Annotated in this window: 105 protein-coding genes, 2 tRNA genes and 1 pseudogene (2 of these 108 only partly in view); 53 read left to right on the top strand and 55 right to left on the bottom strand. The window is 59.2% G+C overall.

Features of this window, described 5'->3' with window-relative positions; translation table 11 throughout:
• A protein-coding gene (locus tag ABXH05_RS04210; RefSeq protein ID WP_353559915.1) for a M23 family metallopeptidase crosses the window boundary here: on the top strand, positions 1-698 show its 3' portion. 1,051 nt of this gene lie to the left of the window's left edge; the window shows 698 of its 1,749 coding nt (coding positions 1,052-1,749); the start codon falls outside the window, past its left edge; it ends in the stop codon at positions 696-698.
• Between the two features lie 72 nt (positions 699-770).
• Here ABXH05_RS04210 and clpB read toward each other — a convergent pair whose 3' ends face one another.
• Complete coding sequence (clpB, locus tag ABXH05_RS04215; RefSeq protein ID WP_353559916.1) at positions 771-3,434, bottom strand: ATP-dependent chaperone ClpB; 2,664 nt, start codon at positions 3,432-3,434, stop codon at positions 771-773.
• A gap of 289 nt (positions 3,435-3,723) precedes the next feature.
• Here clpB and ABXH05_RS04220 point away from each other — a divergent pair, with 289 nt between their 5' ends.
• The gene (locus tag ABXH05_RS04220) at positions 3,724-4,518 is read left to right on the top strand and encodes an MOSC domain-containing protein (RefSeq protein ID WP_353559917.1); all 795 of its coding nucleotides are present in this window, start codon (positions 3,724-3,726) and stop codon (positions 4,516-4,518) included.
• Positions 4,519-4,545: 27 nt separating this feature from the next.
• On the opposite strand, the gene ABXH05_RS04225 is transcribed toward ABXH05_RS04220, so the two are convergent.
• From ABXH05_RS04225 to ABXH05_RS04250, 6 genes are all read right to left on the bottom strand, one after another.
• Complete coding sequence (locus ABXH05_RS04225) at positions 4,546-5,154, bottom strand: DUF4167 domain-containing protein (protein WP_353559918.1); 609 nt, start codon at positions 5,152-5,154, stop codon at positions 4,546-4,548.
• A 468-nt stretch (positions 5,155-5,622) separates the two neighbouring features.
• Entirely contained in the window at positions 5,623-6,492 is an 870-nt protein-coding gene (prmC, locus tag ABXH05_RS04230) for a peptide chain release factor N(5)-glutamine methyltransferase (protein ID WP_353559919.1), read from the bottom strand.
• Between the two features lie 8 nt (positions 6,493-6,500).
• Positions 6,501-7,586: a peptide chain release factor 1 gene (gene prfA, locus ABXH05_RS04235; protein WP_353559920.1), complete on the bottom strand. Its 1,086-nt coding sequence runs from the start codon at positions 7,584-7,586 to the stop codon at positions 6,501-6,503.
• Between the two features lie 57 nt (positions 7,587-7,643).
• Complete coding sequence (locus ABXH05_RS04240) at positions 7,644-8,852, bottom strand: helix-turn-helix domain-containing protein (protein ID WP_353559921.1); 1,209 nt, start codon at positions 8,850-8,852, stop codon at positions 7,644-7,646.
• A gap of 216 nt (positions 8,853-9,068) precedes the next feature.
• Positions 9,069-11,279, bottom strand: coding sequence for a phosphoenolpyruvate--protein phosphotransferase (ptsP, locus tag ABXH05_RS04245; protein ID WP_353559922.1), 2,211 nt, complete (start codon positions 11,277-11,279; stop codon positions 9,069-9,071).
• A gap of 246 nt (positions 11,280-11,525) precedes the next feature.
• Positions 11,526-12,797 carry an aspartate kinase gene (locus ABXH05_RS04250; RefSeq protein ID WP_353560978.1) on the bottom strand — a complete coding sequence of 424 codons (1,272 nt, stop codon included), beginning with the start codon at positions 12,795-12,797 and terminating at the stop codon, positions 11,526-11,528.
• Positions 12,798-12,996: 199 nt separating this feature from the next.
• On the opposite strand from ABXH05_RS04250, the gene ubiG reads away from it, so the two are divergent.
• Entirely contained in the window at positions 12,997-13,767 is a 771-nt protein-coding gene (gene ubiG, locus ABXH05_RS04255; RefSeq protein ID WP_502947730.1) for a bifunctional 2-polyprenyl-6-hydroxyphenol methylase/3-demethylubiquinol 3-O-methyltransferase UbiG, read from the top strand.
• 7 nt (positions 13,768-13,774) lie between these two features.
• Here the strand turns inward: ubiG and ABXH05_RS04260 are convergent, their stop codons facing one another.
• From ABXH05_RS04260 to ABXH05_RS04280, 5 genes are read right to left on the bottom strand one after another with little or no spacing between them, the layout of a single operon-like run.
• Positions 13,775-14,143 (bottom strand): hypothetical protein, encoded by a 369-nt coding sequence (locus tag ABXH05_RS04260; RefSeq protein ID WP_353559924.1) that lies wholly within the window; start codon positions 14,141-14,143, stop codon positions 13,775-13,777.
• A gap of 30 nt (positions 14,144-14,173) precedes the next feature.
• Positions 14,174-14,641, bottom strand: a complete 468-nt coding sequence (locus tag ABXH05_RS04265; protein WP_353559925.1) for a DUF1178 family protein — start codon at positions 14,639-14,641, stop codon at positions 14,174-14,176.
• Positions 14,638-15,498 carry a carbon-nitrogen hydrolase family protein gene (locus ABXH05_RS04270; RefSeq protein ID WP_353559926.1) on the bottom strand — a complete coding sequence of 287 codons (861 nt, stop codon included), beginning with the start codon at positions 15,496-15,498 and terminating at the stop codon, positions 14,638-14,640. The genes ABXH05_RS04265 and ABXH05_RS04270 overlap by 4 nt, the downstream gene beginning before the upstream one ends.
• Before the next feature lie 3 nt (positions 15,499-15,501).
• Entirely contained in the window at positions 15,502-15,756 is a 255-nt protein-coding gene (gene grxC, locus ABXH05_RS04275; RefSeq protein WP_353559927.1) for a glutaredoxin 3, read from the bottom strand.
• Between the two features lie 60 nt (positions 15,757-15,816).
• Positions 15,817-16,515, bottom strand: a complete 699-nt coding sequence (locus ABXH05_RS04280) for a ComFC family protein (RefSeq protein ID WP_353560979.1) — start codon at positions 16,513-16,515, stop codon at positions 15,817-15,819.
• On the opposite strand from ABXH05_RS04280, the gene ABXH05_RS04285 reads away from it, so the two are divergent.
• Positions 16,480-17,544, top strand: coding sequence for a methyltransferase domain-containing protein (locus tag ABXH05_RS04285; protein ID WP_353559928.1), 1,065 nt, complete (start codon positions 16,480-16,482; stop codon positions 17,542-17,544). The two genes, ABXH05_RS04280 and ABXH05_RS04285, sit on opposite strands and share 36 nt — an antisense overlap.
• A gap of 27 nt (positions 17,545-17,571) precedes the next feature.
• Here ABXH05_RS04285 and ABXH05_RS04290 read toward each other — a convergent pair whose 3' ends face one another.
• The 4 genes from ABXH05_RS04290 to ABXH05_RS04305 all read right to left on the bottom strand — a co-directional run bounded on the left by ABXH05_RS04290 (position 17,572) and on the right by ABXH05_RS04305 (position 20,718).
• Positions 17,572-17,739, bottom strand: a complete 168-nt coding sequence (locus ABXH05_RS04290; protein WP_081826386.1) for a Flp family type IVb pilin — start codon at positions 17,737-17,739, stop codon at positions 17,572-17,574.
• Positions 17,736-18,155: a (deoxy)nucleoside triphosphate pyrophosphohydrolase gene (locus ABXH05_RS04295; protein ID WP_353559929.1), complete on the bottom strand. Its 420-nt coding sequence runs from the start codon at positions 18,153-18,155 to the stop codon at positions 17,736-17,738. Before ABXH05_RS04295 ends, ABXH05_RS04290 begins: the two co-directional genes overlap by 4 nt.
• A gap of 136 nt (positions 18,156-18,291) precedes the next feature.
• Positions 18,292-19,722 carry a bifunctional glutamate N-acetyltransferase/amino-acid acetyltransferase ArgJ gene (gene argJ, locus ABXH05_RS04300; protein ID WP_353559930.1) on the bottom strand — a complete coding sequence of 477 codons (1,431 nt, stop codon included), beginning with the start codon at positions 19,720-19,722 and terminating at the stop codon, positions 18,292-18,294.
• Positions 19,723-19,782: 60 nt separating this feature from the next.
• Positions 19,783-20,718, bottom strand: coding sequence for a peptidylprolyl isomerase (locus ABXH05_RS04305; RefSeq protein WP_353559931.1), 936 nt, complete (start codon positions 20,716-20,718; stop codon positions 19,783-19,785).
• Positions 20,719-21,031: 313 nt separating this feature from the next.
• Between ABXH05_RS04305 and secA the strand changes: the two genes are divergently transcribed.
• Complete coding sequence (secA, locus tag ABXH05_RS04310) at positions 21,032-23,809, top strand: preprotein translocase subunit SecA (RefSeq protein WP_353559932.1); 2,778 nt, start codon at positions 21,032-21,034, stop codon at positions 23,807-23,809.
• A gap of 74 nt (positions 23,810-23,883) precedes the next feature.
• Here secA and ABXH05_RS04315 read toward each other — a convergent pair whose 3' ends face one another.
• Together ABXH05_RS04315 and ABXH05_RS04320 are read right to left on the bottom strand one after the other, a co-directional pair.
• Positions 23,884-25,221, bottom strand: a complete 1,338-nt coding sequence (locus ABXH05_RS04315) for a spinster family MFS transporter (protein WP_353559933.1) — start codon at positions 25,219-25,221, stop codon at positions 23,884-23,886.
• 63 nt (positions 25,222-25,284) lie between these two features.
• Positions 25,285-26,598 (bottom strand): spinster family MFS transporter, encoded by a 1,314-nt coding sequence (locus ABXH05_RS04320; RefSeq protein WP_353559934.1) that lies wholly within the window; start codon positions 26,596-26,598, stop codon positions 25,285-25,287.
• A 220-nt stretch (positions 26,599-26,818) separates the two neighbouring features.
• Between ABXH05_RS04320 and ABXH05_RS04325 the strand changes: the two genes are divergently transcribed.
• The 3 genes from ABXH05_RS04325 to ABXH05_RS04335 all read left to right on the top strand — a co-directional run bounded on the left by ABXH05_RS04325 (position 26,819) and on the right by ABXH05_RS04335 (position 29,950).
• Complete coding sequence (locus ABXH05_RS04325; RefSeq protein WP_353559935.1) at positions 26,819-27,451, top strand: PAS domain-containing protein; 633 nt, start codon at positions 26,819-26,821, stop codon at positions 27,449-27,451.
• Between the two features lie 88 nt (positions 27,452-27,539).
• On the top strand, positions 27,540-28,721 hold the full coding sequence (locus ABXH05_RS04330) for an epoxide hydrolase family protein (protein ID WP_353559936.1): 1,182 nt from the start codon (positions 27,540-27,542) through the stop codon (positions 28,719-28,721).
• 11 nt (positions 28,722-28,732) lie between these two features.
• Positions 28,733-29,950 carry an epoxide hydrolase family protein gene (locus ABXH05_RS04335; RefSeq protein WP_353559937.1) on the top strand — a complete coding sequence of 406 codons (1,218 nt, stop codon included), beginning with the start codon at positions 28,733-28,735 and terminating at the stop codon, positions 29,948-29,950.
• A 22-nt stretch (positions 29,951-29,972) separates the two neighbouring features.
• Here the strand turns inward: ABXH05_RS04335 and ABXH05_RS04340 are convergent, their stop codons facing one another.
• Entirely contained in the window at positions 29,973-30,932 is a 960-nt protein-coding gene (locus ABXH05_RS04340) for an acetyl-CoA carboxylase carboxyltransferase subunit alpha (protein ID WP_348135830.1), read from the bottom strand.
• A gap of 207 nt (positions 30,933-31,139) precedes the next feature.
• On the opposite strand from ABXH05_RS04340, the gene ABXH05_RS04345 reads away from it, so the two are divergent.
• Together ABXH05_RS04345 and sigJ are read left to right on the top strand one after the other, a co-directional pair.
• Positions 31,140-31,718 (top strand): hypothetical protein, encoded by a 579-nt coding sequence (locus ABXH05_RS04345; protein ID WP_353559938.1) that lies wholly within the window; start codon positions 31,140-31,142, stop codon positions 31,716-31,718.
• Positions 31,715-32,635, top strand: a complete 921-nt coding sequence (gene sigJ, locus ABXH05_RS04350; protein WP_353559939.1) for an RNA polymerase sigma factor SigJ — start codon at positions 31,715-31,717, stop codon at positions 32,633-32,635. Before ABXH05_RS04345 ends, sigJ begins: the two co-directional genes overlap by 4 nt.
• A gap of 18 nt (positions 32,636-32,653) precedes the next feature.
• Here the strand turns inward: sigJ and ABXH05_RS04355 are convergent, their stop codons facing one another.
• The 4 genes from ABXH05_RS04355 to ABXH05_RS04370 form a co-directional block, all read right to left on the bottom strand.
• Positions 32,654-33,649 (bottom strand): HpcH/HpaI aldolase/citrate lyase family protein, encoded by a 996-nt coding sequence (locus tag ABXH05_RS04355; RefSeq protein WP_348135834.1) that lies wholly within the window; start codon positions 33,647-33,649, stop codon positions 32,654-32,656.
• A 105-nt stretch (positions 33,650-33,754) separates the two neighbouring features.
• On the bottom strand, positions 33,755-34,693 hold the full coding sequence (locus tag ABXH05_RS04360) for a site-specific tyrosine recombinase XerD (RefSeq protein ID WP_502947731.1): 939 nt from the start codon (positions 34,691-34,693) through the stop codon (positions 33,755-33,757).
• 34 nt (positions 34,694-34,727) lie between these two features.
• Positions 34,728-36,713, bottom strand: a complete 1,986-nt coding sequence (locus ABXH05_RS04365; protein ID WP_353559941.1) for a hypothetical protein — start codon at positions 36,711-36,713, stop codon at positions 34,728-34,730.
• A complete protein-coding gene (locus ABXH05_RS04370; protein ID WP_171815968.1) occupies positions 36,694-36,834 on the bottom strand; it encodes a hypothetical protein in 141 nt (46 codons plus the stop codon). The genes ABXH05_RS04365 and ABXH05_RS04370 overlap by 20 nt, the downstream gene beginning before the upstream one ends.
• 240 nt (positions 36,835-37,074) lie before the next feature.
• Between ABXH05_RS04370 and ABXH05_RS04375 the strand changes: the two genes are divergently transcribed.
• From ABXH05_RS04375 to ABXH05_RS04385, 3 genes are read left to right on the top strand one after another with little or no spacing between them, the layout of a single operon-like run.
• Positions 37,075-37,668 (top strand): shikimate kinase, encoded by a 594-nt coding sequence (locus tag ABXH05_RS04375; protein ID WP_353559942.1) that lies wholly within the window; start codon positions 37,075-37,077, stop codon positions 37,666-37,668.
• 58 nt (positions 37,669-37,726) lie between these two features.
• Positions 37,727-38,854, top strand: a complete 1,128-nt coding sequence (gene aroB / locus ABXH05_RS04380) for a 3-dehydroquinate synthase (RefSeq protein ID WP_353559943.1) — start codon at positions 37,727-37,729, stop codon at positions 38,852-38,854.
• Positions 38,851-40,137: an HlyC/CorC family transporter gene (locus ABXH05_RS04385; protein ID WP_353559944.1), complete on the top strand. Its 1,287-nt coding sequence runs from the start codon at positions 38,851-38,853 to the stop codon at positions 40,135-40,137. Before aroB ends, ABXH05_RS04385 begins: the two co-directional genes overlap by 4 nt.
• A 3-nt stretch (positions 40,138-40,140) precedes the next feature.
• On the opposite strand, the gene ABXH05_RS04390 is transcribed toward ABXH05_RS04385, so the two are convergent.
• Positions 40,141-40,416, bottom strand: coding sequence for a BolA family protein (locus ABXH05_RS04390; protein ID WP_043949900.1), 276 nt, complete (start codon positions 40,414-40,416; stop codon positions 40,141-40,143).
• 57 nt (positions 40,417-40,473) lie between these two features.
• On the opposite strand from ABXH05_RS04390, the gene ABXH05_RS04395 reads away from it, so the two are divergent.
• The 4 genes from ABXH05_RS04395 to ABXH05_RS04410 all read left to right on the top strand — a co-directional run bounded on the left by ABXH05_RS04395 (position 40,474) and on the right by ABXH05_RS04410 (position 45,433).
• Entirely contained in the window at positions 40,474-41,118 is a 645-nt protein-coding gene (locus ABXH05_RS04395) for a J domain-containing protein (RefSeq protein WP_348135843.1), read from the top strand.
• 286 nt (positions 41,119-41,404) lie between these two features.
• Complete coding sequence (gene cobS, locus ABXH05_RS04400) at positions 41,405-42,397, top strand: cobaltochelatase subunit CobS (protein WP_348135844.1); 993 nt, start codon at positions 41,405-41,407, stop codon at positions 42,395-42,397.
• Positions 42,398-42,438: 41 nt separating this feature from the next.
• Entirely contained in the window at positions 42,439-44,373 is a 1,935-nt protein-coding gene (gene cobT, locus ABXH05_RS04405) for a cobaltochelatase subunit CobT (RefSeq protein ID WP_353559945.1), read from the top strand.
• Positions 44,374-44,386: 13 nt separating this feature from the next.
• Positions 44,387-45,433, top strand: coding sequence for an esterase-like activity of phytase family protein (locus tag ABXH05_RS04410; protein WP_353559946.1), 1,047 nt, complete (start codon positions 44,387-44,389; stop codon positions 45,431-45,433).
• Here ABXH05_RS04410 and ABXH05_RS04415 read toward each other — a convergent pair.
• Both ABXH05_RS04415 and rpmB read right to left on the bottom strand, forming a co-directional pair.
• On the bottom strand, positions 45,430-46,074 hold the full coding sequence (locus ABXH05_RS04415; RefSeq protein WP_348135848.1) for a hypothetical protein: 645 nt from the start codon (positions 46,072-46,074) through the stop codon (positions 45,430-45,432). The genes ABXH05_RS04410 and ABXH05_RS04415 overlap by 4 nt on opposite strands.
• 342 nt (positions 46,075-46,416) lie before the next feature.
• Positions 46,417-46,710, bottom strand: a complete 294-nt coding sequence (gene rpmB, locus ABXH05_RS04420; RefSeq protein WP_043949906.1) for a 50S ribosomal protein L28 — start codon at positions 46,708-46,710, stop codon at positions 46,417-46,419.
• Between the two features lie 262 nt (positions 46,711-46,972).
• Between rpmB and ABXH05_RS04425 the strand changes: the two genes are divergently transcribed.
• The 4 genes from ABXH05_RS04425 to ABXH05_RS04440 all read left to right on the top strand — a co-directional run bounded on the left by ABXH05_RS04425 (position 46,973) and on the right by ABXH05_RS04440 (position 52,411).
• Positions 46,973-47,920: a DUF3108 domain-containing protein gene (locus tag ABXH05_RS04425; RefSeq protein WP_353559947.1), complete on the top strand. Its 948-nt coding sequence runs from the start codon at positions 46,973-46,975 to the stop codon at positions 47,918-47,920.
• A gap of 134 nt (positions 47,921-48,054) precedes the next feature.
• Positions 48,055-48,819: a DUF3108 domain-containing protein gene (locus ABXH05_RS04430; RefSeq protein ID WP_353559948.1), complete on the top strand. Its 765-nt coding sequence runs from the start codon at positions 48,055-48,057 to the stop codon at positions 48,817-48,819.
• Positions 48,820-48,901: 82 nt separating this feature from the next.
• Complete coding sequence (locus tag ABXH05_RS04435; RefSeq protein ID WP_353559949.1) at positions 48,902-49,888, top strand: DUF3108 domain-containing protein; 987 nt, start codon at positions 48,902-48,904, stop codon at positions 49,886-49,888.
• Between the two features lie 132 nt (positions 49,889-50,020).
• A complete protein-coding gene (locus tag ABXH05_RS04440; protein WP_353559950.1) occupies positions 50,021-52,411 on the top strand; it encodes an ATP-binding protein in 2,391 nt (796 codons plus the stop codon).
• 10 nt (positions 52,412-52,421) lie between these two features.
• Here ABXH05_RS04440 and ABXH05_RS04445 read toward each other — a convergent pair whose 3' ends face one another.
• Both ABXH05_RS04445 and ABXH05_RS04450 read right to left on the bottom strand, forming a co-directional pair.
• Positions 52,422-53,723: an acyl-CoA dehydrogenase family protein gene (locus ABXH05_RS04445; RefSeq protein ID WP_353559951.1), complete on the bottom strand. Its 1,302-nt coding sequence runs from the start codon at positions 53,721-53,723 to the stop codon at positions 52,422-52,424.
• Positions 53,724-53,793: 70 nt separating this feature from the next.
• The gene (locus ABXH05_RS04450; RefSeq protein WP_353559952.1) at positions 53,794-54,462 is read right to left on the bottom strand and encodes a TetR/AcrR family transcriptional regulator; all 669 of its coding nucleotides are present in this window, start codon (positions 54,460-54,462) and stop codon (positions 53,794-53,796) included.
• A gap of 83 nt (positions 54,463-54,545) precedes the next feature.
• Here ABXH05_RS04450 and ABXH05_RS04455 point away from each other — a divergent pair, with 83 nt between their 5' ends.
• From ABXH05_RS04455 to ABXH05_RS04480, 6 genes and pseudogenes are all read left to right on the top strand, one after another.
• Positions 54,546-55,904 carry a flavin-containing monooxygenase gene (locus ABXH05_RS04455; RefSeq protein ID WP_353559953.1) on the top strand — a complete coding sequence of 453 codons (1,359 nt, stop codon included), beginning with the start codon at positions 54,546-54,548 and terminating at the stop codon, positions 55,902-55,904.
• Between the two features lie 276 nt (positions 55,905-56,180).
• A complete protein-coding gene (locus tag ABXH05_RS04460; protein ID WP_353559954.1) occupies positions 56,181-59,294 on the top strand; it encodes a helicase-related protein in 3,114 nt (1,037 codons plus the stop codon).
• 6 nt (positions 59,295-59,300) lie between these two features.
• Entirely contained in the window at positions 59,301-59,690 is a 390-nt protein-coding gene (locus tag ABXH05_RS04465) for an RNA-binding S4 domain-containing protein (RefSeq protein WP_353559955.1), read from the top strand.
• A 205-nt stretch (positions 59,691-59,895) separates the two neighbouring features.
• Positions 59,896-60,234 (top strand): ferredoxin FdxA, encoded by a 339-nt coding sequence (gene fdxA / locus ABXH05_RS04470; RefSeq protein WP_348135862.1) that lies wholly within the window; start codon positions 59,896-59,898, stop codon positions 60,232-60,234.
• Positions 60,235-60,640: 406 nt separating this feature from the next.
• Positions 60,641-61,267: pseudogene (locus ABXH05_RS04475) on the top strand (CarD family transcriptional regulator); the annotation flags it as partial.
• A gap of 284 nt (positions 61,268-61,551) precedes the next feature.
• A complete protein-coding gene (locus ABXH05_RS04480) occupies positions 61,552-62,451 on the top strand; it encodes an RNA polymerase factor sigma-32 (RefSeq protein ID WP_353559956.1) in 900 nt (299 codons plus the stop codon).
• Positions 62,452-62,463: 12 nt separating this feature from the next.
• Here ABXH05_RS04480 and ABXH05_RS04485 read toward each other — a convergent pair whose 3' ends face one another.
• Together ABXH05_RS04485 and ABXH05_RS04490 are read right to left on the bottom strand one after the other, a co-directional pair.
• The gene (locus ABXH05_RS04485) at positions 62,464-63,912 is read right to left on the bottom strand and encodes a M48 family metalloprotease (RefSeq protein ID WP_353559957.1); all 1,449 of its coding nucleotides are present in this window, start codon (positions 63,910-63,912) and stop codon (positions 62,464-62,466) included.
• 5 nt (positions 63,913-63,917) lie between these two features.
• The gene (locus ABXH05_RS04490) at positions 63,918-64,799 is read right to left on the bottom strand and encodes a thermonuclease family protein (RefSeq protein WP_353559958.1); all 882 of its coding nucleotides are present in this window, start codon (positions 64,797-64,799) and stop codon (positions 63,918-63,920) included.
• A gap of 141 nt (positions 64,800-64,940) precedes the next feature.
• On the opposite strand from ABXH05_RS04490, the gene ABXH05_RS04495 reads away from it, so the two are divergent.
• The gene (locus ABXH05_RS04495; RefSeq protein WP_353559959.1) at positions 64,941-65,462 is read left to right on the top strand and encodes an acyloxyacyl hydrolase; all 522 of its coding nucleotides are present in this window, start codon (positions 64,941-64,943) and stop codon (positions 65,460-65,462) included.
• A gap of 90 nt (positions 65,463-65,552) precedes the next feature.
• Here the strand turns inward: ABXH05_RS04495 and ABXH05_RS04500 are convergent, their stop codons facing one another.
• Positions 65,553-67,403, bottom strand: a complete 1,851-nt coding sequence (locus ABXH05_RS04500) for an autotransporter domain-containing protein (RefSeq protein ID WP_353559960.1) — start codon at positions 67,401-67,403, stop codon at positions 65,553-65,555.
• Between the two features lie 136 nt (positions 67,404-67,539).
• On the opposite strand from ABXH05_RS04500, the gene ABXH05_RS04505 reads away from it, so the two are divergent.
• A complete protein-coding gene (locus ABXH05_RS04505) occupies positions 67,540-69,147 on the top strand; it encodes an alpha/beta hydrolase fold domain-containing protein (RefSeq protein ID WP_353559961.1) in 1,608 nt (535 codons plus the stop codon).
• Positions 69,148-69,170: 23 nt separating this feature from the next.
• Here the strand turns inward: ABXH05_RS04505 and cynS are convergent, their stop codons facing one another.
• The 7 genes from cynS to ABXH05_RS04540 form a co-directional block, all read right to left on the bottom strand.
• Entirely contained in the window at positions 69,171-69,611 is a 441-nt protein-coding gene (gene cynS, locus ABXH05_RS04510; RefSeq protein ID WP_348135875.1) for a cyanase, read from the bottom strand.
• Positions 69,612-69,694: 83 nt separating this feature from the next.
• Entirely contained in the window at positions 69,695-70,636 is a 942-nt protein-coding gene (locus ABXH05_RS04515; RefSeq protein ID WP_353559962.1) for an ABC transporter ATP-binding protein, read from the bottom strand.
• 13 nt (positions 70,637-70,649) lie between these two features.
• Positions 70,650-71,501, bottom strand: a complete 852-nt coding sequence (ntrB, locus tag ABXH05_RS04520) for a nitrate ABC transporter permease (protein ID WP_348135877.1) — start codon at positions 71,499-71,501, stop codon at positions 70,650-70,652.
• Positions 71,502-71,503: 2 nt separating this feature from the next.
• Positions 71,504-72,907 (bottom strand): CmpA/NrtA family ABC transporter substrate-binding protein, encoded by a 1,404-nt coding sequence (locus ABXH05_RS04525; RefSeq protein ID WP_353559963.1) that lies wholly within the window; start codon positions 72,905-72,907, stop codon positions 71,504-71,506.
• Between the two features lie 361 nt (positions 72,908-73,268).
• Positions 73,269-73,856: an ANTAR domain-containing response regulator gene (locus tag ABXH05_RS04530; RefSeq protein WP_353559964.1), complete on the bottom strand. Its 588-nt coding sequence runs from the start codon at positions 73,854-73,856 to the stop codon at positions 73,269-73,271.
• Positions 73,857-74,002: 146 nt separating this feature from the next.
• Positions 74,003-74,079, bottom strand: a tRNA-Arg gene (locus ABXH05_RS04535).
• Positions 74,080-74,274: 195 nt separating this feature from the next.
• Complete coding sequence (locus ABXH05_RS04540; RefSeq protein ID WP_353559965.1) at positions 74,275-75,075, bottom strand: DUF3298 and DUF4163 domain-containing protein; 801 nt, start codon at positions 75,073-75,075, stop codon at positions 74,275-74,277.
• Positions 75,076-75,223: 148 nt separating this feature from the next.
• On the opposite strand from ABXH05_RS04540, the gene ABXH05_RS04545 reads away from it, so the two are divergent.
• Both ABXH05_RS04545 and ABXH05_RS04550 read left to right on the top strand, forming a co-directional pair.
• Complete coding sequence (locus ABXH05_RS04545) at positions 75,224-75,862, top strand: hypothetical protein (protein WP_353559966.1); 639 nt, start codon at positions 75,224-75,226, stop codon at positions 75,860-75,862.
• An 8-nt stretch (positions 75,863-75,870) separates the two neighbouring features.
• Entirely contained in the window at positions 75,871-76,626 is a 756-nt protein-coding gene (locus ABXH05_RS04550) for an N-acyl homoserine lactonase family protein (protein WP_353559967.1), read from the top strand.
• On the opposite strand, the gene ABXH05_RS04555 is transcribed toward ABXH05_RS04550, so the two are convergent.
• Together ABXH05_RS04555 and ABXH05_RS04560 are read right to left on the bottom strand one after the other, a co-directional pair.
• On the bottom strand, positions 76,623-77,891 hold the full coding sequence (locus tag ABXH05_RS04555) for an MFS transporter (RefSeq protein WP_353559968.1): 1,269 nt from the start codon (positions 77,889-77,891) through the stop codon (positions 76,623-76,625). The genes ABXH05_RS04550 and ABXH05_RS04555 overlap by 4 nt on opposite strands.
• Positions 77,892-77,898: 7 nt before the next feature.
• Positions 77,899-78,831, bottom strand: a complete 933-nt coding sequence (locus ABXH05_RS04560) for a bile acid:sodium symporter family protein (protein ID WP_348135888.1) — start codon at positions 78,829-78,831, stop codon at positions 77,899-77,901.
• 387 nt (positions 78,832-79,218) lie between these two features.
• On the opposite strand from ABXH05_RS04560, the gene ABXH05_RS04565 reads away from it, so the two are divergent.
• The 4 genes from ABXH05_RS04565 (at position 79,219) to ABXH05_RS04580 (ending at position 83,419) form a co-directional block, all read left to right on the top strand.
• Positions 79,219-79,620 carry a PilZ domain-containing protein gene (locus ABXH05_RS04565; protein ID WP_353559969.1) on the top strand — a complete coding sequence of 134 codons (402 nt, stop codon included), beginning with the start codon at positions 79,219-79,221 and terminating at the stop codon, positions 79,618-79,620.
• Between the two features lie 29 nt (positions 79,621-79,649).
• Positions 79,650-80,459, top strand: a complete 810-nt coding sequence (locus tag ABXH05_RS04570) for an enoyl-CoA hydratase/isomerase family protein (RefSeq protein ID WP_348135891.1) — start codon at positions 79,650-79,652, stop codon at positions 80,457-80,459.
• Positions 80,460-80,662: 203 nt separating this feature from the next.
• The gene (locus tag ABXH05_RS04575; RefSeq protein ID WP_353559970.1) at positions 80,663-82,519 is read left to right on the top strand and encodes an acyl-CoA dehydrogenase C-terminal domain-containing protein; all 1,857 of its coding nucleotides are present in this window, start codon (positions 80,663-80,665) and stop codon (positions 82,517-82,519) included.
• Positions 82,520-82,651: 132 nt separating this feature from the next.
• Positions 82,652-83,419, top strand: coding sequence for an SDR family oxidoreductase (locus tag ABXH05_RS04580; RefSeq protein WP_043949924.1), 768 nt, complete (start codon positions 82,652-82,654; stop codon positions 83,417-83,419).
• A 947-nt stretch (positions 83,420-84,366) separates the two neighbouring features.
• On the opposite strand, the gene ABXH05_RS04585 is transcribed toward ABXH05_RS04580, so the two are convergent.
• Both ABXH05_RS04585 and ABXH05_RS04590 read right to left on the bottom strand, forming a co-directional pair.
• The gene (locus tag ABXH05_RS04585; protein WP_353559971.1) at positions 84,367-85,272 is read right to left on the bottom strand and encodes an alpha/beta fold hydrolase; all 906 of its coding nucleotides are present in this window, start codon (positions 85,270-85,272) and stop codon (positions 84,367-84,369) included.
• A gap of 42 nt (positions 85,273-85,314) precedes the next feature.
• Entirely contained in the window at positions 85,315-86,223 is a 909-nt protein-coding gene (locus tag ABXH05_RS04590; RefSeq protein ID WP_353559972.1) for an alpha/beta fold hydrolase, read from the bottom strand.
• Positions 86,224-86,395: 172 nt separating this feature from the next.
• On the opposite strand from ABXH05_RS04590, the gene ABXH05_RS04595 reads away from it, so the two are divergent.
• Genes ABXH05_RS04595 through ABXH05_RS04610 form a run of 4 tightly spaced genes read left to right on the top strand, consistent with a single transcriptional unit; the run spans position 86,396 to position 91,522 of the window.
• Positions 86,396-87,067 (top strand): 2-hydroxychromene-2-carboxylate isomerase, encoded by a 672-nt coding sequence (locus ABXH05_RS04595; RefSeq protein WP_353559973.1) that lies wholly within the window; start codon positions 86,396-86,398, stop codon positions 87,065-87,067.
• A 6-nt stretch (positions 87,068-87,073) separates the two neighbouring features.
• Positions 87,074-88,741, top strand: a complete 1,668-nt coding sequence (locus ABXH05_RS04600; protein WP_353559974.1) for a glycerol-3-phosphate dehydrogenase/oxidase — start codon at positions 87,074-87,076, stop codon at positions 88,739-88,741.
• Positions 88,742-88,786: 45 nt separating this feature from the next.
• The gene (locus ABXH05_RS04605; RefSeq protein ID WP_353559975.1) at positions 88,787-89,791 is read left to right on the top strand and encodes a diacylglycerol/lipid kinase family protein; all 1,005 of its coding nucleotides are present in this window, start codon (positions 88,787-88,789) and stop codon (positions 89,789-89,791) included.
• 42 nt (positions 89,792-89,833) lie between these two features.
• The gene (locus ABXH05_RS04610; protein ID WP_353559976.1) at positions 89,834-91,522 is read left to right on the top strand and encodes an FAD-binding oxidoreductase; all 1,689 of its coding nucleotides are present in this window, start codon (positions 89,834-89,836) and stop codon (positions 91,520-91,522) included.
• A gap of 11 nt (positions 91,523-91,533) precedes the next feature.
• Here ABXH05_RS04610 and lipP1 read toward each other — a convergent pair whose 3' ends face one another.
• The 3 genes from lipP1 to ABXH05_RS04625 are packed head-to-tail and all read right to left on the bottom strand — an operon-like array spanning position 91,534 to position 93,519.
• Positions 91,534-92,484, bottom strand: coding sequence for a LipP1 family hormone-sensitive lipase (lipP1, locus tag ABXH05_RS04615; protein ID WP_353559977.1), 951 nt, complete (start codon positions 92,482-92,484; stop codon positions 91,534-91,536).
• 43 nt (positions 92,485-92,527) lie between these two features.
• Positions 92,528-93,082 (bottom strand): DUF924 family protein, encoded by a 555-nt coding sequence (locus tag ABXH05_RS04620; protein WP_353559978.1) that lies wholly within the window; start codon positions 93,080-93,082, stop codon positions 92,528-92,530.
• Positions 93,079-93,519: an MOSC domain-containing protein gene (locus ABXH05_RS04625; RefSeq protein ID WP_353559979.1), complete on the bottom strand. Its 441-nt coding sequence runs from the start codon at positions 93,517-93,519 to the stop codon at positions 93,079-93,081. Before ABXH05_RS04625 ends, ABXH05_RS04620 begins: the two co-directional genes overlap by 4 nt.
• Before the next feature lie 63 nt (positions 93,520-93,582).
• Here ABXH05_RS04625 and ABXH05_RS04630 point away from each other — a divergent pair, with 63 nt between their 5' ends.
• Positions 93,583-94,074, top strand: a complete 492-nt coding sequence (locus ABXH05_RS04630) for a CinA family protein (protein ID WP_353559980.1) — start codon at positions 93,583-93,585, stop codon at positions 94,072-94,074.
• Here ABXH05_RS04630 and ABXH05_RS04635 read toward each other — a convergent pair.
• Both ABXH05_RS04635 and ABXH05_RS04640 read right to left on the bottom strand, forming a co-directional pair.
• Complete coding sequence (locus tag ABXH05_RS04635) at positions 94,071-95,951, bottom strand: AMP-binding protein (protein WP_353559981.1); 1,881 nt, start codon at positions 95,949-95,951, stop codon at positions 94,071-94,073. The two genes, ABXH05_RS04630 and ABXH05_RS04635, sit on opposite strands and share 4 nt — an antisense overlap.
• Before the next feature lie 111 nt (positions 95,952-96,062).
• Positions 96,063-97,631 (bottom strand): long-chain-fatty-acid--CoA ligase, encoded by a 1,569-nt coding sequence (locus tag ABXH05_RS04640; RefSeq protein WP_353559982.1) that lies wholly within the window; start codon positions 97,629-97,631, stop codon positions 96,063-96,065.
• Between the two features lie 246 nt (positions 97,632-97,877).
• Between ABXH05_RS04640 and ABXH05_RS04645 the strand changes: the two genes are divergently transcribed.
• The 7 genes from ABXH05_RS04645 (at position 97,878) to ABXH05_RS04675 (ending at position 103,382) form a co-directional block, all read left to right on the top strand.
• Positions 97,878-98,423 carry a carboxymuconolactone decarboxylase family protein gene (locus ABXH05_RS04645; protein ID WP_353559983.1) on the top strand — a complete coding sequence of 182 codons (546 nt, stop codon included), beginning with the start codon at positions 97,878-97,880 and terminating at the stop codon, positions 98,421-98,423.
• 29 nt (positions 98,424-98,452) lie between these two features.
• Positions 98,453-99,433, top strand: a complete 981-nt coding sequence (locus tag ABXH05_RS04650) for an MBL fold metallo-hydrolase (RefSeq protein WP_353559984.1) — start codon at positions 98,453-98,455, stop codon at positions 99,431-99,433.
• Between the two features lie 3 nt (positions 99,434-99,436).
• Entirely contained in the window at positions 99,437-100,003 is a 567-nt protein-coding gene (locus ABXH05_RS04655; RefSeq protein WP_353559985.1) for a carboxymuconolactone decarboxylase family protein, read from the top strand.
• Positions 100,004-100,016: 13 nt separating this feature from the next.
• Positions 100,017-100,808: a glutathione S-transferase family protein gene (locus ABXH05_RS04660; protein ID WP_353559986.1), complete on the top strand. Its 792-nt coding sequence runs from the start codon at positions 100,017-100,019 to the stop codon at positions 100,806-100,808.
• A gap of 30 nt (positions 100,809-100,838) precedes the next feature.
• Positions 100,839-101,756: a glutathione S-transferase family protein gene (locus tag ABXH05_RS04665; protein ID WP_353559987.1), complete on the top strand. Its 918-nt coding sequence runs from the start codon at positions 100,839-100,841 to the stop codon at positions 101,754-101,756.
• Positions 101,757-101,944: 188 nt separating this feature from the next.
• Positions 101,945-102,553, top strand: coding sequence for a hypothetical protein (locus tag ABXH05_RS04670; RefSeq protein ID WP_353559988.1), 609 nt, complete (start codon positions 101,945-101,947; stop codon positions 102,551-102,553).
• 259 nt (positions 102,554-102,812) lie between these two features.
• Complete coding sequence (locus ABXH05_RS04675) at positions 102,813-103,382, top strand: hypothetical protein (RefSeq protein ID WP_353559989.1); 570 nt, start codon at positions 102,813-102,815, stop codon at positions 103,380-103,382.
• A 183-nt stretch (positions 103,383-103,565) separates the two neighbouring features.
• Here the strand turns inward: ABXH05_RS04675 and ABXH05_RS04680 are convergent, their stop codons facing one another.
• The 3 genes from ABXH05_RS04680 to ABXH05_RS04690 form a co-directional block, all read right to left on the bottom strand.
• Entirely contained in the window at positions 103,566-103,835 is a 270-nt protein-coding gene (locus tag ABXH05_RS04680) for a hypothetical protein (protein ID WP_353559990.1), read from the bottom strand.
• Between the two features lie 100 nt (positions 103,836-103,935).
• Positions 103,936-104,406: a DM13 domain-containing protein gene (locus ABXH05_RS04685; RefSeq protein WP_353559991.1), complete on the bottom strand. Its 471-nt coding sequence runs from the start codon at positions 104,404-104,406 to the stop codon at positions 103,936-103,938.
• A gap of 116 nt (positions 104,407-104,522) precedes the next feature.
• Complete coding sequence (locus ABXH05_RS04690) at positions 104,523-105,551, bottom strand: zinc-binding dehydrogenase (RefSeq protein WP_353559992.1); 1,029 nt, start codon at positions 105,549-105,551, stop codon at positions 104,523-104,525.
• Between the two features lie 200 nt (positions 105,552-105,751).
• Between ABXH05_RS04690 and ABXH05_RS04695 the strand changes: the two genes are divergently transcribed.
• Positions 105,752-106,309 carry a TetR/AcrR family transcriptional regulator gene (locus ABXH05_RS04695; protein WP_348137566.1) on the top strand — a complete coding sequence of 186 codons (558 nt, stop codon included), beginning with the start codon at positions 105,752-105,754 and terminating at the stop codon, positions 106,307-106,309.
• 33 nt (positions 106,310-106,342) lie between these two features.
• Positions 106,343-107,518 (top strand): LLM class flavin-dependent oxidoreductase, encoded by a 1,176-nt coding sequence (locus ABXH05_RS04700; protein WP_348135921.1) that lies wholly within the window; start codon positions 106,343-106,345, stop codon positions 107,516-107,518.
• A 75-nt stretch (positions 107,519-107,593) separates the two neighbouring features.
• Here ABXH05_RS04700 and ABXH05_RS04705 read toward each other — a convergent pair whose 3' ends face one another.
• Positions 107,594-109,390: a long-chain-acyl-CoA synthetase gene (locus ABXH05_RS04705; RefSeq protein WP_353559993.1), complete on the bottom strand. Its 1,797-nt coding sequence runs from the start codon at positions 109,388-109,390 to the stop codon at positions 107,594-107,596.
• 110 nt (positions 109,391-109,500) lie between these two features.
• Between ABXH05_RS04705 and ABXH05_RS04710 the strand changes: the two genes are divergently transcribed.
• Positions 109,501-109,749, top strand: coding sequence for a sulfurtransferase TusA family protein (locus ABXH05_RS04710; protein ID WP_353559994.1), 249 nt, complete (start codon positions 109,501-109,503; stop codon positions 109,747-109,749).
• An 18-nt stretch (positions 109,750-109,767) separates the two neighbouring features.
• Here ABXH05_RS04710 and ABXH05_RS04715 read toward each other — a convergent pair whose 3' ends face one another.
• On the bottom strand, positions 109,768-110,403 hold the full coding sequence (locus ABXH05_RS04715; protein WP_353559995.1) for a GNAT family N-acetyltransferase: 636 nt from the start codon (positions 110,401-110,403) through the stop codon (positions 109,768-109,770).
• A gap of 184 nt (positions 110,404-110,587) precedes the next feature.
• On the opposite strand from ABXH05_RS04715, the gene ABXH05_RS04720 reads away from it, so the two are divergent.
• Complete coding sequence (locus tag ABXH05_RS04720; RefSeq protein ID WP_353559996.1) at positions 110,588-111,247, top strand: TetR/AcrR family transcriptional regulator; 660 nt, start codon at positions 110,588-110,590, stop codon at positions 111,245-111,247.
• A gap of 11 nt (positions 111,248-111,258) precedes the next feature.
• On the opposite strand, the gene ABXH05_RS04725 is transcribed toward ABXH05_RS04720, so the two are convergent.
• Entirely contained in the window at positions 111,259-111,675 is a 417-nt protein-coding gene (locus ABXH05_RS04725; RefSeq protein WP_353559997.1) for a hypothetical protein, read from the bottom strand.
• A gap of 242 nt (positions 111,676-111,917) precedes the next feature.
• Between ABXH05_RS04725 and ABXH05_RS04730 the strand changes: the two genes are divergently transcribed.
• Positions 111,918-112,592, top strand: a complete 675-nt coding sequence (locus tag ABXH05_RS04730) for a protein tyrosine phosphatase family protein (RefSeq protein WP_353559998.1) — start codon at positions 111,918-111,920, stop codon at positions 112,590-112,592.
• Positions 112,593-112,597: 5 nt separating this feature from the next.
• Here ABXH05_RS04730 and ABXH05_RS04735 read toward each other — a convergent pair whose 3' ends face one another.
• Together ABXH05_RS04735 and ABXH05_RS04740 are read right to left on the bottom strand one after the other, a co-directional pair.
• Entirely contained in the window at positions 112,598-114,466 is a 1,869-nt protein-coding gene (locus tag ABXH05_RS04735) for an ABC transporter ATP-binding protein (RefSeq protein ID WP_353559999.1), read from the bottom strand.
• A 127-nt stretch (positions 114,467-114,593) separates the two neighbouring features.
• Positions 114,594-114,680, bottom strand: a tRNA-Leu gene (locus ABXH05_RS04740).
• A 160-nt stretch (positions 114,681-114,840) separates the two neighbouring features.
• Between ABXH05_RS04740 and ABXH05_RS04745 the strand changes: the two genes are divergently transcribed.
• Positions 114,841-115,343, top strand: the 5' portion of a protein-coding gene (locus tag ABXH05_RS04745) for an exopolysaccharide biosynthesis protein (RefSeq protein ID WP_353560000.1). 151 nt of this gene lie beyond the right edge of the window; 503 of the gene's 654 nt are visible here — the first part of the coding sequence; its start codon is at positions 114,841-114,843; its stop codon lies off the right edge, out of view.

Genomic DNA, 115,343 nt, shown 5'->3' on the forward strand with positions numbered 1-115,343 from the left:
AGTACAATGATGAAGACGGTGAGCGCGTGAAGACAGGCGACATCCTGTTTGCATCCCTGCAGACCGGCAAGAAGCCAATGACACTGTGGCGCTTTGAGATTCCCGGCGAAGACACCGTGGACTACTTCGATGAATCCGGTCGCAGCACCAAGAAGTTCCTGATGCGCACCCCCATCGATGGCGCACGCATCTCTTCCAACTTCGGCAAGCGCCGCCACCCGATCCTTGGCTACACCAAAATGCACACGGGCACTGACTTCGCAGCGCCCACGGGCACACCCATCTACGCGGCAGGCAACGGCACCATCGTCAAGGCCGGCTGGCAGGGTGGCTATGGCAAATACGTCAAGATCCGCCACGCCAACGGTTATGAAACGGCCTACGCCCACATGAGCCGCATCGGCAAGGGCATCACGCCCGGCGCCCGCGTCACTCAGGGCCAGACAATCGGCCGCGTCGGCACAACGGGCCGGTCCACTGGCCCGCACCTGCACTACGAAGTGCATGTGAAAGGCAAGAAGGTGAACCCAATGGCCATCCGCGTGCCCACGGGCCGCAAGCTGGAAGGCAAGGCACTCAACGCCTTCAAGGCAGCCCGCGACGGCATGAACGCGGAAATGGCCCAGGTAGAGCCCCTGAAGCCGGCGATCGAATCCGCCAGCACAGCAACACCGGACGAAAACAATTCAGTCGAGTAAGCGTCTCGACATCGGACACGAAAAAGGGCGGCTCAAACGAGCCGCCCTTTCTTTTTGTCGTTGGCAATCAGGCTAGTGCACAACCGGCCCTTCCGGGTCGTCACCAACCGGTGGAACCGTCGGCAAATCAGAGCCGAGCCCGCCAAAGTCAGCGCTGACATCGCGCCCGTTGATGATCAGGCCACCTTCTCCTGCATCCACTTTGACCGTCTCGCCATCATGGACAGCGCCCTCAAGCACAAGCTCTGCAAGGGGATCCTGCAGGGCGCGCTGGATGACACGCTTCAATGGACGCGCCCCATAGGCGGGGTCATAGCCCTTCTCAGCCATCCACAGCTTGGCGGCGTCTGTGAGCTCCAGCGTGATCTTGCGGCTCTCCAGCAGGCGCATGAGGCCGCCCATCTGGATATCCACAATGCCGGACATCTGATCGCGTCCCAGACGGTGGAACAGGATGATTTCATCCAGCCGGTTGAGGAACTCAGGCCGGAAATGCATCCGCACCGACCCCATCACCTGCTCACGCACGGCTTCTGAGTCTTCGCCATCCGCCTGCGCCACCAGATATTCAGCGCCCATATTGGACGTCATGATGATAAGCGTGTTGCGGAAGTCGACTGTCCGGCCCTGCCCGTCCGTCAGGCGTCCATCATCGAGCACCTGCAGCAGGACGTTGAACACATCGGGATGCGCCTTCTCGATCTCGTCAAACAGCACGACCTGATAGGGCCGTCTGCGGACAGCTTCGGTCAGCGCACCGCCTTCTTCGTAGCCAACATAGCCGGGAGGTGCGCCGATCAAACGAGCAACCGAGTGCTTCTCCATGTATTCGGACATATCCATCCGAACGATGGCGCTGTCGTCATCAAACAGGAAGCCAGCCAGAGCCTTGGTCAGCTCCGTCTTGCCAACACCGGTTGGCCCAAGGAACATGAAGGAGCCAATGGGCCTGTTGGGGTCCTGCAGACCCGCGCGTGCACGGCGCACGGCACGGCTGACAGCGGCCACAGCTTCCTTTTGACCAATCACGCGATTGGCCAGTGCTGATTCCATCTGCAGCAACTTCTCGCGCTCGCCTTCCAGCATCTTGTCGACGGGTATACCCGTCCAGCGCGAGACGATGCCTGCCACATGCTCATCCGTGACTTCTTCATCGAGCATGGCACCGGTGTCCGCGTCCTCAGGCTCCGCCAGCTTCTTCTCAAGCTCAGGGATGATGCCGTAAGCAAGCTCACTGGCCTGCTCCAGATTGCCCGCACGCTGCGCCTTCTCAAGGTCGCCTCGTGCCTGATCCAGCTGCTCTTTCAGCTTCTGAGAGCCGGCAAGCTTCTCTTTTTCGCTTTCCCAGCGCGCCGTCAGTTCAGACGCCCGTTGCTCAAGCTCGGCCAGGTCCTTCTCAAGCGTTTCAAGACGGTCCTTGGACGCTGAGTCGGTCTCCTTCTTGAGGGCTTCACGCTCAATCTTGAGCTGGATGACCTTGCGGTCGAGCTCATCAAGCTCTTCGGGCTTGGAATCCACCTGCATCCGCAACCGGCTGGCCGCTTCATCCACAAGGTCAATCGCCTTGTCCGGCAAGAACCGCTCGGTGATGTAGCGATCGCTAAGCTGAGCAGCAGCCACGATGGCAGAATCGGTGATTCTCACCCCGTGATGCAGTTCGTATTTTTCCTTCAGCCCACGGAGAATCGAAATCGTATCTTCGATTGTCGGCTCATTGACCATCACAGGCTGAAAGCGACGCGCCAGAGCCGCGTCTTTTTCAACATGCTTGCGATACTCGTCCAGCGTCGTGGCACCAATACAGTGCAGCTCACCGCGTGCCAGAGCAGGCTTGAGCAGGTTTGAGGCATCCATGGCCCCATCCGTCTTGCCGGCGCCCACAAGCGTGTGCATTTCGTCGATGAAGAGAATGATCTGGCCATCAGCCGCGGTCACTTCGTTGAGAACCGCCTTGAGACGCTCCTCAAATTCACCGCGATATTTGGCCCCGGCAATGAGCGAACCCATATCGAGGGCCAGCAATGCCTTGTCCTTGAGGCTTTCCGGCACATCGCCATTGACGATTCGCAGTGCCAGACCTTCCGCGATGGCAGTCTTGCCCACCCCCGGCTCACCAATGAGCACGGGATTGTTCTTGGTACGGCGCGACAGAACCTGAATCGTCCGGCGAATTTCTTCGTCACGGCCAATCACCGGGTCGAGTTTGCCGTCCCGCGCGACCTGCGTCAGGTCACGGGCATATTTCTTGAGCGCGTCATACTGGTCTTCCGCCCCGGCACTGTCGGCCGTGCGACCCTTGCGCAGGTCCTGGATAGCGGTGTTGAGCCCGTTGGGCGTCACGCCTGCTTCCTTGAGCGCTTTGCCAGCATCCGTCTGTGTCGCCATGACGAGGGCAAGCAGCACCCGTTCAGCGGTGACAAAGCTGTCGCCTTCCTTCTTGGAGATTTCTTCTGCCGTATCAAACACGCGCGCGGTCTCCGGCGCGAGATACAGCTGTCCGGCACCCGTCCCTTCCACCTTGGGAAGTTTATCGAGTGTCAGCTCAACCGCCTGCAGCGCCACGTCAGGGCGTCCACCGGCTTTGCGAATGAGATTGGCAGCCAGGCCTTCCTCGTCATCGAGGAGGACTTTGAGCATGTGCTCCGGCTTGAATTGTTGATGGCCTTCGCGAACGGCCAGCCCCTGCGCAGATTGCAGAAAGCCTTTTACGCGATCTGTATAGCTCTCGAGATTCATCGAGGTCCCTCTTTTCAGCCCTTATTGGCACTGTATGAAACGTCCCCATTCGGGCAACGTTCCGGAGTTATGTTTGACGCAGGATCGCCCAAAAGAGGCACGTTCCTGCCCATTACATGTGGTGTGCCATTTACGCCACACAAGTGCCCAGCTTCACAAAAGCAGCGGAAAATCGAGCCGAAAGCCGCTGATTTGACAAGGCTACCCCATCAAGGTTGCCATGACCTTCACGCGAAGATGTCCTTCACCGCATGCCGACCACCTCACGAGTTTGGAGAAACGACCCTAAATGGCTGATTCACGCGTTACAGCGCTCTACCGCTACCCCGTCAAAGGCCTGTCAGCGGAAGAACTTGGAAAAGTCAGCCTCAAAGCGGGCGGTACCATGCCTTGGGATCGCGCCTTTGCCATTGAAAACGGGACAACGGATTTTGATCCCAGCGACCCGCAATACTTCCCAAAGACCAAGTTCCTGATGCTGGCCAAGAACGAGCGGCTGGCCACTCTCGAAACCCAGTTTGATGATGACAGCGGCACGCTGACGGTGCTGCGCCGCGACAAGGGCGGCAAGGCCAAGCAAGTGGCAAAAGGCGACATCACCTCACGCATCGGCCGCCAGCTGATCGAACACTTTTTGACCAGTTACATGGAAGACGATCTGCGTGGACCACCGCGCATTGTGACAGTGCCCGACGCTGCCGGTGCCGGGTTTTCGTTTTCTGATGTGCCAATGAAAGTTCTGTCGCTCATCAATATGACAAGCGTGCGCGACCTGGAACGGGTGACGGGTGAACCGGTTGATCCACTTCGGTTCCGCGGCAACGTCTATGTGGATGACTTGCCCGCCTGGAGCGAACTGGAATGGGAGAACAAGACATTCTCCATCGGATCGCTAAAGGTAAAAGGGATTTTGCGCACCCAACGCTGCGCTGCCACTAATGTCAATCCAACAACTGCCAAGCGGGACATGAATGTGCCCCAGACCCTGCGCATCGGCTATGGCCACATGGATATGGGGCTGTATTGCGAAGTGTTGGAAGACGGAGATCTCGCGACCGGTGATGTTCTGACACCACCGGCCTGATCAACATGCAGGCGAATGATCCGTGCCCTAGGCAGGCTCACTCACGGCATCATCCGTATCGCCCTCAGGCGCTGGAGCAGGCGTCAGCTTGATGACTTCCGCCTCATTGGGGGAATCATCGTCGGCATCACCGCCCGTATCTGCATCTGAGTCTGCATCCGCGCGATTACCATCCACCTCGGCGGAAGGCGCTTCATTGTCTGCAGCGGCTTCGGTTTTCTCCTGGACGTTGTCACGACGTCGGCGACCACGACGGCGATTGCCACCTTCACGTCCACCGTCAGACTTTTCAGCGTTGCCATCTGCGGCGCCGCCATCAGCGTTGCCATTGGCTTCCGCTTCTGCCGCAGCACGCTGTTCGCGTTGCTCACGCTGCTGCTGGTTCTGCTGCTGTGTCTCAAGCACCATGCGGTAGTAATGTTCCGCGTGCTGAAGATAGTTTTCAGCCCCAACACGGTCTCCGCTGGCTGCCGCATCGCGGGCAAGCTGCTGGTACTTTTCGCTGATGTGGCTCGCGTTACCGCGAATCTTCACATCCGGCCCGTTGCTTTCATAAGACCGGTTGGCATTGTTGCCACCGCCACCAGGCTTACGCCCACGGCCGCGTGATCTGTTGTTCTGCTTGTTATTCGCCACTGTGTGTTCCCATTACGTGGTCAAAACATCTGTCAGGGTCGGCACATCGCCACGCGACATTCCGTACCACTGAAATTTCGGACGAGCCGGGGTCCATCACCCGGCGCCATCATGTGTCGTCTTGCTTTTGGCGGTTTTTCAAGCGCGCTGGGCCCATATGGCCGCGCCGCTCAGTTTCTGCCGCAAAACTGCTATTCCCGATATTGACCCTGCAAGCCGCTGCCACCGCATCCATTCAAACCCTGCCTGCATATGAATCGGTGCGGGCAAAGTACATGTCACCAACCGCTTTATTCCTGAGGCCTGTGACAATCACAGGGTTCATTTTCGCGGTCTGTGGTGGGCAGGAGAGCGCCTCAAAAGGCCGGAGCGCACATATGCGCGTATCCCCTTGCATTCAACCTAGCCGCTCACCCGGCCCAAACCAAGCCCTTTTTGGTTAAGGCGGAAAACACCGTAAATCAGCCGTCAACGGCGTGGCGCGCGGGCCACAACGACCCGGGGACGCCCCGCCAGGTCCCGCAGCATGCCAAGCCCCCGGCCCGACACGTTTGCGCCGACACCCCGCAAGATTTCCTGAACAGCGGTAGCCTGAGTCGGCCCGATTTCAAAAGCCAGCAGCGCGCCAGGCAAGGCGACCAGAGGCAACTGGCCAGCAATACGCCGATAGGGCTCAAGGCCATCAGCGCCCCCATCCAACGCCTGCACCGGGTCATGCCCGCGCACGTCACGCATCAGGCCCGGCAGCTCCCCACGCGCAATGTAGGGTGGGTTGGAAACAACCACATCCGCCAGACGGGTCGGCACCCTCCCCCAATCAGACAGGACAAACGCCGCACGATCATCAACACCGGTCGCCCTGGCATTGGCACGCGCCATCCGCAGCGCGCCGTAAGACAGATCAGACCCCAGCCCGCGCGCCTGTGGCAAAGCTGTGAGCAGTGCCAGCAATATGGCGCCAGACCCTGTTCCCAGATCGCGAATGAAAGGGCGTTGTTGCCCCCCCACACGGGCCAGCACTGCCGCGACCAGAGTTTCAGTATCAGGGCGCGGGTCTAGGGTGTCGCCGGACACACCAAGCTCCAGCCCCCAGAATTCCCGGCGGCCCAGGATACGCGATACAGGCTTTCCGCCAGATCGCGCGTCCAGAAACACTTGAAACGTCTGATTGGCTTCGATCGCAATGGCTCTATCGCCATGCATCACCAGCGCCTCATGGCTCAACGCGGCGGCTGCCTGCAGCAAAAGGCGTGCATCGAGCGCGGCTGTTTCAATGTCATGCTGAGCAAGAAACGCCCGCCCTCGCGATAGCGCCTGCGACAGGGTTTCACCTGTCACACGGGCACTCACGCGTCTTCAGGCTCGTTGATGGCGGCAAGGCGTGCGGCCTGATCTTCCGTGATCAGTGCGTCCACAACTTCATCCAGCGCATCGCCGGAAATGACCTGATCGAGTTTGTACAGCGTGAGATTGATCCGGTGATCCGTGACACGGCCCTGCGGAAAATTGTATGTCCGAATGCGCTCGGACCGATCGCCAGAGCCAACCTGGCCACGTCGTGCTTCGGCACGTTCCGCATCCACCTTGGCACGCTCTGCATCAAAAATCCGGGCCCGGAGAATCTTCATACCCTTGGCGCGGTTCTTGTGCTGCGACTTTTCATCCTGCTGCGACACCACAATGCCAGTTGGAATATGGGTAATGCGCACCGCACTGTCCGTGGTGTTCACCGACTGGCCGCCGGGACCCGATGCACGGAACACATCAACGCGCAGATCTTTTTCCTCGATCTGCACGTCCACTTCTTCGGCCTCGGGCAGCACGGCAACTGTTGCGGCCGACGTGTGGATACGTCCTGACCCTTCCGTCTCCGGCACCCGCTGAACACGATGCACGCCGGATTCGTACTTCAACCGGGCAAACACGCCTTCGCCCTTGATGCCGGCAATGACTTCCTTGTAGCCACCGACGTCACCTTCAGACACGGAAATGATCTCAAGTTTCCATCCCCGCAATTCGGCATAGCGCTGATACATGCGGAACAGACTGCCCGCAAAAAGAGCTGCTTCGTCACCACCGGTGCCCGCACGCACTTCGAGAATGGCATCGCGAGCGTCAGCGACGTCCTTTGGCAGAAGCAGGATGGAAATCTCATGCTCAATGTCAGGAATGCTTGCTTCAAGCTCCGCGCGTTCTTCGCTGGCCATCTCGCGCATGTCCGCGTCGAGGTCCTTGTCCTCCAGCATGACCGCCAGATCAGCCAGCTCCGTGCGTGCGCTCTGTAGCTTGCGCGCAGCGGCAACCACCGGCTGGAGTTCAGCAAACTCCTTCGACAGCGCTACATAGGCGTCAGGATCCGGATTGTCAGACATCTTGGTTTCAAGATCGGACTGACGGGCCAGCAATTGTTCTATTTTTTGCTCGGAGAGCATGAGGGCCAACGCTACTTAAGGGAAACGAGATACGGCGGGATAGGCTGCCGCGTATCGCTACTGCCCTGAAAGCGAGGCTGGATCAAGAGGAATGTCCGCAAGAGGTTTCCCGACCGGCCCGGCAGTTCCAGCGGACTTGCCATCTACAAAGAGCTGCAAGGCGCCTGCATTACGCGTAGCCAGCACCATTCCAGCTCGGTTGGGCGCCCGATAGCTTTCGCCTGCCCGAAGCGTGCGCGACAGCAATACATTGCCATCCCCATCTTCGACCCGGACCCATGTCTGCGCATTGGCACGAATGAAAATGCGGCTGTCGTGGTTCTGCTGGCCATAAACGAAACCTTCCCAAGAGCGCTCAGCACCGGTTTCAAGCGGAGACACCTGGTCTTCGGAAGGGGTCACCGCCGCTGGAGACATAGCTAGTTCTGGTTCGGAAGCTGTTTCAGTCACGGCTTGCCCTGCCACACCGGCTGCCTCACCGGAAATTTCGCCGGCTGTACCATCAACACCAGCAGCCGTTTGGGCAGGTGTGCCCACGTCAGCGGACGCGTTCGTTTCAATAGCAGAATTGTCAGTCTGCGGTGTCCCGGCACCGGCCACATCACCAGTATCAGATGCGGTCACACTGCCGTCAGTTGACGCCGCTTCACGGCCTTCAAGACCCGCCTCTGTAGTTCCTGCCGTAGCAGAACTGCGTTCCACCGCGGTGCGCGGCAGAGACGCCGGACGCACTGCCGGAGCAACACGTGTTTCAGGAACAACGCTTGGCACACCGGTTGTGCGTTCTTCCACGACACGGTCAGCCGACACCGTCAGCGTCCAAACACCATACAGAGCCGCCAGCGCCAAAACGGCAATCACCACAAACGCCCCACGCGGTATCCGCGATTCTTCTTCAGCTTCCGGGAATACCAGCGCCGGCCCGGAAGTCTGGGCCGCGTCAAACTCAGCCTTGAATGCCGTCACAGTCTCAACTTCATCAAGACCAAGATATTCAGCATACGTACGAACAAAGCCGATGGAGTAAGCCCGGCCAGGCAGCGCATCAAAATCACCGCCTTCAATGGCCTCAATCTGATCCCGGCGAATGCGCAGCTGACCGGCGACTGCAGAGATGTCTTCGCCCAACGCAAGCCGAGCCGCATGCATCTGAGCACCGGTGGTGCCGCGCGGTTCGGGATTGTCATCCTGAATGTCGCGCAGGTGCAGCCGTCGCGTCGAACGAACCGACGCATCTTCCAGATTGAGTTTAGTCACTTTGCCCATAATTACGGCCTGCGTGTCCCCATTGGCGCCTGGATGCCGCGCCCTGCCGGGGCATCTCATGTCGCCGAAACCAATATGTATCCCGTCCCCGCGCGCCTCGATGCACATCAAAATACAGCCGAGGCACCGCGCAGCTTGTGGATATCTTCCACTCAGGATGTCAGAAGATGGTTACTAAACAAAAAACCACCCGTAACTGCAATGGTTTAGGGCTGTTTAGAGCGGAATCTTGTTGTCGAAGGCAAATTCGGCCAACTGAGACCGAAGGCTGCTGTCCGGCAGGCTGAGGCGTTCGTTCACAAAGTCTGCAAGCTTGCCCGCATCCAACTCCAAAATCATGGCCTTCACCGGACCGACGGCAGCAGGCGGAATGGAGAGTGTCCGGAAACCAAGCGCGACCAGCGTCATCGCCTCAAGCGGGCGACCAGCCATCTCCCCGCACAGGGATACCGGCACATCATGAACACCGCATTGGGCAACAACATGCTGCAAAAACGACAGAACCGCAGGACTTAGCAGGTCATACCGGTCGCCGACGCGGGGGTTTCCCCGATCGCTGGCAAAGAAAAACTGCAGCAGATCATTGGATCCGATGGATATGAAATCCACCAATGGCAGCAGGGCATCAAGCTGCCAAGCCAAAGACGGCACCTCCAGCATTGAACCTACTTTGATGTCCAACGGCTTTGGCTGGCCAAGCCGGTCCAAGCGCGTCAGTTCCTTCTCCAGCAGCTCCCGAGCCGCCTGAAATTCACTTACCTGCGCAACCATTGGGAACATCAACCGCAGGTTTCGTCCCGCCGCCGCCTGCAAAAGGGCCCGCAACTGGTAACGCAACAGCCCTGGCCGATCGAGCGCGATACGGATCGCCCGCCAGCCCAAAGCCGGGTTTTCCTCTTTTCCGTGCGCCAGATAGGGCAGCACCTTGTCGCCGCCCACATCCAGAGTGCGGAAAGTCACTGGCTTGTCACCTGCCTCGTCCAGCACTTCCGTATAGAACGCGCGCTGCTCGGATAGTTTGGGCATGGCGGACGCGATCAGAAACTGCAGTTCGGTCCTGAACAGGCCAATTCCATCTGCCCCTGCTTCATGCAGATGCGGCAGGTCCACCATGAGGCCGGCATTGATCGTCAAGGATACATCTATGCCGTCCTTCGTCACGGCCGGTTTGTCGTGCAGCTCGCGGAACTGAGCCTGTCGCTTGGCCCTGAAACGCGCTTTTTCGGAATAGGAATCGACAATTTCCGGGGACGGCAGTGCGTAAACTTCGCCCGTGTCACCATCGGCAATGACGGCATCACCTGCTTCAAGCAGATCCGTAATGCCTTCCACGCGGCCAATCATCGGAATGCCAAGCGCCCGCGCCACGATGGACACATGCGCCGTCGCAGATCCTTCTTCCAGCACCAGGGCGCGCAGCTTGTCACTGTCATAATCCAGCAGTTCAGCCGGGCCCATATTGCGCGCGATGATGATGGCATCTGTCGGCAGGTCGTCACCGGCGGCAGTCAGAGGCACACCAACAAGGTGGCTCAGCAACCGGTTGGCGAGATCATCAAGGTCATGGAGCCGCTCGCGCAGATAGGGGTCTGTCTGCCGCATGAGGCGTGCGCGGGTTTCGTTCTGCACCCGCTCAACAGCCGCTTCAGCCGTCAGACCGCTCTCGATTGCCTCGCGTAAACGCGCCAGCCACCCGCGGTCGTTCGCAAACATGCGATACGTCTCAAGAATTTCACGATGCTCGCCTGCCCGGCCCAAATTGTCTCCCGACAACATGGCGTCAACCTGCGCCCGCAACTGGCCGATGGCTTCTTCAATACGGCCAAGCTCCTCGGCGGTATCCTCGGCAATGATCTTGGTAACGTGAAATCTTGGCTGGTGCAGAACCGCATGGCCGAGGGCAATGCCTTCGGAGATTGCAACGCCGTGATGGTGCATGGCGCGGTCATCAACCAGCTCGGCTTGATGCAACGCCGCCAGGTTCACCAGTTCGCCAGACGCCACCATCTCCGCCAGCACCATGGCCACGGTTTCAAGCGCTTCCATCTCTTCAAGCTTGTAGGCACGCGTTGTGGCGTTTTGAACCGCAAGCACGCCAAGCACACGCCCGGACCGCAGCAGCGGCACGCCAAGATAGGAAAGATAGGGGTCTTCACCCGTCTCTGGGCGATGGGCAAAGGCCGGGTGCTGCTGCGCATGAGATAGAGCCAATGGCCGCGCTGTTTGCGCCACCGTACCAACCAGACCTTCACCAAGCGCCAGAAAGGTATTGTGCACGGCCTCCGCACGCAGTCCTTCCGTCGCAAACAACTCTAGTCGGTTGTCAGGCTGTAGCAGGTAGATGGAGCACACTTCGGCCACCATATTGGAGGCAATCAGGCGCACGACAGTCTGCAGCCGGTCATCAGCTGACCCGGACTGTGCCATCACTTCCCGAAGGCTTCTCAATAATGTGCGCGGACCGTGCGCTGTCGCTACCACCGGCGGCTAACCTCTATCGCTATATGTCGCTGGACTGGAGACGCGAGCGCGTCGCCAAATACAAGTGCCGCAAAAAAGCGGCTCAAATTTGATCTACGAACAAGATCATCACGAATGCAGCTCTTATAGCATGGACAAGATTGCCCGACGCGCTATTGACCCTACTAGGTCAGCCACACCTGTTTACCTGTGCTAGGCCGCTTCGCCGTCAAGGCCGTAGGCCGTATGCAATGCACGCACTGCAAGCTCGGTGTATTCCGCATCAATGAGCACGCTCACCTTGATCTCGGACGTGGAGATCACATGGATATTGATGTTGCGGTCAGCAAGGGCGCGGAACATTTTCTGCGCAACGCCTGTGTGGCTGCGCATACCAACGCCAATGACCGAGATCTTCGACACATCACCGTCTGCGATGAGGTGCTGATAGCCAATCTCATCCTTGGCCGCTTCGATGACAGCGCGGGCTTTGTCCAGCTCCGCATGGCTGACCGTAAAGGTCAGGTCCGTCATCGAGCCATCTTCAGACACATTCTGGACGATCATGTCGACATTCATGCCTGCATCGGCCAGCGGGCCAAAAATTGCCGCTGAGACACCCGGCTTGTCAGCCACTTTCACCAGCGTGATCTTTGCTTCATCGCGCGAATACGCAATGCCGGTCACGAGTTCCTGTTCCACAATTTCCTCCTCGTCGCAGACGAGCGTTCCTGGCAGGTCTGAATTGCCGTTTGTCGCAGCCACAAGTTCGGGCGCGTGGGGATCATCAAAGGACGAGCGCACCAGCACTCTGACCTGATGGGTCATTGCCATGCCAACGGATCGCGTCTGCAGCACCTTGGCACCCTGGCTGGCCATCTCCAGCATTTCTTCATAGGTGATCTTGGCAAGCTTTCGCGCTCGCGGCGTCATCCGCGGGTCCGTCGTGTAGACCCCATCAACATCCGTATAGATATCACATCGGTCTGCATTCAGTGCCGCAGCGAGCGCTACAGCGCTCGTATCAGATCCACCGCGCCCAAGCGTTGCGATGCGATTGTTTTCGCCAATGCCCTGAAAGCCTGCCACCACGGCCACTCGGCCCTCGGCGAATGCCTGTTCCATGGCATCCGTCTCAATTGCCTCGATGCGGGCCGCACCGTGCACGCCGGTTGTCCGAATGGGAATCTGCCACCCAAGCCAGGAACGCGCGGGCACACCCATGTCACTTAGCGTAATGGCAAGCAGGCCGGATGTAATCTGCTCACCGGCGGACACAACGGAATCATACTCGCGCGCATCATGAAGCGGCGCGGCTTGCTTGCACCAGTCTACAAGCTGGTTGGTCGTTCCGGCCATGGCCGACACGACGACGGCAACTTCATTGCCCGCGTCTACTTCACGCTTCACATGCGCAGCCACGACACGGATACGTTCAATATCCGCGACGGACGTTCCGCCGAATTTGAGCACCAGACGCGCCATGTGACCTGTCAGCACACCGGCCAGCCATCGCTGGACCAATTGGCACGGTGCGCCATATCCTTCCTGAAACTGATAGATACACGCCTTGAAACCGGCTCTGTGAACCGGCAAAACGCGGCGTACACATACAGTGAGCGCCATCAGCCTGCAACCAGCCCGGCTCAACTCGTGCACATTTGAGGAACACCCCATGGCAGCCATGCCAGAGGCTTCATCCAAGACCGATAGTCCCCAGAATGGGACCGTAGATGCACAGGAAATAGCCAAATTCTCCGCCATGGCGGCTGAATGGTGGGACCCTCACGGCAAGTTCCGGCCCTTGCACAAATTCAATCCGACCCGTCTGGCCTACATCCGCGAGCATGTTTCGGCCCATTTTGGCCGCGCTGCTGACGCGCCAAAGCCCCTTGAAGGCCTGCGGCTGCTGGATATCGGCTGCGGCGGCGGCCTGCTCTCAGAACCCATGACTCGCCTTGGCGCCAACGTCACAGGCGCCGATGCTGGTGAGAAAAACATCAAGACAGCATCGGTCCACGCTCAAGAGCAGGGTCTTGAGATCGACTACCGGCACACCACGGCAGAAGCGCTTGCGCAAGCCGGGGAGCAGTTCGATGTCATCTTGAACATGGAAGTCATCGAGCACGTCGCCGACACGCAGGTTTTCATGAAGGAGTGTGCAGCGTGTCTGAAACCGGGTGGCCTGATGATTGTTGCCACCCTCAACCGCACCGCCCGGGCCTTTGCCCTGGCCATTGTCGGCGCAGAATATGTGCTGGGCTGGCTCCCGCGCGGCACGCACGAGTGGAGCAAGTTCATCACGCCGGACGAAATGCATCAGATGATGGTCAAGTCCAGTCTCACGCCTGGAGAGTTGACCGGTGTCAGCTTCAATCCGCTGGCTGACAAATGGTCCATGTCCCACGACACCGCAGTGAACTACATGCAGACGGCGACCAAACAGTCAGCCTAGATCGCGACTACTCCTCGGTGAATTCGTACTCACCGACTTCGCAGACATCCACATCCTCATCGGTCACTTCATCGCCATCCAGAAACACGGCTTTGAAATCATACCGGCATGCGTTGCTGCCATCATCGATGTCGATGACAACATCATCACCGGGCACGAGAACGTCCTGGCCCAGAATGTCTTCTTCCCAGGTCTTGGATGCGATGGATGATGCATAGAATTCCATCATCGCCACGCTGGTATTGTTCACAATGCGAACCCGGCGGTCTTCATCATCGGCAATTGCGGCGGAAGAAGCGCCCAGCACCAGCACCACCGCAACGATTGCGGCCAGATTTGCGCTGGCGACAGATTTGATAATCGATCTGATGTACATGACTTGCCCCCATTATTGGCGGCTCATGCGCTAATTCGACTTCCTGCGCTTGGCAGGAATTGGCGCGACCGCAACCCCATCTTCAATCAGGTCGCGGGCTTCTTCAAGGGTGGCTTCGCCGTAGATCTGTCGCATCTCGGCTTCCTTGTTGTGAATCGCACGGGCTTCATCGGCAAAATTATCACCCACATACTCGGCATTTGCCTCCACATGAGAGCGGACTTTGTCCATGAAAGCCGCAAGTTCCCTGGCTGCTTTCAACGCTTCACCCCCGTCCCCCTTGAGCGCAGGAGGCGGCGTTGATGCGTCAGGTGCTTCGGACTTCTGATTGCTCTTGCGACCAATGGCAGGCGCCATCAATGACTTCTCGACCTTGGGCGTTGCACACACCACGCAGGACAGATGGCCCTGTTCGGCCAGGGCATCGTAGGCAGCGCTCGAAGCGAACCACGATTCAAACTCGTGGCCGTCAGCGCATATGAGGCTGTAGCGGATCATTGTGCGGACAATGGTGCGTCTTCAGACGCATGTCGCAAAGTAAAATCGCGATCATGTTGAAGCGAGGGAATACGCGATCGCGCCTCCTCGACTTTTGCAGGATCAATGTCGGCGCAGACAAAACCAGTCTCTAAACCTCCATCCGCAAGCACCTCACCCCACGGGTCAATGATCAGACTATGCCCGTATGTCTTGCGGCCATTCTCGTGGGTGCCAGACTGCGCTGCTGCGAACACAAATGCGCCCGTCTCAATGGCCCGGGCCCGCAGCAGCACGTGCCAATGCGCTTCGCCTGTCACCTGGGTAAAGGCCGAAGGGACGGTCAAATACTCAGCCCCCGCCTGCGCAAGCGCGCGATAGAGGTCAGGAAAGCGAAGGTCGTAGCAGACGGTCAGCCCAACTTTGCCAAATCCAGTCTCGGCCAAAACGGCCTCACTGCCCGGCTGATAATTCTTGGATTCAAGATAGCTCTCGCCATTGGGCAGAGACACATCAAACATATGGATCTTGTCATAGCGCGCATGAATGCGCCCGTCCGGCCCCATCAGAAAGGAGCGGTTGGCAACCTTGTCTTCGGACACCTTGATGGCCAGCGACCCAACGCTCAGCCAGATGCCCAGATCCCCTGCAAGAGCCGCAAGGTCGCGAACCGCCAGCGTGTCATCTTCGTATGTCACGGCTGCAAAAAGATGCTTGCCACCGGCTTCCATCAACAGGGTATTTTCGGGTGTACAGACAAAACCGGCCCCGTCGCGCGCGGCATCACGCACGTGGTCACTCGCTGCCTCAATATTGGTAGTGGGCTCACGGCCGGAGCACAGCGACACGCAGGCGGCGCGAAACGGAGCGGCGCTCATGGCCTAGCTGGCCAGCAACGTGTCGAGGGCACCCTTGGATTCAAGTGCGTAAAGTTCATCGCACCCGCCCACATGGGTATCGCCGACAAATATCTGCGGCACGCTGGTGCGGCCGGCGCGATCAATCATCTTGTCGCGCGCGCCGGGGATAGCCATGACGTCCACTTCTTCATAGTCCACGCCCTTGTCGCGCAGCAGTGCCTTGGCCCGATGGCAATAGGGGCAGATCTGGGTGGTGTAAATCTGGACTTTGCTCATGAATTCACCTGCATGTGCAGCGACTTGGCTGCTTGTCTGGAATCTCTCAATTGTTGCGCATCATATGGTGGCGTCCTGCGGCGCGACAACCCGCGCCAGGGTCAGAACATCAACCTGCGCAGCGCCCGCCCGGCGCAAAACCGCAGCGCAGGCCTCAACTGTGGCGCCGGAAGTGAGCACATCGTCGATCAAAACAACGTGTTTTCCAGCGACAGTGTGCTGCGCGGACGCCGCGGACGACAGCTTGAATGCCCCGCGCACATTGCGCCGCCGACCTGCCCGGCTCAGCCCGACCTGGCTTTGAGTGGGTTTTGACCGCTCCAGCAACATGACATCCACCGGAACAGTGGTTTGCCTGCTGATGGCATTGGCCAGCGCTGCCGCTTGATTGAACCGCCGCCAGATGAGCCGCCGCCGATGCAAAGGGACGGGCACCAGAAGGTCGGCGCCGTCCAGAAGTTCGCGACCGGCAATGACCATCCATCGGGCCATCAATCCGGCCAGATCCATCCGGTCACTGTATTTGAGCTGATGCACAAGCCTGCGTGCGGTGCCGTCATACAGCATGGCCGCCCGCGCCCGGTCATATGTCGGCATACGGGCACTGGCCGCTGCGCTGATGGCCCCTGCCCCCACATCTCGCTCAAAGGGCACACCGGTAACCGCACAAAGAGGGCGGGTAATGAAGCTCAGATCAGCCCAGGCATCCGGTGAGAGTGTGCCATGCTCAGCAACGCGGTCGCCGGTGATCGGGCACACCGGCGGCAAGGCAAACTCCACTACACCCCGGACGACCTGCCCTATGGATCGCCCCGTCGCCCTACCAAGTGTCTGAAACGCTTTGCCCATAGGCACAGGGTAAGCTATTTCAGCCCTGTGACCGATCCCAATCCACAGACCCCGTTCGATACGACCCTGATCCGCCAGCGGCGCAACCGCGCGGCAGCAGGCTATGGCGCGTTCGATTTCCTCAAAACGCTCGTCGCCACGCAAATTGCTGAACGGCTTTTGGATTCAAACCGGTCGTTTGAAACAGGCATCGACATTGGCAGCCACCACGGTCAGGCCCGCGCACCGTTGATCGCATCAGGCAAGCTCAACCGCCTGATCCACACAGACAGTTCACCAGCCATGCTGCGGCATGCGCAGGGACCACGGCTGGTCATGGATGATGAGCGGCTGGCATTTGCAAATGGAAGCATCGATTTCATCACCAGCGCGCTGGTGCTCCACCGCCTCAACGATCTGCCAGGAGCACTCATTCAGATCCGCCGGTCACTCAGACCCGACGGCCTCTTCATCGGCGCCATGTTTGGCGGTGAAACACTGATGGAACTGCGCACAGCTTTTTCGGAAGCCGAAGCAGAGATAGAGGGCGGCATTAGCCCTCGCGTGGCACCGTTTGCCGATGTACGGGATATGGGCGGCCTCATGCAGCGCGCGGGATTTGCCCTGCCGGTCGTTGATGCAGATCGCCACACGGTCACCTATGAAAGCGCCTTCGCCCTGCTCCGCGACCTGCGCGGCATGGGGGAAACAAACGCCCTCAATGCCCGGCGGCGACAACCATTGCGGCGCGCGACCTTGATGCGGATGGCCGAGATTTACGCGCAAAGATACGCAACGCCCGATGGACGCGTGTCCGCAACATTTCAGATTGTGTATCTGGCAGGCTGGGCGCCGGACGACAGCCAGCAAAAGCCCCTGAGGCCCGGCAGCGCAAAGCAACGCCTTGCGGATGCATTGAACACGGAAGAAATCAGCACCGGCGAGAAGCCAGGCGAGTAGGCCAGGGCATTGAGCGCGATGAGCGGCTTAACTGAAGCCGTCGGTTACGGTGCCAAACAGACCGGCAACATCTACACCAAGCGTATTGACTGCCGTGATGATCGCAACAGCAATGCCGCCGGCAATCAGCGCATACTCGATCGCCGTTGCTCCGCTTTCGTCTGCCATAAGGCTTTTAGTCAGAAATTCTTTCATCCTAAAAAGTCTCTCACTAGGGCGACCAGCGGAACATCCGCGGGCGGCATCTCATAATCTCTCATGCGCACAGGCCGGACCCACTCCAGCGCTTCGTGCTCAACCGCTGTGACCGTTCCCGACCATTTGCGGCATACGAACAGCGGCATCAGTAAATGCCACTCGTCCTCCCCGGCATCGCCGGAATATGTGTGACTGGCAAATGTCAGAGGCGCCAGACAGGCGGCCGTCACGTCAATGGCCAGTTCTTCTTTCAGCTCACGAATGAGCGATTGTTCTGGCGTCTCTCCCGCTTCGACCTTGCCGCCAGGAAATTCCCAGAGCCCTGCCATTGCCTTGCCCTTTGGGCGCTTGGCCAGCAATACCCGGCCATCCACATCAACAAGAGCGCAGGCCGCAACAAGAACAATCCGCATAAAAAACGCCAATCATTTGCAACGCAGTCTGGCACCACGCCGTTAAGAGAACATGAGGACAATACTACACACACGGCATAACGGGCCGCACATGGGCGACAGCGTTAACGATTGCTTACCTGAAAAGGAAAGCGGCCTAGCTGCGATAATCAGCATTGATGGAGATGTATCCATGGGTCAGATCGCACGTATAGACCGTGGCCTCGCCCTGCCCGACACCCACATCAATATCAATGGAGATGTCCTGACCCTTGAGGTGCTTTGCGACTGGCGCCTCGTTGTAGCCTTCGACGGCGCGGCCAGCCTTGGCGACTTCCACACCGCCAAACCCGATGGAGAGTTTGTCCCGGTCAGCGGGCTCACCGGCCTTGCCGACAGCCATGACCACGCGTCCCCAATTGGCGTCCTGACCGGCAATGGCGGTCTTCACCAAGGGTGAGTTGGCCACAGCCATCGCGATGCGGCGGGCCGAGTTGTGGCTCTCGCCACCCTTCACCGTGATGGAAATGAACTTGGTAGCCCCCTCACCGTCACGCACCACCTGCATGGCAAGGTCATGCATGACCTCGGAAAGCGCCTGACGGAAGGCTCGCAATTTCGGATCCCCGGGTCGTGTAATCTGTGCATAGGGTGCCTTGCCCCCATCCGGCCCACGCCCGGTTGCAAACAACAGCACCGTATCGCTGGTGGAGGTGTCGCTATCCACCGTGATGGCGTTGAAGCTGTCACGCAGATTGAGATCCAGCAGGGCACCAAGGGTGCGCTGGGAAATTGATGCATTGGTAAAAATGTAGGAGAGCATGGTCGCCAGATCGGGCGCGATCATGCCAGAGCCCTTGGCAATGCCGCTTATGACCACCGGGCTGCCATCAATCTCCACAGTCCGCGACGCTGCTTTGGGAAATGTATCCGTGGTCATGATTGACCGGGCAGCCATTTCAAAGCCACCAGGCTTCAGCGCATCAAACGCAGCCGGCAAGGCGCCGGTGATCTTGTCGTTCGGCATTGTTTCACCAATGACCCCAGTGGAGCCGATGAAAACGTCCTTCTGACGAACGCCCGCAAGTTTGGCAGCCGCAGCAGCGGTAACCTTCACGGTTTCCATTCCCGCCCGGCCTGTAAACGCATTGGCGTTGCCCGACGTGGACACAAGAACACGACCCTCGCCACCCTCAAGATTAGTCCGGCACCAGTCCACCGGAGCAGACGCCGTGCGCGAACGTGTGAGTGCGCCGGCCACGGTGGTGCCTGGCGCCATGACGGCAAGGAGTAGGTCCTCGCGAGCTTTGTATTTGATCTCTGCACGCGTCGTTGCCATTTCGAGACCCGGCACGTCCGCCACATCCGGGAACCGCGCAGGGGCCAATGGTGAAACAGGCAGGCCCGACTTGTTCTTGGACTTGCTGGACGCCTTCTTTTTTGCGGACGCAGGCTTGGCTATGGCCGCCTTCTTGCCACGGGTTGTCTTGGAGACGACCTTCGGCTTGGACTTCAAAGCCGTGCGGCCTTTAGTCTTTGAAGGGGCCTTCTTGGCCTTTGAACCGGTTGACCGAGATTTGATCGCCATTGTGCCCGCCGCGCTGGAAAGTGTGCCTGTGCGTTCTCTAACTGGAGTTGCCGTCAGGCGCTACTGCTGAGGGACGATTTGCGGGCGCGCGCCCGCTTCATCCTCGCCCGTGAACTTGATGTCGGCTTTGTCGCGGACGCTATCAATGAAAGGCGCCGCCTTTTCGTCGCGCAGCTGCCCCTTGATGCTCTCTTTCACATCATCAAAGGCAACCAGCTGCTGCTGACGGCGATCTTCGACCTTGATGACATGCCAGCCAAAGTCGGATTTGACGGGCGCCGACACCTGGCCAGGATCAAGAGCAAAGGCAGCCGTGGAGAATTCCGGCACCATGCGGTCCTTCACGAAGTAGCCAAGATCACCACCATCCTTGCCACTGGGGCCTGTCGACACTTCCTTGGCGAGCTCAACAAAGTCTTCGCCGCCGTTGATGCGTTCAATCACGGCAAGAGCGGCTTCCTCAGTCTCCACCAGAATATGGCGGGCACTGACTTCTTCCTGCACCTCAACTTCGCTGATCTGCTTGTCGTAATAGGCCTTGGCCTCTTCATCGCTGACCGCGTCCATGAGTGAGCGATTGAGATACACATCCCCGAGCACTTTTTCGGCGTAGTAAGCCATCTGGCGTTTGACCTCAGGATCTTCTTCCAGCCCGTCCGCACGCGCAGCAGCCGCAAGAGCCTTACGGTCCACAATCAGGTTTGCCAGATACTCAAACTTTACGTCTTCCGGGACGCCGGAAAGCTGGGAACCCAGATCCCGCTCCGCCAGAACCACGTCTGAATAACGCACCTCTTCGCCATTGACGGTAGCAATGACGGCATCCTCGACCTGCTCGGCTGCGGCTTCTGCTGCGGGTGCTGGAGCGGCTTCAGGCTCCTGAGCAACGGCGTTGGCCCCAAAAGCTGCAAGACCTGCAACAACAAATAGGGAAGGCAGGGTCAGGCGCGGCAAAGTCACAAGGTTTGGCGCACGGTCCAGCTTAAGGCCGATCATCAGCGTATCACTCCGGTTCACAAGTCATTCAGGCGGATCGGGCGAGAACCGCCCTCAGAATGCATCTTCACCACGAAGATCACCCTGCCACAAGCCGCATTTATGACGGATTTTCAGGCATTTATGGGGCATAAACATTACCGAACCTCCATGGTCCGCCGCGTTGACACGTCCCATGGCCACCACTATCTCTCGTGCGCCTGTATCCTGCGCTCAATTGCCTTGATATATGCACGCCTTAAGGCCTGATCCGCAGCCCTGCGGCCCTGGCCACTCCAACGCCGTCATCCAGTAAGTTAAGGTCACCCCATTCATGGTCTCGCTCGGAAGTTTCGCCAAAAGCCTGTTCGGCTCTGCCAATGACCGGCAACTGCGCAAATACCGCCAGAAAGTTGACCTTATCAACGCGATGGAGCCCGAACTCGAGGCCCTGAGCGACGAAGAATTGCGCGCCCGCACTACCGAATTCCGCCAGGAAATCGAAAACGGCGCCAACCTTGATGACCTTCTCGTTCCAGCTTTTGCCACCGTCCGCGAAGCCGCCAAACGAACCCTCGGCCAGCGCCATTTCGATGTGCAGCTGATCGGCGGCATGGTTCTGCACGATGGCCGCATCGCCGAAATGAAGACCGGTGAAGGTAAGACCCTCGTCTCCACCCTGCCCGCCTACCTCAATGCACTGTCCGGCAAGGGCGTCCATGTGGTGACGGTAAACGACTATCTCGCCGAGCGTGATGCGCGCTGGATGGGCCAGGTCCACGAGTTCCTCGGCCTGCGGGTCGGCGTCATTCTGCATGGCCTCGACGACACCCAGCGCCGCCAGGAATATGCCGCCGACATCACCTACGGCACCAACAACGAACTGGGCTTTGACTATCTGCGCGACAACATGAAATACGCGCTGAACCAGATGACCCAGCGCGGCCATAATTTCGCGATTGTCGATGAAGTGGACTCGATCCTCATCGATGAAGCCCGGACACCGCTCATCATCTCAGGTCCGACCGAAGACAATTCCGAGCTCTACACAACGATTGACGGCTTCATCCCCCGGCTCTCGGAAGAGCACTACGAGCTGGATGAAAAGCAGCGTACGTCTTCGCTGACCGAAGAAGGCAATGAGTATCTCGAGGACATTCTGCGCGAAGCTGATCTGCTGCGCGGCGACAATCTTTATGACATCGAGAACGTCTCTGTCGTCCACCACATCAATCAGGGCCTCAAGGCCCACAAGCTGTTCCAGCGCGACAAGGACTACATCGTCAAGAACGGCAAGGTCGTCATCATTGATGAGTTCACCGGCCGCATGATGGAAGGCCGCCGTTACTCAGATGGCATGCATCAGGCACTGGAAGCCAAAGAGCGCGTAACAATCCAGCCTGAAAACATCACGCTGGCGTCGGTTACCTTCCAGAACTACTTCCGCCTCTACAGCAAGCTGGGCGGCATGACCGGCACGGCGCAGACGGAAGCTGACGAATTCCTGGACATCTACAAACTCGAAGTGTCCGCCATCCCCACCAATGTGGATGTCTCGCGCATTGACGAAGACGATGAGGTCTACCGGACCGCTGCCGAGAAATACGATGCCATCGTTGAGCTGGTGAAAGACTGCATTGAACGCGGCCAGCCGATCCTTGTAGGCACGACCTCGATTGAAAAATCAGAACTTCTGGCGGAGCTTCTGAAAAAGAAGAAAGTGCCGCACAACGTTCTGAATGCCCGCTTCCATGAAGAAGAAGCGCAGATCGTGGCTCAGGCCGGCGTGCCCGGTGCCGTCACCATCGCCACCAACATGGCCGGTCGTGGTACGGACATTCAGCTCGGCGGCAATCTCGACATGCGCATTGAGCACGAACTCGGCGACATGGTGGAAGGCGATGCCCGCGACAAACGCGAAGCCGCCATCAAGGCAGAAGTCGAAGAGCTGAAACAAAAGGCGCTGGACGCCGGTGGCCTCTATGTGTGCGCCACAGAGCGTCACGAAAGCCGCCGCATCGATAACCAGCTGCGTGGCCGCTCAGGCCGTCAGGGCGACCCCGGCCATTCCAAGTTCTTCCTGTCGCTTGAAGATGACCTCATGCGCATCTTCGGCACCGACCGCATGGACGGCGTACTGCAGAAGCTTGGCCTGGAAGAAGGCGAAGCCATTGCCCACCCCTGGATCAACAAGGCGCTGGAACGCGCCCAGTCCAAGGTAGAAGCCCGCAACTTCGACATTCGTAAGAACCTGCTCAAATATGATGACGTGATGAATGACCAGCGAAAGGTCATCTTCGAACAGCGCATCGAGTTAATGCACGAAGAAGACCTGTCGGAAACCATCGCGGACATGCGCCACGAAGTGGTGGATGAACTGGTCGCGACCCACATCCCTGAAAAGGCCTATGCCGAGCAATGGGATGCTGCAGGTCTGCGCGAGCAGGCGCTCAAATATCTCAATCTGGACATTCCGGTTGAGGAGTGGGCGGCCGAAGAAGGCATTGCGAACGAAGAAATTCACGAACGCCTGACCCGCGCCTCCGACGAAGCCTTTGCCCGCACAGCATCACAGGCGGGCCCGGAGATCATGCGTCAGGTTGAAAAGAGCGTGCTGCTGCAAACGCTTGATGGCCACTGGCGTGAACATCTGCAGATGCTGGACCACCTGCGCCACACGATCGGTCTGCGCGGCTATGGCCAGCGTGACCCGCTCAACGAATACAAGACGGAAGCCTTTGAACTGTTCGAAAGCCTGCTGCACCGCCTGCGTCAGGATGTGACCGGTAAGCTGATGCATGTGGAAGTGCGCCAGCGCGAAGACCTGCCGCCGCCGGTAGAAGGTCAGGCGCTTCCTGAAATGGAAGCCCAGCACATTGACCCGGCAACCGGTCGTGACGAGATGATTGATGCTGACATGCGCGCCATGCGCCAGCAGGACGGTGATGCAATGCTTGCAGAGCGCCCGCGTCCTTCAGGCACGATCCGCAATGCGTCCGGCGCAGCTTTGGACCCCAACGACACCTCCACCTGGGGCAAGGTTGCACGCAATGCACCCTGCCCATGTGGGTCTGGCAAGAAGTACAAGCACTGCCATGGTGCGGTCGCATAGCCAGCACCTGACACGCGCACGAAAAAAGCCCCGGCCTGATATCAGGCCGGGGCTTTTTGTTGGCGTTATTTGCTTCAACCAGGCGTGGCTTCTGACTGCGCCTTGATGCGGATCAGATGACGGCCGGCAAGGTAATAGTGCCAGCCACCCCAGACTGCCGCGAACGACAGGACCAGGAGTGAGTAGCGCAACGAGTCCTTGCCATAGTCAGACGCGAACACATCACTAAGGATGCCGACTGCCTGTGGACCAAGACCCATACCGACAAGGTTCACGATGAACAGCATGATGGCTGAACACAGCGCCCGCATCTTGATGGGGGCCCGGGTCTGGATCGTCGCAAAGCTTGGTCCCAGATAGAACGCGCCCAGCACCAGTGTTGGCAGATACACAATGAGTGCAATGGTGAGGTTTGATTCAAGGAAGAACCACACCACCAGCGGTGCTGCAGCAAACATCCCGATCGCGACCACCCACATGCCACCGGCAATATGTTTCTGCGCTGCCCAGTCAGACAGACGCCCGCCCAGATAGGCACCAAAGCCACCAAAGATACCAATGGCAAAAGCCAGATAGGTCCCGACTTCCAGGAGCGACATGCCGTGGCTGCGAATAAAGAATGCCGCAATCCACGTGGTGCCGCCGTAGCCCACAAAGGCCACGAGCATGATGCCGAAAATGACATTGCGCGACACAGGGTCAGACAGCAGGTGCTTGAAGCCAGCAAGGATTTCGACCGACATCTGTGACCAGTCGATTGGTTCAGGCTCTGTCGGTTCAAGACCGTCTGCAGCCCCGCGCTGGGGTTCAATCATCGTGTACCGCACAAGCGCCGCGATGATCAGGCCCGGAAGGCCGACAACAAAGAACGCCGCACGCCACCCGTAATATTGCGCCACATAGGCACCCACGAGGAAGCCGATCATCACGCCGAAATAGATACCCAGCGAGTAGATGCCCAGGGCACCGGCTCGTTCTTTTTCCGGATACAGATCAGCAATCATTGAGTGGGCGGGTGGACTGGCCCCGGCCTCACCGACACCAACACCAATACGGGCGGCCGCCAGCGTCCAGAAGCCGATGGCAAAACCACCAAGGGCTGTCATCAGGCTCCAGATCGCAACCGCAATCGCAATGATGTTTCGCCGGTTGATCCGATCCGCCAGAAACGCGACAGGCATGCCCAGCGTTGCGTAGAACAACGCAAAGGCAAGGCCCGTCATAAAGCCCATCTGGGTATCGCTTAAGAGCAGATCATTTTTGATGGGCTCAAGCAGAACCCCCATGATCTGCCGATCAACAAAGCTGGAGGTGTAAACCACCACCAGCATGAACAGCGCATAGCGCCGGTACTGTGGGGTAATTCCTCCCCCAACCCCGGAAGCACCTCCGGGGGACGTTGCTTGAGACATAAAGACTCCTCCAGGCTTCTGGGTCACCCCCAGAATGCCATCCAATTCCCCCGGATTGATAGGCTACTTGGCGTCTGCACTGACCAGGTGCTTGCCTGCCAAATAGTAGTGATAGCCACCCCACACGCTGATGAAGGACAAAAGCAGCAAGGCGTAGCGTAGCGATTCCTGTCCATAGGTAGGAGCAAGCGCATCACTCAGCACACCCACTGCCTGAGGCCCAAGCCCCAGACCGATGATGTTGAGGATGAACAGCATAATGGCTGAACACAGCGCCCGCATATGCACAGGTGCGCGCGTCTGGATCATCGCGAACGATGGGCCAAGATAAAACGCCCCCAGCAGTACCGTCGGGATGTAAATGATCAGCGCAACGCCCGTGTCCATTTCAAGGAAGAAGAATACGATGATGGGAGCGGCTATGAACTTAGCGAAAGCCACAATCCACATTGTCCAGCGTCGGTCCTTGGCACCCAGCTTGTCTGCCAGACGACCACCGGTAATAGCGCCGATAACACCTGCACCACCAATAACGGCAGCAAGATACTGACCCACTTCGATCAACGACATGCCGTGACTGCGGATGAAGAAGGCCGCGCCCCAATAGGCACCGCCATACCCAACGAAGGAGACCAGCGTTACGCCGATGACCACATGCCGGGAAACTTTGTCCTGCCAAAGATGAGCAAAGCCTTCTTTGACCTGGGCCTTTGCAGCAGCCCACTCGATTGGACCAACTTCAGCAGGTGCTGTGCCGTCTGAGTGACCGCGCGGCGGCTCCCGGAGGGTAAAGCGAACAAGCAGCGCAATGATAAGGCCCGGTGCACCGACAACGACAAACGCCATCCGCCAGCCATAGTCATGCGCCACATAGGCCCCGACCAGGAAGCCGAGCATGATCCCGATATAGACACCCAGCGCATAAATCGCGAGCGCCCCGGACCGTTCTTCCGCCGGATAGAGATCGGCAATCATGGAGTGAGAGGGAGGGCTTGAACCTGCTTCACCAATGCCGACGCCGACGCGGGCAAAGGCAAGCGACCAGAAGCCAACCACAAACGCACAGGCGACGGTCATGAAGCTCCAGGCCGTAACCGCAGCCGAGATGATGTTCCGACGGCTCCAGCGGTCAGCAAGGAAGGCAATGGGAATGCCCAGCGTCGCGTAGAAGATGCCAAAGGCAATGCCACCCAGAAAACCCATCTGGGTATCAGTCAGCATGAATTCATTGCGGATGGGCTCAAGCAACACGCCCATGATCTGGCGATCCACATAGCTGGATACATAAGCCAGCAGCAGGATGAAGAGGGCGTAGCGTCGATAGGCAGGCGTAATCTCAACAGCGGGCGTTTCGCCGTTCTGTGTTGTGTCGGTCAATTGTCTCTCCCCACGGGGACAAACAGGCCTCCCCAAAGGATGACCGACCTGACCCCAGCAAATTCAGGCCTAGACGGCCCAGCGGCAGTTTTGTGCCGTTCTGGCATTAACTCTAGGGGTTTCCTCAGAAAAACGGTAGGGGGATCATGCAGCATATATACACCCCATTAACCCGCATAGGTTTAAGCTCTTCTCGTCAAGCTAGGAGTCCGATGATCCAATGATACGCCTCACAACTGGCAATCAGACTCTTCTGGATTTATGGCGTGGCCGCCGCGACAGGCATGCGGTTCCCCGCATCGGCGCAACCACGTTCATCCGTGATCCGAATATCGGCAAAAGCATCTGTATTCAGTTCAAAGCGCCCGACAGCTCAGTGCGCGTCGCCCATGCCGGCGGCAACATTGAGCGCCTGATCGGAATCGACCTGACAGGCATGGTGATTTCCAAGATCTACTCAGGGTCCGAGCAGGATGAACTAAGCGACATGCAGCGCGCCAAGTTCCTCCACCCCATGATCATTCACTCCCACAGCAATACGAACACTCTTGCAGGCGAACTCATTCAGCTGGAAATGCTGCAGCTGCCTTTTGTCAATTCAGCCACCGAGGAAGTGATCTACGTCATCGGCGCTTTTGAGTGGACCCACGCCAACAGTAGATCCAATCTCGGCGGAGGCTTGAAAGAGAGGTCCTTGCTCTCACGCACCATCCTCGACGTCCGGACACTCAAGCCGGTTGAAAACGAATTCACTTTCCCGCCGGTCAAAGGCGTCAAGAAGCTCAAAGCGGTGCCTGTTCGGGAGATAAACCGGTCCGCCGATCACGGCGATGCAGACCGCATCGAGCTCTGAACGCTTGAAGACCTGCGCCTCCCTGCCATAATGCCGCGCCACGGTTTCCTGAATGTGTTTTGGGAAATGGCCAGCAGGGAAGTCACAGATGAGTTCGCCCACCCCTTTCACGATCTCGATACCGCAATCCAAGCTCGACACCATCGCCCGCAAGGTACGCGACTTCGAGTGGATCGATGTGCCTGAAGGCAAAGACGCGGGCGACGGGTGGTCGTACGGTGCCGATCAGGACTACCTGAAAGAATTCTGCGCCTACTGGCTGGACGGCTATGACTGGCGCCATTGGGAAGCACAGCTCAACTCGTGGCCGCAGTTCATTGCGACCGTCAACGACATCGACATCCACTATGTGCACATCAAAGGCTCCAACCCGGACAACCCGCCCCTGCTGATCACCCATGGGTGGCCCGGATCGTATTTCGAGTTTTTTGATGTTCTCGACCGCATCGCCAACCCCGCCGCATATGGCGGCGAGGAAGCAGACGGGCGTGATGTGATCGCCCCGTCCATTCCCGGTTACGCGTTTTCCGGCCGCCCACAAAAGCCCATGGGGCCACGCGCTGTTGCAGCGCTTTGGAATGCCTTCATGCGCGATGCCTTGGGCATTGACAGCTACATCGCCCAGGGCGGTGACTGGGGGGCCATCATTTCTGGCTGGATTGCGTTTGATCACAGCAAGGACAAACAGGGCGGCTGCCTTGCTGTCCACCTGAACTTCCTTGGTGTGCGCGGGCACATGGAACCAAAGACGGAAGAAGATCAGGCATGGATGCAGCATTCAGCAGGCATGCAGCTCTTTGAGACAGCCTATCTGCAAATTCAAGGCACCAAGCCCCTGTCGCTGACCATGGGGATGTCGGATTCGCCCGTCGGGCAGGCCGCCTGGATACTCGAGAAATTCTACACCTGGGGTGACGTGAAAAATGGCGACATCGAAAGCGCCTTCACCAAAGACCATCTGCTCACCAATCTGATGCTCTACGTCGCGACAGACACGTTCAACACCGCCACATGGATGTATCGCGGCGTGTTCGAGGAAGGCGGCGTCAATCTCCCGCCGGGCGAGACAATCGATATCCCCACAGGCATCGCCAACTTCCCCGGCGACACCGTATATTCTTGGCCGCCGCGCAGCATGGTGGAAGCGGGCTACAGCAACATTGTTCAGTGGACGGACCATGAAAAGGGCGGCCACTTCGCAGCTCTGGAACAACCCGACGCCTTCGTCGCCGACGTCATGGCATTTTTGAAGCAGGCGCCCACACAATAGAGGCCGGACCCATGCACCCCAGTATCGCTGCAGATCCCTTCACCATCTCAGTCGCCGACCATGAGCTGGCGGACCTGAAGCAGCGGCTCGCCAACACACGGTTCCCCAATGAACCCGACGGCAATGACAGCTGGGACTACGGCACCAACCTTTCCTACATGGAACGGCTGATTGAATACTGGCGTGACGACTATGACTGGCGCGCCGCCGAAGCACGGCTCAACCGCTTTGACCACTTCCGCGCCACCATCTCCGGTGATGATCTGGGCCTGCCCGATGAAGATCACCAAATCCATTTCATCTATGAGCGCGGCTCGGGCAAAAACCCGCGCCCTTTGATCCTCACCCATGGCTGGCCCTCAACCTTTGCCGAGTTTGAGCATGTGATAGAGCCCCTCGCCCACCCGGAAAGATTTGGCGGCAGTGAGGAAGACGCATTCGACGTGATCGTGCCCTCGCTCCTGGGCTTCGGCTTTTCATCCAAGCCGCGCACGCCACTGGGACCATCAGCCATTGCAGAGCTTTGGCATTGCCTGATGACACGGGTACTGGGCTATGACCGCTATTGCGCACAGGCCGGTGACTGGGGGTCCTACGTCACGTCACGGCTGGCGCTGCAGCATGGCGACCAGTTGGACGCGATCCATCTCACCATGCTGCCCCTGCGCCCGGCCATTTCAGGCGGCGGTGAGCCTGTAACGCAGGAAGAAGCCGACTGGATCAAGAACATGCGCGGCTGGTGGGCTCAGGAAGAAGGCTACCGCGTGATCCAGGGCACCAAGCCCATGGCGCTGGCGTTCGCTGTGACCGACAGCCCGGCAGGCCTCGCAGGCTGGCTGGCAGACAAATACTATCGCTTGGGCGACACCGAAAAATCCCATCCCTATGAAGGCATGGATCAGCGCTTCCCCATGGACATGATCCTGACCCAGCTTTCCATCTACTGGTTCACCGGCACCATCAACTCCGCCAATACACTCTACAAAGCCGGACCGATGGAACGCACAGACAAGCTCAAGCCCGGTGAACGGGTGACGGTGCCGACAGCCTATTCGGAATATCCAATGGATGTGTTGCCCCGCACGCCCGAAAGCTGGGGCAGCCGCTGCTATGACATCAAGCGCTGGCGCTTCATGGAAAAAGGCGGCCATTTCGCAGCCCTTGAAGAGCCGGAAATCTTTACGCGCGACGTCCAGGACGCCTTCCGCGAGCTACTTGGAAGAATCTAGAGTCTGACGCCGCGAACCGGATCTAGGCGATGCCTTCACGGCCCATGGCCAGGAACTTTTGGCGACGCTGCGCGACAAGTTCATCACCGGACAGCGGCGCAAGAACAGCCAGCTCTTCTTCAATCGCTTTGCCGGTTTCTGAAATGATCTGCGCTGTTTCGCGATGCGCACCGCCAATCGGCTCAGGTAGAATACGATCAATGACACCAAGCGACAGCAGATCCTGCGCGGTGATGCGCATGGCCGCTGCCGCGTCCTGCGCCTTGTCAGATGACCGCCACAGAATGGATGAGCAACCTTCCGGCGAGATCACCGCATAAATGGAGTGCTCAAGCATCAGCACCTTGTTGGCAGCGGCAATAGCCACAGCGCCACCGGACATGCCTTCGCCAATGATGACAGAGATCAGCGGCACCTTGAGAGACAGCGACCGGTCAATGGAGCGGGCAATGGCTTCAGCCTGACCGCGTGCTTCTGCATCCTTGCCGGGATAAGCACCGGACGTATCAGCGAGCGTGATCACCGGCATCTGAAAACGCTCGGCCAGCGACATCAACCGGACTGCCTTGCGGTAGCCTTCCGGGTTCGCCATGCCGAAATTGTGTTTCAGACGGGACTGGGTGTCTGACCCCTTTTCCTGACCGATCACAACGACCCGGCGGCCATTGAGGCGGCCCAGGCCGCCTTCGACCGCGTGGTCCTCACCAAAAGCCCTGTCACCGGCAAGCGGGGTGAAGTCCGTGATCAGACGGCTCACATAATCTTTGAAGTGGGGCCGGTTTGGATGGCGGGCCACCAATGTCTTCTGCCAGGGCGTCAGCTTGGCGTAGGTATCGGTCAGAAGTTGCGACGCTTTGGTTTCAAGACGCACGACTTCGTCGCCAATCTGCATGGTCGGGTCTTCAGCCGCCATCCGGCGAAGTTCCTGGACCTTGCCTTCCAGCTCTGCGACCGGTTTTTCAAACTCGAGATAACTATGCATTGGAAGTGTTTGCGACCCTTTGATGAAGACGCGGCAAACTGGCGCGGGACCCTTGGATTGTCAACAAATTCACACCTCCAGCCTTAAGCCGGACGTGCCCGTGCCAGTGAAAGTTCATATGGGAGTGTCACAAACCCGTTGAAAGGACCGTCTTTAAGGAAAATCGCCCGGTTTTGGGCCATTTCCCGTTCTTTCAAGGAGTATGACATGACACAGAACATTGGTCCCATCTCATGGTTCGCCGAACGGACCCTGTGCAAGATGGAAAAACGCTACGACTACAGCTTCGATTATGTCCGCTATCTCTGGCACGTCTCGCGCCCCGCATATCGGCGATTCTCCTTTGGGTTCATGTGGTTTGCCACGGGCCGCGAGGTTCTTCCTGCGGATGCCGGCGCTGTGGCAGGCATTGTCAGCACACTGCATGCCGACTGCGGCCCGTGCACACAGATCACTGTCAACATGGCCGCAGAAGCGGGCGTCTCGGTAAGCATTCTCAGCGCCGCCGTGTCCGGTGACCTCAATGCTTTGCCGGAAAATCTCGCGCTGGTGTACCGGTTCACCCACGCCGTGGTGAACGCCGATTACAATGCCGGTGAAATGCGCGAGGAAATCATCAAGCTCTATGGCGAAAAGGGTCTTGCTGACATGGCTGCCGTCATTGCCGCTGGCCAGGTGTACCCGTCGCTGAAGCGGACGCTGGGTTTTGGTGAAACCTGCCTCAAGGTAACCGTCGACCAACACGACGTTGACGCCCACCGTCTTGGAGCCAAAGCTGCAGCATGAGCCGCACACACGACACATCAGGCGACGAACTTGATGCCTTCGAGCAGGCCCGCCCGGACTTGCTGCGGCTTGCCTATCGCATGACAGGCGGCCGCGCGGAGGCGGAGGACATCGTGCAGGACGCGTGGCTGCGCTGGAACCGTGCTGACACCTCCGACGTGATCAATCCCAAAGCTTGGCTCTCGCGCACTGTCGCGCGGCTTTCCATCGACCATCTGCGCAAGGTCAAGACCCGCCGGGAGACCTATGTCGGCCCATGGCTGCCAGAACCGGTGGCAACTGAAATGCCGACGCCAACGCCCGAAGACCCCGGCCATGCGGTGGAGCTGGCACAGGACGTCTCGCTCGCCTTGATGTCTGTTCTTGAAACCCTCAAGCCGGAAGAGCGGGCAGCATTCCTGCTGCGCGAAGCTTTTGAGATGGACTATTCCGATCTCGCCTCGACGCTGGGCAAAAGCGAAGACGCCTGCCGCCAGATGGTGTCACGCGCAAAGGCGCGCCTGCGCAGCAATCGTCCCCGGTTTGAAGCATCAGACGAAGAACACGAGGAATTGCTGCTGGCATTCGCCGCAGCGGCTCAGGCCGGAGATGTCTCCACCCTGACACGGCTGCTCACACCCAACGCCAGCCTGACATCTGATGGCGGCGGCAAAGCGACCGCCGCCCTGCGTGTGGTCAGCGGTGCCGAAGAAGTGGCGAAGCTTACCGCCCACATTGCAACAAACAAGGACGCCATGAAGGGCGACATCGAAGCCCTGCGCATTAACAACCGGCCGGGCTTCTACATCACGCTCGAGGGTAAAATCGAAGTCAGCTACTCCATCGATGTGGAGGACGGTCGCATTGCGGCGCTCTACATCATGCGCAACCCGGACAAGCTGCAACGCCTGCTGGACCCGCCTCTCGGCAATGCCTGAGGCGACGTCTTCGGCTGCTTAGGCCTTCTTGGCTTTTTCGCGCCGCGCAATCTCGCGTGCTTTGTCCACAATCACATTGGCCTGCTTGATGGACGCGGCATCAATCAGCTTGCCGTCAAGCGACACGGCACCCGCGCCGGCTTTCTGACTGGCCTTCATTTCCTTCAAAATCCGTTTGGCCTGCTTCACGTCATCGGCAGGCGGCGTATAGAGCTCATTGCCAAGTCCAACCTGGCTTGGGTGAATGGCCCACTTGCCTTCACAACCCAGAATGGCAGAGCGGCGTGCCTGCGCGCGATACCCATCGGGATCAGAATAATCGCCGAACGGCCCGTCGACCGGGCGCAGACCATTGGCCCGGGCGGCGGCAATCATCTGCACCATGGGTGTGTGCCACAGATCCTGCCAGTGGAAATCCCGCTGTCCGTTTTCATCCGGATCCAGAAGAATGCCGTAGTCGGGATTGGGCCCACCGATGTTTGTCGTGCGCATGCCCATGGAAGCCGCAAAGTCTGCAGCACCAAAATGCAATGCTTCCAGCCGCGGGCTCGCCGCAGCGATCTCATTGACGTTGGCCAGACCCATGGCGCTTTCGATGATGACTTCCAGACCAAGTTTCTTCTTGCGGCCTGTTGCAGTCTCAATCTGCGTCACCAGCATGTCGATGGCGTAGATGTCCGCCGCCGTGCCGACCTTGGGGATCATGATCAGGTCCAGCCGTTCTCCGCCCTGCTCCATGATGTCCACCACGTCGCGATAGCAGTAGTGGGTATCAAGACCGTTGATGCGCAGCGACAGGGTCTTGTCGCCAAAATCCTCTTCATTGAGAGCTTTCACGGCCTTGGCGCGGGCATCCACCTTATCGTCAGGGGCCACCGCATCTTCAAGGTCCAGTGAAATGACATCAGCCGGACCCTGCGCAGCCTTTGCAAAGAAATGCGGGCTGGAGCATGGCACGAACAACTGAGAACGGTTGAGACGGGATGGCGCGGCCTGAATGGACGTGAAGCTCATGGCGGAAGGCTCCGGACTGACTGAAACTCAAAATGGTGGGGTGAGTCATGCGTTACCCGCCAAACGCCGTCAACCAGACACAGCCCAGACCAAACAGCCCCTACGTCAGCTGCGTTTTCGTGTGGCCAGCGGATGGTGGTCCTGCACAAGGGCTGCCATGCGGGCGTCCAGCACATGGGTGTAAATCTGTGTTGTCGAGATATCCGCATGACCCAGCATCTGCTGCACGGATCGAAGGTCAGCCCCATTGGCCAGCAGGTGCGTTGCAAAGGCATGACGCAGGGCATGCGGCTTGACCGCCGTCACATCGACACCTGCATCCACCGCCAGTTGTTTCAACAGCTGTCCAAGCCGCTGCCGCGTCATGTGCTGCTCCGGGTCCGTGCCGGGAAACAGCCAGCGGCTGTCCTGATTGCGCGCGGACAATGCAAGCGTGCGCGCGGGTAACCACTCGCGGATGGCATCAAAGGCGGCGGGCGTCAGGGGCACCATCCGTTCCTTGTTGCCCTTGCCTCGAATGAGCAGAACCCGGTCACTCCCCCGCGCTGCTGCGAGCGGCAAACCAACTAGTTCACTCACTCGCATGCCGGACGCATACAGCACTTCAATTAGCGCCAGCAGCCGCAAAGCCTTGCCGCGGGTTGTACCCTGCGAGGAAACTGCTGCCTCCCGAGCCGTCGCCAGGAGCTGCGTGACATCTTCCTCGCTCAACGTCTTGGGCAGAGGGCGACCAAGCCTCGGGGCCTCCACCACACCTGTTGGGTCATCATCGCGATGACCTTCACCCAGAAGAAAGCGATGAAATTGCTTGAGGGCAGACAGTCGACGCGCCTGCGTCCGCGCCGACAGGCCTCTTTCCGCCAGGGACGAAAGATAGGCCCGCACCTGGCCACTGTCAGCATCGCCCAGACTGCCAGGCGCTACGAACTGCGCAAACTCATCAAGGTCGTGGGCATAGGCGGTGAGCGTGTTGGCAGCAGCACCGCGTTCCGCCACCAGCATTTCAAGGAAGGCATCCGCCAGATGGGCACCCGGCCCGCGCAGACGTCGGTTTAGAGCTTTGCCTTGAGTCTTGGCCCTAGCCTTCGCCATGCGCCCGCACAATCAGGGCCTCAACGGCAATGCGCCGCGCATCTTCTTCAAGGCCCGAACGGACCAAAGCCGTTATGATGGCAGCGAGTGACCCCGGTGTCAGATCCGCAGGGCGGGTTTGGGCCAAGGCGCCGTCACTTTCGATGGATGACAATGCGGTGAGCGTGGCCAGAGCTGCTTCACCTGCCCGCCTGTCCTGCGCAGCAACCCGCAATGCACGCAGCGACTGCTCATCAAGCTGCACACCTGGCATCTCAGCATCATCAAACTGCGCCCAGACCACCTGCGGCACAGGTACACCAAGGGATGCCAGAGCCTGCATTTCAAAAGCCGTCAGCCACTTGGCTTCCCGGTCATCTTCCTCAAGTCGCACTTCAACAGAGCGCAGGGCAACGTCCGGGTTCCATGGCAGAACAAATGACGATTGCGCCGGTGTGGCAATGCGCACCAGCGTCTCAAGCCGGGCGACCTCACCCGGCGCGGTTGTTGTTGCAATGCCGATCCACCCGTCTGCGCGGGCAGCGTCACCCAGCAACGCCAGGGCTTCGGTCATGAACACGGAATTGTCTGCATGCGCCATTGTTGGCGCGATAGCGCGCAATGAACCCGCAAAGGCCGGCAGTGTGGCCGGCCACAATTCCACAGGTGTTTCGTCAAACGCAGACGCGATGGCACTAAGGCGTGTTGTTTGGTCCGGCGCATCAAGAGAAACAGCAAAGGCACTCACGCGCGGATTGCTGTCGCCAGCTCCGGCGACAATGGCCTGCCGGTAGATCTCCGCCAGATCGCGCGCAGAAAGCAACGACCGCGCCGCTGCCGCTTCCGCGGCATCCAGACGATCCTCCCACGCCAAGCTCTTGTCATTGGCAAGGGTCGTCAACAGCGCAGGCTCAACGCGCGCGACAATGCCTGCTTCAAGAGGCACTCCGGCCTCCCGCGCCAAAGCCAGATGCAGACTTGTGAAAATTTCGTCGTCCGGCACGTCAAGCGCCGGGCCACCGGCTGCCCGCGTGGCGAGCGCCACAAAGGCCGTATCACCCACTTCGTATTCGCGCACCAGATCAACCGAGAGCAATGCGGCAACGTCCATACCTGCACGTGCCTGACACAACGCGCCAAGTTCAAGTGCGAAACGGGCGTAGCTGTTTCCTGCATCGCCTTCCGTCGGCAACCGTGTGAGGTAGCCGCAGGCTTTGTCCGTCAGATCAAGTGACAGCGCCGCACGTGCCGCTGGTGTCGCCGTCTGCGCAGCAAGATCACCCGCAGGCACAAGGCCCGCCAGACGATCCACATCCATCCCAAACCCTGCGCCGTAGAGCGCCGCAAGCCGAAGCCCCAGTATGGAGCGGCCGCCGCTGGCACCCTGCGGCAAATCTCCGCGCGAAATCAAAAGCCGCCGAAACAGATTTCCGATGGCCGCAGACGGAGGAGGCGGTGTCAGAGCTGCCAGTCCATCTTCAACGGTCAGCCGGCGGCTGCCAGCCCACAACATGGGCGAGAGCCCTCCTTCAACGGGACCAATAAGGCCGATGCCTTCATCTGCCACGCTTGAAAGCCGCGATACTTCGATGCCCGTGCCTTCTTCGCCGGGGCGCGCTGCCAGGGACTGCGATCGTTGAACCGGCGGGACAACGACCCGCTCACCGGATGGAAAGAATACGTCCGGCGTGCTGTCGCCGAACACTTCAGGCGCTGCAAGTTCCGGCGGAAGTGAACCATCCTGCGGGCCCGGCAATGCCGCACCGGACGGTGGCAGCAACGAACGGGGGCCATCGGAGCGCGCCAGCGGTGTCTGGTTGGGATCAAGAAGCTGTTCGGTGAGACTTTGGCCGGGTGGCTGTGTTGCCGGTGCGCTGCCATCAAGCGGCACCGGCTGAGCCATCGCACCCATGCTCCATGCGCCCGTACCAAGCGTAAGGGCGGCCACGTGCAGAAGTGTCTTGGGCGACACCTTATTCGGCGAAGCTGTCATCAGGCAGGGTCACTTCCACGGTGGCCGTCTGTGGTTCAAGGCTTGAGCCCATCACAACCAGCGCCGCAAAACCGGCGCCGAGCAAAACAAGAACGATAAGAAGAATGCGCAACGCGGTCATGGAAATCCGGGGCCTTTTTGCTTTTGTTCAAATGGAACGTCGACATCACAGGACCCAGCCTGCCAAATCATCAATTCACATTCATGAACCATATCATGCGCGGCGCATTCACCTACACTCAACACACCTCCTAGAGCAGTGATTTGGCCGAATTACGGCATATCTGGCGCTTACCCCTCGTCTCGGCATAGATTGCTGGTTCGATTGTTCCTGAAGCCTTCAGCACCCGACACGGACGAAATGCCCTCTGAGACCACCCACGCCCCGGCGACGCCCTCCCCTGCAAGCGATAGCTCAAGCAATGGCTCTGGCCAGCCTTTTGGCGGCAAGGCCATTGTTCTTGTTGGACTAATGGGCGCTGGCAAAACCACCGTGGGCCGCCGCCTGGCCAACCGGCTGGGCCTGCCCTTCGTGGACGCGGACACCGAAGTGGAAGCCGCTGCAGGTCTCAGCATCCCGGAAATATTTGAAGCCCACGGCGAGCCTGCCTTCCGTGACGGCGAGCGCAAGGTCATTGCCCGGCTTTTGGCCACCGGGCCACAGGTGCTGGCAACCGGCGGCGGAGCCTTTATGGATCCTGAAACCCGCGCCACCGTGGCAGATCGCGGCATTTCAGTCTGGCTGAAAGCTGATCTGGACGTCTTGATGCGCCGTGTTGGCAAACGCCCGACCCGTCCGCTCCTCAAGGCGGATAATCCACGCGCGGTGATGGAAAAACTCATGCGTGAGCGCAACCCGGTATACGCCGAGGCAGACGTGACGCTTGAGACCGGTGACGGCCCCCATGAAGACGTGGTGGACCGCCTGATGGAGCTCCTGGAGCCCCTCAAGTGACCGGCCATTTACCAATCCGCTGGACGCGGCGCGCTTTTACGACCATATGGCTGCCATCATGACCAACACCCACACTGTTCCCGTCAGCCTTGGCGACCGCTCCTATGACGTGCTCATCGGCGCGGACCTGCTTGCGCGCGCCGGTGAAACCATTTCACCGCTGCTCAAGCGCCCCTATGTGCCCATCGTTACCGACGAAACCGTTGCGGCCCTCCATTTGGCTACGCTGACAAAGAGCCTTGAGGCCAGCGGCATTGAGTGCGTGCCCATTATCCTGCCGCCAGGCGAAGCAACCAAAAGCTTCAAACATCTCGAAGAGCTGTTGTCCGCCCTGATGGATGCAGGCGTGGAGCGCACCGACATGGTCATTGCCTTTGGCGGCGGCGTCATCGGCGATCTGACCGGCTTTGCAGCCGCCGTCCTGCGGCGGGGCGTGGATTTCATCCAGATCCCGACAACGTTGCTGGCGCAGGTGGACAGTTCCGTTGGCGGCAAGACGGCCATTGATGTCCCCCAGGGCAAAAACCTCATCGGTTCGTTCCATCAGCCACGGCTGGTGCTGGCAGACACAAGCGTGCTTGGAACCCTGACCATGCGGGACCTGCGCGCCGGATACGCTGAAGTCGTCAAATATGGCCTGATCGACGATTTTGACTTTTTCGAGTGGCTTGAAAAAAACGGCCCGGCACTCATTGACGGCGACCAGACCCTGCGCGCGGAAGCAGTCCGCCACAGTGTGGCAGCCAAGGCCCGCGTTGTGGCGGCCGATGAGCGCGAAGGGGGCCAGCGCGCCCTCCTCAATCTTGGCCACACCTTCGGCCATGCATTGGAAACATCCGCCGGTTATTCCGGGGACCTGCTGCACGGTGAAGCTGTGGCTGCAGGCATGGGCATTGCGTTTGATGTCTCCGTGCATCTGGGCCTGTGCCCCGCTGACGATGCGGCCCGCGCCAAGGCGCATATGCGTGCGACCGGTCTGCCCGCAAGCATCAGTGACCTTGAAAAACGCAATAGCCTCAGCGTGCCTGATACACAGGAACTGATCCGGCTGATGGGTCAGGACAAAAAGGTATCCGGAGGCAAGATCACATTCATTCTGACGCGCGGCATCGGCAAATCGTTCATTGCAAGTGATGTAGACATGGATCAGGTGGCGCAGGTGCTATCGAAGAGGCAGGCCGCGTGAGTGAAACAACCCTTTTGATCTCACTGGGATCAATTTTCTTCCTGCTCATATTCTCCGGCTTTTTCTCCGGATCAGAAACAGCGCTCACGGCCACGAGCCGCGCACGCATGCATACGCTTGAGCGCGACGGATCCAAACGCGCTGGCGTCGTCAACGGGTTGATCGCCTATCGCGAGCGTTTGATCGGCGCGATCCTGCTGGGCAACAACCTCGTCAACATTCTGGCCTCCGCTATCGCCACCAGCGTATTTCTGGACCTCTTTGGTGAAGCCGGTGTGGTTTACGCCACCTTGGTCATGACGGCATTGGTGCTGATCTTTGCCGAGGTGCTGCCAAAGACCTACGCCATCACCAATCCGGACCGTATGGCGCTGGCCGTCTCACCGCTCATCCGCATCGCGGTTTTTGCCTTCGCCCCCATAACCGCTGCTGTTCAGTTCATTGTTCGCCGCACACTGCGGCTGGTCGGCGCGGATATTGAGGATGGAGCCGAAGTATTGTCTGCGCACGAGGAACTGCGCGGCGCCATCGACCTCCACCACAAGGAAGGCGGTGTGGGCCGCGATGACCGCCACATGCTCGGCGGCATTCTTGACCTGCGGGACTTGCAGGTGGACGACGTGATGATCCACCGCAAGAACATGCAGGCCCTGAGCCTGGATGATGACTCCAAGGACCTCGTCGAGCAGGTCCTTGCAAGTCCCTACACACGCATTCCCCTGTGGGAGAACGACCCTGACAACATCGTCGGCGTTCTGCACGCCAAGGATCTGTTGCGAGCATTGATCTCGCACGATGGCGACCCCACCGGCCTGGACATCAAGGGTCTGGCGTCTGAAGCCTGGTTCGTGCCGGAAACCACCTCACTGGTTGAACAGCTCAACGCGTTCCGTCAGCGCAAGTCGCACTTTGCACTCGTGGTGGATGAGTATGGCAGCATCATGGGGTTGGTAACGCTGGAAGACATCATCGAGGAAATCGTCGGTGAGATTTCGGATGAGCACGATGTTGAGGTCAAAGGCCTGCGCCCGCAGCCCGACGGCACCTGCAATGTGGACGGCACTCTCGCGGTGCGTGATCTCAACCGCGCACTGGACTGGGAGTTACCGGAAGACGAAGCCATCACCGTGGCCGGACTCGTTATCCACGAAGCCCAGACCATCCCGGAAGTCGGCCAGACATTCTCTTTTTACGGCTACAAGTTTCAGGTGCTGCGCCGCCACCGCAACCAGGTGACAGCGATCAAGATCACCCCGCCGCGCAAGGCGCAGGTCGCCGAGTAAAGACTACTGCCACTCTTCAGCTGGCGTTATCGCCTTGATCTGCAGCATGTGAATGGGACCGCGCAGCTCTTCTGCCAGCGCTTCATTCACCAACATATGACGCTCAATGCGGGACTTGCCCTCAAAAGCGTCAGAGACGACGGTAACCTTGAAGTGCGATTCGCCTGCTTGGGCTGCGCCTGAATGTCCCGCGTGCCGGGCGGAGTCATCTGTGATATCCAGCCGGGTCGGCGAAAGCGCATTGTTTAGTTTTTGCTGGATGGTTTCTGCAACACTCATAACGCCTGTCCCTTAGGGTGGGTTGTTTCCTGACCAATGGGTTTACATAATCAGATCATGAGTTCCTGGGACAAATACAAAGACTTCGTCAAGGTGCCGCCCCGCTCGCGCAATGCCGCCGAGGAGGCCGCTGCCGCCCGACGTGCGCGCAAACACGACTGTGCGTGGCCAAACTGCGACGCTGAAGGCAAGCACAAAGCCCCGACGGACAAAGCCTCAACGGGCGATGCCCGCCGCTACCGCTGGCTGTGCGCGGAGCACATCAAGGAATTCAACAAGTCCTGGAACTATTTTGACGGCATGACAGACGCCGACGTCCGCCGATTCCAGAAAGAAGCCTCCACAGGCCACCGCCCGACCTGGAGCATCGGCTCCAACCGTGGGGCAGCTGCGGCCAGCAAGTTCGGCTTTGTCGGATCAGAGGCCGATCCGACCGTATATGACCCCCATGGATTCGCGGTTGATGGCGGCACCACAAAGACCGACGGCAAGGCTCGCCGCCGTCTGCGCCCCAAAGAAGGCAAGGCTCTTGCCACACTGGGCCTTGACGGAGAGGCCACTCCGAACGAGATCAAGGCTAAGTACAAGCGGTTGGTCAAAAAGCATCACCCTGATGCCAATGGGGGTGACCGGTCCACGGAGGACCGTTTCCGTAGCGTCCTTGAGGCCTACAACTACCTGAAATCAACAGGTTACCTCTAACCCGCAAGGTGGGTTCCAGCGGGCCTCAAGATTTTGCTAGAGTGCCGCGCGTTCTGGACGCCATGTGCCCATGTTACAGATACGCAAATGCATGGGCCTCATGCATAGCCGCTATTTCGGATGTGCTATTGGCGCTGACCGGTCAATATGTTGCCTTAAACCCATCCGGGTTGAGACAATCGCCCGGACAAATCACTTTCCGCGCGGGGGATCACCCCAGGCGCGGTCCCGCGTGTGTGGCAACCGCCACATTCAATGTTGTTGAAGAAGAGCAGTTGCTAGTCCCATGACGGAAACCACTACCGGAAATATGCCGACCCACGGTCCAGACACAGAAGTGTCTGCCAAAGAAGTATTCGGCTTCGAGACAGATCTGATGGTCCCTGCCTTCAAGGAGCGCAGCGACTACGTTCCTGATCTGGATCCAGACTACCTCTTCAACAAGGAAACCACGCTGGCGATCCTTGCGGGCTTTGCCCACAACCGCCGCGTCATGGTTCAGGGCTATCACGGCACCGGCAAGTCCACCCACATCGAGCAGGTGGCCGCACGCCTCAACTGGCCGTGCATCCGCATCAACCTCGACAGCCATGTGAGCCGTATTGATCTCGTCGGCAAAGATGCCATCGTCCTCAAGGACGGCAAGCAGGTTACTGAATTCCGCGAAGGCATCCTGCCATGGGCGCTTCAGCACCCGGTCGCGCTGGTCTTTGACGAATATGACGCCGGCCGCCCGGACGTGATGTTCGTCATCCAGCGTATTCTGGAAGTCTCCGGCAAGCTGACATTGCTTGACCAGAACAAGGTCATGCGTCCGCATGACTCCTTCCGCCTGTTCTCCACCACCAACACAATTGGTCTTGGCGATACATCCGGCCTCTATCACGGCACCCAGCAGATCAACCAGGGTCAGATGGACCGCTGGAACATCGTTACGACCCTGAACTATCTGGATCATGATCGTGAGACGGACATCGTGGTGGCCAAGGCCAAGCACTACCAGACCGAAGAAGGCAAGAAGACCGTTGCCGCCATGGTGCGGGTTGCTGACCTGACCCGGAACGCCTTCATGAATGGCGACATCTCAACCGTGATGAGCCCACGGACGGTGCTCACCTGGGCTGAGAACGCGGAAATCTTCTCCGATGTCGGTTTCGGCTTCCAGGTAACCTTCCTCAACAAGTGCGATGAGCTGGAACGGGCCACCGTGGCCGAGTTCTATCAGCGTTGCTTTGGCGAAGAACTGCCTCAGTCCGCAGCCAACCTTCAGATCGCATAACGCAGACGGCATAGAGCAGTCCGCAAACCAGCAGGCATTACGTGTCGAACACCAAGGAAAATCCGGTCGAGCCCTTTAAGAGGGCAGTCACCCAGGCGTTGCGCTCCATTGCGGGCCGCGACGACCTGACGGTGAATTTCGGCACTGAGCCTGCCAGCCTGCGTGGCACAAATGTGCGCCTGCCCCTGCCCAGCCGCGAGTTGCCGGACGGCGAGGTTGCCAATTGCCGAGGGTCAGCGGACTCCATCGCCTTGCGTATCGCGCACCATGATGACGGAACCCATCAGCAGCTTCTGCCAACAGGCGGCACGGCCCGTGCGGTGTTTGAAGCAGCCGAAACCGCTCGCGTTGAGGCTCTTGGTGCCAACGCCATGAAGGGCGTTGCCAACAATCTGACAGCAGCCCTTGAAGACAAATGCGACAAGCGCGGCTTTTCGACCATCACCGACCGCGTGGATGCGCCCATTGAAGAAGTGGTGAGCATGCTCGTACGCGAACAGCTCACTGGCGCACGGCCACCGGAAGCCGCCCGCAACATGGTCGATATGTGGCGGCCGTGGGTTGAGGAGAAGGCCGGCGAAGATCTGGCCAAGCTGAACGACCTCTGCCACGACCAGGAAGCGTTCGCCCGCGCCACGCGCGACATCATTGCTGACCTGGACATGGCGGACGAACTCGGCGACACGCCGGACCAGTCCGACGAAGACAGCGACGACAACGAAGACGGCGACGCACCCGGCGAAGAGAACGTCGAGGGTGGCGAAGCCGAGCAGGCCGAAGGCATGTCAGCCGAGCAGCTGGAAATGGCTGACGGCGAGCAGGAAGACGGCGAAGAACAGGCCGTTGAGGTTGAAGCCGAAGACCAGCAGGTTGAAGGCGAGCCCGACGACAGCTCCGAAGGCCAGCAGCCCTGGCGTCCCGACGGCACTGCCGACAACAATCGCGGCGTTGGCTACAAGGTCTATTCGGCAGCAAATGACGAAGTGATTTCAGCCGAAGATTTGTGCGACACCGAAGAGCTTGGCCGTCTGCGCCAGTATCTCGATCAGCAGCTGCAGCAGATGCAGGGCGTCGTTGGACGCCTTGCCAACCGCCTGCAGCGCCGCCTGCAGGCCAAGCAGAACCGCACCTGGGAGTTTGACCTTGAGGAAGGCATGCTCGATGCAGCCCGCCTGAGCCGCATCGTCATCGATCCCATGCATCCTTTGTCCTTCAAGATTGAAAAGGACATGAATTTCCGCGACACGGTTGTGACCCTGCTGCTGGACAATTCAGGCTCCATGCGCGGTCGCCCGATCACTGTTGCAGCCATGTGCGCGGACATTCTCGCCCGCACGCTAGAACGGTGCTCGGTCAAAACGGAAATTCTCGGCTTCACGACACGCGCCTGGAAGGGCGGCCAGTCCCGTGAGCACTGGCTGTCCGCTGGCAAGCCTGCCTCACCCGGTCGCCTCAACGACCTGCGCCACATCATCTACAAGGCCGCTGACGCCCCCTGGCGGCGCGCACGGCGCAATCTCGGCTTGATGATGCGCGAAGGCCTGCTGAAGGAAAACATCGACGGGGAAGCGCTTATCTGGGCGCATAACCGCTTGCTGGCCCGCCCCGAGCAGCGCCGCATTCTGATGGTGATTTCAGATGGCGCGCCGGTGGACGACAGCACCCTGTCCGTGAACTCCGGCAATTATCTTGAGCGTCACCTGCGCGAAGTCATCGAGCAGATTGAAACCAAGTCACCTGTTGAGCTGATTGCCATCGGCATTGGCCATGACGTCACGCGCTACTACAAGCGCGCCGTCACCATTGTGGATGCGGAACAGCTGGGTGGTGCCATGACTGAGAAACTGGCCGAGCTATTCGAAGACGACCCCAAGGCCATGAAGGCCCCACGTCGCTCTGACGGCATGCCCAAGGTACCGCCACAGACCGTGCCAATGCCCAAAGCAGTGCCCAAGGCGGCCCCCGCGGCCAAGTAATCAGGAACACCCCATGCCCATGAGCCTCTGTCGTACAGCCCCCTTTCTGGTGCTGATGGCAGCGTTTCTGCCTGCCTGCGCGCAGGCAGAAGATCGTGCGTCAGATGCAAAAGCCGGTGCGGATACCTCGCCGGTCTCATATGGGCAGGTCGCCCTAAACCCTTCGGACGCAGACGACACCCTGCTTGCCCCCTCCGGCAACAGCACATTGTCCTATCGCGGCGGACTGGTGGTGCGATCGGACGACAAGAGGTTCGGAGGCATGTCCGGTCTGATTGTCAGTGCCGATGGCAGTGGCCTGATGGCGGTCACTGACACGGGCTACTGGTTGACGGCGTCACTGACCCACAAAGACAACACCCTCTCAGGCATTGGCAGTCTGACACTGGCGCCCATGCTGAACCCTGACGGCCAGTCGATCGCAGGCAACAAACGCCAGGGCGATGCAGAAGCCATGACACTTCTGGCGGACGGGCGCATTGCGGTCTCCTTCGAGCGCAACCACCGCGTATGGGCCTACGATGTGACAACCGACGGTTTTGAGGCGACAGCCCAACCGATGAACATCGGCCCCGACCTGAAGGACGCTGTGAACAACAAAGGCCTTGAAGCACTGGCCAGCCTGCCGGATGGGTCCCTGCTTGCGATCACTGAAGGAACAATGGTTGCCGAAGACCAGATCAAAGGCTGGAGGACCGGCAGTGAGACAACAGCAGACATCACCCTCAGGCGCATTGCCCCCTTTGACCTGACCGACATCGCGCTCTTGCCCTCTGGCGACCTCCTGACGCTGGAGAGACGCTTCAGCACCCTTGGCGGTGTTGGGGCACAGATCCGCCGTATCAAAGCTGACGCGCTTGATGAGGCCGCTCCGCTGGACGGAGACATCATCTATCGCTCAACGGCAGGTCAGACTGTAGACAATATGGAGGGCATCTCCATCCGCACTTCGCCGGATGGCAGAACATTTGTGTATGTGGTGTCAGACGACAACTTCAATCCGCTGCAGCGAACCTTGCTGCTAATGTTTGAGCTGCACCCAGACGGGAAGCCGAATTAGGCCCCGCCGTAACCTGACCGTGGCTGAATGATCGACCGCAGCGCGTGATAGACGACCAGCATCAACAACGTTGCCAGCACCACGATCACGAAGTGCGACACAACCTTGTCTGCGTAGGTCCCCGCAAGCGCATCACCCGCAAGCCCGTGAAACAGCGCCACCATCGCAGCACCACCGAAGAGCGGTGCCAGCAAAGGTGCTTTCCACCAGGGTCGGCCACGCACCAGATCAAACACCACAATGTTCACCAGCAGACCCACCATGACGGACAGGGCGACGGCCAGAACCATCGTCTGGTTGGTGAGGGCAGCAATCATGTCCGCCGGCATCACAATGTGCGCATCTCCATAGGCCGCATAGGCCCATACAAGTGCCAGAAGGGCACCAGCAGCAGCCACAGCCGCAAAGGCCACAGACGCGCCGTGGCGGCGTCCTGTGAGGTTAACAACCATGAACAACGCAAAGACCCAGACATGTCCCATGCTGAACCAGGGTCCCGGGTCAAAACGCAATCCGGTGAAGGAAAGCGACCCAAACAGCGACACAGGCGTGGACCGGTCCAAAAAGCCCGCGACGGCGGCTGCAACAAGCAGCACCGTTGGAAGCATCAGATACCCCAAAAAACGCATAAACTCAGCCATTACGCTCGGCTTTTGGTCCATAGATTCATGAAAACGACCTTCTGCCATGACCATTGCTGCTCTCCGCGCCTCAGTTACCAAAGTGATTTGGTGGAAGACGATGCAGACGCCATGCCATGTGGTGCCACCCCAAATGGCACGCCCCCAACTACCGCAATTAACCTCATCATACCCCATCAGATCAGGTAGCAGGCCAAAAAAGCTCCTCAATCAGCTTGCCGAAAAGGACCAGAATCTCTCCAAAAGTCTACAAATCCCGCCCCAAATCAGGCACGAAAAAGGGCCCGACTCCAAAGAGGAGCGGACCCTAAATCTTGTTGCAGGGGATATGCGTGTGGCCGGTTAGGCCGCAGCAGCTGCCTGCGCTTTGACAATCTCACGACGCATGCGCTGAAGGTTCAGCGACAGGTTTTCTTCGCGGGAGCCAGCAAGGAAAGCATCAAGGCCACCCTTGTGCTCAACAGAGCGAAGAGCAGCAGCACTGGCGCGCACCTTCACTGACCGGCCGAGCACGTCGCTTGACAGCGTCACGTTGCAGAGATTTGGCAGAAAGCGACGGCGGGTCTTGTTGACCGCGTGGCTGACATTGTTGCCCGTAAGGACACCCTTGCCCGTAAGTTCGCAGCGGCGAGCCATGCCCACCTCCTGAATTCATGTTTCACATCGAATAAGAGGCGCGGGTATAGGGCCGCGATGCCCTTTGCGTCAAGCCCATGAAGCCTGTTTGACGCTGATTTGAGCGCGTTTGGGGCTCAAAAACCGACATTTGCAGCAAGCCGCCTTGCGTTCAGGAACGGTTCACCCGGCAAATCCCCTAATGCACCCCATAGCCGCCTGACGGCAACACAACACAAGCTGACAGCCAGAACAGCACCCAAATTTTGGTGGAGGGCACAAAATGACAAGCAATCAAGCCGTTTTTCCTGAAATGGACATGGAACACCCAGCCGCGAAAGCACCCAAGAGGCGCCCGGTTCCCCTTCATCTGATCGCGATTCTGACAGCCTTTGCCACGCTCGGCGTCGCAGCCATCGCCATGGCAGCACCGGCGTCGGCGGCAACAAGCGCAACGCCCGCCTCAGCCCCAGCCGATTCCGGCCCGACAACCAATGTCGACATCCACATGGATGCAAGCCTGGGCGGCCTGAACTTTGGCTCGATCACCATGCAGGCAAAGTTCGGAGCGACCAGCTACACCGCAAACAGCACAATCCGGACCGAAGGCATCACCGACCAACTGTTCAAGACTGTCTACAACCTCAAGACCGAAGGCACCCGGGGCAGCAAACAGATGCAGACCGCAAAGTACTATTCCTTCAGCCACAGTGACGACGACAAGCAACAGGTCGATATGACCTATGGACCCAACGGCCTTCCCCTGGTGGCCGCCCAGCCCGCCTATGACAATTCAGCCCGAGTGACAGCAACCGCCCGTCACCTGAAGAACTCCATTGATCCTTTGTCGGCAATGATCGTGCCTGTAGCGACACCGTCCGCAGAGGCCTGCAACCGGCGCATTCCCGTCTATGACGGTCGCCGCCGCTATGACTTCGTCATGTCGTTTGAGCGCATGAGCCCACTTGAGGATCGCAAAGGTTACTCCGGCCCCGCTGTTCGCTGTCAGGCCTATCTGCGGCCAATTGCTGGCTACAAGCGCAAGTCCATTCGTGAAATGCGCCGGGACCCAATGCCAATCACTGTCTGGCTGGTACCGGTTGAAGGCGCGGATGCCCTGGTACCGGCGCGAATTGAAGTTTCGACACCGATTGGCCGTATGGTTGCCCGCAGCACGCGCTTCACGGTTTCCAAGGCAAATCCAAGTCAGGCAGCTTTGTCAGGTCAATAAGATAGACCGCCTGGACGGATTAGGCTGTAAAACGGACACCCAACCGCGCTATGCCTGCGCTCCGACAGGTATGCCCTTGAGCGTCTGGCACTCCTGCCCATGACACGCGCCCCATACTCACACGAGGATTGATAATGCGAGCATTAGCGATAGCAGCCGTGCTGACAGGCGGGCTGATGCCAATCACGGCGCAGGCCGCTGTCACCATCGACTATGTGATGTATGTCGGTGGGGCCAAGATCGGCACCATGTCCCTGGCCGCAGACGTGGACCCACAGCGCTATCAGCTTGAAACACAGATCAAGACCGAAGAAGTGGCCGGAGCCACGGAAGACGCCACATTGACACTCTTTGCGGCAGGCGCTCAGGAAGACAAATCGGTCAAACCTCAGATTTTCACGTCTGACTATGTGAACGCGGGCGGCCAGTCGAGCCAGCTTCAGATCACCTTCAACGAAACAGGCCCCGCCAGCGTCCTGGCCCTGCCTCCCCCCCAGAAGAAGCCCGGCACGCTGTCGGATTTCCACAAAAAAGGCGCCCTGGACCCGGTAAGTGCCCTGCTGGCTCTGGCAGCATCTGGTGGCGCGACGCCATGTGGCACCACTGTGCCCGTATTCGACGGCTGGCGCCGGTTTGACATCACCGTGGCCTATGGCGGCGAGACCACCATTGAGGCAAATGAAGGCTATTCCGGCCCCGCGCACAAATGTGAAGGGCGGTTGACCCCGGTTGCAGGCTATAGTGCCAAGGCAATGACCGAGTTGAAGGAAGACCCACAGAAGGTCGAAGTCTGGCTCGCACCCATGGAATCCGCGGGGTTTCTGGTGCCTGTCCGCATTATTGCCCCCACTCCTTATGGTGGTGCGGTGATCCGAAGCACGGCCATTCGCGAAGACTAGAGATATGGGGCGTCTATCCTGACCCCCATCTCCACGTGTTGCCGTCTATCGGCAGCCACAGCGACTGGTACGGGAGAGACCCATGGCGTGGACTTTTGCAACGCGGGATTTTGAAACATCAAATGGGGCACCAGCTGAGGCCAACAGAGATGTGGGCAGCACAGCAACATGCACCCGCATTGTCGCAACGGCGGCAATCACAAGCCTGCTGGCAATAGCGCCCCTAGCCGCTGCCACTCAGCCGGACGCAGAACCCGAGGTTCAATCCGAACTACCGGCCACACCGGAAATGAGCAGCACCATCGAACCCATTACGCTGGTTTATGAGTTTTATGCAGCCGGCTTTCATCTCGCGACCGTGGAAACCAACGCGACACTGACCAATGAAGCCTATGAGATTTCAACCAAAGGTCAGTCATCGGGCATTGCTGACAGTCTGCTCAGAGCGCGGTTTGAAAGTAGCGCCGTTGGCGCCCTTTCAAGCGAAGGGCCGACACCCAAGAGCTTCCGCAATTTCTCTGATACGCGGTTTGGTGTCCGAGAACTTGAAATGACACGCGCCACAGACGGCACATTTGATGTAACGGCTGAACCGGAACTCGAACCCCACCAGGCCGCAGCGCTGCGTTCAGGTCTCGCAGACGGCACTGTAGATCCTCTCACGGCCAGTCTTTACACCGCATTACGTCCGGCAAATACGACGTGTACTGAAAAAGTACGCGTGTTTGACGGCCGACGTGTTTTCGCGCTGGCCTATACGCGTAAAGGCACCGAGGTCCTCAGTCCCGTGGATGAGTCCTTCTTCACCGGCGACACCATCAAGTGCAATCTGCGCTACCTGCCGCTCGCAGGCCAAACGCGTGAATGGAAACTGGAACAAGCGAAGAACCCGACGCCCCCCATCGAGCTGTGGATAGCTGAGTTCAATCAGCCCAACAGGGACGCCGATGTAATGATACCGGTCCGTATGAAACTGCAGAGTGAATGGGGCACTGCCCTTGTCCACCTCACCTCGGTCACCATTGGCGGCGAAGTGCTAAACCAGGCCAGCCTGCAGCAGTTGAAGTAGCAAAAAGCCCACCACACGGCAGAAAATTGGCAGTTTGCCAGGCCTCTCGCCGTTAGCGTGCAATTTACGTGTTACCGCCATACTTCCTAGTCCGGATCCGCGTTTGGGGCGCAGACCGGCAAGGAGACTGGCGTGGGACAAAGGCCCGAAGCACTAAGACTGGACAAGCTGCATTCAGGTGGCGCGCAATCTGCGGGCCATGGGGAAGCGGTGAAGCTTGCCATGTTCAACCGCATCATGAGCAATCATCGCGGTCTGCCCCTGCTTTTCCCCCTGATTGGCGTTCTCGTCCTGGCCACACTGGATACCCAGGCATCTGCAACCGCTGTCGGCCTATGGATGCTGGCAATCATATGTGTGTGGAGCGAGATCGCTTACTTCGCTTTCCGGTACTTCTCCGGCCGTCTTTCATCAGACCCCAAGAAACTCACGACATCACTGACACTTCGCTACCTGAACGCCAACATCGTCTGGTCAGCGTTACTGTTAATCTACTGGTCGCCGCACAACGCAACGCAGGATTTCTTCCTGCTTTTGCTGTTCGTTGCGCACCTTTCAATTGCGACTGCCACAACAGCGTACGAGTGGCGCATCTACCTTGCCTGCACAGTGCCGATCACAGTCGCCATCGTCACGGCAAGCCTACAGACTGGCGAGCCCATCTATATGGGCATCGGGCTATTGGTGGTGCTTGTCTATTTCTTCATGCTGGCGGTCACTAAACAGGTCATCGCGCAGGGTGAATCGGCCATCTCGCTGAGGCTGGAGCACGACGATCTCATTCGCGACCTTGCAAAAGCCAAAGCCCAGTCAGACAGCGCCCTAAGCGAAGCCGAAGCTGCCAACAGCCAACTGACCATCAGCGAGCGCAGATTTCGCGCCCTTGTTGACCATGCCTTTGACGGCATCGGCATTATTTCCGACGACGGCTGCATTCTGTTTGCGACGGAAACCGTCGCACGCATGTTTGATACGACGCCCGAGAAGCTCAGGGGCTACCGCGTGGACAATCTGGCAACCGCCGAGTTCCGACCGGAAGTTCAAGACGCACTGGGAAGGTTGCTCGCCAAGCCGGGAAACACAGCCAGCATTTCAGGCTGGGTGGAAACATTTTCCGGCCGCAAAATCTGGATTGAAACAACTGCCCGCAACATGCTGCATGACGAAAGCGTTCAAGGCATGGTGCTGAACGTACGTGATGCCACCGCACGCATGAGCGCCGACAGTGAGCTCAAGATGCATCTCAGTGTTCTTGAGAAGCTCGCGACAGGCACCACCATGCCGGAGGTCCTGTCTGAACTGACCAGCGCCATGGAAGAGCAGAAACCAGGCATGCGCGCCTCAATTCTTCTGCTTGATGACGAAAACACATTGCGTTATGGCGCTGCCCAGTCATTGCCGCAACTCTACAAAGACATCTTCGACGGCATGCTGGCAAATGATGAGGCAGGCCCGTGCGGCATTGCCGCCTCAACCGGCGAACCGGTGATCGTAACAGATACATCCACGCACCCCATCTTTGCTGAACGCCAGGACCTCGTTGCCGAAATGGAAATCGGTGCGGTGTGGTCCTTTCCCATCAAGTCCCGAGACGGTCGCGTGCTCGGCTCTGTGGCGATGATCTACCGCACCCCTCGCGCACCCAGCGATAGCGATCTCACTTTTATCAATGGCGCTGCAAAGCTTGCCGCCGTTGCCATTGAGCGCCGCCGTGCTGAACAGCGGCTGGCCGAGGCCCTGCGCACGGCTGAAATTGCTAACCACTCCAAGAGCCAGTTCCTGGCCAATATGAGCCACGAGCTGCGCACACCGCTTAATGCCATCATCGGTTTTTCGGAAATGATCCGCGAAGAGATGTTCGGCCCCATCGGCACGCCGGAATACATCGAGTACATCGGCGACATCCACTCCAGTGGCCGCCACCTGCTCGAGCTGATCAACGACATCCTCGACATCTCGAAAATCGAGGCAGGTCAGTTTGAAATCGATGAGACATGGGCAGATCTCAAAATCCTGGCCAATTGGTCTGCTGATCTTGTGCGCCACCGGGCACAGGAAAATCAGGTAACCCTGGTGATCGAGATCGCGGACAACATTCCACAGGCCTATGTGGATGAACGCGCCGTCAAACAGATCATGCTCAACCTCCTGTCCAATGCGACCAAATTCACACCCGCAGGCGGCGACGTGACCCTGTCAGCCCGTCTGGCGGACAATCACGACCTCATTCTCAGCGTGACGGATACCGGCATCGGCATCGAACCGCACCTGATTGCAAAAGTAATGGAGCCGTTCGGTCAGGCAGAGGGTCCCATGGCCCGCAGCCATGGCGGCACCGGCCTTGGCCTGCCCATTACAAAGTCGCTTGCAGAAATCCATGGCGGCACGCTGATACTTGAAAGCGAACCCGGCGTTGGCACCACAGTGACCGTACGCATGCCGGCCTGGCGCACAACACGCGAAGGGCCCGACCAGCAGAACGCTGATCAGGCCCAGAGCGAGACGCAAGTCGCCGCGCAGTAAACGCGCGCCGTTATTTGGTAGCAGCTTCCGGTCGCTTGCCGCCTGACTTCCCGATATAGCCGAACATATGTCCGCCGACCTTACGGATCTGAATTTCTTCAGCGCCTTCGGTAATCCGGTAACGACGGTGATGCCGGTAGATATGCTCAAACGGTTTGTGCCGCGAATAGCCAATGCCGCCATGAACCTGCATCGCCGTATCTGCCGCCTGACAGACCAGACGGTTGGCCCGGTAGTTACACATGGACACCTTGTCTGACAGCTGCCGTGCGACATCCTGCTTCGACATCTGATCCATTTGCCATGCAGTCTTGTGCACCAGTGTGCGGATCATCTCGCAATCCGTGTGCAACTCGACAAGCGGAAACTGGATCGCCTGATTGGTTGCAAGCGGTTTGCCAAAGGGCTTTCTGTCCTTGGCGTACTGCACGCTTTCATTGACGCAGAACTGCGCCGCACCAACGCTGGATGCGGCCTGGCGAATGCGGTTTTCGTGCACAAAGTGCTGTGCCAGCTGCAGACCATGATCAATGCCGCCGAGATTATCCTCAGCTGGAACCCAGACATCCTTGAACGCGATCCGCGGATGGTCCGTCGGCATGTTGAAGGTCCACAGATATTCTTCAATGTTCACGCCCGGCGCATCCATGGGCACGATGAAGCAGGTAATGCCAATGGCCGACCCGTCATCCCCGGACGTGCGCGCAAACACGAAATCATGGGTCGCAACATGCACACCCGTGTTCCACATCTTCATACCGTTGATGAGATAGCCATCCACCCCATCGCGGGTTTCCGGTTTAGCCACGGTTTCCATCCACGTGGCGTCCGACCCGTGGTCAGGTTCGGTCAGACCAAAAGCAACGCGGACCTCACCCTTGAGTGAGCCTTCAAGGTACTTCGCCTTCTGCTCTTCAGTCCCGAAATCACGGAACATAAGGACCGTTGGAAAATTGCCGACGATCGAGCTTTCGTTCTGCAGGTCATTGTGCAGACCAAGGCCCTTGGCGGCGAGATGTTCGCGAATAACCGCCATGCCCAGATTGGTACCGTCCTGGCCGCCATATTCCTTCGGCAGCGCGTAGCGCAAATGACCGGCAGCGTCCGCACGTTTGCGCATTTCGCCCAGCAACTCTTCCCACTCATGGCGCGGCAGGCCCTGATTATCCCAGTCCGTGCGCGCATGTTCGCGGCGATGGTCGAAGAAGCGGTTGTTGTCGTCCTGCTCCTGCAGCGGCTTGATTTCCTTCTCGATGAAATCATCAAGCACCGCGAGATAGTCCGTGATCTCTCGTGGGATATTGAAATCCATGGGGTCAGTCCTTCCTGAGTAGTTTTTTCACAGGAAGTCTAACGCGCAGATTGACGCGATTGCACGCGTTTCAGGCGCCCGCGTCAGCAGGAGGAAAGCTTGATGGCGCTGGAAGCCCCGCGCGCGCTGCGGAAGTCTCCACATAGGCGCGTACGATTTGTGTGCCTTCCTCGTCATCAAGGCCGGTCGCCATCTGAATGGCACTCCCGGACAGATGCGTAATGAGCAGGACATCGGTCACTACCCCAGAGCGGTCAGCTTCGCCAACAGCACCAACCCGGACCATGGCATCCACGATCCAGTCCACATTCTGGCGGCTGTCCTCAAGATCAAGGGCCGCCAGTTCCCGGTCAGCCTGCATGTGCGCCCAGATTTCGCGCAGCTGCGGCCGTTCTTTCATGGTGCCGTAGATACGCCACAGGATCTGGGCAATGGCATCAGACAGTTCCTGCGGTGTCGTCGCCCGCGACATGAACCGCTCGATGTCGCGCCGCCACTCACTCAAGAACCGATCCGCAAGGGCGCGCAGAAGCGCTTGCGGCGTTGGCACATACTGGTAGAGCGAGCCGATTGAGATTTTGGCACGGGCGGCGACATTGCTCATGGTGAGGTGCGCCATGCCGTCCACCGCAATCAACCCTTCAGCCGCATCCAGAATGGCTTCAAGGCGGGCCTTGCTGCGCGCCTGTTTGGGTTGGCGCACCGTGAGTGGGTCCGGGCGGGAAGGATCATTGGCCATGGAACCAGTGATGCCGCAGTTGACAGAGATTGTAAATATGAGGAATCCTCATATTAATCACGCCAGCAAGCACGGAGAACCCCATGACCCTGTCATCGACCTGCATCATCGGCGCCGGCCCCGGTGGCCTCGCAGCCGCCCGCGCGCTCAAGCGCTATGGCGTGCCGTATGAGCAGTTTGAGCGTCACAGCGATGTGGGTGGATTGTGGGATGCACAAAATCCCGGCACGCCGCTTTACGACAGCGCCCACTTCATTTCATCCAAGACCCAGTCGGCCTTCACCGACTGCCCGATGCCCGACACCTATCCGGACTATCCGTCTGGCAAGGAAATTCTCGACTATGTGCACCACTTTGCAGACCAGTACGGCCTGCGCGATGCCATCCACTTCAATACTGGCGTTGAGTCAGCATCGCCCGACGGCAAGGGTGGGTGGAGCATCAAGCTCACGAGCGGCGAAACAAAGTCATTCGCCAACCTGATCGTGGCCACCGGCACAAACTGGCACCCCAACCGACCGTCCTACCCCGGCACGTTTTCCGGCGAAGCGATCCACGCAGTGGACTATGCCAGCCCCGACAGGTTCCGAAGCAAACGCGTAATGGTCGTTGGCGCCGGAAACTCAGGCTGCGACATCGCCTGTGACGCGGCCATCCATGCGGACAAGGCTTTCATCAGCGTGCGGCGCGGCTACCACTTCATCCCCAAGCACATCTTCGGCATGCCGGCGGATATCTTTGCCCATGGCGGACCCAAGTTACCCATGCCCATCCAGCAATGGGTGATGGGAAAAATGCTCCGCCTACTGATTGGTGACGTCACGCGCTATGGCCTGCCACAACCTGACCACAAGGTGTTTGAAAGCCACCCGATCGTGAATTCAGAGCTGCTGCACCATCTGGGCCACGGTAACATCCACGCCAAGCCGGACATTGAGCGTTTCGATGGCTCAGACGTCATCTTCAAGGACGGCAGCCGCGAAGAGCTGGACGTGATCGTCTATGCGACCGGGTACAATTATTCGATGCCCTATCTCGCAGAAGGCGCTGTTCCCTTTCGGGCCGGACGGCCCGACCTCTATCTCACGGTCTTCGGCCGTGATCTGCCGGGCTTCTACGCCATGGGGTTTGAGGAGACCAATTCCGGCGGCTACTTCCTTTATGACGAGATGGCAAATTGCATCGCCAATGCCATTCAGGACCGTGACCGGGCACCGGCCCGCGCCGAACAGTTCCGCCAGGAAACAACTACTGACCCCGATCTGTCCGGCGGTATCCGCTTCATCGACAGCCCGCGCCACGCCAATTATGTGGACAGCCCGACCTTTCAGGCTGCCCTCAAAAAGCTCGCCAGGCGCTACAACTGGGCGCCCGTGGATGAAGCAGCATTTACCGCTATGCGCACATCTGCTGCCTCTGCGCAGACAACCCGCGCAGCCTGATTCACCAGCAGCGAATGGCGGTTAAGGGGCTGCACCAAAAGACACGCACCATGTGCGCGTACATATGGCCCAAATACCTGACCGCCACCACATATTGCCGTGAACGAACCCGGAATCAGCCTGAGTCAGCGATTCGGACCTGCTTCGTTCACGGCTTGATCCCTTTCGTAAACGCACCCTGCGCAAACGTTGGATAACTGCCAGATTTCAACACTTGGCCAGAAGGCCTGATTGGACCTTGCTATTCGTCCGCGCGCCGGGGAAGGTGCGCGCTCAATGGCCCGGCAGTCTCCCCCTCTCAGCAGGTTTCAGACCAACACAACACCACGCGTGGATGCGGATGCACGCGTGTGGGCGCTGCTTGGGCCAACCAATACCGGCAAGACCCACCTCGCCATCGAACGGATGCTCGGCCACGAGACCGGGATGATCGGCCTGCCTTTGCGCCTGCTTGCACGCGAAGTCTATGACCGCGTGAAAACAAGCGCCGGCGCACAGAACGTGGCCCTTATCACCGGTGAAGAAAAAATCATTCCCGACAACCCGCGCTATTGGGTGACGACAGTCGAATCCATGCCGACGGGCATCACTGTCGATTTTGTGGCCATTGATGAAATCCAGCTGGCGGCTGACCCCGAACGCGGCCATGTCTTTACCAATCGCCTGATGCATATGCGCGGTGAACTCGAGACTCTGTTTTTGGGGTCTGACACCATCAAGGGCCGCATTCGCGATCTGGTCAAAAACTGTCGCTTTGAACAACGGCCACGGTTTTCAGAATTGTCCTATGCAGGCCCCAAGAAGATCACCCGCCTGCCGCGACGGTCCGCCGTGGTCGCATTCTCCTCAGACCAGGTCTATGCCATTGCCGAGCTGATCCGCCGCCACAGAGGCGGGGCTGCCGTTGTGATGGGGGCCTTGAGCCCGCGCACACGCAACGCGCAGGTGGCGCTCTATCAGTCCGGCGATGTGGATTTCATCGTTGCCACCGACGCCATTGGCATGGGTCTCAACATGGACGTGGACCATGTGGCCTTCGCCAGCCTTGAAAAATTTGACGGCCAGCGCCACCGCGCCCTGAGCGCTGCCGAGATCGGCCAGATCGCCGGTCGCGCCGGGCGCTACATGAATGACGGCACCTTTGGGGTGACCGCAGACGCCATGCCGCTGGACAATGAGCAGGTGGAGGAAATCGAGGAACACCGCTTCGAGGCCGTGCGCATGCTCATGTGGCGCAACGCGGCCCTGAACTTCTCCTCGGTCGAAACCCTTTTCAAAAGCCTTGAGACACCGCCACCGGCGCGCGGCCTGATGCGAGCCCGCCATGCAACTGACGCCGCCGCCCTTGCCCTGATGGCGCGTGATGAACGTGTGAAGCCTGTGGCAAATGGCACGGAGGCGGTGACCAGGCTGTGGGAAGTGGCCCAGGTGCCTGATTTCCGCAAGGTGATGATTGACGAGCACGCCAGTCTGCTGTCGAACATCTACGGTCACCTGATGAAGGCCGACGGCGCGTCTCCCGGTGTCATCCCGGAGGACTGGTTTTCTACCCAGACCAAGCGTACAGATCGCACAGACGGCGACATTGACACGCTGGCGTCGCGTCTGGCGCATATACGCACGTGGACGTATGTGGCAAACCGTGCGGACTGGTTGAATGATCCTGCGTATTGGCAGGGCGTCACCCGCGCAATAGAAGATAGGCTGTCGGACGCTTTACATGAACGGCTCACACAGCAGTTCATTGACCGGCGGACAAGTATGCTGCTCAAAAGGTTGCAGCTGAGAGAGGATTTAATGGCGTCAGTTAGCGCAGATGGCGAAGTTATGGTGGAGGGCGAATTCGTCGGCCGCCTCGCAGGTTTGGTTTTTGTCCCTGACCCCCGTGCTGAGGGTCTGGACGGCAAAGCCTTGCGCGCTGCCTCCGACAAGGCTGTAACGGGTGAGATTGAAGATCGCGCACGGCGTCTGGTCGCAGCTGCCGATGAGGCGTTTGAACTCACAGAGCACGGCCGCATCATGTGGGAGAACGCCCCTGTCGGTCGCCTGATCGTTGGCGCAGACCGCCTGTCGCCAAAGACAGACATCATCACCGGCGAAGAACTGCAGGCCGCTGAGCGCCTTGCCGTTATCCAGCGCATGGACACATGGCTTGCAGCACACATCAACAAAGTGCTCGAGCCGCTGATCAAGCTGCGCGATGCAGAAGATGTGACGGGCATCGCGCGCGGCGTTGCATTCCGGCTGGTGGAAGCGCTGGGCGCCATTCGCCGTGACGAAGCGGCTGAAGATATCACGTCCCTTGCCCAGCCGGATCGCGCGATGCTGCGCAAACACGGCGTGCGCTTTGGTGCGTTCTCCATCTTCATGCCTGCGCTGCTCAAGCCGGCACCGGCCCATCTCATTCTGCTCCTCCACGGCGTGCAGGAGGCACAGGGCGGCACAATTGACCTGCCAACGCCCCCGGCGCCGGGCCTGACGTCCGCTGCCGTTGAAGCAGGTGTGCCTGACTTCTTCTATCCCGCACTGGGCTTCCGCGTCTGCGGCCCCCGCGCTGTGCGCCTTGATATGCTTGAACGTCTGGCCGACGCCATTCGTCCCAAAATCGCAGCTCGCGCTGAGCTGGGTCAGGGGTTTGGCGGCGCCGGCTTTACGGCAGACGCTGACCTGATGTCGCTCGTCGGCTGCTCCGGTGAAGTGTTTGATGGCCTACTGGCATCACTGGGCTTCAAGCCACACAAAATCAGCGTACGGAAGATGCCGGAGCCTCAAGCAAAGGCGGATGCCAAGCAGGACACCAAAGCAGAAGCACCGGCTTCAGATGCACAGGCACCCGCGGCCGAGCAAGCGTCGGAAACACCTTTGCAGCAGCCTTCTGAGACAGTCCCAGATACACCGGAGGCAGAAGATGCGCCGGCGGAAGAGACATCACCCGTCTCAGAGACTGCGCCGGAGTCAGAAAAACAAGCGGCACCTGAGGCAAGCACACCGCCTGCCCCGGAAGCTGAAACCGAAGCTGCACCAAACGGCGACACGTCTGAAACCGCTGAAGCGACCAGTGAAACACCTGCCGAAGATGACGACATGGAAGAGATCGTTCTGTGGCGTCCCGCACGCAAGGGTCGTCCGGCTCCCAACCGCAACCGCAATGCTGCCCGCAGCAATACAGCAAGGGGCAAGCAGGCCTCCTCGGGGGATACGGACAAGGCAGATGACAAGCCCCGCGCCCCGCGCAACCAGAAAGGCCGTGGACCAAAAGGCAAGGGCAAACCGGGCAGCAAGAAGCAGGGCAAGCCAGCCCATGCCTCTGCCCGTCCACCGCGCGCCGACAAGCCCGTTGATCCTGACAGCCCCTTTGCGGTTCTCAGCCAGCTCAAATCCAAGAGCTAGGGCATTTTGGCCAGCAAGTCAGACGACAATGACATCCGCCAGCGCATTGATCGCTGGATGTGGTGCGCCCGGTTCTTCAAGACCCGGTCCATAGCCGCGCGTTTTGTCGGCACCGGAAAAGTGAGGGTCAATGGAACCCGCGTCACCAAGGCCGCCCACCAGGTCCGGCCCGGCGACGTCCTGACCTTTCCCCTGGGCGACCGTATCCGCGTCATCGAGGTTGCGGCATTTGTCGAGAAGCGCGGGTCCGCAACCATTGCCGCCACACTTTACGATGACCAAAGCCCGCCGCCGCCACCAAAGGGCAAGGACAAGCCGAAGGCTGTAAACCCCAGCCCTGAGGCCGCGCCAGACAGCCGCGCCCGCGCCAAACTGCGTGAGTTGAAGGCGCAATAGCGGCTGCCCATATGAAAGAAGCGGGTTAAGCCCCTATTCCCTCGCTTTTTTGTGAATTACAGACCTGCAGCCATGTGGCATTTACAGGGGGAGACGGGGCTTGCGGGCTTGCCCGTCATATTCGTATAAGCGCAGCGGAAATTTATGACTGCGGCCAACGTGGCGGGCATCCGGCCTGCACGTCGACCATCTGGAGCACCACCGAATGACCTATATCGTCAATGACCTCTGCATTAAGTGCAAATACACCGACTGCGTCGAGGTTTGCCCGGTGGACTGCTTCTATGAAGGCGAGAACATGCTCGTCATCGACCCGGATGAGTGCATTGACTGCGGTGTGTGCGAACCGGAATGCCCGGCAGAAGCCATTAAGCCAGACACTGAGTCCGGCCTTGAGAAGTGGCTGGAAGTGAATGCCAAGTTTGCGGCCACATGGCCCAATATCACGGTCAAGAAGGATGCTCCGGCTGACGCCGATGACTTCCTCAATGTCGAAGGCAAGTTCGACAAATTCTTTACCGAAGCCCCCGGCACCGGCGACTAACCACCTCAGTTCGGGTCCGTTCCAGCGCCTCGTTAACCGTCAAACAGCGCCAATCCGCTTGTCTGCAGGCGGATGATCCCTGTGCTGACGGCTACCCGGCTTTATTTTTGGCCAATTTTGGTGTATGGTTTTTAGGAACAGTGGGATTTATCCCACGCTTTGACTGGGCGTATCCAGTTGAAGGCTTGAGGCGTTTTACCGACGTTCCTGACGTAAATGCTGTCTGAAACCGGTTTTCTGCGGAAAATTAGGGGTTTTTGGGCATTTGCTCTTGTAGCATCCGATGATCAGGAAGCTCGGTGCCGTCATACTCGCGACCAGCCCTCCTACACGGGCTCAGATGCTGATCTGGGCCGAGGGCCATGTTTGCGGGCATAATGGCGCGTCTTTTTGCCAATCGTGTTGACCCGTGCGGGGTCGCCGGATCACAGAACCGGCGCCGTCCCCAGCACGCAGTTTGGGACTGAGCATGGCCGCGAAGAAGAAGACCGCCTCAAAGAAATCCGAGTTCAAAGCGAACGAATTCGTCGTTTATCCCGCCCATGGCGTCGGCAAGATCACCGGCATCGAAAAGCAGGAAGTCGCCGGACACAAGCTGGAACTCATCGTCATCAACTTTGAAAAAGAGAAGATGACCCTGCGTGTACCTGTCGCCAAGGTGCAGTCTGTCGGCATGCGCCGCCTCGCCAACGACGATGTGGTGGGCCAGGCCATCAAGACCCTCAAGGGCCGCGCCCGCGTCAAGCGCACCATGTGGAGCCGTCGCGCGCAGGAATATGAAGCCAAGATCAACTCCGGTGATCTGATCGCCATTGCGGAAGTTGTTCGCGATCTTTATCGCTCCGACAAGCAGCCCGAGCAGTCCTATTCAGAACGTCAGCTCTATGAACAGGCTCTCGAACGCATGGCCCGCGAAGTGGCAGCTGTAGAAAAATCAACAGACGACGAAGCCGTCACCAAAATTGAAAGCACGCTTGAAAAGGCACCAAGCCGCAACAAGCCTGAAAAGGAAGACGAAGAAAAAGCCGCCTAGGCTTCTTTCCTTCCCCAAAGATCAAAGGCCCGGATCCAGACACATGGACCCGGGCCTTTTTTGTGGTCAGATCGCGATCCAGCATTTGCGAACCATGCGCACTATCATTTGCGCAAATGCAAGCGCCACGCTTTGCAGATTCGCAAAGCAATTGGCCCAATTGCGCCCGTCACAAATGATCCAACCGGCATCCGACGCCGTATCTCCTAACAAGCAAGTCATTACCTGTCGTCCCGCTACGTGCAGCCGGACACGCAGGCTACCGCGTGGGGAGTGCGCATCACATGCCGGCAACGTCAGCCGTTTCGTCTCAGGGTTCCGAAAGAAAATTCATTCGTACGGCCATGAAAGCGCCGCTGCTTGAGGCTGATCACGAACTCGATCTGGCCCGAGCCTGGCACGACCACAAGGACGAAGACGCCCTCCATGAGCTGACATCAGCCTATATGCGCCTGGTGATCGCCATGGCTGCCCGCTTCCGCATCTATGGCCTCCCCATGGGCGATCTGGTGCAGGAAGGCAATGTCGGCCTGATGCAGGCCGCCCAGCGCTTTGACCCGGAGCGCGGCGTACGCTTTTCAACCTATGCCTCATGGTGGATCCGCTCCTCCATCCAGGACTACATCCTGCGCAACTGGTCAATCGTCCGCACCGGGACAACCGCTGCCCAGAAATCCCTGTTCTTCAATCTGCGTCGCCTGCGCGCCCTCATCAACGATGGCGGAAGCGCGACCATGTCTCCTGAAGGGCGCACCTTCGTGGCAACCCAACTGCGCGTCCCCATGCGCGACGTTGAAAACATGGAGTCCCGCCTGTCGGCCTCTGACCGGTCGCTCAATGCGGCCGTGCCCGGCATGGATTCAGGTGAAGGCGGGTCCATGGAGTGGCAGGACCTGCTGGCGGATGACCGCCCGGACCCGGAAGACGAAACCACCGATGCTCATGACGCAGATGTCCGCCGTCGCTGGCTGGCCCGTGCGCTGGAGACACTGTCTGAGCGCGAACTCTTCATCATCAAGCGTCGCCGCCTGAGTGAGGATGGGGAGACGCTGGAATCTCTGGGCAAAGAGCTGGGCATCTCAAAGGAGCGTGTCCGACAGGTGGAACACCAGGCGCTGAACAAGCTGCGCGCGGCACTCCTCAAGGAAACCGATGATGTTGATGCACTGGTAGACGGGGCCTAGAACACCTGACGCCTATTCAACCACCAGCTTGACCCGCTGACCGGCCTGCACCTGCTCCCCATCACCCAGACCATTGAGCACCCGAAAGCGCTTTTCCGCCTCCGTGAAGTAAGCCGCTTTTGCGGCCAGCGAGGCCACTGTCTCGCCTCGACGAACCGTGTGCACGTCAATGCGACGCGGGGTGATATCCGCAGCCTCGGCAGCATTCAGACGCGTGAAGCTGAGCACCATCTCCTGCAGTCCCGGCTTGAGACTGCTTGTCTGGCGCGGCGGCGTTGCAACGAGAAAACGGAACACATTCTCCTTGTCGCCTGCATCATAGGCCACAAGCCGTACGTCCTTGCCTTTGACCCGGGTAATGCCCGTCGCTGCCGGTATGCCGTTCACGTCCAGAGATTCAATCTGGCTGAGCGCTGCATCCTTGGACCAGACCCTTGTCAGATACTCCGCCATGCTGCCCGCTGAACGGCGCGGAGCACTATCGAACTTCATCTGCGCACCGGACGGGTGGCGTGCTGTAACCGACGTGGACGCGTTCGTCATCGTGAAGCCGTCAGGCACTTCAAACGCAAACCGCATGTCCGGGTGAATGAAACGCTGCCCGCGCACAAACCCTTCCTTGGGATCATCGCCGTAGAGCATGCCGTTAACGGCCGCAAAGTGCGCGTCTTCGCCGGTGCCACGCGCGCCGCGTGTCAGACCTGTTTCGCCAGCCTGCTTCAGGGTATCGCGAACGCGCTGTCCTGTTGCCGGGTGCGATGCCAGCCAGTCCACCCGGTTTGCGTCATACCGCGCCCCGCGCAGCTGTGCATGCAGGGCGCTTTGTGCACCTAAGGACTCCAGAAAGGCAGGCGCGGCGAAGGGGTCATACCCGGCCACCACCAGCATATTGAGCCCGACACTGTCTGCTTCATTTTCCTGATCGCGCGAGTAGTCCGCAAGAAAGCCCGAGGCACCAACGCTGAATATCTGATTGACCAGGTCGCTGCCGACCGCGACACCCAACACCGCGCCAAGCAGCCCGGCGCCAATGGCGCGGTTCTGCCGTCCCTGCCCATGCCGCATCGTCACATGAGCAATCTCATGGCCAATGACGCTGGCAAGCTCTGCTTCCGAGTTGGCAAGCGCAACAAGCCCGCGCGTTACATAAACGTAGCCGCCAGGTAGCGCAAAAGCGTTGACCACCGGGCTGTTAAGCACGGTAACCCGAAACTGCTCGTTGGGCATCGATGACGCACCGGCCATGCGCGTTGTGACCCGCGCCACATAAGGCCCAACCTCCGGATGATCATAAACACCGCCATATTGAGCAACGATCTGCTCATGAGCGCTTGCCCCCTGACGGCGCTCGCCATCTGTGATCTGGGCCTGAGCCGGCACCAGGGACATAAGTGCGACGGAAAACGCAGCAGCTGCAAACGCCCTGCGCACAGCATCCATCCTGCCAACCCATCGCTTCATCGCTGTCACCGTATAACCTCTATTTGCTCCGGATGCGTCGCATCAATGCTGGGGCCATTGAACAGCCGAACCCAGCCGCGTGCCCGCACAATGCGCCCTTCATAGTCAGTTGGATCAACCCCCGCATCGCGGAACAGTTTCATGTCGCGCGGGCTGATCGTGACCGTGAAATCCTCGCGATAGTCTGTGCCGAAATTAAGGTAGACCCGCCCATTGATGAGCTTGGCTTCGCGCACGCGGCCCTCAATAAGCTCATAAGAGCCCTCGCGGCTGTTGAGCCGGTCCAGCTCATTGGCTGTGATGATCCGATAGGTATCAAGGCCCCACATGCCCAGCCCCTCTTCACGGGCAGCAGCTTCGCGGGCCAGCAGATCCTGCACGCAGGCGCGGTTGTCCGGGAAGGTATAGACCCGCGCCAGACCGCGCCGCAGCATCTCACCCTGAAACCAGATGGTGCCACCCTGCCCGTCACGCACATAGGTGTGTGCCAGCCGGCGGCCGTGGCGGTCTTCATCAGACCCTCCCGACCACAACACCACCTCACGCCGGGAGGAGAAGTCTACAGCAGCATCACGCGCTTCTTTCGCCAGCGGCCACTCGGGAAAATTCCGGCGCCCCAGCGGAAGCTTGGGAGCCTGAATGCCCACCATGCGGACCTCGCTTCGGTCATCCAGCACGATCGTGTCGCCATCAACTACCTCAATGACATCAAACGCCCGGCTTGCGCCTGACGGCGGCACGGCACAACCCGTCGCCTCACCACCCGATGGGAGTGGCGCTGTCGTCGTCCCAACAACCGTGTCTGGGCCGTCTTCTCCGAGCAAAATACTCGCCACAGCAAGCACCCCGAGGATGACTGCGCCAAAAAGTGATACCTGTCTTTTCATGTGGCCCTTCAGCAACTTAAGGCTGTTCTGCATAGGTGGGTTTTTGTGCCGCAATTGCACAAATGGGCCTGATGCCCGTAAACTCCGCCCGGGTTTGAATTGGATACCGCCCATTGAGCGGCGGCATCAGGGGAATATCAAGTGAAACATCTACTTTCCGGCCTCGCCGTTGCGGCCATGGCCCTGACCACCACCTTTGGCGCAGCCACATCTGCCAGCGCTGAAAGCCTTGCGGAAGCGCAGCCCTCCCAGGTTTATGTGGGCGCGGGCTTCTTTGACATCAGCCACAGCTCAGAGTTCGCCTCAGCAGCTTTTGATGTGGGCTATATCCCTGACTACAATATCGTTTGGGAAATTCGGCCGCTGGTCGGCCTTATGGTGAACACGGACAGTGCGGTTTATGGCCATGTAGGCCTGTCACGCACCTTCTTCCTCACCGACAACATCGTGACCCGCATCCAGTGGGGCTTCGGCGCCTATAGCCAGGGCAATTCCATTGACCTTGGCCAGGCCTTCGAATTCCGCGAGCAGCTCGAAATCGGCTACCAGTTCGATAGCGGCGACATGATCTCGGCCTATGTCTGGCACCTGTCCAACGCCGATATCGCTGACAAGAACCCCGGCGTGAACACCGCAGGCATTCACTACTCCTTCGGCTTCTAATCGCCACACAGACGGCCGGAAACACCAAAGGCCCGCAGCACCCATGTGCTGCGGGTCTTTTTGTGCGCCATGGCCTGATGCAAGGGCGGCCTAGTTGAGCGGCAGCGAGAAGGTGCCCCCGACCGACCAACCATCTACATCAGCTGCGATACCAAACACGCTGGTATACAGGTCAAGCGACGCGCCGCCTTCCGTCGTCAAAGAGAGCTGCGGCGTCACAGCAAGACTGAAATAGTCATCATCGCTCGTCGCCACATTGCCGGACTGACTGTCCCTATTGGTCCAGTTGTAGTTGGCACTGGCCCCCAGCGCAGGCTCAATCACCGTGAAGATGCCCTCGTTCTCAATCGTTGTCCCGAAGGTTGGACCATGTGATACGCGACCCGACCACAGGTCATTGTCCCCAATGCGTGTGCCAACCGAGTTTGTGTAGCCATCACGATGTGACCATGTGGACGAGAATGACGTCGAATGCGTGACCCAGATGCCATTGGACCAGTCGTCTCTGCCGGACACACCCAGGGTCAGGTCAATAAGGTTTGAGTCGTATGAGCCCGTCGTGTTGGCAACGGAGATATCGCTGTCAGAAATGCCGTAGCGAACAGTCGCTTTCAAAGCCAACCCGTCAATCTTGTAGCGACCAAACACACCCAGCGAGTAGCCTCGTGTATCAATATCAAGGTTGTTGAGCGGCGCTTTCACATCCGACCATTTGGTCGTCACAAACGTCCCAAGCCGGATGTCCTCCCAGAAGTCATGGTGAACACCAACGGCCGCAACGACTGTGTCACCCTTTTGTTGGGTCGCATCGCCTTGCTTGTACCGCGTAAACGAAGCACGCACCCAGGCAACCGTCTTGTTGGTCAGTGTACGGTCAAACGACAACTCTTGTACGTAGGGCGCTTCAGTCGCTTCATCAAAATGTCTGACAATATCCTGGAAGTCGCGCTCGAACCGATCAGCCGACGCAGTAGTCGCGGAGCTGAAAGGCATAAGTGGTGGTTGGCCATTGTGCTCACGAAGTTTTGCTTCGAGAGACTGCACTTCCTCATACAGTTCCTGCAGCTCGTTCATCGCGTCCAAGCGTTCAGATTGAGCTTGCAATTCCCAATCGCTTATCTGCTGCAAACGGCGTTGATAGGCCCCTTCGTTTCGCGCCTGCCTAGCGTCAACAAAGATTTCGGCCATGATTTCAGCGGCACTTCTATTGCTCGTATCCTCGGTAGCGTCCCGTGCCGTCTCTCTTGCCTGTTGCAAGCCCTTCAGGCTTTCATCCGCCGCTTTGATTTCATTATCAAGCTCTTTCTGACGCTCGGTGATTTTTTCGATGCGCTTTTTGATCCGCCACTCTTCCTCTTCGGTGAGGGTGCCGCCGGAAGGCAGGTCCGGATCCAACTCAGACCCGTCCTCAATCAGATCTCGGGCAGCCTCCTCTTCAATCGCCTGATTAATCGCATCCGTGTTGTCGAGCGTCTCTTCCGTGTCTTGCGACGTCGTTCCATTGCTTCCCGAGGCGTTGGCACCGGGGCCAGACACGCAGGTAAAGGAAACGGTGGCTGATCCACCGCCTGCAGCATTCACCGCACCATTGATGGTGAATGTGCCGCTTGAGGGAAACGTGAAGCTTCCCGAGCCGGTCGTGTTGTTGAGGAAAAGCAGCAGATTGTTGCCCGGGTTCACATCAAACGCCACCGACAGGATGATCCCTGTCGCCGTTGCGGTGATCACGTCCCCGACAAAGAATGTGCCGCTCTGGTTTACATTGGCAGCACCCCCGGCGGGTGCCGTGCGGTTGAAGCCTGAGACGTTTCCGCCATTGCATGATGTAGCCGACTGCGCCGCGGCGGGCGTTGTGCTGGCTGTCATCATGGCAGCACCAAACAACGCGGCGATACCCATGCCGCATGCGCCACTCAAGGCAGCGCCAAGTCTCTTCTTCATACCGATTGCTCCCAGCCCCGGATTTCAAGTTCCCTTCAGCCATACGCGAGCTCCAAAATCCACACATCATCAAAAGTGATGAAGCCATGTGGAAAATATCGTTCTAATGTGAGGAATGGGTTGGGAGTGTGCGTAAATGCAACAAGCGTCAGGACTGGATAATCTGGGGGCGGAAGTCACACCGGCAATAGGTCTTCCCGTCACCGGCGTATGGATAGCTCAGCCGGACACACGGGCTGATGCCCGCGTTGTCCTGTATGTGTATGGCGGCACATTCTCGCTCAATCGTGGGCCCATGCAGGAAATCGTGGCTGGCCGTATTGCCACCCATGCCCGCGCCCGCGTCCTGCTGTTTGACTATTCCCTCGCCCCCGAGCAGCCCTTCCCACTTGCCATTGAGGATGTGACAGCCACCTATCTGGCCCTGCTTGAACAGGGTCATGACCCGTCAAAAATCGTCGTGATGGGCGATACGTCGGGCGCAGGCATTGCCCTCGCCGCCCTCATTTCCCTGCGCGATCAGCAACACCCCATGCCCGCAGGCTTTGTGGCCCTCACGCCGCTGGTGGACCTCACTTTTTCCGGCGGCACCTATGTGAGCAACATCCGCAGCAATGGCTCCACGTCTGACGTGGAACTGATCATGACCTTGGCCTTTGACTATCTGCAGGGCGCTGATCCGCGACACCCCTTGGCCTCCCCGGTCCTGGCGGACCTTGCAGGCATGCCCGAGATAGAGATCCACGCTGACGTCAAAGATGTGCTCTACGACGATGCCATCATGCTGGCCGAAAAACTGCGCGGTACCGGCGGCAAGGTCAATCTCTATGAGTGGGACGGGCTGGCAGACACGTGGCAGCGCCTTGCACCGCTTTCGACCCAGAGCACCGCCGCCCTCGCCCGCATCGGCCAGTTCGTCCGCAAACAGACAGGCAGCCAGGCGCCGGCCGGCAAGGCGGATGCGGACAATCTCATCACCTCTTATCAGGGCCTCATCAAGGAATTTATACAGCCCCATACGCGCGAGCGCGTGGACGAGATCTTTGAGTGGTCCCGGGCCCATGGCCCTGAATGGGTCTGGCCTTTCATCCAGCGCCGCCTGAAGCACGGTGCGTTGGTAACGCAGGATCAGGTGGAGCGGGACTGGCTCACCATGCTGTTCACCGAAGCATCAGACGGAATGCTTCTGCTCAGCGCCAGCCGGCATATCCTTCTGTCAAACAGACGTGCCCGCGACCGCCTGGAAACCGAAACGCCGTTCCTCCTCAAGAACGGCCGCCTCTTCGGCACAACCGAGGCGGATGACGACGCCTTGCAGACCGCGCTTGATGCACTCTTTCAGGCATCCCCCAACAACCTGCAACGTGCCGTGCGCCTTGAGGGCGTGAAGGGCAAACGCGGCCATACGGGCCCGACGCTCCTGCGCGGCGAACGCCTTCAACAGGAAAGCGAGGGCCGCGGCGTACCGCCGGTGGTCTTGCTCAGATTGCTGACCCCGCCGGACACAGCCGACATAGACGAAACAGCCCTGGTCACCTGGTATGGCCTGTCAAAGAAAGAAGCAAAGCTGGCGGCAGCCTTTGCGACCGGTGCCAGCCTTGCAGGTTTTGCAAAGGACAATGGCGTGTCGATCACCACGGTCCGCACCCAGTTTGCCAATCTGAAGGCCAAACTGGGCGCAAGTGATCAGGCGGCCGTCGTACGCCATGTGTTGCAGGCGGCCACCCACACATCTTTTCCGTAGATCAGGCTTGCAGCTCCGGCGGCCTAGTACTTCTTGAACTTCAGGAACTTGCCGGACATCACGATTTTCACACGATCGCCATTGGGGTCCGGCTGGCGTGAGATATCCATATCGTAATCGATGGCCGACATGATGCCGTCGCCGAACTCTTCCTCGATCAGCTTCTTGAACGTTGTGCCGTAGACCTGCACGATTTCATACAGGCGATAGATCAACGGGTCAGTTGGCACATCCATGCCCAGCGAGCCGCGACTTGGAATCTTGGCAAGGCCTTTTGCAGCTTCAGGAAGACCCAGAATGTCAGCCGCCTTCTTGGCGGCCTCCTCCGGCAAAGCCATCTGGCCCAGCAGTGCTGCCGTTGTGAAGACCGGTGACAGACCAACCCCTTCAGCTACCTGCGCATAGGTCAGACCTTTTTCGTCCATTTTGTCTTCAATGGCCTGGGTCAGTTCAAAACGATCCATGTTGTGGAACTCCTTTTTGGGTGCGTGCCACTAGAGCGCGCGTCTGTGTGTTTGAGTGCGGCGTGCTGTGCTGCGCCGGCGCTTCAGCCCCCGGCTGCCTGCAGGGGCGCGTCTGACTTTCCCGGCGCTGATGTCTCCTCCGCTGCCGCAGTGTCCACGGACAGAACGCCGGCTGCCCCCGGAGACACGAGTGACGGGTTCTTCCGGTCATGCCCATTGGCAGCTACTTCGTCGTCAAACGTCTTGGAACGCGTAACGAGGAAATCCATCAGGTGATTGCGCATCGGGTAGAAGCGCGGGTGCTTGAACATGCTCTCCCGCGTCCGATCCCGCGGCAGCGTATTGACCACGATTTCGGCAATGCGGGCGTCCGGCCCATTGGTCATCAGAACAATCTTGTCGGCCAGATACAGCGCCTCATCCACATCATGGGTGATCATGAAGGTGGTCTGCTTGCGCGCGTCACAAATCTCCAGAACCTCATCCTGCAGCCCGCCACGGGTCAGCGCATCAAGGGCCGAGAACGGTTCATCCATCAGCAGCACATCTGGCTCCAGGCTCAGCGCCCGGGCGATGCCCACGCGCTGCTTCATGCCGCCTGAAAGCTGAGATGGTTTGCGATCAACCGCATCTGACAAGTTAACCAGCGCCAGATACTTCAACGTATGTTCTCGTATCTGCTTGGGCAACCAGGACGGATTGCGTGACCGCACCGCGAGTTCGATATTTCCAAGCGCCGACAGCCAGGGCATCAACGCATGCCCCTGAAAGATCACCGCCCGGTCAAGACTCGGCCCGGAAATCTCTTTGCCATTGACGATGATCCCGCCAGTGGTTGGCGTCTCGAGACCCGCCAGAATGTTGAGCAGAGTCGATTTTCCGCACCCCGAGTGGCCAACGACACACACGAACTCGCCTTCTTCAATAGAGAGCCAGAGGTCCTCGAAGACGGTCATTGTTCCGCGGCCACCCGGCGTGGGGTATCGCTTGGCGAGGCCTTCAATACTGATGAGTTTCTTGCTCATGAAGTTATTGCCCTTAATCCGTGTACGAAACGCGCCGCTGGAAGAACGCGACCAACAGGTCAAGCACCATTCCGATCAGCCCGATGAAGAGGATGGCAGCGATAACGTTGGTGATGGAAAGGTTGTTCCACTCATTCCAGACGAAGTAGCCAATGCCTGTGCCGCCCACGAGCATCTCCGCAGCCACGATGACCAGCCACGCAATACCGATGGAAATGCGCATGCCCGTCAAAATGGTCGGCGCCGCCGCAGGCAGAATGACGCTGATGGCTGTGCGCAATGAACTCAGCTCAAGCGTGCGCGCCACATTGATGTATTCACGGCGAACGGCGCCGACACCAAATGCCGTATTGATCAGCATCGGCCAGAGAGAGCAGATGAAAATGACGAAGATCGCACTCGCCATGGAATCTTGAATTGTGTAGAGCGCCAGTGGCATCCAGGCGAGGGGCGAAATCGGCTTGAGCAACTGGATGAACGGGTCCAGCGCCTTGAACAGCAAGGGGCTCATGCCGATGACAAAGCCAAGCGGTATGGCCACCAAGGCCGCCATACCAAAACCAAGCAGCACCCGCATCACGGAATACGCAAGCTGGATACCGATGCCCTTGTCGTTCGGACCTGCATCATAGAACGGGTCCATCACGTGGCGGGTAAGCTCACCAAAGACCTCACCTGGGGGCGGAAAGGCGTTGCCACCCTTTGCCTGCGGCCCAAGAAGGGCCGCAAGCTCCGGGTCCATCCCCGCATCACTGGGGCCTGTTCCACTCGTGCTGAGGAGCTGCCAGGAGAACACAAACAGTCCAAATAGCAGCACCGAGAGAAGGGCAGCACGCAGGCCTATGGGGATTGAGTCAACGCGCATCCCTACCTCCGGATCGCAAAAGAGTTGACGTATTCTTCGGGCAGGTTCGGGTCGAATGTCTTGCCCATCACCTCATAGGAGTCATACGTCTCGACCGGCGGCGTCAGCCCCATGTCGGTCATGACCTTCTGGGCATCTGTCGCCAGATACACCTGCTCGGCCACGCCCTTGTAGTCCACATCACCGGAGATATATCCCCAGCGCTTCATCTGCGTCAGAATCCAGATCGCCATGGAGTGATATGGGAACGGATTGAAGTCGATCCGGTCCGGCACTTTCTGAACATTGCCAAGACCATCCGCAAAGGTACCGGTCAGCACTTGCTCGACCACCGTCACAGGCTGGTTGAGATAGTTGCGTGGCGAAATGGCAGCAGCCACTTCCTTGCGGTTCTCCTGCGCCGACGCAAATGCCGTAGCATCGATAATCGACTTGTAGAGCGCAATGAACGTATTGGGCATTTCATCCACAAATGCCTGGCTGGCTGCGAACGCACAGCATGGATGCCCGTCCCAGATTTCCTTTGTGAGCTTATGAATGAAGCCCACACCGTCATAAACGGCACGCTGGTTGAACGGGTCAGGCGCGAGATATCCGTCCACGTTGCCAGCGGCAAGGTTGGCCACCATCTCGGGCGGCGGCAGCACACGGATCTGAATGTCCGTATCGGGATCAAGGCCATGTTCAGCCACATAGTAGCGCAACAGGAAGTTGTGCATGGAATAATCGAATGGCACGGCGAACTTGAAACCCTTCCACTTGGAAGGATCGTCGTTCTTGTCCTTGTGCTTCGTGGCGAGGGTAATGGCCTGTCCGTTGATGTTTTCGACAGCAGGCATGGTCCAAGGCACCGCCGTTGAACCGGCGCCCATGGTGATCGCCAACGGCATCGGCGTCAGCATATGTGCTGCGTCATACTCACCGGACAATGACTTATCGCGAGCCACAGCCCAGCCGGCCGTCTTGATGACATCCACATCAAGTCCGTATTTTTCATAGAACCCCATCGGGCTCGCCATGATGATGGGCGTCGCACAGGTGATGGGAACAAAGCCCACGGACAATTTGGTTTTTTCAAGTTGGCCAGACATCTCCTGAGCCACTGCCTTGGCGGCTCCCATGGGGAACACCTGACTGAGGGCAGCAGCCGCCGTAGAGGCGCCAACTGCCGTCAGGAAATTGCGGCGCGCCATGTCGGTCCCGAACACCGCTTTCATCACAGCGGATTCGATGTGACGCGACAGAATTTCTTCGGAGTTGACCTTCTCCTCGGCAACGTCAAGCGGCGCCACTTCTGCATCAACAGCACTTACCGTGTCGTGCTCCGCCTGCGAATGGTTTCCCCCGCAGGAGCAGGGGTTCCACAGTTTGGCTTTCGCATCAAAGGGGTCCTTATCGAAGCTCATATGCTTTTACTCTCCTGTTTGCCGGCTTGGGTGGTCTGTTCCTGTCCAGGGAGACCTGTTCCCGCCGTGCGATCGGCAACAAAAAAAGCCGCGTTCCAGCCCCGCGCCATAAAGCGCGGTTCGGAAGCGGCTTCGCTTCGGAGGGCCCGTCCTCGGACCCGGTATGTCACAGACTGCTCTCGTCCTTGAGGCAGTCACCCTCCCTTATTAGCAACCGGTGTGCCAAGAAATCGGCATGCGCATGAAACGCTGATGGGAAAAGGGTTTGGCACTGGTAGAGATAACGCGACGCCGGGGCTTCTCGGGCGCGTTGACCAACAACTAGCCAGCCGCTGCTCACAAAGCAGGCACAAACTCGAAACTAGAGTCCAACCTTCGAGGCAACGATCACGCTCTCGGCAATTTCAACAAGCGGGCGCTTTTGATCCATGGACGCCTTGCGCAGCAGACCATAGGCATCCGGCTCCGACAGGCCACGCTGCTCCATCAAGATGCCCTTGGCCTGCTCGATGGTCTTGCGCTGCGCCAGTTCAGTGGACAGCTCTTCAACCTGGCTTTCCAGCTTGTGGAACTTGTTGAACCGGGCAATGGCAAGATCAACGATCGGGCGAATGCGCTCCGGCTGCATGCCATCAACCACATACGCACTGACGCCTGCATCCATCGCAGCGCGGGCAGTATCCGAGTCGCTTTGATCGACAAACATCACCACCGGCCGCTTGACCTGCTGGGACACGCGAAACATCTGTTCCACCGTGTCGCGGCGCGGGTTCTCAAGGTCAACGATGATGACAGAGGGATTGATCGCAGCGATGCGGCCGACCAGATCAACCGTATTGGAAATCACAGTCACTTCCGCGTATCCGGCCCCGTTGAGGCCAGCCGTAATCAGGTCTGCCCGCTCGGGCACCTGATCAATCACAACAATGGACAGCGTCTTTTCAGGCATACGCGTAAAACTCTCCAAGCCTCGGGCCCGGTGTGCGCGCAACCTCCGATAGTCGTATTTTTGTTATGTTCCATCCTTCACCAACAACCTGTGGCTTGGCAAGCACCTCGGCACACGCTGCGCGAATATCAGATGGACAGAGTAAATGGTGATCCCGGGTGGATTCGAACCACCGACCCTCAGATTAGGAATCTGATGCTCTATCCAACTGAGCTACGGGACCACTGAGCTGGTGCATCTGCGAGCGGACAGTGCCCCAGTCAGGGGGCAGGAGACAAGAGGCAGATCACTGGGCGTCCGGTGCCGCCTGTGACTGGTCCAGCGCCGCCTGATCCGCAGCCAATGACCGCGTCATCCAGCGGTTGAGCAATGCCAGGCCACTGACGCAATCCGCACACATCGACGACGTGTAGGCGTGTTACTCATCTGCCTGCAGGGCGGGTTTGATCTCACCACCGAACCAGGGTCTGGCTTCATCTGTGAGGTAATCCTCAAAGACCGCATAAGGCACATCAAAAGAAAAGGAGCCCATGGCATAGGGGCCCAACAGGTACGGTGAGTAATGGAAAGTGAGTCCCGCAGATTTCTCACTCTGTGTTGACGGCAGCAGCGTCACCACAGGCTGGTACTCCGGGTGATAAGCGAAGGCACGCTCGGCGCTGTCCCTCCATGCAGCGTCGTCATCTCCTAGGGGCTGACCAATCCGTTTCGCCCATTCCGCTTCCCACTGCTCCAGAAGCGCACGGGACAACACATCCCAGAGCGGGGAGTCCTTGCGCATGCCGTCGGCGAACATATCCCCAAGTGGCATGTAGTCTCCGACGCCGTCGTCATTGCGCCGCCAGATGAAACTTGAGAAATCATAATTGCCATGGGCACCGCCCGTGTACATCCAGTGGGTGCCCAGCACACTCACAAACGTCTTGTTGGCGAGGGTCACGTCCCACAGCTCGTCCACGAGATAGGGACGGAAAAATTCCGGCGAGGCCTCCGCGTCTTCCGCAGCCAGCACAGCAAGCTTCCTGGCGGCGGCAACGCTGCCCGACACGAGATCGGACCCAAGACCGGATTCCATGATGATTTCAGGCGCCACAGTGACAGTTGATTTGAACTGCGGCGTCTTGATGCTCTGCACGAAGGCATCTGTCGCCTGCTGGTCCTGAGCGCCTGCAGGCAGGGTGACACATGCTGCGACAACGCCGACAGCAATCGCCTGCATAAATGGTCTTGTTCCAGGGGTTCCGGATGCAAACATAGACGTCCTCATGGGTGCGCATAGCTGTCATCAGACTGACAGCCATCAATATCTGCGCTACCTTACCCACAACACGCAAAAAACAAGAACTTTGGCCACAAGGAGCCCAGCCGTGATGCCAGCAAACCCGCGTACTCGCAAAGCCTTGATCACCGGCTGCCTGACAGTTGCCGTCGCTGCATCAGCGGCCATCCTGCTGGCAACACAGGGTTCCAATATGGCCCATGCTCAGGATGGACCATCGGACGCCTGCTCCGGCCTTGGCCTTGAAATCAGAAGCCACATCACTGGCGACATCCCCCTTGGCGGCCCCATTGCACTGGCTAGCCGACGGGCGGTTGACCGCGACGTGAACATGGAAGACGACATCGCGGCGCGCCTGGCCAATCTGGGATTCAAGATCGATGACAGCGCCTTTTGGCAGTTGGTCTATGAGACTGACAATCAGCACCCAAAGCGCGACCCCAACTTCACGATCCGGTCTGAAGTACAGGGCGGCCGTGAACCAGAGGCAGTTGGGCAATACCGGTTTGACCGCGACGGTGACGTCTGTTCTCCCTTGTCCACTTATACAATGGACTTTGAAGTTCTTGACGAAGGCGCGCGCGTTGTCTGGCGCGGCCACGCCAAATACACCACCCGCACGCAAGAGCCGGTTGCAGACAAGGAACGCCTGACAGAACGCCTGATCAGCGCGTTTCGCAGCGACCTCAAACAAAGCCACAATCTGTCCGGTCGCGGCAGGGATTGATCCGACCCATGACGGTTGCGCTCTACGCCTTCACCTGCGGACATCTCACCATGCCCTTCAAGTCTTTTCTTGAAGGCGAGGAAGGCACGCTGAAAGTTCCCGTGCCGGCCTATCTGGTGGTGCACGAAAAGGGATCCGTGCTGTTCGACACCGGGCTCAATCCGCATGCGGTCCATGATGACACGCGCTATCGCGGTCAGGTGCACAAGTCTCACGAGTTTCATGTGAGCCAGCATGAGCTGCTGCCTGCCCGCTTTGAAGACGCCGGGCTGGACATCTCCACGGTCACGCACCTTGTGAATTCTCATCTCCACTTCGACCATGCCGGTGGCAACCAGCTGGCGCCCGACGTACCTGTCATCGTGCAAAAGCGCGAGCTCGAACACGCACGCGAAGCCGGCACGCCCTTTGGCTATGTGGCTGAGGATTTTGAAACCGGCCAGTCATTCAACATGATCACCGGTGAGCTTGATCTGTTCGGAGACGGCACCGTTGTCTGCATCCCGACACCAGGCCATACACCGGGACATCAATCGCTCAAGGTCGCGACAGACAAAGGCCAATTCGTGCTGGCAGGAGACGCCTGCTACCTGCGCCGGTCGCTGGACAATCTGCACCTGCCCCGGTTTCGTCATGACAAAGAGGCAATGCTCGCGTCTCTGCATACGTTGAGAGATCTGCAGCAGCGCGGCGCGACCATCATGTATGGTCATGACCCTGAATTCTGGAAAGACGTTCCACAGGCGCCAACGCGGCTTGGCTAGTCTGCCTGCGGTGTCGGCTGACGCACAGCGCCCGACACCGCAAAAATCGTCAAAGCCACAACGGACGCAGCTGCAACAGCCAGGTAGGCCGGGCTGTACCCTCCGGCCAGATCATAGACAACACCTACCAGCGCTGGACCAGCGGCAACACCAACCGTGCCGAACATCTGGCTGAGGGCAAAAATGCGACCATAGTCGCGCAGACCAAACGCCTCCCCCAGCAACAAAGGTTGCAGCATCAAGATGTTGCCCACGGTCACGCCAAACAGAACCGACGCAGCCATCAGCGCCACAACGCCGTCAGCAAACGCAAATGCTGTCAGCCCTACAGCCTGCATGGCCATGAAGGTCAGCGTGAATGTCCGGATCGGCAGCCGCGTCAATGCAAACCCGCCAAGCAGACGACCAACAATGCTCGAAGCCGCAAGCACTGAGACTGCAATCGCCGCCAGTGCTGCATCTTCGCGCACGGTCACCAGTCTGAACTGATGCGACAGCGCACCCACCTGCGCCATCATGGCAAACACATAGGCTGCAGTAACACCGATGAAGAAACGCGAGCGAACAGCCACCGCCATGGAAACACCATCCGGCGGCCCGTCCTGCTCGCCATCCGCAAGCGGTGGATCGCCATCTATGCGTAGCCCCATGCTTTGCGGGCTGGGCCGCATAACAAAGAGCGCTGCAGGCACAACACCCACAAAGAACATGATCGCCAGCCAGTGACCGGCAATCTCAAGGCCTTGCGTCTGAATGATCCAGGCTGAAACCGGCGCAAAGACAATGCCGCCGACAGACAACCCCGTGGAGGCCATGGACAGGGCAACCGCACGCCGCCGCGCAAACCAGCGCGCCACAAGAGTGGTCGCGGGCACCAGCGCGCAGCCAGCATAGAGCACGCCAAACAACGCGTAGAAAAAGTAGAGCTGCCACACTTCCGTGATCGATCCCACGAAGGCAAACACCAGCGCGCCCAACGCGCCGGAGATCGCAACAACGTAGCGCGCGTCATAAATTTCGATCAGGCGTCCAACCGCCATGCCCGCAAAGCCGGAGGCGAGGAAGAACGTCGCCGTCGCACCGGAGACTTCACTGACGTCAAAACGCTCTTCGCTGAAGGCCCCGAGCAGAACTGAAAGATTGTAAAAACCAATGCCCGCCGTGGTCGCCATGGTGACGAACACCGCCGCAACAACCCACCAGCCATAATAGACACCACGCAACTGCGTTAGTGTGCGGCCGACAAGTGGGCTTGACTGCGACATGGAGCGATTACATCCCGGACGAGGAGCGTCCTTTTTGACCGCCGCGCTCCGCTGCGCGCTTGCGGTCCATCTTGATGGCCCGGCGATGCGCCAGAGCGGCAGCAAAGCCCAACAGGCTGGCCGGAGCAATATACACAGCCCCAAAGGCCGCCCAGTCCACCCGGTCCAGCACACTGATGGCCACCAGCGTCGACAGACCAACATTGCGGGTGCCGGTCTCGATCGCCACCGTGAAGGCCTGCGCCCGGGTCAAAAACATGCTGGAGATGAAAAAGCCACCGCCTGCGCTCAAGGCAAACATGACGGCTGCCAGCGGCATGGATGACTCGATGCCAGCACTGAACGGCTGCCAGTCCTGAATGGCAAGCAACACCACCACGCCATACAGCGCGTACTGGGCTGTCTGTTGTGCGCGGTCAATGTTCCGCTGCACCCAGGCAGGATGTGTTGCCCGTGCCCACATGCCAATGGCAACAGGAAGCAACACCACCGCAAACAACTGAGTAAGTGTCGGTCCCAGCGGGATCGACACAGTCTCGCCCGTGGCCGCCCCGACATCCGCCACCGACAGTGCAAAGGCCAGCACAAGCGGCAATGTCAGAATTGCCAGCACACTGGACATTGTCGTGAGGGATATGGACAGCGCCAGATCACCACGTCCCAGCAATGTCAGCACGTTGGAGAAACCGCCACTGGGACATGCAGCCACGATAGCCAGCCCCACAGCCGTCGCCACCGGCAGCGGCACCAGCCAGAGAACAAGAATGGCAATCGCTGGAAACATCGTCAGTTGAACGGCACTGCCAATCAAAAAGCCCTTGGGTGCAGCCACCAGATCGCGGAAGTCGCGACGGGTCAGCTCCATGCCGACCGTCACCATCACCCCGAACAGGGCAGCAGGCAGGATCATGTCCTGCACTATGTCGAATGAGCCGCTCACGAGAAGAAGGGTCGCCTTTCAAGAGTGCGCCAGATCGATGGATTGCCCGAACCGAAGGATGGAAAAGGCAACCTGTCGAGGTCCGGCAGGAAGGGAGGACGCCGGGATTCTGACCGCCGGACAGTACCTACCGATCGGACATGTGGAAAGCCCTGCTCCCATCAACATGTGGTGTTGCAATATTGCGAAAAAGAGCCCGCACAGTCGCAGCCAGGCCATGAAGGACCGGTAAACACCACACTCAACCGCCCACGCGGCATCAATATGGCAACGAGCGTCCAAAGAGACCTCGGATACGATCACGACATGACCACGCCAGACCTTGAGCAAGCACGCAGAGCAGCGCACACTGGCGCTGAACATTCCCCAGAATGAAAGCGCCGCCCTGTGCCCGATCACATCTCTGATCACGCTGATGATGAGCCAGCCCACCACCCGGACCTGGAAACGGATACCGGCGCGGAACGTCGCCTGCATGAGCGTGAGACGGATACAGCAACCCGTCCCACCATTGATCTTGGCTTTGGCCCGGTGGACATCATCGACTGGTCGTTCGGCGGTGCCCGCCTCAAAGGCGCGACCCTCTCCTTGACGGTCGGTGAGTTTGCCACCGGCACCATCTCGCTGGGCACGGCCAGTGGCAAGTTCATTGCCGACGTGGTCCGCATTCATCCACCCTATTTTGATCCCCAAAGCAGCCCCGACGAAATCAGCCTGCGCTGGCTTGATCTCCCGCCCGACGTGCTCGAGCAGATGATCGCCGCCAAGGCCGCACCCGCATCGCCATAACCAAATCAAACCAAACCGAGGAAACAGCCATGGACTACACGACACTCGACATCCGCAAAGAAGGTGCCGTTGACTGGGTAACGCTCAATCGCCCCGACGCGCTCAACTCCCTTGACCCCATCATGGTCGACGAACTGCTGGATTACTTCCACTCACTCTATATGAACAACGCCGTGCGCGTGGTCGTGCTCAAGGGCGCCGGTCGTGCCTTTTGTGCAGGCCTTGATCTCAAGGACACCTCCAACCGGTCCGACAGCTCGGCCGTTCAGTCCGGACCAGCCGCTGGCCTCATGTCCCAGCGCCGCATCTCTGAAATCGTCATGCGCATGCGCAAGTGCCAGCAGCCGATCATTTCCCTCGTCCATGGCCCGGCCTGCGGCGGCGGCTTTGCATTGGCGCTGGCGTCCGACATCCGCATTGCCGGTGAGAGCGCAAAAATGAATGCTGCCTTCATCCGTATCGGCCTGTCGGCGTGCGACATCGGCGTCTCTTACTTCCTGCCGCGCCTTGTGGGCGTCTCGGTAGCCAGCGAGTTGATGCTCACCGGTCGCTTCATCAAGGCCGAGCGCGCGCTGGCCACGGGCCTCGTCTCCGAAGTGGTGCCCGATGACAAACTCGAGGAGGCCGTCCGCCCCTATCTCGATGAGATGCTGACCACAGCCCCCCTTGGTCTGCGCCTCACCAAGGAGTGCCTCAACATGAACATTGACGCAGGCTCCCTTGAGGCAGCCATTGCCATGGAAGACCGCAACCAGATCCTCACCGCCCAGACCCAGGACGTGAAGGAAGGTTTTGCAGCCTTTGTGGAGAAGCGGGCACCCCAGTATCAGGACCGGTAGGTCCTGCGACCGTCAAAGAGTATCGGGATTGGCAAGAGTCCGCTAAACCACTGTACGCGTTGCGTAATCACTGCAAAAATGCGGAGTCGATAGCCGCATTTTGCCCAATCTGCTGCGGTGCAAAAAAAGCTCGACACACGGCGTTCCATCAGTACACTGCGCGCCAATTCTAACAACTTTGTCAGTAAGCGAGGGATGGCCACATGCCTACCTATAAAGCCCCTGTCGACGACTTCATGTTTATCTTCCACGACCTCCTGAAGATTCAGGATCGTGACGATCTTCCCGGATTCTCGGACCTCACTGAAGACATGACCCGCGCCATTCTCGAAGGCGGCGGCAAGTTCTGTGAAGAAGTCCTTCAGCCCATCAACCAGTCCGGTGATGCCGAAGGCGCCCACTTTGAAAACGGCGTCGTGCGTGTGCCTGAGGGCTTCAAGGAAGCCTACGAGCAATATTGCGAAGGCGGCTGGAACCGCCTGGCCGCCCCTGAAAGCATGGGTGGCGCTGGAATGCCTGCCGTCGTGAGCTTTGCCTTCACCGAAATGGGCATGGCCGCAAACCAGGCCTTCACCATGTATCCCGGCCTGACCAGCGCCGCTTACAGTGCGCTGGCTGCCACCGGCGATGACTGGATGAAAGAGCACGTTGTACCCAAGATGGTGAGCGGCGAGTGGAGCGGCACCATGTGCCTGACCGAGCCTCACTGTGGCACCGACCTCAAGCTGATGAAGACCAAGGCTGTTGAGCAGGACGACGGCACCTACAAGCTGTCCGGCACCAAGATCTTCATTTCCGGCGGCGACCACGACATGACGGACAACATCGTCCACATGGTGATCGCCAAGATTCCGGATGAAGACGGCAAGCTGGCTGATGACCTCTCCACCGTGAACTTCTTCATGGTTCCCAAGGTCAACGTAGACCAGGAAACCGGCGCCCTGCAGGAGCGCAACGGCGTTTCCACCGGGTCCATCGAAAAGAAAATGGGCATCAAGGCGCAGGCCACCTGCGTGCTCAACTTTGATGACGCCAAGGCCTACCGCCTTGGCCCCAAGCCGCAGCCCAAAGCCCCCGCAAATGCGGACGGCAGCAAGCCCAAATCCAAGTCCTCCGGCATGGCCGGCATGTTCGGCATGATGAACGCCGCCCGCATGGGCGTGGGCATCCAGGGCATCGCCATCGGCGATGTCGCCTACCAGAACGGTGCCATCTACGCGAACGAACGCCTCGCTGGCCGCGCACTGTCCGGCGCCAAGAACCCGGATGCGTCCGCTGATCCCATCATCGTGCACCCGGATGTCCGCCGCATGCTGCTGGCATCCCGCTCCTTCGTGGAAGGCGCCCGCGCCCTTGCCATGTGGGTATCGCTGATGTTCACCGAGGCGCGCGCGGCCAAGGATGAAAAGTCCCGCGAATTCGCTGAAGACATGGGCCAGCTGATGACACCGATCATCAAGGGCTACTTCACCGACAAGGGCTTTGAAGCCGCCAACAATTCCATGCAGGTCTTTGGTGGCCACGGCTACGTCGCCGATCACGGCATGGAACAGTTCGTCCGTGATGCCCGCATCAACCAGGTCTATGAAGGCGCGAACGGCGTTCAGGCTCTGGACCTGGTCGGCCGCAAGATGACAGCCAAGGGCGGCCGTGCCCCCATGGCCTTCTTTGCCCATGTGCAGAAGTTCATCGACGACAACCAGGGCGACGCCAATCTGAAGCCGCTGCTTGATTCCCTTCAGGCAGGCCTTGGCGACCTTCAGCACGCAGCCCTGTGGCTGGCTGAAAACGCACCCAAGGACTTCGAGCAGGCCGGCGCTGCCTCTTACGATGTCATGACCATGTTCGGCATCGTGTCGCTCGGCTTCATGTGGGCCCAGATGGCTAAGACCGCACAGGCCAAGCTTGATGCCGGTGAAGGTGATGCCGAGTTCTACAAGCGCAAGCTGGTGCTCGCGAAGTTCTGGATGGAACGCGAAATGCCCATGACGGCTTCTCTCAAGACCCGCTCTGCAGCTGGTGCTGAGACCCTGATGGAACTCGACGCTGCCAGCTTCTAGGCACGTCACACACAGATGACGCAGCGTCCGCAAGGACGTCAGCGGCGGCAAAGGGGACTCCCTTTTGCCGCCGCTTTGCGTTAAGGCCTTGGGGGAACGCATACGCAAACTTCCCATGAGGACATAAAATCCATGAAAAACCTCTTTGACGTGTCCGGCAAAGTCGTCGTCATCACCGGCGGCAGCCGCGGCATTGGCGAAATGATCGCCACCGGCTTCGTAGAGAATGGCGCCAAGGTCTACATCACCGCCCGTAAGGCAGAGGCCTGCGACGCAACCGCCGCCCGCCTGTCTGAAATCGGCACCTGCATCTCGTTGCCTTACGATCTTTCCACTGTTGAAGGCGTCACAGCCTTTGCCAAGGAAATTGAAAGCCGCGAAGAAAAGCTCGATGTACTCATCAACAATGCCGGCGCTGCCTGGGGCGAGCCCATTGATGACTACTCTGAAAAAGGCTGGGACAAGGTTTTTGACATCAACATCAAAGGCCCGTTCTTCCTGACCCAGAAGCTGCTGCCGCTGCTGCGCAAGGCCGCCACCTATGAAGAGCCGGCCCGCATCATCAACACAGCCTCCATCAACGGCATCGAGCCTCCGATCCTTGATACATTTGCCTACTCCTCCTCTAAGGCCGGCATGATCATGCTGACCCGTCACCTGGCCGGTCGCCTTGCGGACGACAACATCCTCGTCAACGCCATCGCGCCGGGCCCCTTCCCGTCCAACATGATGGCCGCAACCCTTGCCACCATGGGCGACGCCATCAAGGCCGATAACCCGCGCAAGCGCATCGGTGAACCAGAAGACATCGCAGGCGTCGCCATCTTCCTGGCGTCCCGTGCCTCTGCCTACACCACAGGCGCCACGGTGCCGTGTGACGGCGGCGCAAGTCAGGTCTAGGGCACCTCAGCCAATCCAGACCGCATCCCCGGGCCCGACCCGGGGTCCACTCTCAGCAACCCCAAGCCGCAGCGTTTCGGTCAAACCATCGGCGCTGCGGCGAGGGGGTTTGCGAGTAGGCCCCGGATCACGTCCGGGGACACGAACCTTCTGTTGCCCACAACACCACATGCCCCGCACGCGATCCGCCTGCGAAGGTAGTTAAACACACGCCCCTCAAAACGAGGGAGAACGGGAGCGCTGCCGTGGCAGCCCGGCCGTTGTGATCAAAAATTGTATCGAGTGCCGCTCTTAAGCAGCGCTCCCGTTACGAATGGTCTTCGGCTTTTGCACAAGCGATGGGGCAAGGCGTTACCTCGCAGTGTTCCACCGCAGCCCTGCTACCGGTCACACATGCATTCCAACACCGGTCTGGCCATGTGTCGCGTCCGCATGCACGTCCACCGGGGCGATCTTACTTTACGCGCCGGGCCGAGCCTTCACCGCCTCATGATCACTCGCGTTCGTTACCCGCAAGCACCCCACAAGGCCATCCGCCCCCATGCCCAAGCCCGGACGGTCCGGGATGCCCTCAAGCACGAGGCATACCCAGTATGAAGCCGCCAGAAAGACCGGGGATAGAGAACACAAAAAATTTCCGTAGCCCGGGACCTGATCCGGGGCCTACTCGCAACCAATCAACTGAACAGCGACCGCGAGTGGACCCCGGATCAAGTCCGGGGATGCGGTTGGGGGTGCGGTGGGACTACACAGCCGCCCGTGGATCCCCCGGTCAAGCCGGAGGATGGCGTTGAGGAAAAAGGAGACCCTCCCGAACAATGTCATCCCGGAAGTGATCCGGGATCCAGGGGCCGCCCGCTCACGCCTCTTAGTTACGCACCAGCCACAAAAAATCCCCCCGGCCAAAAACCGGAGGGACTTTTGTCGTCTGACCTGTGGTCTGTGGCTTACTCAGCAGCAGCAGCCCGACCTTCAGCAGTAGTGCAATGAGCGCTGATTTCATCAATCAGCTGCGGTAGCACTTCCTTGGGCATATCGTGGCCCCAACCTGCAATCTCCACAAGCTTGGAGCCCGGGATGTTCGCAGCCGTGTCACGGCCACCTTCAACCCGTACCAGCGGGTCATCCGTGCCGTGCATCACCAGCACAGGGCAGGTGATCTTTTTCAGGCGTTCACGCCGGTCACCATCGGCAATGATGGCGGCATACTGACGTGTCGTGCCTTCGGGATAGTAGGACCGGTCAAAGGTCTCACCGGCCTTTTCGCGGGCTTCATCATCAGGCGTTGGAAAGGCTGGAGAGCCGATCGCCGCACGTACACCCATTGAGTGCTTGATGACTGTTTCGCGCTCTTCATTGGCAGGGCGGCCCAGAAGTGCCGCCATGGCTGCGTCCGTGGCCGGTGGCACCTCCTGATTGCCCGTGGTTGAGAAGATCGATGTCATCGACTTAAACCGGTCCGGCCATTCAGCCGCGGCCAGCTGCACGATCATGCCACCCATGGACCCGCCCACGATGTGCGCCTTGTCGATGCCCAGCGTATCCAGCACGCCCACCGCATCAGCAGCCATATCCGTGAGCGTGTAGGGAACCTCTGGCGTTTCTCCGGCCAGCACCTTGCCCATCACTTCGCCCGCATCCGGCGTGCCAAGCTCAGGGAACTTCTGCGACAGGCCCACATCGCGATTGTCAAACCGCACCACATGGAACCCACGGTCCACCAGCGCACTCATCATTTCCGGCGGCCAGTTGATGAGCTGCGCCCCGAAACCCATCACGAAAATGATGGTGGGGTTGGCCTTGTCGCCAAATGTCTCGACCTCAATGTCGATGCCGTTTGCCTTGATCTGCATGTGTCGCCTCCCAGCGATATCCGTGTGTTGTTGTCTTGAAAACTATTCAGCCGCCGCGCGCCCGACTTCAACCTCGCGCACAAAGCCGCCAACCTTGTCGAGATAGACAGGCACCAGCGCTTCAGTGAAGTCGTGGCCCATGCCTTCGACGATTTCCAGTCGCGCACCGGGAATGGCGTCTGCTGTATCCTTGCCGCCTTCAACCGGTACCAGCGGGTCATCCGCGCCATGCAGCACCATGGTCGGCGCCGTCACCTTGGCCAGCGCATCATTGCGGGCAGGCGCTGCAAGAATGGCCAGCACCTGACGGCCAAAGCCTTCCGGGCAGACCATGCGGTCCACGCTGGCCGCAGCAACGGCACGAAGTTCTTCGTCCGTACCCGGATATTTTGGGCTGCCAATCACCTTCCACATATCAACACCCTGCTGGATCATGCCCTCACGGCTGGTATCAGCGGGCGGCGTCAGCAGGGCAGCCATGGCTTCAGGTTTCGCAGGAGGAACATCCGGATTGCCGGTCGTGGACATGATGGAGACCATGCTCTTCACTTTGGCAGGATGACGCGTCGCCACCAGCTGCGCGATCATGCCACCCATGGAGGCACCCACCACATGGGCTGTGTCGATGCCAAGCGCATCCATCAGCCCGGCGGCATCATCTGCCATGTCGTCCAGTGAGTAAGGAGATGTCACAGGCTGGCCGGTCAGCTGCGCCGTAACAGCTGCCATGATGTCCGGCGCACCGGCCTCATCAATCTTGCTGGAGAGGCCAACGTCACGGTTGTCATAGCGAATGACATGGAAGCCCAGATCAGCCAGACCATTGCAGAAGCTCTCCGGCCACATCACCAGCTGGCAGCCCACGCCCATGATGAGCAGAAGCGGTGGGTTGGCTTTGTCTCCGAAGGTCTCATATTCAAAGGACAGCCCATTGGCATTGGCCTGTGGCATCACGTTTCTCCCGATTTCAGGCTTGTTCTGATGTTTTGTCAGCGTGGACCCTAGCAAGTCATCTGGTGCGTTGAAAGCACTCCTCTAAACCGACCGAATACGTCCGATTTTACTTGGGGACCCTACCCTGCGCGCGGTAGCGTGCGCCCAACATACGCAAAGGAACCCATCGATGGCTGCTGACCTCTCCTTCGACCTCTTCTGGTCGTTTCGCTCGCCCTACTCCTATCTGGCGACGCCACGCCTGAAAAAGGTCGTCGAGGACCACAACGTCACCGTCAATGTACGGCCGGTCTATCCCATCGCCGTGCGTATTCCTGGCTTCTTCAAGACCGTGAACCCGCAATGGCCGCCCTATCTGCTGATGGACACGGCCCGCATCGCGGAAATGGAAGAGCTGCCCTACGCCTGGCCCAAGCCGGATCCCATCGTCATGGACATTGCGTCCGGCGAGGTGCCTGAGGACCAACCCTATATCCAGCGGCTCACGCGCCTTGGCGTCGCCGCAACTGAAGCCGGCCACGGCATCGAATTCCTGAACGAAGTCAGCGGCATCATCTTTGGCGGCGTCCAGGGCTGGAACGAGGGCGACCATCTTGAAAAAGCCGCCGACCGCGCCGGGCTTGATCTTGCCGAACTCGACACCCGCATTGAGGCGGACCCGGATCATTTTGAACAGGTGATCGAAGACAACGAAGCGGCCCAGAAGGCCTCCGGCCACTGGGGCGTGCCTCTTATGGTATTCAACGGCGAGCCTTTCTTTGGCCAGGACCGTATCGACATGCTCGTCTGGCGCATGTCCCAGCACGGCCTCGTCCACAACGACAAAGAAAACAAGGACTAGGCGCATATGCAGCGCGATCTGGAACATATGGCGGCCACCCGCCACGACCTTCTCATCATCGGCGGCGGCATCACCGGTGCCTGCATTGCCCGCGACGCAGCCATGCGCGGCCTGTCCGTTGCGCTTGTCGAGAAGAAGGATTTTTCCTCCGCCACAAGTTCTGGCTCGTCAAAACTGGTCCATGGCGGCCTGCGCTACCTTGCCAATTTCGAACTGAGCCTCGTGCGCGAAAGCCTGCGCGAGCGCCGCACCTGGGAGGCCATCGCGCCCCACATGGTGACACCGGTGCCGTTCCTCGTACCCCTTTACGGCATGGCCTCCACCATCCAGCTCAAGATCGGCCTGACCCTCTATGACATGCTGTCTTTTGACCGCAATCGGCTGGACGATCCCGACAAGCACATGCCGCGCCACAAGCGCCTCTCCCGCGAAGAAGCGCTGAAGCACGCCCCCTACCTCAAGAAGGAAGGGCTGACCGGCGCCATGATCTATTACGACTGCCAGACCTATGCGCCCGAGCGCGTCGGTGTGGAATGCATTGGCGACGCCGCAGACAACGGTGCCCATGTGGCCAACTATGCCCAGGTCGATGAAATCCTCACTGAGGTTGATGGCGCCAAGCGCAAGGTCACAGGCGCGCGGGTGACGGACCTTCTGGACGGCAGCACCCACGAGATCAAAGCCGACCTCACCATCAATGCCACCGGCCCCTGGGGCGACATCGTGATGGCGCTGGCGGAAAAAGGCGGCAAGCCTTCACGCGGTCTTATCCGCTCCAAAGGCATCCACCTCATTACCCGCAAGCTGACGGACAACATGGCGCTCGCCGTGCTGCCCAAGGGTGGCGGGCACTTCTTTGTCATCCCCTGGCGCGATCACACCATCATCGGCACCACCGACACGGTCTTCAACGGCAAGCCGGATGAGCTGGGCGTCAGCGAAAAGGACATCGCCGACTTCATCGAGATCATCAACACGGGCCTGCCCGGCCTGAACCTCACTCGCGATGACGTGGAACATTTCTACGCAGGCCTGCGCCCGCTGGTGGACACCAATCCGAACGACGAAGAAAAAGACAGCTACGGTGCCTCGCGCGCCGCTGAAATCTTCGATCACGGCACCGAGGGTCTTGATGGCCTGCTCTCGGCCTTGGGCGGCAAATGGACCACATCGCGCCATCTCGCCGAAGAAGTGACCGACATGGCCTACGAAAAACTCGGTCAGACCCCTGCCAAATGCACAACCGCCCAGACCCCGGTCCAGGGCGGGGAAATCACCCGCTACAGCGAGTTTGAAGCTGCTGCTTTGTCGCGGCTGCCCAACATGCCAAGGGATGTTGTGTGCAATCTCGCCCGGAATTACGGCAGTCGCATGGATGATGTGGTGGATGTGGCCGAACACGAGGGCAAGCCGGAGCTACTCGAGCCCCTGTCCAACATCTCGCCCACCATCGGCGCGCAGGTGCTTTATTCCATCCGCACCGAGATGGCGCGCTCCCTGGATGATATTCTCCAGCGCCGCACAGGCCTTGGCACATTGGGCCATCCCGGCCACGATACGCTTAGACGAATCGCTGACATTGCCGGCGACGAACTGGGATGGGATCCGGGTGAAAAAGAACGCCAGATTGCGGAAGCAGAACTGCGCTTCACAACGCGCGACGACGCTGCTTGAGCCACACCTGCCTAAGTCGGGCACGCAGTGTCGGGCGGCAGCCTCATGAGTGACACGTCCACAGCAGCGCCTGCAGCAAAGCCCTTTGCTCTGACGGACGGCGCAAAAGTGCACGTGATTGCCAATCCCCAGTCCGCAGGTGGCGGCACCTCCAAGCGCTGGGACGAGTTGCTGGCAGCCATCAACCGGGCCGTTACGCCGATCACCGGCAAGCCAGTCGAGACATCCCTCACCACAGGCCCGTGGGATGCAGCGCGCCTCACCACACAGGCACTCAAGAACGGCGCGGATCAGATCATCGCTGTAGGCGGCGACGGCACCATCCATGAATGCATCAACGGCTTTTTTGAAAACGCCCAGTTGATCAATCCCGATGCGGTCCTCGCCCTCATGCCCGCGGGCACCGGCGGCGACTACCGCCGCACCTTCGGCATTCCAACCGACATTGAGCAGGCCGCCGACATCTGCGCCCGCGGCGACGCCCGCAGCGTGGATCTTGGCCGCATCTCCTACGTCGCCGACGACGGCTCAAAGGAAACCCGCTACTTCAACAACATCGCAAGCTTCGGCCTGTCAGGTGTGGTGGACCGCGCCGTCAACAAGGCCACATGGCCGAAAATGCTCGGCGGCAAGTTCACCTTCGCCTGGTGCACGCTTTGGGCCGCCCTGCGGTACAAGCCCGAGCCCGTGCGCATCAAAATGGATGAGCGCTACGACGAAGTCTTCAATGTCGGCACGGCTGCGGTTGCCATCGGACAGTATTTCGGCGGCGGCATGCACATGGCCCCCATGGCAGAACCCGACGACGGTGTGTTCGATGTGGTCATCATGACTGATACGACATTGAAGGACCTCGTGGCGGGCGACGGCGACCTCTACAAGGGCACCCATATCCAAAGCCCGAAAGTCATCGCGACCCGCACCACCACATTGCTCGCCCTTCCCATCGACGAAAATGCTGAAGTCCTGCTCGATATCGACGGTGAGGCACCAGGTCGCCTCCCCGCGAGCTTTGAAATTCTGCCAAAAGCGATCAAACTGCGCACATAAGACGAACCATTTGGGCAGACCACCCCATCAAAGGGCAAAGACATGACGATTGATCGCACAAGTTTGCGCTGGAATGGCTGGGGTCCAACCGCCCAACCAGACGCCCTGCCCGATGGGTCCCCTGCGTGGGACTGGATCGCAGATGCTCTTGGCATCTCTTCACCCCTGCCCAAAACACCCGCCAAGGACCTGGGCGACTGCGCTTTGCCAGCCTCTGGCCTTGATGGCGAAACGCGTCTTGAGCTTGAGCGCATCGTCGGTGCCAATCAGGTGCATGTGGGCGACTATGAGCGCGCCTTCCATGCCCGCGGCAAGAGCTATCACGACCTGCTGTGGATGCGGGCCGGCAACATTTCCAATGCGCCTGATGCGGTTGTCTATCCGCGCAGCGAAGAAGAAGTGCAGCGGCTCGTTGAGTTTGCCGCGGCCGGTGACATCGTGCTCGTGCCCTATGGCGGCGGCTCAAGCGTCGTTGGCGGCGTCACCGCCCGCGAAGAAGGTGAAACACGCCTGTGCATCACCGTCGACACCACATTGATGGCGTCCCTGCTCAGCATCGATGAAACAGCCATGACAGCAACCGCGCAGGCTGGCATCTACGGACCTGCCCTCGACCAGGCCCTTGCCAATCACGGCGTGCGCCTTGGCCACTATCCGCAAAGCTTTGAGTATTCAACCCTTGGTGGCTGGGTTGCCGCGCGCGGTGCCGGACAAAACTCCATCCGATATGGCCGCGCTGACAAATGGCTGGTGTCTGCCCATGTGGCCACACCGTCAGGCCTGTGGCGCACCGAGGCGACGCCGGGGTCTGCCGCGGCCCCAAACCTCAACCAGCTTGTGGCCGGCAGTGAAGGCACACTGGGCATCATCACCCAGGCGACGTTCAAGATTCACGATGTTCCGGAGACGGAAGATTATCGCGGCTATCTCTTCCGCAGCTTTGCAGAAGGCGCCGACGCCATACGCCAGATCGTACAGGCGGAAATCCCCACTGCCATGCTGCGCCTGTCAGACCCGGATGAAACCTATTTCTTCCGCACGCTCTCAAGCGTCGGCAAGGAAAAGGGCATCAAGGACAATCTGGCCGACGCTTATCTGCGCCTGCGCGGCTATGCCGACAAACCCTGCGTACTGTTGATCGGTATGGAAGGCAGCGCCGTCAATGTATCCTACGCGCGGGACCGCGCCGCCCGGATCATCGCCGCCGCTGGCGGGCTGCATGCAGGCAAATCTCCCGGCACAAGCTGGAAGGCCGGCCGCTTCCACGGCCCCATGGTCCGCGACCCGATGATGGATCACGGGTTGGGCGTCGACACACTGGAAACATCCACCTTCTGGTCCAACATCGAGACGCTGCACAAGGCCGTCACGGACGCCATTGCCACCTCCACCAAGGAAACCCTTGATGGGCCGGGCCAGCAGGGCATCGTCATGGCCCATATCAGCCATGCCTATACGGATGGTGCCAGCCTCTATTTCACCTTCGTCTTCCCCCGCCGCCACGATGGCGGGCTGGACGGCGAAATCAAGCAATGGCTGACCATCAAGCGTGCAGCGTCTGACGCCATCGCTGCCAATGGCGGCACGATCTCCCATCACCACGGTGTGGGAACAGATCACGCCCCCTGGCTGGGTCAGGAAAAAGGCCCCATCGGCATGCAGACCCTGGGTGCCGTCAAAAACTCCATCGACCCCAAAGGCGTGATGAACCCGCGCAAGGTGCTGGGGTAAACCCGAACGAGCTAGTGTGCCAGCGCCGCAGCCAGCTTTTCCGCCGCGACCTTCACCGCTTCCTTCGACACATCAAGCGCTGCCTGCATGTTGAAGAAGCCGTGGATCATACCGGGGTAATCGATGTACTCAGCCTTGGTGCCAGCTGCATTGAGCGCATCCGCATACGCCTTGCCTTCATCCCGCAAGGGATCAAACCCCGCCGTAATCACATAGGCAGGCGGCAGTCCGGACAAATCCTTGGCGCTTAGAGGCGACGCTGTTTCTTCTGAGCGCGCCGCATCATTGCCGCCCATATAGTTGCCTTCAAACCAGCGCATGGTTTCCTTTTCAAGGAAGTACCCTTCGGCAAACTCTGTGCGTGATCCCCACTGCTCCGCGTCCGTAAAATCGGTGGTGGGATAGATCAGCATCTGAAACGCAATCTGCGGCCCCTTCTTGGCTTTCGCCATCAGGCACACAACCGCTGCAAGGTTGCCGCCTGCACTGTCACCGGCCACCGCAATGGAATTTGGATCGATGCCAAGCGTGCCCGCATTGGCTTCCACCCATTTGGTTGCCGCGTAGCAATCGTCCGCTGCCGCCGGATACACATGCTCCGGCGCAAGTCGGTAGTCCACCGCAACGACACGCACACGGGCTTCATTGGCCAGCGTCCGGCACAAGGCATCGTGGGTCACAAGATTGCCGATGACAAAGCCACCACCGTGAAAGAACACAAGACAGGGCAGCGCTGAACTGCCCCCTGCCACTGGCGTATAGACGCGCGCAGGAATGTCACCAGCCGGGCCGGGAATGGAAATGTCTTCCGTCTTGCCGATGGGCGCGTCCGGCAGATCCAGAACCGCTGCCATGCCTTCATAGGTCGCCCGCGCATCCGGCAGGGGCATCTCCCACAACTTCGGCGCCGGGTTTTCGGCAAGCTGGGCGAGCATCGCCTCCACCTGGGGATCAAGTGACATTGCGTTTCCTCAAATTGTTGTCGTGTTTCTTGTTGCCCGCAGTCTAGCCGGAAAAAGCCCCGTCGCTAGAGAGGTAATTTTCTTCATCCTGGGTGCTCTCACGACCAAAAAGCACATTCCGGTGGGGAAACCGACCAAAACGCGCAATCAGATCGCGATGCAGAATGGCGAATTTCAACGTGCCTTCCGCCTTGGGCAACCGCTCGCGCACCAGCTCAATGCATCGCTCCTGATCATCAAGCTCTTCTGAATGCATGAAGGGCATGTAGAACCACGAACGGTTCTCCTCGTCCGTGGCCATGTCGTGACCGTCCGCAATCGCCTGCTGCGTTACGGCCAGCGCCCGCGCATCATAGGAAAAAGCCTTGGCCGATCCGCGATGCAGATTGCGTGGAAACTGGTCCATCAAAATGACCAGTCCCAGCGCACCTTCGGGAGTGCTTGCCCAGTCCGCATATGCGCCGTCGCCCGCTGCCACCACAGCATCGCCAAACCGAGTGGCTATTTCAGCGTCAAACGCATCGTCCTTGCTGAACCATTTTTTGGGCCCCGCCGTCAGCCAGAAGTCTACCACGTCATGTGCCGTTACATCGCTCACGCCAATACCTCCACAGGATCACCCACCCGAATGATGCCTGCCTTTTCAACCTTGCAACAGGCCCCGCCACGCCAGTCAGGCTTCAACACGTCGCGCAGGCCGTTCTCAAACTCATCCATCAAGAAGCAGGGCTGCGTCTGCATGGCGATGGTGAAAAGTACCTCACCAATGCGCAGCTGCCGATGCTTGGTAAAGGCCAGATCAACGCCTTCCACCAGCACGTTCGCCCGCCGGGTTGTCCAGTCCAGCTCTTTGCCAAGGTCAGTGCAAGCAGCCTCCCATGCCTCGCGCGACATGACAGTAACCTGACGACCTTTCTTGTGGCCGCGAGGGTCCCCCTCAACGCCTTTATCAAGACTGATCGCCGTTTCAGGCAACAATTCCATCGGCCCGCGCTTTACAAGGCAACGGGCGATGGCAAGAACACGTCCACTCATGCATTCTGTTCCTCAAGCAATGTGCAGGCGTGAACCCTGCCCCACTCAACAAAGGCTGACAATTTGGAAACGCTCCTGCCGCTTGCACAAAAGGTTGCAGAAACTCTCAAGGCCCGCGGCGAAGCCATCGCCATCGGCGAAAGTGCCGGCGGCGGCCTTGTCTCCGCAGCCCTTATTGCCCAGCCCGGTGCCTCGGCATTCTTTCTGGGCGGCACGGTCATCTACACGCCTCAGGCAGGCCGCGCCATCCGAGACCGCACAACCTTGAACCTCAAGGGGCTTGAACCCCTCACGCCCGCCTTTGCGCAGGAACTGGCCGACGGCTACCGCCGCCAGATGCAATGCGACTGGACCACCAGTGAGATGGGCGCTGCCGGTCCCGCAGGCTCGCCCTACGGTCCCAAGCCCGGCACAGCCGTGGTGGCCGTGTCCGGCCCGGTCTCAGACGCCCGGCTGGTAGAAACAGGCATGGACAACCGCATCGACAACATGCGCGCCTTCGGCAAGGCCCAGCTCGAGCTGCTGCTGGAGTGCATGGCAGAGGCCGACGGCTAGATGACAATCACCTGGTCGTCAGGATCATCTGCATAGAGCACGTCAACCAACGCGGCTCGGCGCTCAAGTGTGGCCCGCTGATTGATGTAGCCCTTGTCCGTAATCTCATGCCCATCAATGGACGGAGGCTCGGTCATCAGGTGCACCCGTTTGATGCGCGCTGACGACCCACCAGCATCCTTGTTATGCGCTGCGATCTTCTCCTTGACCGCCGCAACAACCGCTGGGTGTTTCACCATGTCCTCAGGCGTTGATGCACCAACTGCCAGCTCCGTAACAGCTGCCATGTTCGGCCAGGCCAGCAGCGCCACAAAGGGTTTGTCGAGCCCGCACACCACTGCGTCCTGCAACAGCGGCGACGCCGCCGCCACAACATCAGCCCGCAACGTGCCCGCCGACACCCATGTGCCCGACGACAGTTTGAAGTCTTCGGTCACCCGTCCATCGAAAATCAGGCCCTGTGCGGGATCATCCGGATCAACAAACTTGCCCGCGTCTCCCAGCTTGTAGAAGCCGTCTTCGTCAAACGCGTCCGCCGTCTTGTCCGGGTCATTCAGGTAGCCCGGCGTTACCGTTGGTCCTTTGACGCGCACTTCCTTCTTGGTGCCGTTGGGCACAAGCTTGAGCGTCAGCCCCGGCAGCGGCAGGCCGATCAGCCCCACGCGCTCGGTGATCCAGTGCACCACCGTAATGCCCTGCGTCTCCGTCGCCCCATACATGGTCGTCAGCGGCATCCGCATGCCGGTTTCGGCAATGGCGAGCGCCTGCATGCGGTCATACAGATCGTTGGAAAGCGTGGCGCCGCCATAGGCCATATATTTGAGCTTGGCGAAGAAGCTCTTGCGCAGGGCCTCGTCGCGCTCCATCGCATCAGCCAGCATCGCAAAGGCAATGGGCGCCGATCCAAATACCTGCGGCGACACCTCGCGCAGATTGGCAATCGTCTGGTCAAACATGCCGGGGATCGGCTTGCCCGCGTCCAGATACAGCGTGCCTGCGTTCTTCAATACGTTGTTGAAGCTGATATTGCCTGCAGAAATATGGTTCCACGGCATCCACTCAAGCGTTTCAGGTACGTCGTCCGGGTCCACCGGCTCATCGCGCAGGGCATCCTGCCCGGCCACCACCGCACACATCATGCCATGGGTCTGCAACACGCCCTTTGGCATGCCTGTGGAGCCGGACGTAAACAGATACTTGCCAACAGTCTCGTGGGTGATCTTGTCCATGCTGGCCTTGACCGCAGCCGCATCAATGGCCGTGGCACACAGGCCTTCATAGGTGATCGCCCCGGCAGGCACCTTGTCTGCGCCGCCCGACTTGGCCTCACACACCACAAGCTCGATGCCGTCCATGTCGATGTCCGCAATGGCACCGGCAAACAGCTCCGCATTGTCCACATAGATCATCTTCGGCTTTGCGACCGCCACCACATGCTTGAGCTTCTCGTGCCCCGGGCTCATCAGTGAATAGGGAACAGAAATCGGCGCTACAGGTACCCGCGCCTTCATGGCACCCAGCATCAGCACACCATGCTCAATGGCATTGCCCGACAGCACCATGATCGGCGTGTCCGGCCCCATGCCCCGCGCCAACAGGGCGGTCGCGATGGCGTCCGCCTTTGTGTTTGCATCTCCATAGGTAACGAACTGCCACTCACCGGCCATGTCGCGTTCACCGATGAAATTGCGGTCAGGATACGTAGCGGCAGCCTCTTCCAGCATGTGCGGCACGCTGCGCGGCATGTCCTCCAGAGGATAGTCGGAGGCAATGGTGATGGACCCATCCGGCAGATGCTCGACCGTTACTTTCGGCGGCTTCTGCGGCAATGGCTTGAAGGGGGGCAGGCTATCGTCAACTTTCGCAGCTTCACTCATGGGGCATGTCCTCGGATATGTTTTTTCCCACTAAAGCACAAAAGGCGCGCCCCTATCCAAGTCTGGATGTTCGGGCGCGCCTTTCGTCTCGTCGTCTGGTCTGTAACCGGGCTAGCCGACCTTGCGGTCGTGACCTTCCCAAAACGGATCACGCAGCTCGCGGCGCAAAATCTTGCCCGACGGGTTGCGCGGCAGCGCTTCGATGAAGTCCACAGTCTTGGGCACCTTGTAGCCCGCGATCTGTGTCTTCGCCCAGTTGATGATTTCCTTGGGGTCCGGTGACTTGCCCTGCTCGGGCACCACAATGGCCTTCACAGCCTCGCCCCATTTTTCATCCGGCACACCGACAACCGCCACATCAGCAATCTCTGGATGCTTGAAGAGCGCATTCTCGACTTCCGCCGGGTACACGTTCTCACCGCCGGACACGATCATGTCCTTCACCCGGTCATGAATGTAGACGAAACCTTCGTCGTCCTTGTAACCAGCGTCACCGGTGTAGAACCACTCGTTCTTGATCGCCCCTTCAGTGGCTTCCTGACGGTTCCAGTAGCCTTTCATGATGCAGCCGGACTTGATGATGATTTCACCCACGTCACCGGTCGGCACTTCCTTGCCGTCTTCATCAATGATCTGGATTTCAACACCCGGGCTTGGCTGACCACATGACCGCAGCTTGCCGCGTGCAGGATCATGGTCTTCAGGCCGCAACACGGTGCCACCGCCGGTCGTCTCCGTCAGGCCATAGACCTGAATGAAGTTGCACTTGAAGATGTCCTGTGCCTGCAGCAGCAGATCTTCCTGAATGGGAGATGCACCATAGAGAATGTAGCGAAGGCAGGAGTAATCCACCTCTTTCACATTCGGCATCATGGTCAGGAACAGGATCACCGCCGGCACCATGAACGCAATGGACACGCGCTGCTCGGTGATGGCATCCAGAATGCCTGCCGGATCCACATCCTTCATGATGATGTTGGTGCAGCCCTGCGCGTGGCCGATCACGCCCACATTCACGCCAGCCACATGGAACAGCGGCATGACCACAAGGTTTTTGTCTTCAGGCTCCCACTGTGCCCAGCCGGCACGCTCTGCCTGATCCAGAACAGAAATATAGTTGGCGTTGGTCAGCTGCACGCCCTTTGGGTAACCGGTGGTGCCTGACGTGTAGAGCTGAATGATGTCGTCGTCCGGCCCCATTTCCACATGCGGGTCCGTGGCCTCGAACTTGTCACGCCACTCCGTGAAGGATTCCCATTCCGCATGGCCGCCATCAAGAGCGATGACCTTGCGGATCTTCGGGCAGTTCGGCAGCGCCGCGCCGACAATGTCGTAGAAGTCTTCGCTGACGAAAACGATTTCCGAGTGGCTGTCGTTGAAGATGTATTCAACTTCCGGCCCGGCCAGACGCCAGTTGACGCCAACCACAACCGACCCGGCCTTGAAGGCCCCGTTGAGCATTTCAAAGTAGTGGTCCGAGCCCTTGCCCATGAAGGCAATGCGGCCGTCCTTCTTCATGCCTTCAGCAATCAGCCCCTGCCCGACCTGGCTGGCGCGTTTGTCCAACTCGCCATAGGTCGTCTCACGACCTTCAAAAATCTGCGCAATGTGGTCGGGACGTGTCCGCGCCTGATAACGCGTGATGTCACCAATCACTTTGATGTTGTCGAAATCAATCATATGTCGCTCCCCAAGATGCCCCATTTTATTCCGGGGCTTTAGCGTCTTCGCTTGGGGACAAGTCTAGCGCGTGGCAGCACGCTGGCAATCACAACCCGCAACATACTGTGCTTTTTTGCAGTGAATCTGCCCCGAGTCTGCTCGCTTTGCGGGCAGACAGCGGTTTATGCTGCTGCTCCGGCCACTGACAGAGTGTCAAATTCACAAGAACACGTTGCAAAAAGACCGGATACACGAGGGAACACAATGGCACGCATCGACTACGCAGACCCCAGCACGCTGGAGGGCCTCTCCGCCAAGGCGTTTGAGAACGCTCCACCCATCAACATCTTCCGTATGCTGGCACATACAGGTCCCCTGTTTGGCCGCTTCATGCAGTTCGGCGGCGGCATCCTGTCTGAGACGGAACTCGACCCGGAGCTGCGTGAACTGGCAATCCTGCGCGTCGGCCACCTGTCCGGCGCGGCCTATGAAGTGCAGCAGCACGAAACGATTTCGCGCCAGATGAAAATGCGCGAGGAGCTGATCTCAGCAGCCCGCACCGGCGACACCAACGACCTGACGCAGATCGAAGCTCAGGTCATGGCCTATACCGATGATGTGCTCAAGAACGTGAAAGCGTCCGATGCGACATTCAATCCCCTGCTCGACAAGCTGGGCGCCCGTCAGTTGCAGGAACTCACCATCACCATCGGTTTCTACATGCTGGTGTCCCGCTACCTTGAGACATTCGAGGTTGACCTCGAGGACGGCGAAGTCCCTGATCTCGCCAGGGTCACCCGCACCAAATAGCAACCCACGCACACAGCAGGAGACAGACCATGGCCAGCGACGTAACCGGCTTGGGCATTCCCAAATACACCTACACCAAGGGCCTGCATGAGCTGGGCAACGGCGCTTATGCGTGGCTCCAGCCGGACGGCGGCTGGGGCTGGTCCAACTCCGGCATGATCGTCGATGGCGATCAGTCGCTCATTGTCGACACCCTGTTCGACGTGCCGCTCACACGCGACATGCTGGATGCCTATCGCAAGGCCGAACCCAAGGCGGCTGACACCATCGGCATGCTGGTCAACACCCACCACAATGGCGACCACTGCTACGGCAATGAGTGCTGCGAGGGCGCTGAGATCATTGCCCACAAGCTGGCTGCCGAAGCCATGGCCCATGAGCCACCGGAGATGCTCGTGGGGTTCCTCGAGGCCGCACCCGACCTTGGTGACCTCGGAGCCTATCTCACCAAGTGCTTTGGTGTGTTTGACTTCAAGGGCGTGACGCCCACCCTGCCGACCACCACCTTTGAAGGCTCTCTCACGCGCAAGGTCGGCAACAAGGATGTGCATCTGCTGAGCGTCGGCCCGGCGCATACCCCCGGCGACATCATCGTGCACGTGCCTGACAACAAGACCGTCTACACCGGCGACATTCTCTTCATCGAAGGCCACCCCATCCTGTGGGAAGGCCCTGTCGAAAACTGGATCAACGCCTGCGACGCCATCTGCGCCATGGATGTGGATACGGTCGTGCCCGGCCACGGCCCCATCACGGACAAACGCGGCGTCAAAGCCCTGCAGCAATATCTGGTCTATGTCCGCGACGAAGCCCGCAAACGTTATGACGCCGGCCTCTCGTGCTTTGAGGCAGCGCAGGACATCGACATGAGCGACTATGACAGCTGGGGCGACGGCGAACGCATCGCGGTCAATGTCGCAACGCTTTATCACGAGTTTTCCGGCGATCCCCGCCCGGACACCGCCACCCTGTTCGGCTGGATGGCTGAACTCGACAAACGCAGAGGCTGATACGTGCCACGCATCCCCTATCCCGATACAGGCGATATCACGCCTGAAAACGCTGCTCTCCTGGCCGACCTACCGGACCTCAATGTCTTCAAGATGATGGCCCGGTCAGGCACAGCCTTTGCACCCTTCATGGCGCTGGTGAATGCCTATCTCAATGACGGCAGCCTTGATCCCGAGTTACGCGAACTGGTGATCCTGCGCGTCGGCCACAGCCGCAGTGCCCAGTATGAAGTCTGGCACCATGAACGCGTCGCCCGCGAGCTTGGCATGACCGAAGACCGCATTATGGCTGCGGGCGCCCCGTTGCCGTCGCCGCTTCTCACAGAGATCGAGAATGCAGCCCTCGCCTTCGCGGACGACGTGGTGGAAAACACCCGCGCGACAGACACGACGTTCAATGCGGTACACGCCCATCTGGGAGACAACCAGACAACAGAACTTCTCGTTGTCATCGGCGTCTACCAGATGGTCTGCTCCTTCCTTGAGACCATGGACATAGAAATCGAGTCCGGCCCGGTCCCCGAAGGTCGCCTTGAGAAAATCGCATCCGGCGTATCAAACGCATCCTGAAAAGGCCGACCCCATGGCAGACGTTACTCTCTACGAACACCCCCTCTCGCCCTATGCCCAGAAGTGCAAAATCGCATTGCGCGAAAAAGACGTCGCGTTCACGGCAAAGATGCCGGACTCAATCGGCACCGGCCTTGCGGGCGGCGAGTTTCGCGACGCGTCCCCCCGCATCGAAGTTCCGGCGCTGATCCATGGGGACGTGACCCTCTTCGAGTCGACCATCATCCTTGAATACATCGAAGAAACCTGGTCCCGACCCGCCCTGCTGCCCAAGGCACCGGCAGAGCGCGCCCACCTGCGCATGCTCGAAGAAGTGATGGATACCCACTACGAGGCCATCACCTGGGCATTGGGCGAAATCCATTTCTTCAAGCGGGCCACCGGTCCGGATGCGGACAGGTTGACGGCCGCGGCCGCAGAACAGCTGGCACAGGCCCACGCCTGGCTCGAAACCCATCTGGCAGACAATCAATGGTTCGGGGGCGACATGTTCGGCTATGCCGACTGCGCCATCGTACCGCTCATCAACGGCGCTGCAGGCTTTGACCTTGGCCCGAAAGCAACAAGCCCCCTTGGCCAGTGGCTGGCGCGCGCCAACGAACGCCCCTCAGTCAAACCGACCCAGGAAGAGGCCGTCGCCTCCCTCAGCGACATGGCACAGGTTGGCGACCTCATCTCAACCGGCCAGTTCAAGCGCCAGTACCGCGATCATCGCCTTGAGTGGATGGTCCGCTCCGGCGGACTCGACATTGTGGTCGACGGCATCAAGAACGACACCATTCGTTTCGTCTGGCCCTTCGCGTAAATCCTTCATCCGCCTCCGGAGACAATTCACATGTCCGACAAGATCATCTTTCATCAGTACGAAATCTCGCCCTTCTCTGAAAAAGTGCGGGTCATCTTCGGCATCAAGGGCATTGAATGGCACGCAGTTGACCAGCCGGTCATCATGCCCAAGCCGGACCTGGTATGCCTGACCGGCGGCTACCGCAAGATCCCCGTGATGCAGATCGGTGCAGACATCTATTGCGACAGCCAGATCATCGTCCGCGAACTGGAGCGCCGTTTCCCCACAACGGCCCTGCCGGACGGCAACGGGCTTGGTGCCGCCATGGGTTTCTGGACAGACCGCGAAGTGTTCCAGGCCAATGTCGCCATCACCTTCGGCAGCATCGGTGAGCATGTGGATGAAAGCTTCAAGAAGGACCGTGAGGCGCTCTCAGGCCGCTCCTTCAACACCGATGAAATGAAGCAGGCTGTTCCCATCATGCTCGAACAGATGCGTGCCCACCTGGCGATGCTGGAAAGCCAGCTCGCGGACGGACGCAAATTCCTGCTCGGCGACAAGCCCGGCCTGACGGATGCCTCTGCCTACTACAACATCTGGTTTGCCCGCGCCGCCAACCCCGACGGCGGCGACCTGTTCGACACTTTCAAGGCCGTGCAGGCCTGGGAGCTGCGCGTGCGCAACATCGGACACGGCACCCGCCACGAAATGAGCAACGAGGAAGCCATCACGATTGCCAAAGAGGCCACCAGCACAGCCTACGAGCAGGAAGACCCCCACGAGCCAAATGGCCTCAAACCCGGCATGGCGGTGCAGGTAATGGCCGATGATTATGGCCGCGACCCGATAGCCGGCACCCTCGTCTCATCAAGCGCCAGCCACATTGCCATCAAACGCACCGACGAACGCGTTGGCGAGGTCGTCGTGCACTTCCCACGGGCAGGCTTCTGGGTTTTGCCCGGCTAAAGGGAGGCCGCTGCACAGCCAAAGAGAGTGGACTCCGGATCAATCTCGGAGATACGGGACATGGCCTGAGAGGCCCACGCTTGGGCAAGTATGATAGCTTTCCCAATGTCAGCACGAACGTACAGCACCAACGGAGAAGGACAGTGCGCCGACCGTTCCATGCAGCTATCGCTTTGGCACTTTTCTCGGTGTTACCGAACGACTCATCGCACGCCACCATTCGCAGCGTGGATTTCAAGTACGCGCACGATGCATCCGATCTGGCAGCTGTGTTCGAGATAACGTCATCACGCCGCATCGAAGAAGAGTCGGACACGTGCGGTGTTCAATACGAAGCCCGGTTGATAGAAGCCATAAGGCCTGTCGATGCACACGCTGTGCCCAAGCGCATAACATTCGGGAGACACGGATATCTTGAGGAAGGCCAGCGCTACATATTGTTCCTGAAATACTGGGAAAATCCTGAAGCATGGCTCAACGACTTCTACAGCCAGCCGCTGGCTGACCGAATTCCTATTCCTGAACGCGATGTCGCGGAAAAACTGGCCCGGTGCGATGGGCTTCTTCCAGGATACCAGTTTGACCATGTCACGTATGGAAAGCGTGTGGAGAGCGAGTTTCTGTTCGATAGAGTTGCCAAATTCTATACCGTACCGCGTGGTGTGAGCGCGCGATATGTGGGCGACAATACGCTTGCTATCGATGCAGAGGCGCTACTCGACTTTCTCAGGAAACTCGGTGAACCACCTTCGGACGTGTTGGATAATTTCACGCCTGACCCGTCACCGCGATGGTAACCTGCCTCGGGCAAAGCTGGGGGTGACAAGCTGTCCATAAGCCCGCATGGACGGGTGGCAGATCAAGGCCAGCATAAACCACATCGCCATCAAACGCAGCGACAAACGCGTTGGCGAGGTCGTCGTGCACTTCCCACGGGCAGGCTTCTGGGTGCTGCCGGGTTTAAAAGCTGACCGCCTGCCGATCAGGTGCCATGCACAAGATGTGCTATACTCTGCCCAACGCCTGCAACGAAGGCGGGTAACGGGGGAATACGGAATGAACCGTCTGGGTCGACTGGCAGGAACCGCCGTCATTGCATCACTGCTTGCCACGCCGGCATCCGCATGCGGCGGCGCTGTCATGCTGGCCATGCTGTTCAACATCTTCCCGGAAGCCGAAGGCGTTCTTCAGGCCGAAATCGCTGAAACCGAGAAGGGCTTCCTGCACGGTGAGAGATGGACACCGGAAACCGGGCAACTGCAGCATGAGTGGCGTGCCGACAAAACCAGCGTCACCGTTGCGGCTCTCGATGAACGTCTGGCGAGCCTGTCAACCGGGCCGCATATTGACGGCAGCGCCCATATCCTGCTGATCCATGAATTCCGCTGGCTGGAACTGACAGCAAGCACCGGTGGCCCAAGCGCCGATTTGCGCGGCATCAGCCTCGAAGGCGAAGGCCCGCGCTTCTTCACGACACGCTACGTGATCGACAATCTTCTGGCCGGCACACTCACCTGGGATGACGCCTTGGGCCGTGGCCTGATCCGCTCAGCCGCCCCCATGGAAGAACAGGCCCCATGGCTCGGCGTCCTGCATGCAGCTCTGGCCCAAACGCCACGCAGTTAAACCCGGATCAACAATCGACCACCGTGTCCCCGGGCTTGACCCGGGGCCTACTCGCGGTTGCTGCGTGGCATAGCCGATAAGAGTGGATCCGGGTCATGCACAAGAGCTACGACCTACTGATACTTCGCAGCCGTGATGAATTCACCAACGCTCATACCGGAAAGCCACGTGGAGGATCTCATGCTATTTTTTGGGACACTTCCAAGTCTCTGACACGCATTTCTCAACGGCTTTGCCATTCTCGAAGAAGACCTTTTTGATTTTTACCTTGGCTGACCCACCCGGCTGAACTTTCTTCTTCTTCAGTTTGCCGTTGCAGTCGGTCCACATGAAAATACAAGGCGACCCGCGGCCTTCGCAGACCACAACGCCGCCTTCCTGTGCGCTTTCCGCCATCAGCTTCTCGTAGCTTTTGGCAGCCTTCTTTGCATCGTCAACAATATGCGGTTCCATTATGCGTGCCCCCCCTTTCCAGACTTAGAAAAGGAAATTACAGCTTAAAACCCGCAATGAGTGCAATCAAAGAATTTGCATAGTCGAGACACAGCACCCGTTACTGATACTTCGCAGCCGTGATGAATTCGCCAAAGCTCTCGCACCACACGATGACGGTGGAGTAGTCGGCGACATTCACACCCTCGGGCACATCAACCAGAAACCCGTCAAAAGTCTTTACACTGCCGATGCGCTTTGCTGAGGCCTTGATGCGTTCAAAGCCTGCTTCATCCTCGACAAACTCAGACGCCAGATACAGCTGATAGTCCGGTCCCGGAGCAAGCGCGCCTGTGTGCACCACCTGTGTCGGCGTAATGCTGACGGTGCCTTCGCCCCAATGCAGAAAGTCACTGCCCGCCAGCTCGCGGGTGAACTCCGCTTCAAAAACGGCAGACGCAGCACTCTGCGCCAGGACTTCTTCCCCCGGCCCTTCGGGCGCGGTGAGAATAGGCAACAGATAGATACCAAGAGCAAACCCGACCGCGAGTGCGCCGCCATGAGTGCCGGCAAGAATGATCCAACGAAGCATGATTATATCCCCCATGCGATAGACTGTTTGTGCCGATGAACATCACAACGCAGGCAGCATCACGCAACCCACACCGCTTCACACTTCAGCAGGCCGTCCGTGAACAGGCGTGATCGCTACTCGGGTTTCAGCATCACCTTGCACTGGTCACTTGGCGTCCGCAGCGCTTCAAACGCGTCCGGGAACGCCTCAAAGCCCACCCGGTGCGTCACCAGATGGTCCACCTTCAGGCGGTCGCCGGCCATGAAGGACAGAACCGTGTCCCAGTCACGCGGCTCATAGCCCAGCACAAACTGCACGCCGACTTCCTTCATGATCGCCATCATCGGCATCATCTGGTCCTGCTGCTGGCACACGCCCACAACAACCACACGGCCCTTGGGTTTCACAAAATCGATGGCCTGCTGAATCATGCCGGGAATGCCCACCGCTTCAATCACCACGTCAGGCATCATGGCGCCGGTAAGCTCGGCAAACTGCTCAAGCACATTGCCCTTGGCATCAATGGTGCCCGTGGCGCCCACACTTTCAGCCAGGGCCCGGCGCTGGTCCGTCATCTCACTGACAATAACGTTCGCCGCGCCCATACGCTGTGCAAAGGCAATGCTCGCCAGACCAATCGGCCCCGCGCCCAGCACCAGCACATTGTCGCCCGAGCGCATCTCGGCCCGGTTGACCGCATGCAGGCCAACAGCCAGTGGCTCCACAAGCGCACCCATTTCGTAGGAGACCGCTTCCGGCAGCTTCTTGGTCTGGCTGACACCCACCCGCACATATTCCGCATAGGCACCGGGCACCACACCCAGCCCAATCGTCTGCACATCCGACCGCAGCCAGGGCTCGATGTCTTCCTGACCGGCCGGCGGGATCGGCGGCACGATGATCGGCAATGCTGTTACCCGGTCACCTTCTGCAAAGCGCCCGGCCACTTCGGTGCCAAGGCCAACCACCTCGCCAGAAAACTCGTGCCCCATCACCGTGTTGCCGGGCAGCACAAACGGCCCGTGCTCGGTGCAGTGAAGGTCAGAGCCACAAATGCCGCAAGCGTGCACCTTCAAGACCAGCTCATGGGGTCCCGGGTCCGGCGATGCCACCTCACCAATGGTCAGCGGCTTGCCTGCCTCGTGAAAAATGGCGGCTTTCATGGCTCAACTCCCTCTAACGCGTTTTCTTTTTGTCGTTTCTGCCCTTTTTGGGTCTACGACGACTTTGACTCAAAGCGCTGGAGAAAACTAGACTGGAGTCTATAAAACCAAAAACGCAGGGACCCGGCGCCATCTCCACACCATCCACCATAAAATCCGGCGACAAGCGCACCCAGCGCAAGGCCCGCACCCGGCGTCATATCTTTGATGCAGCCATGCAGCTTTTTGCCCAGCGCAGCTTCGACGCCGTGCGCATCGAGGAAATCTGCGACGCCGCCGGTATCGCCAAGGCGACATTCTTTCTGCACTTCGCCAGCAAGGCGGCGCTGATAGAGCAGTTCAACGCGCAGCTGGTAGATCGCCTGCAAAGCGACCTTGCCGCCGCCCCTGACACTGCCAACAGCGCCGAGCAGCGCCTGCGCCTCTTCGTGCGTCTGCTGGTGGATGAGTACGAGGCCAATGCCGGTGTCATGCGCCAGATGGCCCGCGAATTCGTCAACCAGACGGATCTGGTGTCAGCCGCTGAAAGCGCCAACCGCGAAGTGGTCGATGTGGTTGAAAGCATCATCGCTGACGGGCAGGCATCCGGCGAGTTTGCCGCCATCAACGACCCGTCTCTGGCCGCCACCGCTCTTATTTCCACCTGGGGGGCATTCACCGTTCGCTGGTCAGGCCCCGGCACCCAGGTCGATATCGCCAAACTGCATGATGATCTCTTGAACCTGATACTCGGCGGCCTCAGGCCCCGCACCCAATAAGAAACCAAAAAACCGCATACGGAGGAAACAACCATGGCCCGCAAACGCAACGGCATTTTTCTAGCGCCCTTCCATCCCCTGGATGAAAGCCCGACCCTGTGCATTCAGCGCGACATGGAGCTGATCGAACACCTTGATCGCATCGGCTATGACGAAGCCTGGATCGGCGAGCATCACTCCGCCGGCTACGAAATCATTGCCTCGCCAGAAGTGTTCATTGCGGGCGTTGCCGAGCGCACCAGCCGCATCAAGCTGGGCACCGGTGTTGTCTCCCTGCCCTATCACCACCCCCTGACCACCGCCAACCGCATCATCCAACTCGACCATCAGACCAAGGGCCGCATCATGTTTGGCGCAGGGCCAGGCCTGCTGCCGTCAGACGCCATGATGCTGGGCATTGAAGTGGCCAAGCAGCGGCCGCGCATGGTGGAAGCTCTCGACGTGATCATGCGCCTCTTCAATGGCGAGACGGTCACTGAGGAAACCGAATGGTACAAGCTTGAAAAAGCCCGCCTGCAGCTGACGCCCTACTCCGACCCGCATCCTGAAGTCGCTGTCGCAAGTTCCGTGACACCATCCGGCGGCAAGCTCGCCGGTAAATACGGCCTGGGCATGCTGTGCGTCGCTGCCACCAATGAAGGCGGCTATGACGCCCTGGGCATCAACTGGCAGGTGGCTCAGGAAGTCGCCAAGGAACATGGCCGCACCATGGACCCGGACTGCATGCGTCTCGTGGGCCCGATCCACATCGCTGAAACAAAAGAAAAGGCGATGGAGAACGTGAAGTTCGGCTTCCACAAATGGTCCAACTACTTCAACTCCATCAACCCCATGGCCGCCCCCAACGCCGACAAGAACAAGGACCCACTGGACGCCATGATTGAAAGCGGCCAGGGCATTGTCGGCACACCGGAAGATGCCATCGCACAGATCAAGCGCCTTGAAGAAAAGATGCCGGGCTTTGGCTGCTTCCTGCAGCTGGCGCACAACTGGGCTGACTTCGACAACACCAAGAAGTCCTACGAGCTGTGGCAGCGTCACGTGACGCCGGAAATCGAAAAGATGAATGACGCCCGCCGCGAAAGCTTCGGCTGGGCCACCGACAACGCCGAAGAGTTCATCGGCCAGGCCATGTCAGCTGCCATGACCACCATCCAGCAGCACTACGAAGACGAAGAGAAAAAGAAGTCTCAGACTGCCGCTGAATAAATTCCAGACGGCTGCGACAAACAAAAGGGCGGCAGTTTTCACTGCCGCCCTTTTCTCATGTCTGCCTGCTGCTGACTACAGCTTCAGCGAGCCGGTCTGGATTTCGTCGTAGAGCGCCTTGGTCAGCTGCACATACTTCTTCTCGCGTCCATCAAAGAAGAAGATCGGATCCTCGATCATATCGGGATCAAACCCTTCCTTCACAAGGTCAACCTTGCGGTGCTTGAACGTGCCGGTGATCTCCACCTCTGGCTGCAGCCGCACAAAGACAGGCTGCGAATAGGCGGGAAGGTTGGCATCGAGATGCGCCTTGAACTTGTCCCAGTTCAGTTCGCCCGCAACCACCATGGACACCATGCCCGCACGGCCATCCATGCCGTTGATGGCCATGCCATACACATTGGCTTCGGAAATACCCGGGAACACGGAAATGGCTTCCGCCACTTCGGATGTCGCCACGTTTTCACCCTTCCAGCGGAACGTGTCGCCGATCCGGTCCATGAAGTAGAAGTAGCCCTTCTTGTCCTGCTTCAGCAGGTCACCGGAGCGGAACCACTTGTCGCCCTTCTCGAACACGTCGCGCAGGATTTTCTTTTCTGTCGCCTTGGCATCCGCATAACCGTCAAACCGGCCCGTTGGCTTGGACGGGTCATCAACGATCTTGCCGATCGCCTCGCCCACTTCGCCGGGCTGACAGGCAACACACAGGCCATCGGCGCCGCGCACAGGCTCTTCGTTTTCAACGTCGAACTTCACAATTTCCACATTGAAGGTCTTCTTGGCGTAGCCAGGAATACGACCAACGGAGCCAACCGTGCCGTCATAGTTCATGAGTGCGATGTTGCCTTCCGTCGCACCATAGAACTCTGTGATGTGCGGGATCTTGAACCGCTTCTGGAACGGCTCCCAGATTTCCGGACGCAGGCCATTGCCCACCGCCATGCGAACCTTGTGCTTGTTTTCGCCTGGCTTTTCTTCCGAGTTCAGCAGATAGCGGCACAGCTCGCCGATATACTGGATCAGTGTCGCATCATACTTGGCGCAATCAGACCAGAACTGGCTGGCAGAGAATTTGCGCTTCACGATGACCGAACCACCAACGGTAAGCGTCGTGCCCACGGCACATACACCACCAGCAGAGTGATAGAGCGGCAGGACCACATACATGCGGTCTTTTTCAGTCGCATTGGCCGCAGCCGAGAAGCCGCCCGCCATGGTCTGCAACCGGAAATGCGTGATCTTCGCAGCTTTCGGCAGACCGGTCGTGCCGGACGTGTAGATGTAAAGCGCGTTGTCTTCCTGCTTCAGGTCCTTGCGGGTATCCGCTGGAAGCGGTTCGGCAGAATAAAGATCAAGCGCAGAGCTCAGATCTTCAGCACCCTGAACAGAGCCGCCTTCGATCCACGGCTTGATGTCGCGGTCAAAATGCTCTTTGGCGCCAAAGAAATTGTCCGCCAGCGATGATTCAACAATGCAGTGGTCAGCGCCTGAGATGTTCAGGCAGTGACCAAGCCCCATGCCCGTGAGGTTGGTATTGATGAGGGCAGCTGTTGCGCCCATTTTCACGATACCAAGCCAGGCCACGATGTATTCGGGCTTGTTTTCCATGAGCAGCGCCACGGCGTCGCCCTTACGGGCACCGGAGGCCAGCGCCCAGCGTGCATAGCGGTTGGCGCGCTCATCAAGCTCGCGATAGGTCATCGTGCTGCCGTCTTCGCCATAAATGGCGACATTGTTCGGCTTTGTGGCAGCGATGTTTTCGATGATATCTGCCCAGGTGCGCGTCGGGTTCTTCTGAATGTCCTTCAGACGGCCGAGCGTGCGCACGGCGCTACGCAGATAGGTGACTTCTTTTCCAATTCGATTTAGCACGAGTGTCCTCCCAAGACGTTGCCTGCGATATAGAGGCTTCACCGTTTTCTGGTCAAGCAGAACCGGACGCAATCAGCGCAAAAGACGTAGAGACTGTAAGGGTTTAAGCCGTGACCAAAGCTGCACCGGGTGAAATTGATGCGATCGGCCTGCTTTGCCCCCTGCCGGTGCTGAAGCTGCAAAAGGCCCTGCGCGCCTTGAAGCCCGGCCAACAGGTAACCTTGCTGGCCACAGACCCCGCCTCGCGCATCGACGTGCCGCATTTTTGTGCCCAATCGGGACACCGGGTCATTGAGACGAGCCAGGACAACGAAACGCTGATCTATCTGGTGGAATGCGGCAAGCCATCCAAAGGCTGAAACCGCCCGAGATGGGGCCTACCGGCGTCCCGCCAGCCATTCATCCGCCAGCAGCGCGTACATCAGGACATTGTGCCACTCGCCTTCAATGCGTTCAGCCCGCAGCAATGTGCCTTCGTGGCGCATCCCCAGCCGCTCCAGCAGCCGCCTGGAGGCCTTGTTGCTTTCAAGGCAGCGCGCCCACACCCGGTTGAGCGGCCAGTGCTCAAAAATGTGCGCGGTCAAGGCGTCCACCGCTTCAAACGCAAAACCACCGCCCCAGTAATCTGAATGCAGCACATAGCCGATTTCAGCATTGCCAAGCCGAATGTCATCAAGATGAATGGACACAGCCCCAATGGCTTTGCCGCCCGGCAGGCCCAGCGCCAGATCGTATCGCAGGCGCGGGTTTGCCCCCTGCTGGGTCATGAACTCCGCCAGCGTGGCGCGGGACTGTTCCACCGAGTTGGGGCCCCACAGCAGATGCTTGGTAACCTCCCGGCGCTCTGAATAGGCATGCAGGGCGCCCAGATCTCCGGGCACAAAATCACGAATGACCAGCCGCCGGCTGCGCATGGGCAGCGCCAGCGTGGGGTAGATCTGCGATTGCCCGGCTGATTCCTGTTCACTGGGAGCAGAAGACGCAGGCGCAGGTGTGGCGGCAGAAGAACTCATGAAGCTGGTCAGATCCCCTTGGAATAGGCTGACGACGCTACCCGTTTGGCGCCAAACTTGCCAATGACCGTCCCACGCAGGCATAACCCGCCTAGGCGCTGCGTGCGGGGGCAAGCCACCAAAGCCCGACCCACAAGGCATTCAGGAGATTGGCCAGCATGGCCAGATCAGGACCAGGGCAGATATGGCCAGCGAGACAAAGACACAGGCAGCCCCCCGGCGGGTCAGACGTACGGGTGAAGAAGCCCGCCGACTGATTCTCGACGCGGCTGAGAAGCGTCTGGCCTCCAACGGCCCTGAAGGCATCCGTCTGCAGGATATTGCCAAGGATGTGGGTATTTCCCACCCGGCCATCCTGCACCACTTCCAAAGCCGCGAAGGTCTGGTGGCAGCGCTGGTGGAGCGCACCATGCGCCATCTGCGCGAGGCATTGTTCGGGGTGATTGAAAAAGGCCAGTCCGGCCCGGTGGATACCGGCGCCATGATGGACGAGGTCTTTGCCACCCTGTCAGACAAGGGCCATGCCCGCCTGCTGGCGTGGCTGACCCTGACGGGTCGCGTCGAGCCTGAGCCTGACGGCGCTGAAAAGGGTAGAGGCACCCAGATGCTCAGTGAGCTGACAGACCTCATTCATGAAGCCAGCGTCAAGCAGGCGGAAGCTGCAGGACGCCCGGGCCCTCAGATAGAAGAGACGCGGTTCTATATGCTGCTGGCGGCCATCACTGCCTTTGGCGAGGCCATCGTCGGCAAGCAGATGTATGCTGCCGCAGGTCTGGGTGACGACCCCAAGGCCGCCACCCAGTTTCGCGAACGTCTGAAGACGCTGCTTAATCCCGGCTACTAGGTCTTGCTCGCCTAGCGGCCCCTGATTGCATCAAGCGACAACGTGTCTTGATCGCGGAACGCAAACATCACCAATGTGCCGAAGAAGACGATCAGCGACGGGAAGAACAGGATCTGCACATTGTCCTGACCGAAGATCAGCCCCAGCGGATCGATCAGCGACGGCCACACGGCAGCAGCCCCAAGCCCCAGCACAATGACCATGGCCGGAAAGGCCAGCGCCCGGAACAACCCCAGAATGACCAGCAGGCCCAACAGCGCCTGAGCAATCCCCAGCACCAGAATGAGCGTCTCACCGCTCAGCATCCCGCCGTAATATTTGTCGGACACACCAATGGCGGCCTCTGGCGCGCCCAGCTTTACCATCGCCCAGATCAGAATGAGCAGGCCAAGGCCCACGCGCAGCAGCAGCAGACTTATCGATTTCATGGATTTATCCCCTTCGGTATCTCAGCCGATTGATCGACCGTTTTTGTTTTCAAATGCGTGTCGCCGGGAAATGGATGCGCCCCTGGTGGTCTTGCAAGTCACGTTTTGCGGAACTCGTGTGATTTGAACACGAAGCAGTCTCCCCGAACGGCTTTCAATCTGCCGCCCATTCCCTATAGTGCGCCGCAATATGGCTGGATGTTCCCGCCTGACGCACACACCCTACCCGGACCTGCACCTTCATGGCCATCGATCGCACAGCGGACAATCTGTCGACCTTCGGCAAGCGTTTTCGCACCTATATGAACATGATCTTTGTAGATCATGGGTTCGTCCGGCTGTTGATTGCCAAGGCATCGCCTATCACCCAGCGCGCCTGGCGCTCCGGCCAGCCCTGGCCCTACCAGGTGAAGCAGGCAAAAGAGCGCGGCATCAGAACCATTCTCAATCTGCGCGGTGCCCGCGACTGCGGCTCCTATGTGCTGGAGCGCGAAGCGTGTGAGAAATACGGCATCACCCTGATTGATATGCCGCTAGATAGCCGCGGCGCGCCGCAGGTGGATCGCCTCAACCGGGCGCAGGAAATCTTCAGCACCATCGAGTATCCGGTCCTCATGCACTGCAAGTCAGGCGCAGATCGGGCCGGCATCGGCTCGGCGCTCTACCAGATGCTGAAGGAAGGCCAGACCGTGACCCAGGCCAAGAGCCAGCTTTCGCTGCGCTATGGCCATGTCCGCCAGGCCAAGACCGGCGTGCTGGATGCTTTTCTGGAAGAATACGAAGCGCGCAACGCCCGTGAGCCCATCGACTTCATGACATGGGTGAACACGGAATATGACCGCGAAGGTCTCAACGGAAAATTCCAGCACATGAAGTCGATGGATATCCTCGTCGACTTCATCCTCCGCCGCGAGTAGCCCAGCTACTGAGCCTCGTCGCTCGACGTCTCATCAGAGAAATACTGCATCTTGCACAGCCGCGCGTAGAGCTTGTCCGCTGCCACAAGCTCATCATGACTGCCAAGCTCAACCACCCGGCCCTTTTCCATGACGCAGATCATGTCTGCCTCACGCACGGTGGCAAGGCGGTGCGCAATCACAATGGTCGTGCGGCCCTTGCGCAGAACTTCCAGAGCGTCCTGCACCTTGCGTTCGCTCTCAGCATCCAGCGCGCTGGTCGCCTCGTCCAGCAGCAGGATCGGCGCATCGCGCAGAACGGCGCGTGCCAGCGCAATACGCTGTCGTTGGCCGCCTGACAGCTTCACCCCACGATCACCCACGACGGTGTCGTAGCCCTCAGGCATCGCTTCAATGAAATCATCTGCAGCAGCCACCTTGGCGGCGGCACGAATTTCTTCGTCGCTCGCATCCAGTCGGCCGAATGCAATGTTGGCGCGCACGCTGTCGTTGAACATCGTCACGTCCTGACTGACGATCGCCATTTCCTTGCGCAGGCTCGCCAGCGTCACCTGCTTCACGTCCTGCCCGTCAATGGAAACGCTGCCCGATGTGGCATCATAAAGCCGCGGAATGAGATTGATGACCGTCGTCTTGCCGGCGCCTGACGGCCCCACCAGCGCCACCGTTGTGCCCGGTGCCACATCCAGCGAGAAATCCATGAGCGCCGGTGCACCTTCGTCATATTTGAAGCCAACGCCTTTAAAGCTGACCTTGCCCTCGCGAACCTCAAGCGGCTTTGCGTCTGCATGATCCTGAATGCTCGGCTCTTCATCCAGCAGGGAAAACACCCGCTGCACTGCGGCCATGCTTTCCTGAAACACCACATGCAATGTCCCAAGCGCCCGCGCGGAGGGGGCCATAATCGCCAGCGCTGCAACAAACCCGGTAAAATCACCAACCGTGCCCGCGCCTTCGAAGATGCGCCACACGCTGAACGACAGAACACCCGCAATGGCAATCCCGCCGAGTATCTCCATGGTTGGATCAACCCGCGCACGTCCGCGCACAAGCTTCATGGTCCAGCCATACAAACCTTCAAAAAAAGTACCGGACCGTTCGCGCTCATAGTCTTCAAGCCCATAGGTCTTGACCATGCGGGCGCCCGACAGGCTTTCATTCAGCAGCGCCGTCATGTCACCCAAATAGGCCTGCGCATCGGCGGATACTTTGCGCATCCGCTTGCCCAGCGCTGAAATAGGGACCGCCGCCAGAGGCAGGATCACCAGCACAACAATTGCCAGCAGCCAGTCCATGTAAATCATGGCAGCCGCAACACCGATAAGTGTCAGCAGATCGCGCACCGCATTCGTCAGCACACGCATCAGCCCTTCACGCACAACACTCACATCGTTGGTAAAGCGTGACAGATAGCGGCCGGTCGCTTCGCGATTGAGGCGTGCGAGGTCTGACGTCAGCAATCGGTTGAACATCGCGATCTGCATCTTCTGCAGAACCCGCAACACAATCGAGCTCGTAACAACGGTTTGAAAATAGAGAGACAGCGACTTGATCACGACAACGCCGACCACAAGCAACGGCACAAAGAACACGTCAGGATTGCGCTCATTCGCCATGTCGAGTGTTTGCTGGATCAACAACGGGTAAACACTCGTTGTCGCCGCAACCAGAACCATCAGGATCAAAGCACCGAAAACGCGCTTCTTCTGCGGTGCCATCCACATGCGCCAGACGCGCATCGCCAGCTGTTTGTTGTTTGGAACCGAGGTCTCAGTCACTACAACATCCTTCGACTGGTCCTCGACGCTTGGTGCATCAACAGGCTCACTGGCAATCTCAGGTGAAGGTGTTTGGGTATGGCTATCGGTCGCCAAAATGGTCTCCAGCCGGGGCTATATCCGGATCAGGCCCGCATTTTAGGCCGACCCCTACCTTAACCCAGAATGTGGCAGCTATGGGTAAACGCACAGATCATGTGCCACAGCCGCCCGAAAGCCTTCGTGGTGCCCCTGGCCGGACTCGAACCAGCACGGAGTTACCCCCAACAGATTTTGAGTCTGTCGCGTCTACCAATTCCGCCACAGGGGCCCAAGAAAGGATCATAAAGACGCCACGAAAGGAGCGGCATCATAGGCACCCCGCCTGCAAGGTCAATCAGAGTATTTACCCCTTTTGTGCACACTGTTTCATACCCTGCGGCATCGCCACCAATCGACGCCCTCAATTCACCCTGATAATCTGTGAAACCATGACGCACATCACGACATCCAAGCCACCCCACAACAACGGGCAGATGAGCGACAAGCAAACGTCGCAGCTGCTGGATGAGGCCATTGCTTCGTTCGATAGCGAGACGGTGCCTCTGGGCGCCCTGGTCGATGTGCTGGCCGAGCGCGCCTTCGGCATGGTGCTGCTGGTGCTGGCCCTGCCCTGCGCTATTCCGTTTCTTTATGGCGTCCCCCAGGTCATGTCGCTGCCCATGGTGTTTGTCGCCGTGCAGCTGGCTGCAGGCCGCCGCACGCTGTGGCTGCCGCAAAGCCTGCGCGACCGCACCCTCAAGAAAGACAGCCTCACCGGCATGATGGATACAGCACGCCCCTGGCTGCGTCGGTTCGAGCGGTTCAGCCGTCTGCGTCTTCAGTTCATGACCAAGCGGCCTATGGAACAGGTCATCGGCCTGCTGTTTATCCTGTTTTCGCTCACCATCATGATTCCCCTGCCCCTCACCAACACCCTGCCCGGCGCGGCCAT

Source organism: Pyruvatibacter sp. HU-CL02332, assembly GCF_040362765.1.
GTDB lineage: Bacteria > Pseudomonadota > Alphaproteobacteria > CGMCC-115125 > CGMCC-115125 > Pyruvatibacter.

Coding starts and splice junctions, on each gene's coding strand:
- clpB (WP_353559916.1), bottom strand. CDS start 3,434: ATGAATCTCGAGAGCTATACAGATCGCGTAAAAGGCTTTCTGCAATCT.
- ABXH05_RS04220 (WP_353559917.1), top strand. CDS start 3,724: ATGGCTGATTCACGCGTTACAGCGCTCTACCGCTACCCCGTCAAAGGC.
- prfA (WP_353559920.1), bottom strand. CDS start 7,586: ATGCTCTCCGAGCAAAAAATAGAACAATTGCTGGCCCGTCAGTCCGAT.
- ABXH05_RS04240 (WP_353559921.1), bottom strand. CDS start 8,852: ATGGGCAAAGTGACTAAACTCAATCTGGAAGATGCGTCGGTTCGTTCG.
- ptsP (WP_353559922.1), bottom strand. CDS start 11,279: ATGGCACAGTCCGGGTCAGCTGATGACCGGCTGCAGACTGTCGTGCGC.
- ABXH05_RS04250 (WP_353560978.1), bottom strand. CDS start 12,797: ATGGCGCGTCTGGTGCTCAAATTCGGCGGAACGTCCGTCGCGGATATT.
- ubiG (WP_502947730.1), top strand. CDS start 12,997: ATGCCAGAGGCTTCATCCAAGACCGATAGTCCCCAGAATGGGACCGTA.
- ABXH05_RS04260 (WP_353559924.1), bottom strand. CDS start 14,143: ATGTACATCAGATCGATTATCAAATCTGTCGCCAGCGCAAATCTGGCC.
- ABXH05_RS04265 (WP_353559925.1), bottom strand. CDS start 14,641: ATGATCCGCTACAGCCTCATATGCGCTGACGGCCACGAGTTTGAATCG.
- ABXH05_RS04270 (WP_353559926.1), bottom strand. CDS start 15,498: ATGAGCGCCGCTCCGTTTCGCGCCGCCTGCGTGTCGCTGTGCTCCGGC.
- grxC (WP_353559927.1), bottom strand. CDS start 15,756: ATGAGCAAAGTCCAGATTTACACCACCCAGATCTGCCCCTATTGCCAT.
- ABXH05_RS04285 (WP_353559928.1), top strand. CDS start 16,480: ATGCTCAGCAACGCGGTCGCCGGTGATCGGGCACACCGGCGGCAAGGC.
- ABXH05_RS04290 (WP_081826386.1), bottom strand. CDS start 17,739: ATGAAAGAATTTCTGACTAAAAGCCTTATGGCAGACGAAAGCGGAGCA.
- ABXH05_RS04295 (WP_353559929.1), bottom strand. CDS start 18,155: ATGCGGATTGTTCTTGTTGCGGCCTGCGCTCTTGTTGATGTGGATGGC.
- argJ (WP_353559930.1), bottom strand. CDS start 19,722: ATGGCGATCAAATCTCGGTCAACCGGTTCAAAGGCCAAGAAGGCCCCT.
- ABXH05_RS04305 (WP_353559931.1), bottom strand. CDS start 20,718: ATGATCGGCCTTAAGCTGGACCGTGCGCCAAACCTTGTGACTTTGCCG.
- secA (WP_353559932.1), top strand. CDS start 21,032: ATGGTCTCGCTCGGAAGTTTCGCCAAAAGCCTGTTCGGCTCTGCCAAT.
- ABXH05_RS04315 (WP_353559933.1), bottom strand. CDS start 25,221: ATGTCTCAAGCAACGTCCCCCGGAGGTGCTTCCGGGGTTGGGGGAGGA.
- ABXH05_RS04325 (WP_353559935.1), top strand. CDS start 26,819: ATGATACGCCTCACAACTGGCAATCAGACTCTTCTGGATTTATGGCGT.
- ABXH05_RS04330 (WP_353559936.1), top strand. CDS start 27,540: ATGAGTTCGCCCACCCCTTTCACGATCTCGATACCGCAATCCAAGCTC.
- ABXH05_RS04335 (WP_353559937.1), top strand. CDS start 28,733: ATGCACCCCAGTATCGCTGCAGATCCCTTCACCATCTCAGTCGCCGAC.
- ABXH05_RS04340 (WP_348135830.1), bottom strand. CDS start 30,932: ATGCATAGTTATCTCGAGTTTGAAAAACCGGTCGCAGAGCTGGAAGGC.
- ABXH05_RS04345 (WP_353559938.1), top strand. CDS start 31,140: ATGACACAGAACATTGGTCCCATCTCATGGTTCGCCGAACGGACCCTG.
- sigJ (WP_353559939.1), top strand. CDS start 31,715: ATGAGCCGCACACACGACACATCAGGCGACGAACTTGATGCCTTCGAG.
- ABXH05_RS04355 (WP_348135834.1), bottom strand. CDS start 33,649: ATGAGCTTCACGTCCATTCAGGCCGCGCCATCCCGTCTCAACCGTTCT.
- ABXH05_RS04365 (WP_353559941.1), bottom strand. CDS start 36,713: ATGACAGCTTCGCCGAATAAGGTGTCGCCCAAGACACTTCTGCACGTG.
- ABXH05_RS04370 (WP_171815968.1), bottom strand. CDS start 36,834: ATGACCGCGTTGCGCATTCTTCTTATCGTTCTTGTTTTGCTCGGCGCC.
- ABXH05_RS04375 (WP_353559942.1), top strand. CDS start 37,075: ATGCCCTCTGAGACCACCCACGCCCCGGCGACGCCCTCCCCTGCAAGC.
- aroB (WP_353559943.1), top strand. CDS start 37,727: ATGACCAACACCCACACTGTTCCCGTCAGCCTTGGCGACCGCTCCTAT.
- ABXH05_RS04390 (WP_043949900.1), bottom strand. CDS start 40,416: ATGAGTGTTGCAGAAACCATCCAGCAAAAACTAAACAATGCGCTTTCG.
- ABXH05_RS04395 (WP_348135843.1), top strand. CDS start 40,474: ATGAGTTCCTGGGACAAATACAAAGACTTCGTCAAGGTGCCGCCCCGC.
- cobS (WP_348135844.1), top strand. CDS start 41,405: ATGACGGAAACCACTACCGGAAATATGCCGACCCACGGTCCAGACACA.
- ABXH05_RS04410 (WP_353559946.1), top strand. CDS start 44,387: ATGCCCATGAGCCTCTGTCGTACAGCCCCCTTTCTGGTGCTGATGGCA.
- ABXH05_RS04415 (WP_348135848.1), bottom strand. CDS start 46,074: ATGGCTGAGTTTATGCGTTTTTTGGGGTATCTGATGCTTCCAACGGTG.
- rpmB (WP_043949906.1), bottom strand. CDS start 46,710: ATGGCTCGCCGCTGCGAACTTACGGGCAAGGGTGTCCTTACGGGCAAC.
- ABXH05_RS04425 (WP_353559947.1), top strand. CDS start 46,973: ATGACAAGCAATCAAGCCGTTTTTCCTGAAATGGACATGGAACACCCA.
- ABXH05_RS04430 (WP_353559948.1), top strand. CDS start 48,055: ATGCGAGCATTAGCGATAGCAGCCGTGCTGACAGGCGGGCTGATGCCA.
- ABXH05_RS04435 (WP_353559949.1), top strand. CDS start 48,902: ATGGCGTGGACTTTTGCAACGCGGGATTTTGAAACATCAAATGGGGCA.
- ABXH05_RS04445 (WP_353559951.1), bottom strand. CDS start 53,723: ATGGATTTCAATATCCCACGAGAGATCACGGACTATCTCGCGGTGCTT.
- ABXH05_RS04450 (WP_353559952.1), bottom strand. CDS start 54,462: ATGGCCAATGATCCTTCCCGCCCGGACCCACTCACGGTGCGCCAACCC.
- ABXH05_RS04455 (WP_353559953.1), top strand. CDS start 54,546: ATGACCCTGTCATCGACCTGCATCATCGGCGCCGGCCCCGGTGGCCTC.
- ABXH05_RS04460 (WP_353559954.1), top strand. CDS start 56,181: ATGGCCCGGCAGTCTCCCCCTCTCAGCAGGTTTCAGACCAACACAACA.
- fdxA (WP_348135862.1), top strand. CDS start 59,896: ATGACCTATATCGTCAATGACCTCTGCATTAAGTGCAAATACACCGAC.
- ABXH05_RS04480 (WP_353559956.1), top strand. CDS start 61,552: ATGCCGGCAACGTCAGCCGTTTCGTCTCAGGGTTCCGAAAGAAAATTC.
- ABXH05_RS04485 (WP_353559957.1), bottom strand. CDS start 63,912: ATGAAGCGATGGGTTGGCAGGATGGATGCTGTGCGCAGGGCGTTTGCA.
- ABXH05_RS04490 (WP_353559958.1), bottom strand. CDS start 64,799: ATGAAAAGACAGGTATCACTTTTTGGCGCAGTCATCCTCGGGGTGCTT.
- ABXH05_RS04500 (WP_353559960.1), bottom strand. CDS start 67,403: ATGAAGAAGAGACTTGGCGCTGCCTTGAGTGGCGCATGCGGCATGGGT.
- ABXH05_RS04505 (WP_353559961.1), top strand. CDS start 67,540: ATGCAACAAGCGTCAGGACTGGATAATCTGGGGGCGGAAGTCACACCG.
- cynS (WP_348135875.1), bottom strand. CDS start 69,611: ATGGATCGTTTTGAACTGACCCAGGCCATTGAAGACAAAATGGACGAA.
- ABXH05_RS04515 (WP_353559962.1), bottom strand. CDS start 70,636: ATGAGCAAGAAACTCATCAGTATTGAAGGCCTCGCCAAGCGATACCCC.
- ntrB (WP_348135877.1), bottom strand. CDS start 71,501: ATGCGCGTTGACTCAATCCCCATAGGCCTGCGTGCTGCCCTTCTCTCG.
- ABXH05_RS04525 (WP_353559963.1), bottom strand. CDS start 72,907: ATGAGCTTCGATAAGGACCCCTTTGATGCGAAAGCCAAACTGTGGAAC.
- ABXH05_RS04530 (WP_353559964.1), bottom strand. CDS start 73,856: ATGCCTGAAAAGACGCTGTCCATTGTTGTGATTGATCAGGTGCCCGAG.
- ABXH05_RS04540 (WP_353559965.1), bottom strand. CDS start 75,075: ATGCAGGCGATTGCTGTCGGCGTTGTCGCAGCATGTGTCACCCTGCCT.
- ABXH05_RS04550 (WP_353559967.1), top strand. CDS start 75,871: ATGACGGTTGCGCTCTACGCCTTCACCTGCGGACATCTCACCATGCCC.
- ABXH05_RS04555 (WP_353559968.1), bottom strand. CDS start 77,891: ATGTCGCAGTCAAGCCCACTTGTCGGCCGCACACTAACGCAGTTGCGT.
- ABXH05_RS04570 (WP_348135891.1), top strand. CDS start 79,650: ATGGACTACACGACACTCGACATCCGCAAAGAAGGTGCCGTTGACTGG.
- ABXH05_RS04575 (WP_353559970.1), top strand. CDS start 80,663: ATGCCTACCTATAAAGCCCCTGTCGACGACTTCATGTTTATCTTCCAC.
- ABXH05_RS04580 (WP_043949924.1), top strand. CDS start 82,652: ATGAAAAACCTCTTTGACGTGTCCGGCAAAGTCGTCGTCATCACCGGC.
- ABXH05_RS04585 (WP_353559971.1), bottom strand. CDS start 85,272: ATGCAGATCAAGGCAAACGGCATCGACATTGAGGTCGAGACATTTGGC.
- ABXH05_RS04590 (WP_353559972.1), bottom strand. CDS start 86,223: ATGCCACAGGCCAATGCCAATGGGCTGTCCTTTGAATATGAGACCTTC.
- ABXH05_RS04595 (WP_353559973.1), top strand. CDS start 86,396: ATGGCTGCTGACCTCTCCTTCGACCTCTTCTGGTCGTTTCGCTCGCCC.
- ABXH05_RS04600 (WP_353559974.1), top strand. CDS start 87,074: ATGCAGCGCGATCTGGAACATATGGCGGCCACCCGCCACGACCTTCTC.
- ABXH05_RS04605 (WP_353559975.1), top strand. CDS start 88,787: ATGAGTGACACGTCCACAGCAGCGCCTGCAGCAAAGCCCTTTGCTCTG.
- ABXH05_RS04610 (WP_353559976.1), top strand. CDS start 89,834: ATGACGATTGATCGCACAAGTTTGCGCTGGAATGGCTGGGGTCCAACC.
- lipP1 (WP_353559977.1), bottom strand. CDS start 92,484: ATGTCACTTGATCCCCAGGTGGAGGCGATGCTCGCCCAGCTTGCCGAA.
- ABXH05_RS04625 (WP_353559979.1), bottom strand. CDS start 93,519: ATGAGTGGACGTGTTCTTGCCATCGCCCGTTGCCTTGTAAAGCGCGGG.
- ABXH05_RS04635 (WP_353559981.1), bottom strand. CDS start 95,951: ATGAGTGAAGCTGCGAAAGTTGACGATAGCCTGCCCCCCTTCAAGCCA.
- ABXH05_RS04640 (WP_353559982.1), bottom strand. CDS start 97,631: ATGATTGATTTCGACAACATCAAAGTGATTGGTGACATCACGCGTTAT.
- ABXH05_RS04645 (WP_353559983.1), top strand. CDS start 97,878: ATGGCACGCATCGACTACGCAGACCCCAGCACGCTGGAGGGCCTCTCC.
- ABXH05_RS04650 (WP_353559984.1), top strand. CDS start 98,453: ATGGCCAGCGACGTAACCGGCTTGGGCATTCCCAAATACACCTACACC.
- ABXH05_RS04660 (WP_353559986.1), top strand. CDS start 100,017: ATGGCAGACGTTACTCTCTACGAACACCCCCTCTCGCCCTATGCCCAG.
- ABXH05_RS04665 (WP_353559987.1), top strand. CDS start 100,839: ATGTCCGACAAGATCATCTTTCATCAGTACGAAATCTCGCCCTTCTCT.
- ABXH05_RS04675 (WP_353559989.1), top strand. CDS start 102,813: ATGAACCGTCTGGGTCGACTGGCAGGAACCGCCGTCATTGCATCACTG.
- ABXH05_RS04680 (WP_353559990.1), bottom strand. CDS start 103,835: ATGGAACCGCATATTGTTGACGATGCAAAGAAGGCTGCCAAAAGCTAC.
- ABXH05_RS04685 (WP_353559991.1), bottom strand. CDS start 104,406: ATGCTTCGTTGGATCATTCTTGCCGGCACTCATGGCGGCGCACTCGCG.
- ABXH05_RS04690 (WP_353559992.1), bottom strand. CDS start 105,551: ATGAAAGCCGCCATTTTTCACGAGGCAGGCAAGCCGCTGACCATTGGT.
- ABXH05_RS04700 (WP_348135921.1), top strand. CDS start 106,343: ATGGCCCGCAAACGCAACGGCATTTTTCTAGCGCCCTTCCATCCCCTG.
- ABXH05_RS04715 (WP_353559995.1), bottom strand. CDS start 110,403: ATGAGTTCTTCTGCCGCCACACCTGCGCCTGCGTCTTCTGCTCCCAGT.
- ABXH05_RS04720 (WP_353559996.1), top strand. CDS start 110,588: ATGGCCAGCGAGACAAAGACACAGGCAGCCCCCCGGCGGGTCAGACGT.
- ABXH05_RS04725 (WP_353559997.1), bottom strand. CDS start 111,675: ATGAAATCGATAAGTCTGCTGCTGCTGCGCGTGGGCCTTGGCCTGCTC.
- ABXH05_RS04730 (WP_353559998.1), top strand. CDS start 111,918: ATGGCCATCGATCGCACAGCGGACAATCTGTCGACCTTCGGCAAGCGT.